We start from the raw sequence: 112,298 nt of genomic DNA, 5'->3' as shown, positions 1-112,298 counted from the left end.
ACCCCCACCCTTGTGTCGCGAAGCCGCATCAATGCTTCTCCGCGTCAAAACGATGACAAATTCAGCAGGAAATTTCCCTTTCAAATCAATGGCTTGCTCGGTGCAGCCGTCATTTGCTCCGGTTGCGGCCCAGCCCGACCCCCTGGGCCCGGGGTTGTGGACTAATCAGGCCCTCCGATCGGCCGCCGAGCCGCATCGTCTTTGATGGTGCCGGCGTCCGACCCAGCAATTTCGCCGCGCATCTGGCAAGTCGGGGCGCTGTGCCGCGCCGTTGCTGACTTCCTGGATGCGCGGCTCAACCCGGTCGCGGTGCGCGGGGAGATTTCGGGGTTCTCGCGCGCCTCCAGCGGGCACCTGTACTTCTCGCTCAAGGACCCGCAGGGGCAGCTGCGCTGCGCCATGTTCCGCCGAGCGGCCGGCCTGCTGGTCTTCATGCCGCGCGACGGCGACCTGGTCGAGGTGCAGGGGCGGCTCACCGTCTACGAGCCGCGCGGCGACCTGCAGCTGGTGGTCGAGAGCCTGCAGCGGGCGGGGCAGGGCGTCTGGTACGAACGCTTCCTGCGCCTGAAGGCGGATCTGGAGGCCCTGGGGCTGTTCGACCCCGCGCGCAAGCGGCCGCTGCCGCGCCACCCGCGCGCGATCGGCCTGGTGACCTCCCTCGGGGCCGCGGCGCTGCACGACGTGGCCACGGCCTTGCGGCGGCGCGTGCCCCACATCCCGGTGGTGCTGGCGCCGGCGGCGGTGCAGGGCGGACAGGCCGTGGGCGAACTCGTCGGTGCGCTGGAAGCGCTCTACCGGCGGGCCCAGGCGGGCGAGGTCGACGTCATCCTGTTGGTGCGCGGAGGCGGCTCCATCGAGGACCTGTGGTCGTTCAACGAGGAGGCCCTGGCCCGCACCATCGTCCGCAGCCCGGTGCCGCTGGTGTGCGGCGTGGGCCACGAGACCGACGTGACCATCGCGGATTTCTGCGCCGACCTGCGAGCCCCCACGCCCACCGCCGCGGCGGAGCTGGTGGCGCAGCCGCGCGGCGAGTTGCTGCAGGCGCTGGAGTCGGCGCACGAGCGGCTGGGGCGCGCCGTGACGCGCCGGGTGGACGCGGCCGCGCAGCGGCTGGACCTGGCCGCCGGCCGGCTGGGTCGGCCCTCGGGCCGCCTCGCCCAGCAGCAGCGCCGGACCGCACAGCTAGGGGACGCGCTTCGCCATGCGGTGCTGCTTCGGCTGGAGCGGGGCCGGACGTCGCTGGAAGGCCGGCGGGCCGCGCTGCAAGGCGCGCTGGACCGGCGGCTGCAAAGGCAGCGCGACCGGGTGCACCGGGCGGAACTGCGGCTCGAGCTGATGGACCCCAAGCTGGTGCTGCAGCGCGGCTATGCGCTCATCACCGACGAGCACGGTGGCGTGGTCTTCAAGGCTTCGCAGACGAGGCCCGGACAGCCGCTGCGGGCGACCCTTGCCGAGGGCGAGGTTGATCTCACCGTCGCGCAGCCGCGCCTTCTTTAGTTGCCTAGAATCATTGGCTTCCCACAACACAATCAACTCGAGGATCCCATGGAACATACCCTGCCCCCGCTCCCGTACCCGATCGACTCGCTGGCGCCGCACTATTCCAAGGAAACCCTGGAGTTCCACCATGGCAAGCACCACAACGCGTACGTGGTGAACCTCAACAACCTGCAGAAGGGCACCGAGTTCGAGAACATGACCCTGGAGGAGATCATCAAGAAGTCCTCCGGCGGCATCTACAACAACTCGGCCCAGGTCTGGAACCACACCTTCTTCTGGAACTGCATGAAGCCGAACGGCGGCGGCGAGCCCACCGGCTCGCTGGCCCAGGCCATCAATGCCAAGTGGGGCAGCTACGCGGCCTTCCGCGAGGCCTTCGTGAAGTCGGCGGTCGGCAACTTCGGTTCGGGCTGGACCTGGCTGGTGAAGAAGCCCGATGGCGGCCTGGACATCGTGAACACCGGCGCGGCCGGCACACCGCTGACCACCGCCGACAAGGCCGTCCTGACCGTGGACGTGTGGGAGCACGCGTACTACATCGACTACCGCAACCTGCGCCCGAAGTACGTCGAGACCTTCCTGGACAAGCTGGTGAACTGGGAGTTCGCGCAGAAGAACTTCGGCTGAAGCGCTCCTTCTCCGAAATGAACAAGGCCCGCGCATGCGGGCCTTTTCCTTTGTGGGGCGCCTACTTCTGGAAGGGCGGGCCGGCGAGCTTCATGCCGGCCTTGATCCCGCGCTTGGCGAACCAGCCCTGGTTCATCTCGAGGACGTAGCGCACCGGCTTGGTCGAGCAATGCGAGTCCAGCGACCGCGGCTGCATGTCGGCGATGTTGGCGATGGTGCCGTCCTCCTCGATGAAGGCGGCCGAGAGCGGGATCAGCGTGTCCTTCATCCAGAAGCACTGCTGGAAGGCCTGGGGGAACTCGAACAGCATGCCCTCGTGCTGCGGCATCTGCGTGCGCCACATCAGGCCGGTGGCGGTCTGGCTCGGCGTGCGGGCGCGTTGCGCCTGGATCTTGTGCATGCCGGCGGACAGCTCCACGCGGGGCAGGTCCATCTGGGGCTCCTGGGCGAAGGCGGACGCCGCGGCCAGCAGCAGGGTCGAGGCGATTCGGGCGAGTTTCATGGCATTGATTCTGGCGCGCTCGGCACCCGGAAAGCGAAACGCCCGCGCTGGGCGGGCGTTTCGAGTGCATCCCGGAGGGATTTACTTCTTGGCTTCGTCCTTCTTGGCTTCGGCCTTGGCGGTGCCGGCTTCCTTCTTCTTCTCGGCGGTGGCGACCTTCTTGTCGGCCTTCGCTTCGGCCTTGGCCTTGGTTTCCTTCTTCTCGGCCTTGGCTTCCTTCTTGTCGGCCTTGGCTTCGGCCTTCACTTCCTTCTTCTCGGCCGTGGCTTCGGCCTTGGCAGCCGCCTTGGGGGCGGAAGCGGCGGCGGCGGGAGCGGCGGTCTGGGCGAAGGCGGCGGTGGCGAAGAGGGCCACGAGGGCGGCGAGCAGCTTGTTCATTGGATCAGTCCTCTGAGGATTGGTTATGGAAACCTCCCGTCGTGGGAGGTCCTCCGCCAACGGCTTGCACGTCTCATCGGTTGACAGGTTCGGGCTTTCCCCGATGGCGCATCGGGAGGGCCTCCGGCGTCAGGGCTAGAATCCCCGGGTTTGCCGCAGGCAACGCGCATTTCCCATCTCCCGGAGACCGTTTCCCCCATGTACCAGCACATCAAGGTGCCCAGCCAGGGCCAGAAGATCACCGTCAACGCCGACACGTCGCTGAACGTGCCGGACCAGCCGATCATTCCGTACATCGAGGGCGACGGCACCGGCATGGACATCACGCCGGTGATGCTGAAGGTGGTGGATGCCGCCGTGGCCAAGTCTTATGGCGGCAAGCGCAAGATCCAGTGGATGGAGATCTTTGCGGGCGAGAAGGCCACCAAGGTCTACGGCCCCGACGTCTGGCTGCCTGACGAAACCCTGAAGGTCGCCCGCGAGTACGTGGTGTCCATCAAGGGCCCGCTGACCACCCCGGTGGGCGGCGGCATCCGCTCGCTGAACGTGGCGCTGCGCCAGGAGCTGGACCTCTACGTCTGCCTGCGCCCGATCCAGTACTTCAAGGGCGTGCCTTCGCCGCTGAAGGAACCCGAGAAGACCAACATGGTCATCTTCCGCGAGAACTCGGAAGACATCTACGCCGGCATCGAGTACGAGGCCAACACCGACAAGGCCAGGAAGGTCATCGACTTCCTGACCAAGGAAATGGGCGTCAACAAGATCCGCTTCCCGGGCACGTCCGCCATCGGCATCAAGCCGGTGTCGGTCGAGGGCACGGAGCGCCTGGTGCGCAAGGCGCTGCAGTACGCCATCGACAACGACAAGCCCAGCGTGACCCTGGTCCACAAGGGCAACATCATGAAGTTCACCGAAGGCGGGTTCCGCGACTGGGGCTACGCCCTGGCCAAGCGCGAGTTCGGCGCGGTGGAGATCGACGGCGGCCCGTGGATGAAGATGAAGAACCCGAAGACGGGCAAGGACATCGTCGTCAAGGACAGCATCGCCGACGCCTTCCTGCAGCAGATCCTGCTGCGGCCGGCCGAGTACAGCGTGATCGCCACGCTGAACCTCAACGGTGACTACGTCTCCGACGCGCTGGCCGCCCAAGTGGGCGGCATCGGCATCGCCCCCGGCGCGAACCTCAGCGACACGGTGGCGATGTTCGAGGCGACCCATGGCACCGCGCCCAAGTACGCCGGCAAGGACTACGTCAACCCGGGCTCCGAGATCCTCTCGGCCGAGATGATGCTGCGCCACATGGGCTGGACCGAGGCCGCCGACCTGATCATCAGCTCGATGGAAAAGGCGATCCACTCCAAGAAGGTGACGTACGACTTCGCGCGCCTGATGGATGGTGCCACCCAGGTCAGCTGCTCCGGCTTCGGCCAGGTCATGATCGACCACATGTGAGCGGGGCCGGCGGCCGCGAGGCCGCTCGGCACCTGGCAAAGAAAAAGCCGCCCTCGGGCGGCTTTTCTCATGCGCAAGCAGCCTTCAGTCGGCCGACATGTCGGGACGCGGCGACGGCGCGTGGAACTGCGGGGCGCGCACCTTGGAGTGGCGCGGAGGCCGCTCGCCCTGCGGGGGCTGGGTCTGGATCGGCTGCACCTCGGCGTGGATGTTCTGCGCCAACTGGCCCTTGGGGCCTTCGGTGATCTCGAACGTGACCCGCGAGCCCTGTTTGAGGGTCTTGAAGCCGTCCATCGAGATGGCGGAGAAGTGCGCGAATACGTCGGAGCCACCGCCGTCCGGCTCGATGAATCCGAAGCCCTTCGCGTCGTTGAACCACTTCACAGTACCGGTTGCCATTGCAGGCCCTCTTTCTTGTCCCTCGTAACAAAGTGCGAGTGTCCGGGTTCAGGCAAGCGCTGTCAACATTTTCACATACTAAAGTTTAGATGGCCCGAACGGACCGGGAATCGACGGTGCGGTCGAGGCAGAGCGGACAATCGAGCGGCGCGTTCCTTCGGGGTCGCGAGGCCATCCGAGCGACGGAAGCCTGCCGCTTGAATGTGGCGCTGCCGTCACCATTTCACTTTTGCGGTGCAGTGCGAAAGCCTGCTCGATAGAATGAATTTCATGGCCAGCAAACCACCCGTGCCTGCCCCGGTTGCACCGAAGGCGCAGCCGACGGACGACGACGGCGGCTCCGTGGTGCTCGAGCGGCGGACGCAGAAGACACAGCCGCCCCAGATGTACCAGGTCGTCATGCTCAACGACGACTACACCCCCATGGAGTTCGTCGTGGTGGTGATCCAGGAATTCTTCAACAAGGACCGCGAGACGGCCACGCAGATCATGCTCAAGATCCATCTGGATGGAAAAGGCATCTGCGGGGTCTATTCGAGGGACGTGGCCGCCACCAAGGTCGAGCAGGTTCAGGAAGCCGCCCGGCAGGCAGGCCACCCGTTGCAGTGCGTCAGTGAACCCGTAGAGTGAAAGCGGGTCGAAAAGCGGTCTACAGTGAGCAAGCAAGATAGGCAAAAGGAAAGTTCATGATTGCCCAGGAATTGGAAGTCAGCCTCCACATGGCATTCGTGGAGGCGCGGCAGCAGCGTCACGAGTTCATCACCGTGGAACACCTGCTGCTGGCCCTGCTGGACAACCCCAGCGCGGCGGAAGTGCTCCGGGCATGCTCGGCCAACATCGACGACCTGCGCAAGTCGCTGTCCAACTTCATCAAGGACAACACGCCCCAGGTTGCCGGGACGGATGACGTCGACACCCAGCCCACGCTGGGATTCCAGCGCGTGATCCAGCGCGCGATCATGCACGTGCAGTCGACCGGCAACGGCAAGAAGGAAGTCACCGGCGCCAACGTGCTGGTGGCCATCTTCGGCGAGAAGGACTCGCACGCCGTCTACTACCTGCACCAGCAGGGCGTGACGCGCCTGGACGTGGTCAACTTCATCGCCCACGGCATCAAGAAGAGCGACCCGCCCGAGCCCGCCAAGAGCGGCGAGTCGTCCTCCGGCGAAGGCGAGGACGGCGGCGAGAAGAGCGAGAAGGCTTCGCCGCTGGAGCAGTTCACCGTCAACCTCAACCAGCAGGCCAAGGACGGCAAGATCGATCCGCTGATCGGCCGCGAGTACGAGGTCGAGCGCGTGATCCAGATCCTGTGCCGCCGGCGCAAGAACAACCCGCTGTTGGTGGGCGAGGCCGGCGTGGGCAAGACCGCCATCGCGGAAGGCCTGGCCTGGCGCATCGTCCAGAAGGACGTGCCGGAGATCCTGGCCGAATCCAGCGTGTATTCGCTGGACATGGGCGCGCTGCTGGCGGGCACCAAGTACCGCGGCGACTTCGAGCAGCGCCTGAAGGGCGTGCTCAAGTCCCTCAAGGACAAGCCCAACGCCATCCTGTTCATCGACGAGATCCACACCCTGATCGGCGCCGGCGCGGCGTCGGGCGGCACGCTGGACGCGTCCAACCTGCTCAAGCCGGCGCTCTCCAGCGGCGCTCTCAAGTGCATCGGCGCGACCACGTTCACCGAATACCGCGGCATCTTCGAGAAGGACGCGGCCCTGTCGCGGCGCTTCCAGAAGGTCGACGTGGTGGAGCCCAGCGTCGAACAGACGATCGAGATCCTCAAGGGCCTGAAGTCGCGGTTCGAGGAGCACCACAGCGTCAAGTACGCGGCCAACGCCCTGCAGGCGGCGGCCGAGCTGAGCGCCAAGTACATCAACGACCGCCACCTGCCGGACAAGGCCATCGACGTGATCGACGAGGCCGGCGCGGCCCAGCGCATCCTGCCCGCGGGCAAGCGCAAGAAGACCATCTCCAAGACCGAGGTCGAGGAGATCGTGGCCAAGATCGCGCGCATCCCGCCCGCCAACGTCTCCAACGACGACCGCGGCAAGCTGCAGAGCATCGAGCGCGACCTCAAGAGCGTGGTGTTCGGCCAGGACAAGGCGCTGGAAGTGCTGGCGGGCGCGGTCAAGATGGCGCGCTCGGGCCTGGGCAAGGGCGACAAGCCGATCGGCTCGTTCCTGTTCTCCGGCCCCACCGGCGTCGGCAAGACCGAGGCGGCCAAGCAGCTGGCCTACATCATGGGCATCGAGCTGATCCGCTTCGACATGTCCGAGTACATGGAGCGCCATGCGGTGTCGCGCCTGATCGGCGCGCCCCCGGGCTACGTGGGCTTCGACCAGGGCGGCCTGCTCACCGAAGCCATCACGAAGAAGCCGCACGCGGTGCTGCTGCTCGACGAGATCGAGAAGGCGCACCCGGACATCTTCAACGTGCTGCTGCAGGTGATGGACCACGGCACGCTGACCGACAACAACGGGCGCAAGGCCGACTTCCGCAACATCATCATCGTCATGACGACCAATGCGGGCGCCGAGACCATGAACAAGGCGACCATCGGCTTCACCAACCCGCGCGAATCGGGCGACGAGATGGCCGACATCAAGCGCCTGTTCACGCCGGAGTTCCGCAACCGCCTGGACGCGATCGTCAGCTTCAAGGCGCTGGACGAGCAGGTCATCCTGCGCGTGGTCGACAAGTTCCTGCTGGTGCTCGAGCAGCAACTGGCCGAGAAGAAGGTGGAGGTCACCTTCACCGACCAGCTGCGCAAGCACCTGGCCAAGAAGGGCTTCGATCCGCTGATGGGCGCCCGCCCGATGCAGCGCCTGATCCAGGACACCATCCGCCGGGCGCTGGCCGACGAACTGCTGTTCGGCCGGCTCACGGAAGGCGGTCGCCTGACGGTCGACCTGGACGACAAGGAGGAGGTCGTGCTCGACATCCAGCCCTTGCCGAAGAAGGAAGGCCGGTCCAAGCCGGAGCCGGAGGAAATCTCCAGCGAGTAAGCCAGGGCCTTCCCTTACGCCAACGAAAAAGCCGCCCTCGGGCGGCTTTTTTCATGCGCGCGCGATCAGGCGCCCAGCAGCTTGGTGATGAACCGCCAGTGCTTGGCCTCCACGGGCGTGATGGACAGCCGGTTGCCCTTCTTGAGCACCAGCATGTCGGCCAGCCCGGGGATCGATCGCATCTCCGGCAGCGTGAGGTTGCGCGTCTTCTTCACCACCTGAACGTCCACCAGCGACCAGCGCGGCGACTCCTGCTTCGAGGCGGGGTCGAAGTAGGGTGAGGACCGCTCGAACTGCGTGGGATCGGGGTAGGGCGTGGAGGCCACGCGGGCGATGCCGACGATGCCCGGCTCGGCGCAGCTCGAGTGGTAGAACAGCACGCCGTCGTCGATGCGCATGACGTCCCGCATGAAGTTGCGCGCCTGGTAGTTGCGCACGCCGGTCCAGGGCACGGTGGCCTTGGGCGCCGCGAGCGCGTCGTCCACGGAGACCTCGTCGGGCTCGGATTTCATCAGCCAGTACTGGACCACGCCGTCCCTCCTGAAAAAAGCCGGCCCGATTATGGTCGGGCCGGCCGCGGCGTGCTCACCAGCCGTTGGCCGCGATGATCTCCAGGACCCTGCGGGCCACGGCCGTGTAGCCGGCGACGTTGAGGTGGACCCCGTCGGCGCGCAGGGACGTCGGCACCACGTCATCCCGGCGGTCGATGACGTCGGCCGGGTTGGCCGGGTCGGACAGGCCGACCAGGAAGCTGCGCACGTCGAAGAAGCGATCCCCGTACAGCGCCGCGAGGTCGGCGTTCAGGCCGACGATGCCGTCGTAGTTCGCGCCGCCCCGGCGCTCGGCTGGCGCGGCCTGGTTCGTGACCGCGAGCACCAGGAAGCGCTGGTTGCCGGGCGCGAGCGACGCGATGGAGCGCGCCAGGTCGGCCTTGATCGTTTCGGCCTGGGTCTGGTTGTTGCCGCCATACCAGAACACGTTGGTCCAGTCGTCATGCGCGTCGTTCACCTGCAGGTTGGCGATCTGCGTCGACGTCAGACCGGCCGCGCCGCCCGTGAAGACTTGCCGCCCGCCGGCGATCTGCCCGAGCAAGGCGGCGTAGCCAGGCACGTCGGGCCGGCCGGGCAGTCCCGTGGTGTGCGAGTCGCCCCAGGCGGCGATGCTGCCCGACGCGGCGAACGCGCTGGCCTGCGGTTGCGGCGTGGTCGCGGCAACGATCTGGCCGCCGCCGCCACCTCCGCCGCAGGCGGCCAACGCCATGGAGGCGAGCGCCCCGAGGGCTGTTCTGCGTTGCATGCGCGAATCCAAGAGCTGAAAGTGCCAGATGTTCCGGCCTCAGCGCTTCCCGCCGTGTCAGCGGGCGCGGATGCCTCGGCGGCGCTGACGCAGGCGCCGGTGCAGGCGGGCGCCTACAGGCTCGATGCGATGCAGGGCGCCACCGTTCGGCTCACAGCCGAGCCAGCCGGGCGAGCGCCTCTTTCAGCGTCTCGTCGCGCTTGGCGAAGCAGAAGCGCACCACGCGCTGGTCGAATCCGTCGCCGTAGAAGGCCGACAGCGGGATGGCCGCGACGCCGATCTCGCGCGTGAGCCACAGGCAGAACTCGTCTTCCCGCAGGTCGCTCACGGCGGAGATGTCCACGCACTGGAAGTAGCTGCCTTCGCTGGGCAGCATGCGAAAGCGCGTGGACTGGAGCCCCTCGCGGAAGAGGTCGCGCTTGTGCTGGTAGAAGGCCGGCAGTTCCAGGTAGGGCTCGGGCCGCGCCATGTACGCCGCCAGCCCGTGCTGCACCGGCGTGTTGACCGTGAACACGTTGAACTGGTGCACCTTGCGGAACTCGGCGCTGAGCGATGGCGGCGCCAGCACGTAGCCGACCTTCCAGCCGGTGACGTGGTAGGTCTTGCCGAAGCTGGAGACGATGAAAGCACGCGCCGCCAGCCCGGGGAAGCGCGCCGCGCTCTGGTGCGGCTGGCCGTCGAACACCATGTGCTCGTAGACCTCGTCGCTGATCAGGAGCACGTCGGTGGGCGCGAGCAGGTCCTGCAGGCGCAGCATCTCTTCGCGCGTCCACACCGTGGCGCTGGGGTTGTGCGGCGAGTTGACCAGGATCGCCCGCGTGCGCGGCGTCAGCGCCGCGGCGATGCGGTCGAAGTCGGGGCGGAAGGTGCCGGGCACCAGCGGCACCCGCACGACGGTGCCGCCGGCCAGCTCGATGTTGGGCACGTAGCTGTCGTAGCAGGGCTCCAGCACGATCACTTCATCGCCCGGCCGCACCACGGCGAGGATGGCGGTGATGATGGCCTGCGTGGCACCGGCGGTGACCGTGATCTCGGCGCCCGGGTCATAGCGGCGGCCATAGAGCGCCTCGACCTTGCCGGCGATGGCCTCGCGCAGCGCGGGCACGCCGGTCATCGGCGGGTACTGGTTCAGCCCCCGCGTCATGGCGTCGGTGACGGCCTGCACCAGCTTCGGGTCGCACTCGAAGTCGGGGAAGCCCTGGCCCAGGTTGACGGCACCGGTCTCGGTGGCCAGGGCCGACATCACGGTGAAGATGGTGGTGCCGACGGCCGGCAGCTTGGTCTGCACGGAAGGCGTCCGCGCGGCGATGGCTTCAGAGCTCATAGTCGTTCACGTGGCCGGTCATGGCCTTGGCGATCAGGTTGCGGTCGAGCCGGCTGGACAGCAGCTCGGCGAAATGGAAGACGAAGTTGCGCAGGTAGGCGCTGCGCTTGAAGGCGACGCGGGCGACGTTCTGGCCGAACAGCGTGCCCAGCGGCCGCACCGCCAGGTCGGCGTTCTGGCCGTCGTCGCGCACCGCCATCTCGGCCACGATGCCGATGCCCAGGCCCAGGCGCACGTAGGTCTTGATCACGTCGGAATCGATCGCCTCGAGCGCGATGCGCGGCTCCAGCTTGCGGGTGGCGAAGGCGGTGTCGATGCGCGTGCGCCCGGTGAAGGAGGGGTGGTAGGTGATGATCGGCTCGGACGCCAGGTCCTCCAGGCTGATGCGCTCCTTGGCCACCAGCGGATGGTCCAGCGGCATCACCAGCACGTGCTGCCATTCGTAGCAGGGCAGCGTGACCAGCTCCTGGTAGTCGGACAGCGACTCGGTGGCGATGCCGATCTCGGCCGTCTCGTCGATCACCATCCGGGCCACCTGGTCGGGCGAGCCCTGGTGCAGGCTGACGTTCACCTTGGGGTAGGCCTCGCGCAGCCTGGCCACCGGCACCGGCAGCACGTAGCGCGCCTGGGTGTGGGTGGTGGCGATGGAGAGGGTGCCGCTGTCCTCGGCGCTGAACTGCTCGCCGATGCGCTTGAGGTTGCCCACCTCGCGCATGATCAGCTCGATGCTGCGCAGCACGTGCTGGCCAGGCTCGGTGATGCGCTTCAGGCGCTTGCCGTGCCGGGCGAAGATCTCCACGCCCAGTTCTTCTTCGAGTTCGATGATGGCCTTGGACACACCCGGCTGCGAGGTGTGGAGCGCCTTGGCCGCTTCCGTCAGGTTGAGGTTGCGGCGGGCCGCTTCCTGGACGAAGCGGAATTGATGGAGGTTCATGCCGGATGCATCTTAAGGAAGAACCTATTATGCAGGAATCGTCTAAGGGCCGACCTGCTGCAGGGCGGCCGCGGCCAGCAGTTCCAGCACGTCGGCCCGCTCGCCCACCGAGGGCAGGACGCGGAACGAAAGGCCCGGGTGCGCGGTTTGCGCAGCCTCGACGAGCCGCGGCAAGTCTTCCCGCGCATGCTTGCCGACGCCGAGGAACATCGGCAGCACGGTGAGGTGCCCAGCGCCGTCGTCCACCAGCTGGGAGACGGCCGCCGCGAAGTCCGGCGCCTGCAGTTCGAGGAATGCGCAGACCACGGGCGTCCCGGGCGCCAGCTCGCCGATGCGGCGCGTCAGGGCGTCCATCGGCGCCCGCCACGCGGGGTCGCGCGAGCCATGCCCGAACAGGATCACCGCTCGCCGCGTCATCGTCGCAAGACCAGCCAGCTGAAAGCGGCCAGCGACAGCAGCGAATAGAGCAACCCGGGCGCCGCCGCCGTCAGCCAGGGCCACCAGTTGCGCAGGTTGCCCACGTAGCCGAACACGTTGTTCAGCAGGAAGAAGCTGATGCCGATCAGCACGCCGCCGAACACGTACGTCGTGATGCCGCCCGAGCGGAAGTGCAGGTACGCGAAGGGCAGGGCCAGCACCACCATCACCAGGCAGCTGAGGGGGTAGAAGACCTTGCGCCAGAACTCGATCTCGTAGCGCTGCGAGGTCTGGCCGTTCTGCTCCAGGTGCTGGATGTAGTTGAACAGGTCCAGCGTGCTCATGCGGTTCGGCTTGAGCAGCGCCACCGACACCATCTCCTGCGTGATCTCGGTGGCCCAGCGCACCTGCGGCGTCGTGCTGCGCTCGACCTTCGGCGCGGTGGAGCGGGTCTGGAAGCGCGTGATCTCGGCGCCCTGCAGCAGCCACGCGCCCCGCTGGAAACTGGCCTTCGGTGCCACCGTGATGCTGACCAGGAAGCCGCGGTCGTCGGCCTGGAAGAGGCGCACGTCCTGCATCGAGCCGTCGGGCGCCAGGGACGACACGTTCACGTTGTAGGTGGACTGCTGCTGGCGCTCCTTCAGCCAGGCGCCGGTCTGTCCGATGCTGATGCGGCCCTGGAAGCGCGCGCGCAGCAACTGGGCGGCCTTGTCCGCGGCGGGGGCCAGGTAGTCGCCGGCCGCGAAGGTGAGGGCGGTGAAGGCCAGGCCCAGCGCGAGCAGGGTGCGCAGCGCCCGCCCCGGCCCCAGGCCGCTGGTGCGCAGGATGGTGTACTCGGAGCTTTGCGCCAGCCGCGCCATCACGAAGATGGTGCCGATCAGCACGGCGATGGGCAGCAGCTCGTAGAGGTGGCTGGGCAGCAGCAGCGTCACGTACAGCAGCGCCTGCGTCAGGCGGTAGGGGCTGACGCCGCGGCCCACGTTGGGCAGCTCCTCGACGAAGTCGAAGAAGAAGAAGAGGGCCAGGAAGCCCGCGGCCACGAACAGCACCGCGGCCAGCACCTCGCGGTAGATGAGTCGGCGGATCGTGTTCAAGCGCCGGCCCCAGCGGAGGTCCGGCGGATCCGCCCCCAGCCCCAGTTGTTGTGCTGCTTGCCCAGCCAGAGCGCCGACAGCAGGAACACGCCGCCGTGCAGGACCAGCATGAAGGCGGTGAAGCTGACCCGACCGGAGCCGATCCAGCCCTGGCCCAGGTTGAGCAGGTTGTAGTAGACGATGAAGGCGAACAGCGCGAACACCAGGTTGCCGCTGCGCCCGGCGCGCGGGTTGACACTGGACACCGTGATGGCGATCACGACGAAGTTGAACGCCGCCAGCGCCAGGCCGATGCGCCAGGCCAGCTCACCCAGGTTGCCGCGCGAGCGGTCCACCAGCAGCAGCGCGGTGGACCGCGCCTTGGTGGGCAGGCTGTCCTGCGGTCCGAGCTGCGGGCCGCCCACCTGGTTGCCCAGCTCCTGGAACTCGCTGATCTTCAGCTGGCCGCCTTCGACCGTGGTTTCCAGCCGCTGGCCGTCGCCGAGCAGCAGGAACTGGCGCTCGCCCTCGGTCACCACCCGCCCGGTGCGCGCGGACGTGACAGTCTGCTTGCCCTTCTCGACGGTGGAGATGAAGATGTTCTTGCCCGACTTGTTGTCCGGCGTGTCCTTGTCCAGGAAGAACACCCGCGTGCCGCTGGCGGACTCCTGGAACTGGCCGGGCGCCACTCGCTCCAGGTCGCCGCGGCTGCCGTAGCGGTCCTTCAGCTCCTGCGTCTGCTGGTTGGCCCAAGGCCAGATCAGGAGGGCCAGCACCGCCACGGCCGCGAGGATCGGCCAGGCGAAACCGAGCAGCGGCCGCACCAGCGCCGACAGCCCGCGGCCGGCGGAGAACCAGATCACCATCTCGCTGTCGCCGTACATGCGCGAGAGCGTGCCGACGATGGCGATGAACAGGCACAGCGTGAGGATCGGCGGCAGGTAGCCGAGCACCGTATAGCCCATGACCATCAGGATTTCCTGCGGGTTCACGCTGCCGCGGTTGGCCTGGCCCAGCGTGCGGATCAGGGTCATCGTCATGACGATCGTGACCAGCACCACCAGGGTCGCGCCGAAACTTCGGGCCAGCTCTTTGCGCAGGGAGGAATGGAATAACATCGGCGCGGACCGCTGAACTCGCGAACGAAAAACAACCGCCGATTATGGACTTCGAACTCAAGACCCTGGGGCTGGCAGAAGCCGCCGCACAGAAATGCGATGCCCTGGTGGTGGTGGTGCCGGAGGACTTCAAGGGGGCCGCGGATCCGCTGTCGCGCCTGGTGCAGGACGCGCGCAAGGCCGGCGATTTCGAGCCCAAGCCGGGCAAGCTGCTGCAGGCCTACCGCATGCCCGGCGTGGGCGCGGCGCGCGTCGTGTTCGCCGGCGCCGGCGACGGTTCGGGCAAGCGCATCCAGACCGCAGTGCAGGCGGCCGTGACCGGGCTTCGCATGAAGTCGGTCAAGCGCCTCGTCATCTGCCTGCCGCAGGGCGCGGGCGACGATGCGGTGCGGGCCGCCGTGGCCGCCACCGCCGAGGCCAGCTACGTCTACGTGGCCACCAAGAGCAAGCCGGAAGGCCGCGAGCTCGATCGCGTCACCATCGCGGTGGCGCAGGACGCCGGCTCGCTGCGCACCGCGTTCGACTCGGCGCGCGGCGCCGCCAACGGCATCGAGATGGCGCGTGAACTCGGCAACATGCCGCCCAACCTGGCCACGCCCACGCGCCTGGGCGAAGAAGCCAGGAAGCTCGCCAAGGCCCACGGCTTCCAGTGCGAGGTGCTGGGCCCCAAGGAGGTCGCCAAACTGGGCATGGGCTCCTTCATGGCGGTGGCCCGCGGGTCCGAGGAGCCGCTGCGGTTCATCGTGCTGCGCTACCAGGGCGCCGCCGCGTCGGAGGCGCCCGTGGTGCTGGTCGGCAAGGGCATCACCTTCGACAGCGGCGGCATCTCCATCAAGCCCGCGGGCGAGATGGACGAGATGAAGTTCGACATGGGCGGCGCGGCCAGCGTGCTGGGCACCTTCCGCGCGCTGGGCGACCTGCGCCCGGCCCTCAACGTCATCGGCCTGATCCCCAGCTGCGAGAACCTGCCCGATGGCCGCGCGATGAAGCCGGGCGACGTGGTCACCAGCATGAGCGGGCAGACCATCGAGGTGCTGAACACCGACGCCGAAGGGCGCCTGATCCTCTGCGATGCGCTGACCTACGCGGAGAAGTTCAAGCCGCGCGCGGTGATCGACGTCGCCACGCTCACCGGCGCCTGCATGATCGCGCTGGGCGGGGTGCGCAGCGGCCTGTTCTCCACCGACGATGCGCTCGCAGGCGCGCTGCAGCAGGCGGGCGAGTCGGCCTTCGACCTGTGCTGGCGCATGCCGCTGGACGACGAATACGGCGAAGGACTGAAGACCAATTTCGCCGACATGGCCAACGTGGCCGGCCGGCCCGGCGGCGCCATCACCGCGGCCAAGTTCCTGCAGCGCTTCGCGGCCAAGTACCCGTGGGCGCACCTGGACATCGCCGGCACGGCGTGGAAGGGCGGGGCGGCCAAGGGTTCCACCGGGCGGCCGGTGGGCCTGCTGGTGCACTACCTGCTGGCGCAATCGAAACCGGAATCGAAGACGCAAGCGAAGGCCGGCGCGAAGGTGGCCAAGGCCGGCAAACCGGCAGCACGCCGCAAGGTCGCGGCCTGAGAAAGGCATGACGGAGATCTCGTTCCACTTCAACGCGCCGGACAAGCTGGGTTATGCCTGCCGGTTGCTGCGCAAGGCGTTCGGCGCCGGCTCGCGCGTGGTGGTGACGGGAAGCCCGGAACAACTGCGCGAGCTGGACACCACGCTGTGGACGTTCGGTGCGCTCGACTTCATCCCGCACAGCCACGCCTCGGCCCAGGGCCAGCGCGTGCAGGCGCGCAGTCCCATCGTGCTGGCCGAGGCGCCGCGCAGCGCGCCGCACCAGCAGGTGCTGGTCAACCTGGGCGAGGGCCTGCCCGAGGGCTTCGAGCGCTTCGAGCGACTGATCGAAGTGGTCACGCAGGACGACGGCGACCGGATGCAGGCGCGCCAGCGCTGGAAGCACTACGCCGACCGCGGCTACGCCATCGTGCGGCACGACCTGGCGCAGGCCCAGTGATGGCGACGCGCCTGCCGCCCCGGTACGTGCCCACGCTCACCGAAGTGGTGCCGGGCACGCCGGCTCCGGTGGCGGCCGAGCGCCTCAACGAGGAGCAGCTGGTCCACCGCGTGATGCAGCGGGTCGACCTCACCCTGGACCGGCGCCTGCGCGAAGCCATCGCCAGCGTGGTGCTGGAGCACAGTCGCGCGCTGGCGCCGGCGCTGCGCGAGCAGATCGAAGCGGTGGTCACGCAGGCGGTGGCCGAGGCGATCGCCGAGGAGCTCGGGGCCGGCGACCGCGGCCCCGGCCCCGGCCCCCAAGGCTGAGGCAGCACACCCATTGGCGCGGGCTTTCGAATCCCGGCCAACGCACGAGGCCGCAAGCCGGCGTCCTGCTTTCCCCCTATGGTTTGGGCCCGGAAATTGCGATATGTTCGCGCCCGTTGAGCTCACAACAAATCTCAACCCCTTTCTCACTTTCGGAGGTTTCCCCATGCAGATGAAGATGAAGCTGACGGTCGCTGCCGCCATCGCCGCCGTGTGCGGCGTCGCCGCGGCACAGCAAGTGGTCAAGATCGGCCACGTTGCTCCCGTTTCCGGTGCGCAGGCGCACTACGGCAAGGACAACGAGAACGGCGTCCGCATGGCGCTGGAAGAACTGAACACCCAGGGCGTCACCATCGGCGGCCAGAAGGTCAAGTTCGAGATCCAGGCCGAAGACGACGCCGCCGATCCCAAGCAGGGCACGGCCGCCGCCCAGAAGCTGTGCGACTCCAAGGTCGCCGGCGTGGTGGGTCACCTGAACTCGGGCACCACCATCCCCGCTTCCAAGGTGTACAACGACTGCGGCATCCCGCACGTCACCGGCGCGGCCACCAACCCCAACCTGACCAAGCCGAACTACAACACCACGTTCCGCATCATCGCCAACGACAACGCCCTGGGCGCTGCGCTGGCCCTGCACGCGGCCGACACGCTCAAGCTCAAGAAGGTCGCCATCATCGACGACCGCACGGCCTATGGCCAGGGCGTGGCCGAGGTGTTCAAGAAGACCGCGCAGTCCAAGGGCATGCAGATCGTGGACGAGCAGTTCACGACCGACAAGGCCACCGACTTCATGGCGATCCTGACCGCCATCAAGGCCAAGGCCCCCGACGCCATCTTCTACGGCGGCATGGACCCGCAAGCCGGCCCGATGCTGCGCCAGATGGAGCAACTGGGCCTGGCCAACGTCAAGTACTTCGGCGGCGACGGCATCTGCACGTCCGAGATCATCAAGCTGGCCGCCGGTGCCAAGACGCTCGAGAACGTGATCTGCGCCGAAGGCGGCGCCTCGCTGGACAAGATGCCCGGCGGCAAGGCCTGGAAGACCAAGTACGACACCAAGTACCCCAACCAGTTCCAGGTCTACAGCCCGTACACCTACGACGCCACCTTCGTGCTGGTCGATGCCATGAAGCGTGCCAACTCCACGGATCCCAAGAAGTACATCCCGGAGCTGAAGAAGGCCAACTACAAGGGCGTCACGGCCACCATCGCGTTCGAGCCGAACGGCGAGCTGAAGAACCCGGCCACCACGCTGTACACCTACAAGGGTGGCAAGAAGGCCCCGCTCTAACTGATCGCTTCCGATCTCTGAAAGGCCACCGCAAGGTGGCCTTTTTTGTTTACACCTCGCATGCGCAGTGCACCTACTTTGCTGTCATTGAGGCTTCCTGCTGACCTGTAGTACGCGTGGCCCACTTGCTGTAGGCGCCGTCCTACGACCCGCGCCGGCATTGGCTTTGCAGGCCATCGGTGCATGGCCGAGGTTGCCTCATCCGTCGGAAATCACTACGCTGCGCCACCTTCCCGTCATCCGTGACGGGCGCTTACGTATTGGGGACCAAATCAAATGGAAGTAGTGGCGAAACTCCCGATCACTGAGCAGCGGGACACCGAGCTGGCGCTGCTGCTCAAGGCGCTGGGTGCGTTCCGGCGGGGAGAAAGCGGTGTGACGCTCCCGACGGACTGGGAAGGCGTCCACGGCAAGCTCGCGGCCGAGTTCAACGAACTGTCCGCGCAGACGGCCCGCACCACGCACAAGCTCAAGTCGGTGGAGACCGTGTCGCGCCTGGGCGGCAAGGCCAGCCGCAAGATCGACGACGCCCGCCTCACCGGCTTCTGGCAGGACAACGTCGCGGCCATCAACCTGCTCGTGGACGAGCTGGAACTCACCGGCGACAACACCCGCGCCCTCTTCAAGGCGCTGACCGACCTGAAGAAGGGCAACCCCAAGGCCCAGCTGCCGCCCGACTGGCCGGGCGTGTTCGGCAAGGTGGCCGACGCCTTCAACGACGTGGTGGGCGAGAACGTCCGCATGGCCCAGGAGCTGTCCCGCCTGTCGCGCGTGGTCGGCAAGGAAGGCAAGCTGAAAGAGCGGGCCCAGCTGCCCAACGCCGGCGGCTTCTGGCGCGACTCGGCCGAATCGATCAACTCGCTCATCGCCGACCTGGTGCACCCGACGTCCGAAGTGGCGCGCGTGATCGGCGCCGTGGCGCAGGGCGACCTGTCCAAGTCCATGGCCCTGGAGGCCGACGGCCGGCCGCTGGAAGGCGAGTTCCTGCGCACCGCCATGATCATCAACAAGATGGTGCAGCAGCTGGGCACCTTCGCCGCCGAGGTGACGCGCGTGGCGCGCGAAGTGGGCACCGAAGGCAAGCTGGGCGGCCAGGCCGACGTGCAGGGCGTGGCCGGCACCTGGAAGGACCTCACCGACTCGGTGAACTTCATGGCTTCGAACCTCACGGCCCAGGTGCGAAACATCGCCGACGTGACGAAGGCGGTGGCCGCGGGCGACCTGTCCAAGAAGATCACGGTGGACGTGAAGGGCGAGATCCTGGAGCTGAAGAACACCATCAACACCATGGTGGACCAGCTGTCCTCGTTCGCTTCCGAAGTGACGCGCGTGGCGCGGGAAGTAGGTACGGAAGGCAAGCTGGGCGGCCAGGCCGACGTGCAGGGCGTGGCCGGCACCTGGAAGGACCTGACCGAATCGGTGAACTCCATGGGCTCGAACCTCACGGCCCAGGTGCGCAACATCGCCGAGGTGACGACCGCCGTGGCGGCCGGCGACCTGTCCAAGAAGATCACGGTGGACGTGAAGGGCGAGATCCTGGAGCTGAAGAACACCATCAACACCATGGTGGACCAGCTGCGGTCCTTTGCCTCCGAAGTGACGCGCGTGGCGCGCGAAGTGGGCACCGAAGGCAAGCTGGGCGGCCAGGCCGACGTGCAAGGCGTGGCCGGTACGTGGAAGGACCTGACCGACTCGGTGAACTCCATGGCCGGCAACCTGACGGCCCAGGTGCGCAACATCGCCGAGGTGACGACCGCCGTGGCGGCCGGCGACCTGTCCAAGAAGATCACCGTGGACGTGAAGGGCGAGATCCTGGAGCTGAAGAACACCATCAACACGATGGTGGACCAGCTGCGGTCCTTCGCCTCGGAAGTGACGCGCGTGGCGCGCGAAGTGGGTACGGAAGGCAAGCTGGGTGGCCAGGCCGACGTGCAGGGCGTGGCCGGCACCTGGAAGGACCTGACCGACAACGTGAACTTCATGGCCGGCAACCTGACGGCCCAGGTGCGAAACATCGCCGACGTGACCAAGGCGGTGGCCGAAGGACCTGACCGACAACGTGAACTTCATGGCCGGCAACCTGACGGCCCAGGTGCGAAACATCGCCGACGTGACCAAGGCGGTGGCCGCGGGCGACCTGTCCAAGAAGATCACGGTGGACGTGAAGGGCGAGATCCTGGAACTGAAGAACACCATCAACGTGATGGTGGACCAGCTGTCCTCGTTCGCTTCCGAAGTGACGCGCGTGGCGCGGGAAGTGGGTACCGAAGGCAAGCTGGGCGGGCAGGCCGACGTGCAGGGTGTGGCGGGCACCTGGAAGGACCTCACCGATTCGGTGAACTTCATGGCGTCCAACCTCACGGCCCAGGTGCGCAACATCGCGGACGTGACGACCGCCGTGGCGGCCGGTGACCTCTCCAAGAAGATCACGGTGGACGTGAAGGGCGAGATCCTGGAGCTGAAGAACACCATCAACACCATGGTGGACCAGCTGCGGTCCTTCGCCTCTGAGGTGACGCGCGTGGCGCGCGAAGTGGGCACCGAAGGCAAGCTGGGGGGCCAGGCCGACGTGCAGGGCGTGGCCGGCACCTGGAAGGACCTGACCGACTCGGTGAACTCCATGGCCGGCAACCTGACGGCCCAGGTGCGCAACATCGCCGACGTGACGAAGGCGGTGGCCGCGGGCGACCTGTCCAAGAAGATCACGGTGGATGTGAAAGGCGAGATCCTGGAGCTGAAGAACACCATCAACACCATGGTGGACCAGCTGTCTTCGTTCGCCTCCGAAGTGACGCGCGTGGCGCGCGAAGTGGGCACCGAAGGCAAGCTGGGCGGCCAGGCCGACGTGAAGGGCGTGGCGGGTACCTGGAAGGACCTGACCGACAACGTGAACTTCATGGCCGGCAACCTGACCGCCCAGGTGCGCAACATCGCCGACGTGACCAAGGCGGTGGCCAACGGCGACCTGTCCAAGAAGATCACGGTGGACGTGAAGGGCGAGATCCTGGAGCTGAAGAACACCGTGAACACCATGGTGGACCAGCTGCGGTCCTTCGCCGCGGAAGTGACGCGCGTGGCGCGCGAGGTGGGTACCGAAGGCAAGCTGGGCGGCCAGGCCGACGTGCAGGGCGTGGCCGGCACCTGGAAGGACCTGACGGAGTCGGTGAACTCCATGGCCTCCAACCTCACCGTGCAGCTGCGCGACGTGTCCAAGGTGGCCACGGCCATCGCCACCGGCGACCTGACCCAGAAGATCACCGTCGAAGCGCGCGGCGAGATCCAGCAGATCAAGGACGTGATCAACACCACGGTGGACCAGCTCTCGTCGTTCGCCGCGGAAGTGACGCGGGTGGCGCGCGAGGTGGGCACCGAGGGCCGCCTGGGCGGCCAGGCCGACGTGCAGGGCGTGGCCGGCACCTGGAAGGACCTGACGGAGTCGGTGAACTCCATGGCCTCCAACCTCACGGTGCAGCTGCGCGACGTGTCCAAGGTGGCCACGGCCATCGCCATGGGCGACCTGACGCAGAAGATCACGGTGGACGTGCGCGGCGAGATCCTGCAGATCAAGGACGTGATCAACACCATGGTGGACCAGCTGCGATCGTTCGCGTCGGAAGTGACGCGGGTGGCGCGCGAGGTGGGCACCGAAGGCAAGCTGGGCGGACAGGCCGACGTGCAGGGCGTGGCCGGCACCTGGAAGGACCTGACCGACAACGTGAACTTCATGGCCGGCAACCTGACGGCCCAGGTGCGAAACATCGCCGACGTGACCAAGGCGGTGGCCCACCTGGAAGGACCTGACCGACAACGTGAACTTCATGGCCGGCAACCTGACGGCCCAGGTGCGAAACATCGCCGACGTGACCAAGGCGGTGGCCGCGGGCGACCTCGGCAAGAAGATCACGGTGGACGTGAAGGGCGAGATCCTGGAGCTGAAGAACACCATCAACGTGATGGTGGACCAGCTGTCCTCGTTCGCCTCGGAAGTGACGCGTGTGGCGCGCGAGGTGGGCACCGAGGGCCGCCTGGGCGGCCAGGCACAGGTGAAGGGCGTGTCCGGCACCTGGAAGGACCTCACGGACAACGTGAACTTCATGGCCGGCAACCTGACGTCGCAGGTGCGAGGCATCGCCAAGGTGGTGACCGCCGTGGCCAACGGCGACCTGCAGCAGAAGCTGACGGTGGAGGCCAAGGGCGAGATCGCCGCGCTGGCCGAGACCATCAACTCCATGACCGACACGCTGGCCACGTTCGCCGACCAGGTGACCACGGTGGCGCGCGAGGTGGGCGTGGAAGGCAAGCTGGGCGGCCAGGCCAAGGTGCCGGGCGCCTCGGGCACCTGGAAGGGCCTGACCGAGAACGTCAACCAGCTGGCGGCCAACCTCACCACCCAGGTGCGGGCGATCGCCGAGGTGGCGACGGCGGTGACGCAGGGCGACCTGACGCGGTCGATCACGGTGGAGGCGCTGGGCGAGATGGCCGCGCTCAAGGACACCGTGAACGAGATGATCCGCAACCTCAAGGACACGACCTCGCTGAACACCGAGCAGGACTGGCTCAAGACCAACCTGGCCAAGTTCTCGCGGATGCTGCAGGGCCAGAAGGACCTGGTGGCGGTGGGCCACCTGATCCTGTCCGAGCTGGCGCCCGTGGTGGGCGCGCAGCAGGCCGAGTTCTACGTGCTGCGCTACACCTCCGACCAGCCGCGCCTGCGCCTGATGGCCAGCTACGCTTCGGACGGGCACGGGGCCTACGGCAAGGAAGTCGACCTGGGCGAAGGCCTGGTCGGCCAGTGCGCCTTCGACAAGAAGAAGATCCTGCTGGCCTCCAGCATCCCGGAGACGCTGCGCATCTCCTCGGGCCTGACCGAGATGCCGCCGCTCAACGTGCTGGTGCTGCCCATCATCTTCGAAGGCCAGGTGCGCGGCGTGCTGGAGCTGGCTTCGGTCGAGCGCTTCAACTCCACCCACCAGCAGTTCCTGGACCAGCTGGCCGAGTCCATCGGCATCGTGATCAACACGATCGAGGCCAACATGCGCACCGAGGACCTGCTGACGCAGTCGCAGTCCCTGGCGCAGGAACTCCAGAGCCGGCAGCAGGAACTGCAGCAGACCAACGAGGAACTGCAGGAGAAGGCGCGGCTGCTGGTGCACCAGAACCACGAGGTGGAGCGCAAGAACCAGGAAGTGGAACAGGCCCGCCAGGCGCTGGAGGAAAAGGCCAAGCAGCTGGCGCTGACGTCCAAGTACAAGTCCGAGTTCCTGGCCAACATGTCGCACGAGCTGCGCACGCCGCTGAACTCGCTGCTGATCCTGTCGGACCAGCTGTCCAAGAACCCCGAGGGCAACCTCACGACCAAGCAGGTGGAGTTCGCCAAGACCATCCACTCGTCGGGCAACGACCTGCTGATGCTGATCAACGACATCCTGGACCTGTCCAAGATCGAGTCCGGCACGGTGGCGGTGGACGTCAGCGAGCTGCACCTGACCGACCTGCAGCTGTACGTGGAGCGCACCTTCCGCCACGTGGCCGAGGCCAAGAACGTGGACTTCCACATCCAGACCGGCCTGCAGCTGCCGGACGCCATGGTCACGGACATCAAGCGCCTGCAGCAGATCCTGAAGAACCTGCTGTCCAACGCGTTCAAGTTCACCCACCAGGGCAACGTGACCCTGACCGTCGAGGAAGTGGTCACGGGCTGGAGCTCCGACCACGAGGAACTCAACCGCGCCCAGCAGGTGATCGCCTTCGCGGTCGCCGACACCGGCATCGGCATCTCGGGCGACAAGCAGCAGATCATCTTCGAGGCCTTCCAGCAGGCGGACGGCTCCACCAGCCGCAAGTACGGCGGCACCGGCCTGGGCCTGGCGATCAGCCGCGAGCTGTCCAAGCTGCTGGGCGGCGAGATCCGCCTGGCCAGCGCGCCGGGGCAGGGCAGCACCTTCACCCTGTACCTGCCGGTGCACTTCCCGGCCACGCGCAACATCCGCCGCAGCAGCTCGTTCTCCGACACCCGGCCGCTCGAGCAGCCGGCGCCGCAGGCGCGCCGCCTGCCGCCGCCGCTGCCCGCGCCGGTGCCCGAAGTGCCGGACCCGCTGGACAACTCGCCGGCCCTCCTGAACGAGGCCGACGACGACCGCGCCAACATCCGCGACGGCGACCCGGTGCTGCTGATCGTGGAGAACGACCTGGCCTTCGCGCGCTTCCTGCTGGACGCCGCGCGGGCCAAGGGCTTCAAGGGCCTGGTGACGCCGGTGGGCGCCGGCGCGCTGACCTTCGCCAACCAGTACCAGCTGTCCGCGATCACGCTGGACATGTACCTGCCGGACATGGATGGCTGGCGCGTGCTGGACCGCCTGAAGCAGGACTTCGTCGCGCGCCACGTCCCGGTGTGCGTGATCTCCACCGACGACTCGCGCGAGCGCGCCTTCAAGGGCGGGGCGCTGGCCTTCGTCGAGAAGCCGATCCAGTCCAAGGAGATCCTGGACGACATGCTGGACAAGCTGCGGTCGTACTGCGCCCGCAAGCAGCGCAACGTGCTGGTGGCCATGAAGGACTTCGCCACGCGCGACGAGTTCCTGTCCAACCTGGCCAACGACCACATCACGCCCGTGGTGGTCGAGAGTGCCGACGGCTTCCTGTCTGCGCTGGACGAGGGCCAGTACGACTGCGTGGTGCTGGAAGACGCCTTCGGCAAGCTCGACACCTCCCAGGTGCGGCAGGCGCTCGCGCGCCACGCCGGCCTGGGCCCGCTGCCGCTGCTGCTCTACCGCAGCGACGACAGCGAGACGGGCCGCTTCGCCTGGCACTCCGACGACCGGGTGACCGTCACCGAGGTGCACACCGCCACCCGCCTGTACGATGCCGCGTTGGTGGCGCTGCACCAGAGCGTGGCCCGCCTCCCCGAGGCGCGGCGTGCACTGCTGGAAGAGTCGATCTCCCAGGCCAAGCCGCTGACCGGCAAGCGGGTGCTGATCGTCGACGACGACATGCGCAACATCTTCGCGCTGGCCACGGTGCTGGAAGAGCACTCGATGGACATCGTCTGGGCCGACAATGGGCGCGAGGCCATCAGCCGGGTGGCCAACGATCCGCAGATCGAGGTCGTTCTGATGGACATCATGATGCCGGAGATGGACGGAATGGCGACCATGAAGGAGATCCGCAAGCTCCCGCAGGGCAAGAACCTGCCGATGATCGCCGTCACGGCCAAGGCCATGAAGGGCGACCGCGAGAAATGCATCGAGGCAGGCGCTTGGGACTACCTTTCCAAGCCTGTGAACACCCATGACCTGCTGACCGTGCTGAGGGCTTGGCTCCACCAGTGACCGCGAGATCCAACAACGAAGCCCAGGCTGCGCTCCAGGAGCGCGAGAAGGCGAACATCCTGGTGGTCGACGACCTCCAGGAAAAGCACATCGTTTTCCGCTCCATCCTGGATGAGCTGGGCGAGAACATCGTCAGTGCCCGGTCGGGCAAGGAAGCGCTGCGCTACATCCTCGAGATGGAGTTCGCGGTGATCCTGCTGGACGTGAACATGCCCGACATCGACGGGCTGGAGACGGCCAGCCTGATCCGCCACTACAAGAAGTCGGCCCAGACCCCGATCGTCTTCATCACGGCCTACGTCGACGAGCTGCAGGCCAAGCGCGGCTACGCCCTGGGCGCGGTGGACTACATTCCCTCGCCGGTGGTGCCCGAGGTGCTGCGCTCCAAGGTCCGCGTGTTCGTCGAGCTGTGGCGCCTCAACCGGCAGCTGCAGCTGAGGGCGGCCGAGCGCGAGGCGCTGGCCCGCTCCGAAGCCGCACGCGCGGCGGCCGAAGAGGCCATCCACCGCGCCGACTACCTGGCGGAGGTGAGCCAGCTGCTGTCGCGCTCGCTGGACCTGGAACACACCATCCACGCGCTGCTCGAGCTGTCGGTGCCGATGCTGTGCGAAAGGGCGGTGCTGGCGCTGGTCGACCCCGACGGCGAGGTGGTCCGTTCCCACGGCAGCGAGGGCACCGACCTCGAGAGCCTGCCGCAAGACGCCCGCGACGCGCTCCAGCGCGCCATCGCCACCCGCCAGCTGCAGCTGGCCAAACTCGGCGCCGAAGCCGCCGCGCTGTGCCCGTTGCTCGCCGGCGACCGGGTGCGCGGGGTGCTGGTGCTGCTGGGGCGGCCGCAGCAGTTCGACGGCGCCCGGCTGGCGCTGGCGCGCGAAGTGGCCGACCGCGCCTCCATCGCCATGGAGAACGCCCGCCTGTACAGCGCCGTGCAGGAGGCCGACCGGCGCAAGAACGAGTTCCTGGCCATGCTGGCGCACGAGTTGCGCAACCCGCTGGCGCCCATCCGCAACGCCGTGCACATCATGCAGGGCAAGGACGTGGCGCCGCCCACCATGGGCTGGGCGCGCGACGTCATCAGCCGCCAGGCCGACCACATGGCGCGCCTGATCGACGACCTCCTGGACGTGTCGCGCATCGTGCAGGGCAAGGTGGTGGTCAAGCCGGAGAAGATGAGCCTGGCCTCGCTGATCGAGCGCTCCGCCGAATCGAGCATGCCCCGCCTGGACGCGCGCGACCAGCGCCTGGAACTGGAGCTGCCGCAGCAACCGGTGGTGCTGGAGGGCGACTCGGTGCGGCTGGCGCAGGTGCTGTCCAACCTGATCAACAACGCCTCGAAGTTCTCGCCCGTCGATAGCCGCATCCTCGTGAAAGCGGCCTACTCGGCGGAAGGCAAGGTCCGCATCACGGTAAAGGACCAGGGCACCGGCATCGACCCGGCCTTCCTGCCGCACATCTTCGACCTGTTCGCGCAGGCCGACCAGTCGCTGGACCGCTCGCAGGGCGGCCTGGGCATCGGCCTCACGCTGGTCAAGCACCTGGTGGAACTGCACGGCGGCACCGTGGACGCGACCAGCGAAGGGGTGGGCAAGGGCACCGAAGTGAGCGTCACGCTGCCGGCGCGGCTGGCCGAGGCCGGCGAGGCGCAGCCGGCGTCGATCGCGCCGATCAAGCCGGTCACGCCGCAGCCCACCGCCTCGCGAATCCTGGTGGTCGACGACCTGATGGCTTCGGCCGAGACGCTAATGACCCTGCTGGAGATGGAGGGCTTCGAAGTCAAGGTGGCCAACGAAGGCATGGCGGCCCTGCAGATCGCGCAGGAGTTCCGTCCCGACGTGGTGCTGCTGGACATCGGCCTGCCCGGCATGAACGGTTTCGAGGTGGCGCACAAGCTGCGCAGCGACCCGTCGTCGCGCGACGCGCTGCTGATCGCGCTCACCGGCTACGGCGAGGCCGAGAGCCGCACGCGCTCGGCCCAGGCGGGGTTCGACTTCCACATGGTCAAGCCCGCCGACGTCAACCTGCTGCTGTCGATGATCGCCAACCCCGAAGAGGCGCGCCGGGCCAAGGCGGCCTGATCAGCTGCGCCCGGAAGGGCAGGGGGCCGCTGCTACAATTGCGGGCTCGCAGGAGAGGTGGATGAGCGGTTTAAGTCGCACGCCTGGAAAGCGTGTGAGGGTTAATAGCCCTCCGCGGGTTCGAATCCCGCCCTCTCCGCCAGAGTGATTGCATGCAAGAAGCCCCGTAAGAGCAACAACTTACGGGGCTTTGCTTTTAGCCTTTCCCCCACGAGTTCCCGCGCGCATTCTGGCGCGCGATGCGCGAGCCATCGAAGCACCGTCGAGTTGGCTTCCCGTAACGCCGAGGCGCCCTTAATCCCTCGTTAATGTTCCAGCGCGAGCATCCCCCGCATGCCCGGATCCGGGCCAACGAGGGAGATCGCATGTCCAGGAACCTGCCCCACCACTTCAGCAGCGGAGGCACCGGCACGCTGGCAACGCAGCCGACCAGGATGACCGTCCACCCGCCCGGCGCCGAGGGTCGCGGCGAGGTGGAATCATTCATCGCCGGCGTCTACCGCCACCGCTTCGGCGCGCGCGTGGAGCAGTTTGCGACCTCGCTCGTTTCGCTGCGCGAGGGCGGTTGCATCGTTGCGGCGGCGGGGTACCGCGACGCCGGCGCCGAGCCGCTGTTCCTGGAGCACTATCTGGCCCTTCCGGTCGAGGCCGTGCTGGCCCCCCACGCCGCCAGGGCGCCCGCGCGCACCTGCATCGTGGAAGTGGGCCACCTGGCATCGGTGCAGGCCGGCCAGGGGTGGCAGCTGATCGCCCGCCTCGGCCCGCACCTCGCGGGCCTCGGCTACCGGTGGGTGGTGAGCACGCTCACGCAGGAACTGCGCCGGCTGCTGCTGCGCATGGGCATCGCACCGCTGTCCCTCGCGCCCGCCGATCCCGCCACGCTGGGCGAGGCCGCGCGGCATTGGGGCTCGTATTACGAACATCGGCCGGTCGTGGTCGCCGGGCACCTGCCGCAAGCGCTGCGGCACCTCCAGCGGCGCGCCGCGCGGTCCGCATGATGCCCGCCGATCCGGGCGCGGTGGCCGTGGCGGGCGGGGCGGGGCTGGCGCTCGGCCGCGAGGCGCTCCAGGCCGAGGTCCGCGCATTCTCGGAGTCCCTGCGCAAGGCGGGCGTGCGCGTGCTGGCGACGCTGTTCGACAACTCGCCGGCCTGGGTCGTCGCCGACCTCGCTGCCGAACGGGCCGGGGTCGTGCACGTGCCGCTGCCCGCGTTCTTCACGCCGGACCAGGTGCAGCACGTGCTGGCCGCCGCCGGGGTGGATGCGGTGCTGGTGGCGCCCACCCTGGCCGGACGGTGGGCGCCCGAGCGGACGGAGCCAGTGGGATTGCTGAAGAAGGCGCTCTCCCTCGTCCGCCTGACCGCGGTGCCGCCCCGCCTGCCGGCGGGCACGAGCAAGATCACCTTCACCTCGGGAACGACCGGCACGCCCAAGGGCGTCTGCCTCACCTCGGAAACGATGCGCGGCGTGGTGCAGGGAGTCGTGCAGGCGCTCGCGCCGCTGGGGCTGCGGCGCCACCTGAGCGCGTTGCCGTATCCCGTGCTGCTGGAGAACGTCGCCGGCATGCGGGCCCCGCTGGCGGCGCAGGGCACCTGCATCGCCTTGCCGCTGGCGGATGTCGGTCTCACCGGCTCTTCCAGTTTCGAACCGGCAGTGCTGCAGGGCGCGGTCGAAGCGAACGGGGCCGACAGCCTGATCCTCCTGCCGCAGATGCTGGCGGCGTGGACAGGGTGGCTGCGCGCGAGCGGCCAGCGGGCCCCCGCCAGCCTTCGCTTCGTCGCCGTGGGCGGCGCCGCGGTGGCTGCGCCGCTGTTGCATGCGGCGCGCGCCTGCGGCATCCCCGTCTACGAGGGCTACGGTCTTTCGGAAGGCGCCTCGGTGCAGACGCTGAACCTGCCCGGCGCCGACCGCCCCGGCAGCGCCGGCCGGCCGCTGCCGCATGCGCAGGTGAGGATCGCCGCCGACGGCGAAGTCGAGGTGGCCGGCAGCCTGCTTGCAGGCTACCTCGGCGACCCGGCTCCGGTGCCCGCGTGGTGGCCGACCGGCGACCTCGGCCGGCTGGATGCGGACGGCTTCCTGCACGTGCTGGGCCGCAAGAAGAACGTGCTGATCACGGGATTCGGCCGCAACGTGTCGCCCGAATGGGTCGAGGCCGCGCTGCGCGAACAGGCCGGGATCGCGGAGGCGGTCGTCTACGGCGACACCCAGCCGGCGCTGTCCGCGGTGCTGTGGCCGCTGCCGGGCGTCGGCCACGAGCAGCTGGGGCGCTGCGTGACCGCCGCGAATGCGCAGCTGCCCGACTACGCGCGGGTGGCGCACTGGGTCGTCGCCCGCGCGCCGTTCTCGGCCCGAAGCGGGCTGGCGACGGCCAACGGCCGTCCCCGGCGCCCGGCGATCCTGGCCGCGCATCCGGAGGTCCTTGTCCCCGGTATCACCCATTCAGCGGAGAGAGCATGAGTTTTTTCGAACGGCTGCAGGCGCAGACGGGGCAGGCACGGCAGGGCCTGCTTGCCGCGCCCATCATCCAGGGCTGCCTGCGCGGGGAGGTGTCGTTGTCCAGCTACGTCGCCTTCCTCACGGAGGCCTACCACCACGTGCGGCACACCGTGCCGCTGCTGGCCGCCTGCCGCGACGCGCTGCCGGCCCGCCACGCCTGGCTTCGTCCACCGCTGGACGAGTATGTCGCCGAGGAAGCCGGGCACGACGAGTGGATCCTGGACGACCTGCGAGCCTGCGGCGCCGATGCCGAAGCGGCGCGTCGCGGTCCGCCGCGGATCGCCACGGAGGTCATGGTCGCGTACGCGTACGACCAGATCGCGAGGCGAAACCCGCTGGGTTTCCTCGGGATGGTCCACGTGCTGGAAGGCACCAGCGTCGCACTTGCGCTGCAGGCGGCGGACAACATCCAGCGGCCGCTCGGCCTGCCGGACTCGGCCTTCAGCTACCTGCGTTCGCACGGCACGCTGGATCGGGAACACGTGGGCCATTTCCAGGCGCTGATGGATGCGATCGAGGAGCCCGGCGACCAGGCGGACATCGTCCACGCCGCCCGCGTCTTCTACCGGCTGTACGGCGACGTGTTCCGCTCGCTGCCCCTGCCGGCGGCCGCCGCAGCGGGAGTCGCGGCATGAAGGCGGGGGAAGCTCGCGTCCTGCTCACCGGTGCCACCGGCGGCATCGGCAGGCCCGTTGCCGCCCGCCTGCTGCAGGCTGGCGCCCGCGTGCTGCTCGCCGGCCGCTCGCCGGCCCGGCTGGCCGCGCTGGCGCGCGACCTCGAGCCGACCCAGGCCGGGCGGTGCGACTGGCACGAGGCCGACCTGGTGGAGCCCGCCTCGATCGAGACCCTGGCCCGCGCCGGCGCGCAATGGCGGTGCAATGTCGTCGTGCACGCCGCCGGTGCGCCGGCTTTCGGGCCCGCCGGGAGCATCCCGGTGCCGGCGATCCAGCGGGTGCTGGACACCAATCTGCTGGGACCGATGCTGCTCACGCAGGCCATGCTGCCGCACCTGGCACGGCTGGCGCGGTCGCAGGTGATCTTCATCGGGTCGGTGCTGGGCGCGATCGGGCTGCCCGGCTACGCCGCCTACTGCGCCAGCAAGTTCGGCCTTCGCGGCTACGCGCAATCGCTGCGCCGCGAACTCGGTGGCGGTCCGGTGCGCGTGCAGTACCTCGGCCCGCGCAGCACCCGCACCGCCTTCAACGCCGCGGCGGTGGAGGCCTACAACCGGGCCACCGGAACGGCGATGGACGATCCGGCCCGCGTGGCGGACGAGGTGCTGCGCGTGCTCGAGGACGAGGCCGCCGAGCGGTTCGTCGGCTTTCCCGAGCGGCTGGGCGTGCGCCTCAACGGCGCCGTGCCCGGCTGGCTCGATCGCAGCTTCGCGCCGCACCGGCGCGCCCTCGCGGACTCTTCCGCGCATCTCCCGCAACAAGGATGAATCCCATGCCTGTCCGTTCCGCTTTCCTTTACCCGTCCCTGCGGTGGCTGCTCGCGGCGCTCGCCGCATTGGCCTGGGGCGCCTTCTGCCTGCCGGCGCTCGCCGCCGTGGAAGACGACATCCAGGCGCTGCAGCGCGAGTGGGAAGTGATCCGCTACCAGTCGCCGGCGCCGGAGCGCGAAAGGCGCTTCGCCGACCTGGCGGGCCGCGCGCACGGCGTCAGCGAAGCCCATCCGAACCGCAGCGAGCCGCTGGTGTGGGAGGGCATCATCGTGAGTTCCTGGGCGGGCGAGAAGGGCGGCCTCGGCGCGCTCGGCCTGGCCAGGCAGGCCAAGGCGCTGTACGAGTCGGCCATCCGGATCGACGGCAGCGTGCTCGACGGCTCGGCCTACAACAGCCTGGGCGTGCTGTACTACAAGGTCCCCGGCTGGCCGCTCGGCTTCGGCGACAAGGCCAAGGCCCAGGAGCTGCTGCACAAGGCGCTGCAGATCAACCCGAACGGCATCGATGCCAACTACTTCTTCGCCGAGTACCTGGTCGAGACGCAGCAGGCGGACAAGGCCCCGCCGTACCTCGAGAAGGCCCTGAAGGCGCCGGCGCGCCCCGGGCGCCAGATCGCGGATGCAGGCCGGCGTGAAGAGGCGCGCCAGCTCCTCGAGAAGGTGCAGGCCGCGCGCTGAAGGCGTCAGCGGCTCCGCAGGACCGCCCGCACCCCGCGGCCGTCCTGGCAGGGCCCGTATTCCAGCACCAGCCCGTGCAACGGGGCGATGCCGCGGGCGATGGACACGCCCAGCCCGTTGCCCGACTCCCGTTGCCCCGCAGGACGCGTGAATCGCGCACCCAAGGCGGCTGGCGTGCCGGTGCGAGCGGGGGCCGTCGTTCTCGACCTCGATGAACTCGCGCCCCATGCGCAGCGTGACCGTGCTGCCTTCGGGCGCCGTCCCCGCAGCACCCGAGGGCGTAGCCGACGCCTCGTCGGCCGTGCCGCGCGCAGACCCGTAGATTGTCAAAGATGCGCAAAAGCGCCTCCGGGTGTGACGACCGCGTGCGATGCGTCCTACATCGCACTTCGCCGCGCCAAACGACAACCGCGGCGGATCCGCTGGGCGTCCGGGCGGTCTCCCTCCATGCCGGGCCGGAACTCCGTATGCAGAAGCACGGAACTGCATTCGTATGTTCGGTGGCGCATCCCAAGAAGTGGTCGGTCGCCCCGTATTCCGATCGGAGCCAGGGTTCTACATTGACTCGTGCCGCCCATCGGCATCAGGAGATCACCATGCGCATCCGTCCATCTGCCTTCGTCGCGGCCTCGTCTCTCGCTGTACTTGCAGTGTCAACCTCGGTCTGGGCTGACACCAACTTCACCAACGCGCCGAATGGCGCGCACTATCGCCAGGGGTCCGTGGAGCCGGTCTGCACGATCAGCGGCCTGAACGTCAGCTGTACCGGGACCGAGATCGCGGGCGTCGGCAACACGGATGCCGACCTGGTCTTGTCCGTGTCGTACTCGGCCACCGTGGATTGCACGAATCGTGGCGGCAAGCTGGTTCCGGTGAAGACCCGGATCACGACCGCCAGCTCGAACGACGAAGACACCGACGTGCGAAACGGGACCCTCTTCGTGAGCGCGATCAACGTGTCCAACCCGCCGACGGAGCAGGCGTTCAAGGACGCGGCGACCTGCCCCAACGGCAACTGGACCAAGTCGATGCCGGCGGGATCACCCACGGTTTCGGGCTTCACGTACACGCTGACGTTCGATGGCTTAAACGCTCCCGTCGTGATCATCGTGTTCCCGGCGTCCTGAGACGCTGAGAGGTCCGCCGCATGACGAGTCAGGGCCCGCAGCTCACCCCACCCGGCGGAGTGCATCTCCTGCGGCTGCCTGGCGGCGCGAGCCAGGAAGAAGACGCGTCGGTGCGCGCCACTCCCGGGCAACTGGCCCTGAGTCCCTTTTCAGGGCCCGGTCCCGGTCTGGTCGGGCCGACGGCGCCGGTTCAGTCCGGCCCTCATGCCATTTCCGAAACGGCTACTTTGCTGCAGCAGGTTCCGGCTGCAGTGCCGGCCTCCGTAGATGGCGACTGGACTCTGTCCGTCGTCGCCCTGGTGATCATTGCAACGGGACTCGCCTGGCGGGCAACCCGCCGATGACCGGCCGCTACAGCGAGGCTTCGCGCCGCACGCAGAGCACCGGCACCGGCGCCAGCCGCAGGATCTGCTCGGCCCCGCTGCCCAGCAGCAGCCGGCCCAAGCCCCGGCGGCCGTGGCTGCCGATGACGACCAGGTCGGCCTTCCAGTCCCTGGCGTGCTCGGCGACCGTCTCGCCGAGGCGCTGGGCCGGCATGTCGACCAGGCGCTTGTCGACCCGCACGCCTGCCGCCTTGGCGATGGCCTCGGCATCCTCCAGGACCCTGCTGCCGCGTTCGGGCGCGGATCCCACCCCGAGCCCACCGGCGGCGAGCAGCAGCAGCTCGTCCACGCAATGCAGCAGCAGCACCTGCGCGTCGCGGTCTCGGGCCAGCTGCAGCGCAGCGACCAGCGCCTTGTTCGAGGTGTCGCTGCCGTCCACTGCCACCAGGATTCGTCTGTACATGGTTGCCTCCTGTCGGGCGCCAGGCCGGCGGGTTGCCGCCTGGCCCCGATGGGTAAGCAATCTAGGCATACCCCGCGCGTCCCCGCTTGATCTTTCGCAAGTGGGCGTCCGATCCGGGCGCCTATCTTGAGTCTCCCGACCGGAGCCCTCCATGACCACTTCCTATACGCAGATCCTGGTGCACCTGGACGCCGGCAGGCGCATCACCGAAGCCGTGATGTGCGGGCGCCGCCTGGCCCAGGAGCAGGGCGCGGCCCTGGCGGCCCTGGACGTGACACGCCCCGCGCTGGTCTCGGTGCCCGTCGTGGGCGAGCTGGGTGCGCTCACCGGCGCGGCCCTGGCCGACCTGGACGCCCAGCGGCGCAAGGCCGTGCGCACGACCTTCGATGCCGCGATGTCGGGCCCCGGCCCGGCGGCGCAATTCGGCGAGATCTGCGAACTGCAGATGGCGGGCGCCTTTGCCCAGCAGGCCCTGTATGCCGACCTGCTGGTCCTGAGCCAGCCTCACCCCGACCTCGGCCCGGGCGAGGCGCCACGCGACTTCAACGAACTCGTGCTGGCCGCCAGCGGCAAGCCGGCGCTGATCCTGCCGGCGGTCGGACCGCTGCCGCAGGCGTTCGCCACCCTCGCGATCGCCTGGAAGCCCACGCGCGAGACGGCCCACGCGGTCGCCGGCGCCATGCCCCTGCTGCAGCGCGCGGCGCAGGTCCATGTGGTCACCTGGGGCCCGGACGAGGACGAGGACGAGGGGGGCGTGCTCGACCTGGACCGTTACCTGAACCTGTACGGCGTCACCGCACGCTGGCACCGGCGCGGGGAAGAGCCGGGAGACCTCGGCGAACTGCTGCTGTCGCAGGCGTTCGACCTCGGGGCCGACCTGCTGGTGATGGGCTGCTATGGGCACGGCCGGGCCCGCGAATGGATGCTGGGCGGGGTCTCGCGCACGGTGCTGCGGTCGATGACGCTGCCCGTGCTGATGGCGCACTAGCGTCCCAGCGCGCCCGGCCGGGCGCCAATGAACCCGTTCGTCTTCGCCTGCGCCGCCGATCTCAGTGCGCCATCAGCACCGGCAGCGCCATGCCGCGCAGGACGCTGCGGGACGCACCACCCAGAAGCCACTCGCCGGCCCGGCTGTGGCCATAGCAGCCCATCACCAGCAGGTCGGCGCCGAGCTCCGCCGATTGCGCCAGCAGGTGCTCGCCGGCGCGCGGGGGTTCCTGGTCCTGCAGGTGCCACTGCGCGGTGACGCCATGCGCCCGCAGGTAGCCGGCCAGGTTGAGCGGCAGGGCGCGCTGCCGGCCCCAGGCGAGCACGTGCACCCGGGCGGCCTTGCGCAGCAGGGGCATCGCCCCGGCCACGGCGCGGGCGGCCTCGCGCGTGGGCTTCCAGCCGATGGCGACCGTGCGGAACCCCATCGGCAGGGCCCCGGACGGCGGCAGGATCAGGCTGGGCTTGCCGCTGGCGGCGACCACCGCCTCGTTGAAGTCGTGCGGCACGTCCTCGGCCCGGTGCTGCGGATCCGGCTGGGTCAGCACCAGGAGGTCCGCACTGAAGGCGGCTTCGGCGAAGGTGCCCGCCAGCGGGAACTCGTTCACCTCTCCCCAGGTCGCCTCGACCGCCGGGCCCGGATCGCGCATGGCGCGCTCGAAGCTCGCGTGCACCGCGCGGCGTCGCTCCTTCTGGAACTCCAGGAAGGACTGGGCCGCGGGCCCCAGGCCCGGGACGATCGGCAGTTCCGCCATCGCCGGCACCGGGGCGTGCACGGCGGCGATGCAGGCACCGTGGTCGGCCGCCAGCCGGCGCGCGCAGGAGACCGTCTCGCGGATGCGCCGGCCCGCATCGAGGTGGACGAGGAGCTGGCGTATTTCGGTGGGCATGGGATTTTCTCCAGGGGCGTCGGCTCTACCAACGATAGGCGCGCGGAACGTGCGCAGCCTTGCGCCAGGTCAACCCCCAGGCGCGCCGCACGCGAGGTGCAGCGCGGCAATGCGGTCATTGCCGCGCCACGAGCTTCCTCAGCTCCTCGCCCCAGAGCACCGTGCTGCCCAGCCCCGCCAGCAGCAGCAGCGTCCACCCGGTCAGCGGCACCGTGTGCAGCATCGCGTTCATCACCGGGAGGTACAGCACGGCCAGCTGGAGCGCGATGGACAACAGGAGCCCGCCGAGCAGCCACCGGTTGCGCAGCAGCGCCGGCCCCAGGCTCGTCCGCGTGGCCGACTGGCAGTTCAGCACGTTGAACCACTGGCACATGGCCAGCAGGGTGAAGGTCTCGGTGCGCACAGCGGCGATGTCCCCGCCGCCCGCCAGGCGCCAGGCGAACCAGCCGAAGCACACCGCTACGGTGAGCGCGGCCATCAGGGCCACCCGTTGCAGCAGCAACCGGTCCAGCAGCGGGTCCGTGCGCGGCACGGGCGGGCGCCGCATCTCCCGGCCGTCCGCCGGCTCCATGACCAGGTTCACCGTGAGCGTGCCCTCGGTGACGATGTTGATCCACAGGATCTGGACCGCCGCCAGCGGCAGCGGGTAGCCCGCGAGCAGCGCGAGGAGCAGCAGGGCGATCTCGTCCACCGAGGTGGCGAACAGGAACAGGATGACCTTCTTGAGGTTGCCGTACACCACGCGGCCCTGCTCGACGGCGTGCACGATGGTCGCGAAGTTGTCGTCGGTGATGACGATGCGCGCGGCACTCTTGGCCACCTCGGTGCCCGTGATGCCCATGGCGACGCCGATGTCGGCCCGGGCCAGGGCGGGCGCGTCGTTCACGCCGTCGCCGGTCATCGCCACCACCTCGCCGCCGGCCTGCAGTGCCTCCACGATGCGCAGCTTCTGGGCGGGCTGCACGCGCGCGAAGACGGCGATGCCGGGCAGCGCCGCACGCAGCTGCGCCTCGCCCATGCGCTCCAGTTCCTCGCCGTCGAGGGCGAGGTCGCCGGGCCGGGCGATGCCCAGCGCCCTGGCGATGGCCAGGCCGGTGAGCTTGTGGTCGCCCGTCACCATCACCGGCCGGATGCCGGCGGCCCGGCAGTCGGCGACGGCCTGGCGCGCTTCCTCGCGGGGCGGGTCGATCTGGCCCGCCAGCCCGAGCAGGCGGACGCGGCCGGCCAGCGCGCCGAAGCCGCCCTCCAGTTCCAGCGCGCCGTCTTCCACTTCGGCGAACGCCAGCACGCGCAGCGCCTGCGAGGACATCTCGTCGGCACACGCGCGGGCGGCCCGCAGCAGCAACGGCGACTGGCCTGCGCACAGCCGCAGCACCGCCTCGGGCGCGCCTTTCACCAGCCCCCGGCGCCGTGCGCCCGGCCAGGCGTGCAGCGTGGCCATCAGCTTGGCATCGGAGTCGAACGGCAGTTCGGCGGCGCGGGGCGCCTGCGCGCGCAGGGCCTGCAGATCCAGGCCGGCCTTGAGCGCCAGCACCAGCAGCGCGCCCTCGGTCGGATCGCCGGCCACCCGCCAGCCGGTGCCGTCCTGCGGGGGCAGCAGCTGCGCGTCGTTGCACAGCGCCGCGGCTTCCAGCATCGCCTGCAGCGCGGGCGACCGCTGCGCCAGCGGCGCGCCGTCTTCGGCAAGCCCGCCTTCGGGGGCGTAGCCGGTGCCGCCGACGTCGATCCGGCGCGCGGCCCCGTCCTCCTCCGGCGGCAGCCACAGCCGCGTCACCGTCATCTCGTTGCGGGTCAGCGTGCCGGTCTTGTCGCTGCAGATCACCGTGGTGGACCCCAGCGTCTCCACCGCGGCGAGGCGACGGATGATCACACCCTGGCGCGCCATGCGCTGCATGCCCACCGCCAGCGCGATTGTCATCGCCACCGGCAGGCCCTCCGGGACCATGGAGACCATCTGGCTGATGGCCACCATCAGCACGTCGGCCAGCGGCAGTTGCCGCCAGAGGCCCAGCAGCAGCACCAGCACGAACAGCCCGAACGCGGCCGCGACCAGCGCCCGTCCGAAGCGCCCGATGCGCTCCTGCAGCGGCGTGTCCGGCTCCGTGGCCGCCGCGGTGAGCCGCGCGATGCGCCCGACCTGCGTGTGCGCGGCCGTCGCGACCACCACCGCGCGGGCGCGGCCGGCGGTGACGTACGTGCCGGAGAACACCATGTTGCGGCGGTCGGCCAGTCCCGTGGCTGGCGGCAGCACCTGGGCGGTCTTGGCGACCGGAACCGATTCGCCGGTGAGCGCCGCTTCCGCCGCGTGCAGCTGCGCCTGCTCCAGCAGCCGCGCATCGGCGGCGACGGCGTCGCCCGCCGCCAGGAGGACGAGGTCCCCCGGCACGAGCTGCGCGGCCAAGACGAGCGACTCCGTGCCTTCGCGCAGCACGCGCACCTGGACCTGGGACAAGCGGCGCAACGCCGCCATCGAGCGTTCTGCACGCCCCTCCTGCACGAGACCGACCAGCGCATTGACCAGGACCACCGACAGGATCACGCCCGAGTCGCCGTGGTGGCCCAGTGCCGCGGCCAGCGCGGCGGCGGCGAACAGGATCAGCACCAGTGGGCTTGCGAACTGTCGTGCGAAGACACGCCAGAGCGCGCGCGGCGGCGCCTTGGGCAGGACATTGGGCCCCTGCCGCCGCAGCCTTTCGTTCACCTGCAATCCATCCAGCCCACGGCGTGGATCGACATCGAGCCGCAGCACCAGATCGGGCGCCTCGAGCGAGTGCCAGGCGGGCTCGGGATGGGCGGTGGGTGCCTCGGCCCCCTTGCAGCCGGAATCATCCTGCCGGGTTGCGGCGTCCATCCGAACTCACTCCGCGCGGGCCCCCAGGCGCCTCACCCTGGCGAGCAACTTCCGCGCGCCTTCTTCACCGAGACCGCCCAAGCCTCCCACAAGGGTCTCGTGCACGGGGGCGATGCCGACGAAGCCCAGGATGTTGCGCTCCAGCGATTTCACGCTGTGCGCGCGGAACATCCAGCGGTACACCAGCGGCGGCATCCCCATGGTCACGATCACGCGCGCCGTGCGGCCCCGCAGGCCCTTCTCGGGCCAGGCCGTGCCACCTTCCTTGTAGCGGAACGCGAAACCCGGCCGCAGCACCTGTTCCAGGAAGCCCTTGACCAGCGCAGGCATGTCGCCGAGCCAGAGCGGAAAGACGATGACGACGTGGGACGCCCAGCGGATGTCCTCCTGCGCAGGTTGGAGCGCCGGCGGCAGCGCCCCGGCCTCCCACTGCTTCTGGCTTCGCAGGAGCGGAAAGTCGAGCGTGCCGATGTCGATGCGCCGCACGTCGTGTCCCGCCTCCTGCGCACCCTGCGCATACGAGTCGGCCAACGCGTGGCAGAGGTGACCTGCACCCGCATCGGGGTGGCCCTGGAGGATGAGGACGTTCTGCGGCATGGCCGACTCTAGCCAGGCGGTCCGCCCGCCTGGTTGATGCGTGTCAAGCGGCCGATGTTGCGCCGGGTCGGAAGGAGTGGATTCCCTGGTCCCGCGCGCGGCTTGCTTTGCGCGCGCGGGCCGCTAGAGTGGGCACTCCTGAACCGGATGCAGGGGGCATCTCATGCCGGGTTTTGCGTGGAAGGCCGATTCCAGCGCTGCGGCTCGCCTCGCCAGCCTGCTGGACTCGGCCATGGACGCGATCATCTCGGTGGACGAGGGGCAGCGCATCGTGCTGTACAACCGCGCGGCCGAGAAGATCTTCGGCTGGCCGCCCGAGCAGGCGCTCGGGCAGCCGCTGACCTTGCTGCTGCCCGAGCGTTTCCAGGCATCGCACAACGCCGCCGTGCGGCGTTTCGGTGCCACTGGAGTGACCTCGCGCCGGATGAGCGGCAGCGCCGTGGTGTACGGCCGACGCGTCAGCGGTGAGGAATTCCCGGTGGACGCATCGATCTCGCAGGTGGATCTGCCGGAGGGCAAGCTTTTCACGGTGATCTTGCGCGACGTGACGGAACGGGCCCAGGCCGAGCGGGAGCAGGCGCGGCTCGCATCGCGGCTCTCGGGCCTGGTCGACTCGGCAATGGATGCGATCGTCACGGTCGACGCCAGCCAGCGCATCGTGCTCTACAACCGGACGGCCGAGCGGATCTTCGGCTGGCCGGCCGTGCAGGTGATGGGCCGGCCGATGGAGATGCTGATGCCCCAGCGGTTCCGGGCGGCGCACCGGCAGCACGTCAAGCGCTTCGGCGAGACGGGCATCACCACCCGCCGCATGGGCGCGGGCGCCCTGATCGTCGGCCTGCGCGCCAACGGCCAGGAGTTCCCGATGGAAGCGTCGATCTCCCAGCTCGAGACCGACGAGGGCAAGCTCTACTCGGTGATCCTGCGGGACGTCACCGAGCGCGTCCAGGCGCAGGAGGAACTCGCCGCCTTCGCCGCCGAGGCCAGCGGCGCGCGCGAGCAGGAGAAGGCCCGCATCGCGCGAGAACTGCACGACGAACTGGCCCAGTCGCTCACGGCGCTCACGATGGATCTCCACTGGCTGCGCAAGAACTACAGGAGTGGCTCCGCGGACGTCCCCGCGAAACTCGACGCCATGGAGACGATACTGGAAGGCAGCACGGCCGCCACCCGCCGCATCGCGGCGGACCTGCGCCCGCCGGTGCTGGACGACCTGGGCCTTGCGCCGGCGCTGCAGTGGCTCGTGCAGGGCTTCCGCCAGCGTGCGGAGGTGGATTGCGATCTCGAGATGGACGAGGACCTGGAGGTGGACGAGCCTTACGCAACGGCCGTCTTCCGCATCGTCCAGGAGTCGCTCGCCAACGTGCGCAAGCACGCGCAGGCGCGGCACGTGCAGGTCCGCGTGGACAGGAGCGCGGAAGCGATCACGCTGTGCGTGCGGGACGACGGCGTGGGTTTCGCCACCACGGGCGCGCGCAGGCCCGAGTCGCTCGGCCTGCTCGGCCTGCGCGAACGCGCCAGGCTGCTGGGGGGCAGCGTCGCCATCTCCAGCGCGCAAGGCGAGGGCACCAGCGTGCAGGTGCAGTTGCCCGCCAGGCGCGCGGGAGTGGCCTGAATGCTGATCGGGCGGGCAGGCAGAAGCCCGCCGGCTGCTCTCGCAGGCGGCGGGCCCGGCTCGGGCTGGCTTGCGGCCATCCGTCGCCCGTCCCGGTGGTCCACCGGGACCCCGCGGGCCGCAGGGGGCCACGGTCCGCGGATGCCGGCGGGGGTGTTTCCCCACCGGCATGCGTTCACTCTATGCCGCGGGCGGCCGACTCCGCTTGACCTGAATCAAGGTGGCGGCCGCCCCGCGCTTGACGACGATCAAGCCGCGCGCCGCCGGGCCCCCGATGCTCGGGCGGCGCGCTGCCTGCGCAGGAGTTCCCGTGGCTGACATCGTCACCCTGACACTGAATCCGGCCGTGGACGTCGCCACCGCCGTCGACCGCCTGGTGCCCGGCGACAAGCTTCGCTGCGCGCCGCCCCTGGTGCATCCCGGCGGGGGCGGCATCAATGTCGCGCGGGTGGCGGCGCGGCTGGGCGGCGATGTCATCGCGCTGTACGCCGCCGGTGGCCCCACGGGCGAACTGCTGCAGCAGCTCCTGCGGGAAGAGGAGCTCACCTGCGAGGCCTTGCGGATCGCGGGGACCACGCGCGAGAACCTGGCGGTGCAGGACAAGTCGACCGGACAGGAGTTCCGCTTCGTGCTGCCGGGGCCCGCCCTCTCGCCGTCCGAATGGCAGGGCGGCCTCTCGCGCTGCGCGCAACTGGCGGGGCAGACGAGCTTCGTCGTCGCCAGTGGCAGCCTGCCGCCCGGCGTGCCCGACGACTTCCATGCCCGGCTCTCCTCGCGGCTGGGGCCTGGCGCCCGCCTGGTGGTGGACTCCTCGGGGCCCGCGCTCAAGGCGGCGCTCGAAGCGGGCGTGTTCGCGGTCAAGCCGAGCCTGACCGAACTGCGTCAACTCACGGGGGAACCGCTGGACACCCGGGCGGAGCAGCTGGAGGCGTGCCGCCGCCTGGTGCGCACCGGCCGCGCGATGATGGTTGCGCTGTCGCTCGGCCGTGAAGGCGCCATGCTGGTCAGTGCGCAGGGCGCGTGGCGCGCGGCAGGCCTTCCGGTGACCGTGGCCGGCACCATCGGAGCCGGCGACAGCTTCGTGGGCGGACTGGTCTGCGCGCTCGTGCGCAACGAGCCACCCCAGGAGGCCCTTCGCCATGCGATGGCGGCTTCGGCGGCGACCGTGCAGGAGCGCGGCACCGCGCTGTGCGATGCGGGGAAGGTGAGGCTGCTGCTGCAAAGGGTCGAGGTGGAGCGGCTCTGAGCGCGGACTTGCCTCGGCCACGCCCCGGACGACGTCACAGCGCATTGACGGGGATCTTCAGGTAGGACACCCCGTTGTCCTCCCGGGGCGGCATCTCGCCGGCGCGGATGTTCACCTGCACGGAGGGCAGGATCAGCACCGGCATCTCGAGCGTGGCGTCGCGCTTGGTGCGCATGTCTGCAAACTGTTCCTGCCCGACGCCGTCGTGGATGTGGATGTTCTTCTCCCGCTGCTCGGCGACGGTGGACTGGAAGGCCGGCGACCGGCCGTCGGGGGGGTAGTCATGGCACATGAACAGGCGCGTCTCGCCCGGCAGGCTGAGGATCCGGCGCACCGACGCGTAGAGGGCGTTCGCATCGCCGCCCGGAAAGTCGCAGCGGGCCGTTCCCACGTCGGGCATGAAGAGGGTGTCGCCCACGAACACCGCGTCCCCCACGTGGTAGGCCAGGTCGGCCGGCGTGTGGCCGGGCACGTGCATCACGCGGCCCGTGAGTTCGCCGATGCGCAACTCCTCGCCCTCGCGGAAGAGGTGGTCGAACTGGGTGCCGTCCTGGCGGAATCCGGGCTCGAGGTTGAAGATGCCCTTGAAGACCTTCTGCACCTTGCGGATGTGCTCGCCGATGCCGATGCGTCCGCCCAGCCTGGACTTCAGGTAGTGCGCCGCGGTGAGGTGGTCCGCGTGGGCATGGGTCTCCAGGATCCACTGCGTCCGCAGGCCGTGGGTCCGCACGTAGTCGATCACCTTGTCCGCCGAGTCGGTGCGCGTGCGGCCGGACTTGGGGTCGTAGTCGAGCACGGAGTCGACGATGGCGCAGGCCGTCCCCGCCCCGGCATGGACGACGTGCGTGAAGGTCCAGGTGGCCGGGTCGAAGAATGTCTGGACCTGGGGGAGGGGCGGAGCGGTCATCCTGGTTCCTTGATTAAGTTCAAGACAATATATTGCTCAATAGATTGAATTTCAATAGACTGTCTGCAGTTGAACGACATGAACACGATGCCCTCCAGTTCCCTGCCCCTCGACCGGATGCAGGCGGCCGCCCGCGAGGCCTGCGGCCTGCTCAAGGTGCTGTCCAATGCCGACCGCCTCCTGGTCCTGTGCCACCTGGCACGCGGCGAGGCGAGGGTGGGCGAGCTGGAGGAAGTCCTCGGGATCATCCAGCCCACCTTGTCCCAGCAGCTGACCGTGCTGCGCGAGGAGCAACTGGTGACCACCCGCCGCGAGGGCAAGAACATCTACTACTCGCTGGCGAGCACGAAGGCGCTCGCGGTCATCGAGACGCTGTACCGCGAGTTCTGCGGCGGGGGCCGCGGCACCGCCAAGGCCCGGTCCGGGCCGCGGTGAACCGTGGCCGCTGCGGCCGGATGCTGCCGTGTCGGCGGTGGCGGGCATGGAGGTTGACGGGAATGCGGACCGGCATCGGTCCGCAGGCAGGGTCGCCCAGGCGGCGGCCCCGGCGGTTGATGCGGGTCAAGGACCCGCGACGGCGCCGTCCTAGAGTGGTCGGGAAGTGCGGAACCGAGCCAACGATGGCGAGGGCCGCGTCGAGAAGGAGTCACCCATGAACATCGACTGGACCCATTTCACGCCCTGGGCCTCGCTGGCCGGCGGCGTGCTGCTGGGCGTCGCGTCCGCGGCGTTCATCCTGCTGAACGGCCGCATCCTCGGCATCAGCGGGATCGTCGGCGGCCTGCTCGGCCCCAGCCGCGGCGACGCGGGGTGGCGCGTGGCGTTCCTGCTGGGATTGCTGGCCGCTCCCGCCACGTTCGCCTGGTTCGCGCCAGCCGGTTTCCTGGCCGAACCCCGGATCGACGCCGGCTACGGGGCCATCGTCGTGGCCGGGTTGCTGGTGGGGTTCGGCACCCGCTACGGCTCGGGCTGCACCAGCGGCCACGGGGTCTGCGGGCTGTCACGCCTGTCGCCCCGTTCGGTGGTGGCCACGATGGCCTTCATGGCGGCCGGCTTCGTCACCGTCTTCCTGATCCGCCACTTCTGAGGGGGCCCGATGCAACGTGCAACAGAGTTTCTCGTGGGCCTCCTGTTCGGCTGGGGCCTGCTGCTGTCCGGGATGACCGATCCCGGCAAGGTCCAGGGCTTCCTGGACCTGTTCGGCCCGTGGGACCCGTCGCTCGCCCTGGTGATGGGGGGCGCCGTCGCCGTCGGGGTGTTCGCCTTCGCGCTGGCCAAGCGGCGGACGACGACCTTCCTGGGCGGTGCCCTCCAGCTGCCCGGGTCGCGCGACATCGACAGGCCACTCGTCATTGGCTCGCTGCTCTTCGGCGTCGGCTGGGGCCTGGCCGGTTTCTGCCCCGGTCCCGGCCTCGTGGCCATGGCCTCGGGGCAGGCCAAGGCGCTCGTCTTCGTGATCGCGATGCTGGCCGGCATGCTCGTCCACAAGCTCATGGACCGGGCCGGCGCGGGTCTTGCCGCGGACAAGCCGGGCGGCTGAACCCAGGCGGCCCCGCGCGCCGGGGACGCTTTGCTTGACGAAGGTCAACGAGGCCCGCCCGCCGCCTCCTAGAGTAGGCGGGATGGATCGCACCCTTGTCCTGAGCCGCTGGGTCTGGCTGCCCGCCCTGGGGATCGCCGTGCTGGTGGCGGCCGCCGCCCTGGGCTGGAACGTGCTGCGCGGCACCCCGGTCGCCGTCGCAGTCGTCCGCAACGGCGAGGTGGTGGTGCAGGTCGGCGGCCCCGGCACGGTCCAGGCCCGGGTGCCGCTCACGGTCAGTGCCCGGCTCACCTCCACGGTGGCCGAGGTCGCGGTCGACGTCGGCGACAGCGTCCAGCCGGGGCAACTGCTGGCCCTCCTGGAAGCGCGTGACCTGGTCGCGCGCCACGCAGCCGTCGCGCGGCAGCAGAAGTCGCTCGCCAGCCAGGTGGAGGCGGCGGCCGCCACCGTCGCCAAGGCGCATGCCGACCTGGAACTGGCCCGCATCCGCGAGAGGCGCGACGCCGACCTGCACGCCCAGGGCTTCGTTTCGCCCGCCGCGCTGGATGCCTCGGTCGCCGCCTCCCGCGGCGCCGAGGCCGTGCTCCGCGGCAGCGAGGCCAGCTGGGCCGCGCGCCGCTCCGACCAGCAGGCCCTGGCCGAGGAACTGGTGATCGCGAGAGCACAGGTGGGCTACACGCGCCTGGTCGCGCCCATGCCCGGCCGGGTGATCCAGCGGCTGGTCGAACCCGGCACGACCGTGGCCCCGGGCACCCCCATCCTGCGGCTGGTCGATCCCGCCACGCTGTGGATCGCGATGCGTGTCGACGAGGCGCTCGTGGACCAGGTGGCCGTCGGGCAGCCGGCGACGATCCGGCTGCGCAGCGGCTCCATCGTGCCGGGACGGGTCGAGCGCGTCACGCTCCAGTCCGATGCGGCCACGCGAGAGCTGGAGGTGAACGTGGCGTTCAGCGAAATGCCGCGGCGGATCGCCATCGACCAGGACGCACAGGTGCACATCGACGTCGGCCGCGAGCACGGATTGCTCGTGCCGGCTGCAGCGGTCGCGCACGACGCCGCGGGACGTGCCGGCGTCCTGCAGGTCAGCGGCGGGCGCACCCACCTCGTGCCGGTTCGTGTCGGCCCGGCTGGCGGCGGAATGGTCGTCGTGAGCGGGAGGCTGGAGGAAGGCGCGATCGTCGTGGCGGACGCCGGCCGGGCCGGCCCCGGCATGCGGGTGCGGCCCGCGGGCAGCGATCCCACCCGAGCGGGCATCCCATGGAACTCGCCCTGAAGGACATCCGCCGCCATCTCGGCAGGTTCCTGGCCACCATCGCCGGCGTGGCGATGCTCCTGACCGTCGTGCTGCTCATGAACGGCATCTACCGGGGCAACATCGAGGATGGCGTCTGGCTGATCGAGAACACCGCGACCGACCTGTGGGTGGTGGAGGGCGGCCGGGGCGGCCCGTTCAACGAGTCGTCGCGCATGCCGCTGGACAGCCACAGGAGCATCGCGGCGAGCCCCGGGGTGCGAAGCGCCAGCCCCCTGGTGATCTACACGGCCCAGCGCCAGCTCGGGCGGTCCCCCGCCAGCCAGCAGTTCACCGTCATCGGCTACGACGTGTTCGGCGGGCTGGGCGGGCCCGGCCGTCTCGTGCAGGGCCGCGGCTTGCAGGCGGCCCACTGGGAGATGGTGGCCGACAGCAAGCTCGGACTCGCGCTGGGCGACACCGCCGCGCTGGGGAACGACCGCTACCTGGTCGTGGGTCTCACGCGCGGCGCGGTGGACGCAAGCGGCAACCCCCTGGTCTACCTCTCGCTCCCGGACGCGCAGAAGGTGCAGTTCGAGCAGGACACGCATGCCGTCGTCGCCGCGCGCGTCGCCGCACTCGCGCAACTGGAGGCCCGCGGCGTGCGCGATGCCCAGGCGCAGGCCCTGCTGCCGCTGGTGACGGGCAGCGGCAACACCATCAATGCGGTCCTGGTGAAGCTCGGCCCGGGCGCGCACGCGGCATCCGTGGCACGACACATCGAGGACTGGCTGCATTTCAACGTCTACACCACCGAGCAGGAACGCTCCTTGATGCTGCAGGGCCGCCTGAGCCGGATGTCGGCCGTGCTCGGCCTGTTCCGCGGCCTGCTCGTCGTCGTCTCGCTCATCATCATCGCGCTGATCGTGTACGTGCTCACGATCGAGAAGATCCGCTCGATCGCCACCCTGAAGCTGATCGGCGCGCCGAACCACCTCATCGTGCGGCTGATCCTGACGCAGTCCCTCCTGCTGACGATCGGCGGGTTCCTCCTCGCGTACCTCCTGCGCGAACTCGTGACGCCGGGGTTTCCACGAACGCTCGCCTTCACGGACTTCGAGACCGGGGCCACGTTCGGCGTGATGCTCGTGGGCGGCGTGCTGGCCAGCCTGCTGGCCATCTGGCACGCCCTGCGGACGCCCGCCCAGCTGGCGCTGGGGAGTTGAAATGGCCGTGGTCGAGATCGAGAACGTGAGCCAGACGTTCGGCAGCGGGGAAAGCTCGGTCCAGGCGCTCAAGCCCACTTCGCTCGCCGTGCAAGCCGGCGAACTGGCCGCGCTGATCGGGCCGAGCGGATCGGGCAAGAGCACGCTGCTGCTGGCCATCGGCATGATCCAGCCCCCGACCACCGGCAGGATCGCCGTCGCGGGCCAGACGCTCTGGGACGACGGGGCCACGGGCGCGGACGTCCGCGCGTTCCGCCGCAGCAGGATCGGCTTCATCTTCCAGCAGCACAACCTGATCCCGTTCCTGGACGCCCGCGAGAACGTGGCGATCGTCCTGAGGCTGAACGGGGTGTCCAGGCGCGAGGCGTCGCGGCGTGCGCAGGAGGCGCTCGACTACCTGGAGATCGGCCACCGCGCCGGCGCGCTGCCGGCGCGGCTGTCGGGCGGCGAGCAGCAGCGGGTCGCCATCGCGCGGGCCCTCGTCAACGAGCCGGTGCTGATCCTCGCCGACGAGCCCACGGCGGCGCTGGACACGGAGCGTGGCATGAAGGTGATGGCATTGATGCGCAGGATCGCGCGCGAGAAGCGTTCCGCGGTGATCGCGGTCACGCACGACCACCGGATGATCGAAGGCTTCGACACCGTGTACCACATGGAGGACGGACGCCTCAGCCGCGTCGATCGGCATCCGCCCGGCAAGGCCGACCTGCCGCAAGTCCCGGCGTGGGCCGGCCCTGGCCGTGCATCGGCGCGCACGGAACCCTTCGCGGTACAGCCGGCCGCCTGACCGCAGGCGTCAATGCAGCCCCGCGGGCTCCACGGCGGGCGGCGCCAGTTCCCGGCCGACCATCGCACGCGCGTACAGGTAGTTGTTGCGGGCGCGGTCGCTCAGCCGGTTCAGCTCGACCTGCCCGCGCGCGTCGCAGGGGAAGGCAAAGCCGCGGCCGGGGTCGAAGAGCGAGCGGTAGCGCAGCTGGAAGGGCAGCTCGGGTGCGGGGCTCATGTCGCGTCTCCTGGTGGGGCTCACGCCGGCTGGGCCGGCTCGTAGAGAAAGGGCTGGATGCCGGCCCGCTCGCCTCCATCCGTCAGGACGCACACGCACAGATGCAGTCTGCAGACGCAATCCGACTGGGCAATGTTGACGGCCATCCGGATCGCTTCGATCGGAAAGTCAGCCGCCATGCGGCTGGAGCGGGCATCGGTGTTCGGATCCATGTCGCGTCTCCTGGTCCTGGGCACGCTTCCACTATGGTCGGCAGGAGCCGGAGGGACCATCCGAAACGTCTGATCGGGGGCTCGGCGCAGTCCCATTCGCGCCTCGCGATCCGCCTACCCGTCCTGGGACTATTCCGAGACGCATCCACTTGCGTTTACGCAAACACCGGCAAGGTAGTTTGCGCGAGCCTGTGAGTCGTGGGGTCCGATGGATCGATTCCACGCCTTGTCCAACCCTCATGGAGATCCCAAATGAAGATCAAGACCATCCTGGCCGCCGCAGCGGCCGTCATCGCATGTGCAGGCCAGCAGGCCCTGGCGCAGTCGGGCGAGGCCGACCCGGCCCAGTCCCGGGCGGCCCCGAGCGCCAAGGCAACCCCGGCCGAGAAGGCCGCCGCACGCCAGGCGCGGCGCAAGGAGGGCGCCGAAGTGGCCCGGTCGGCGACCGGGGCGGACGACAGTCCCTCGAGTGCAGGTGTCGCCCGCAAGGTCACCAAGCAGGAGCGCCAGGCGGCCGCGGCCAAGCGGCGGTCGGAAACGAGCGCGGCCGTCAGGCGCGGGGAAATCCCGTCCGGCGAGAGATAGCCGGCAGTGGCGGCGCCCCGGGGGGCGGGGCACCGCCCGGCTCCCTACGCGGCGACCGAGATCCGATCCACCACCCTGGCGACGCCAGGGGAGGCGATGGCCGTGCCGATCGCCTCGCCAGCCTGATCCTGACGATTCGACTGCATGATCGCGCAGGCCCCCAGGAAGGACGTCCATGCGCCCGGCCTGGTGCCGCAGATGGCCTGAAGCCGGCACCGCCCGAACCACCCACCCGAGGAGCTCGCAATGGACAGCATCATGGTCGTCTGCTATTCCTACACCGGCATCTCCCGCCGCGCCGCGCAACTGCTGTGCTCCCACCACGGCTGGCCGCTGGGCGAGATCACCGATGCCACGCCGCGCGGCACCTGGCGTTGCGTGCTGGACTCCCTCCTGCGGCGGCAGCCCGGGATCGGCTACCAGGGCCCGGACCCGGGCGACTTCCGCACCGTCGTGCTGGTCGCGCCGATCTGGATGTACCGCCTGGCGGGGCCGATGCGCAGCTTCGTTGTCCGCCACAGGGAGGCCCTGCGGCGGGTGGCGGTGATCACCACCATGAACTCCGTCGGCGCGTCGAATGCCATCGGCGAGATCGCGCACCTGCTGGGGCACGGCATCATCGATTCGGCCGCCTTCACCGCGCGCGAAATCGAGGACGGCAGCGGCACGGCGCGGCTGATCGCCTTCGGCGACGAGCTGCAACCCGGTTCCGCGGCCAGCCAGCGGGTGCGGCAGCCGGCGTGGACGGCGCCCGCGGCATGAACGGGCGGGCACGCGTCCCGGGCCGCACTCCCCGCCGCAGGCCATGAAGTACACGGACTACTACGCTGCGCTGGGCGTTCCGCGCGACGCGGATGCCGAGGCCATCCGCAAGGCCTACCGAAAGCTGGCCCGGCAGCACCATCCCGACGTGGCCAAGGAGGCCGGGGCGGAGGAGCGCTTCAAGGACGTGGCGCAGGCCTACGCGACCCTGAAGGACCCGGAAAAGCGCGCCGCCTACGACCAGCTCGGACGCCTGCGCAACGGCGAGGAGTTCAGTCCGCGCACGGGCCAGCCGTTCGCTGCCGGCGAGGAGGCCTTCGAACATGCGGACCTTGCCGACTTCCTTGCCGCCCTGAAGGCAGGACATCGCCGGGGCGGCGAGCGGCGGCCCGCGCGCGGCCGCGACTACGAAGCCGCGGTGCGGCTGACGCTGGACGAGGCCCACCGCGGAACCACGGTGAGCCTGGACGTCGCGCACGAGGACGGCACCCGCACGCTGGCGGTCACGATCCCCGCCGGCACCACCGACGGCCAGGTCCTGCGGATGCGGGGCCGGGGCGCGCCCGGCACGAAAGGGGGGCCGGCGGGCGACATCTACCTGCACGTCTCGCTCCTGCCGCATCCGGTCTTGCGCACCGACGGGCACGACCTCTTCTTCGACCTGGCACTGGCGCCCTGGGAGGCGGCGCTCGGCGCGGACATCGAGGTGCCCACCCTGGACGGCCCGGTGCTCCTGTCCGTGCCGACGGGATCGGGTTCGGGGCGCAAGCTGCGGATGCGGGGGCGGGGGCTGGCCACCGGCCACGGCGGCCGGGGCGACCTCTACGCGCTGGTGCGGATCGAAGTGCCCGCCCGGCCCACGCCCCGCGAACGGGAGCTGTTCGAGGCGCTGTCCCAGGCGTCGTCCTTCAATCCGCGGGCCGTCGCCGCGGGGGAGCCCGCCCATGCAAGCTGAATCTGCCGAACCGGTCACGATCGACGAACGCCGCGCGCTGACGCAGGCCGACCTGTGCAGCCTGTGCCGGCTGTCGAGAGAGGAAGTCGAGGAACTGGTGGAGGACGGGGTGCTCACGCCGGTGGTCGTCGCCACGGGAGGACCGCTTTTCAACGCCGCGGCCGCGCTCGCGCTGCGGCAGGCCGCCTCGATGCGTGCGCGGTTCGACCTCGACCTCTTCACGCTGGGGCTGCTGTTCACCCAGCTGGAGCGGATCGCCGGACTGGAGCGGCAGGTCCGCTCCCTGGAGGTCCACCTCCAGCATCCGGCCCGCGCCGATCGGCCCTCGGGATGGTGAAGAAGAAGCAGGCGCCGTCCCCGGGCCTGCTTTCGACCCAGATCCGGCCGCCGTGGGCCGTGACCACGCCCCTGGCGATCGGCAGCCCGAGGCCGGCGCCCTGGCGTTCCGCCCGGCGCGCCTGCCAGAAGCGGTCGAAGAGATGCGGCAGGTGGTCCGGCGGGATGCCCGGGCCGGTGTCGCGGACCCAGAACAGCACGTCGCTTTCGCGCGCCTGGGCACCGACGGTGACCCGGCCCGCGCCGCCCGTGAACTTCAGGGCGTTGCCGACCAGGTTCTCGAAGACCTGGCACAGGCGGTCGCGGTCGGCCCACAGCTGGGGGAGTTCGCCGGGCGCTTCCAGCCGCAGGTCGGCGCAGACCGCCTCGGCGAGCTGCCGCTGGGATTCGACGCAGTCCGACAGGAAGGCGCCGGCCTCCAGGGGCGCCTGCTCGACGGCCAGGGAACCCGCCTCGATGCGGCTGACGTCCAGCAGGTCCTCGATGAGGCGCGTCATGCGCGCCGCCGCCCGCTGGATGACCTGGCCCGAGTCCGCCTCGGTGCCGGCGCGCGGCTGCGCGCGCCGCCGCAGCAGCGTCGCCTGCATCGCGATGGTGCTCAGCGGATTGCGCAGGTCGTGCGCGACGAAGGCCAGGACCTCGTCCCGCACCCGGGTGGCCTCCCGCGCCGCGGCGTACAGGCGCGCGTTCTGGATGGACACGGCCGTGCGCCACGACAGCTCCTGGGCCAGCCGCACGTCGCGGGCGTCGTACGCGCGCGAGCCTTGCGAGGCGATCAGGGCGATCGCTCCGACCACGCGTTCGCCGGCGACGAGCGGCACGGCCACCATCGATGCGACCTCCAGCGCCCGCAGGAGGCGAAGGTGTTCCGGGCTCTGGGCCATCGCGACGAGCGCCTCGTCCGATGGACGCTGCAGCAGGACGGGCTGGCGCGTGCGGATGGCCTCGGACAACAGGGACGGACCGCTCCGGTCGAGCTGCACGCGCAGGATGGGTTCGGCCAGCCACTCCCGGGCGGGATCGCGGCTTGCGACCCGCTTGCGCTCCACCTGGCCGCCATCCCCGACGCTGTCGAGGATGCAGAAGTCCGCGATCCTGCGCGTGGCCAGCCGGATGACGCGGTCGAAGATCTCGTCCTCGTCCAGGGTGGACGCCAGGACCGGTCCGAGCTCGGCCAGGAAATGCTGCTCCTCGTCGTTGCGCCTGTGCTCGGTGACGTCCTCGACCTGCGCGATGAAGTGCAGCGGGCGGCCGTCCGGCGCGCGCAGTACCGAGCCACTGAGCTTGATGTGCACGATGGCGCCGCCCTTGCGGATGTAGCGCTTTTCCAGCGCGTAGCGCGGGATCTCGCCGCAGGCGAGCCGGGCGGCGAGCGCGAGGTCGGCGTCCAGGTCCTCGGGGTGCGTGACGGCCTGGAAGGTCATGCCCACCAGTTCCTCTGCCGGGTAGCCGAGGATGTCGCACAGGGCGCGGTTGACCCGCAGGAACCGGCCGTCGGTGCCGACCAGCGCCATGCCGATCGGCGCCTCGTCCAGCGTGAGGCGGAACCGCTCCTCGCTCTCCCGCAGCGCCCGCTCGGTGCGCTTGACCGCCGAGATCTCCGTGACCAGCACGAAGAACCCGCGCACGACGCCGTCCACCACGTCCGGGATGTAGTTGGCGAGGCTGTGCCTTGCCGGACCGCCGGCGGGGTCGGGGATCTCGCGCTCGAACTCCTGCGGCTCGCCCCGCAGGGCGCCCTCGATGTACGGCCGGTTCAGCACGTAGAGCGGGCCCAGCAGTTCACGGATGTGCCTGCCGATCAGGTCCTGCGGCCTGATGCCGAACCAGCGCTCGTACGCCAGGTTCGCGAACCGGCAGCGCTGGTCGGCGTCCCAGTAGGCCACCATGGCCGACAGCCGGTCGACCGCCATCCGCGGCAGGTCGTCGGCCGCGGGCAGGTCGGGGCCGAGCCGATGCCCGCCGGGCAGTTCCAGGACCTTGCGTCTGGTCAGTTCGTCCATGGGAACCTTCGCGGGTCGCGGCGCCGCCGCGGGAGCCGCATGATGGCCGCCCGTGGCGGACGGCATTTGATCTGCCTCAACGTCCCGCGCGAAGAATGCACGCGCGGTGACTTGATTCGGATCATCCGGGCGCCGCGGGCGGCGACCTAGAGTGGGCTGGCCGCCACTCAAGGAGCACGCCATGAAAGCATCCGACTTCTCCATTCCCGGACTGTGCCCGTGCCTGGTCCGGACAGGCCTGGCCGCACTGTGCCTGGCGGGCTCCGCGCTGGCCGGACAGGGCCAGGCCCCCGCGCCCGGCCCCGCCCCGAGGAACGTCTACGCGGCCGGGGGCGAGGTTCGCCCGGCACAGCCCGTGCGGGGAGACCTCGTGGCCGCGGGTGGCCGCATCGTCCTGGAACAGCCCGTCGGCGGCGACGCGGCGCTCGCCGGCGGCTCCGTGGACGTGCGCGCACCGGTGGGCGACGACCTGCGCGTCGCCGGCGGCTCGATCGGCATCGAGAACAAGGTGGGCGGCGACCTCTTTGCCGCCGGGGCCGACGTGGCCCTGCGGCCGGGCGCCGTCGTCACTGGCGCCGCCGAACTCAACGCGGCCAGCATCGTCGTGCAGGGGCGCATCGACGGCGGGCTTCGGGGGCGGGCGCAGAAGATCGTGGTCGACGGCGAAGTGGCCGGTCCGACCCACCTGGTCGCCGAGCGCATCGAACTCGGCGCCAATGCGAGGCTGACGGGTCCGCTGACCTACGTGTCCCCGGCCGAGATCGTCCGCGCGGAGGGCGCGGTCGTGCAGGGGCCGGTCACCCGCGAGGCCGCGCCCGGCGGTGGGCCGACCCGGGCGGCAGGGCAGGGCTCGGGCAGCGGCGGCTTCGGCGCCCCGGGCGCGGTCGCCCTGTATGTCGCCCTGTTCGCGATCACCTCGGGGTTCGTGCTGCTCATGCCCCGGTTCACGCAGGTCGCCGCGGCGCGCTTGCGCGCAGCACCATGGACGGCGCTCGGCACCGGGTCGGTGGCCCTGGTGGCGCTGCCCATCCTCACGCTGCTGCTGTTCATCACCCTCCTGGGCATTCCGCTGGGGCTCGCCTTGATGGCCCTGGCGCCGGTGCTGCTGCTGGCCGGATTCGCGGTCGGCGTGCTGGGCCTCGCGGGCCTGCCTGCGCTGGCTTCGCGCGGGCCGGCCCGGGCGGACCGCGCGGGTCCCCGGCTGGGTCGCCTGGCCCTGACGCTGCTGCTGGTGCTGCTGGTCGGGCTGGTGCCGGTGGCCGGCGCGCTGTTCATTTCCCTGCTGGGACTGGCCGGGCTGGGCGCGGCCCTGAGGCAGGTGCGCGCTGGCCGCGCGGCGGTGGCCGCGCCCGCCGCGCCGGCCCCGGAGTTGCCGCTGCCGGGCCGCGACGTGTTCCCGGCGTAGGCGGGATGGGCGCAGGCGAAGGCGAAGGCTTGATGCACGTCAAAGCCCCTGAGCGGGCGGGCGCCGAAGCTGCGTCTGGGCGGTCCTGCCCCGAGGAGATTCATCATGACCGAAACGTTCGAGATTCCCGCAGCGCTGCGCGCCGAGCACGAGGAGCTGCATGCCCGCCTGCTGGCGGCCACGCGCGAGCCCGGTGAAGTCGGCGAGGCGGCGCGCGAAGTCGCGCGCCTGCTCCATCCCCACTTCGTGCGCGAGGAGGAGTTCGCCTTGCCCCCGCTGGCCCTCCTGGGGCCGCTCGCGCGCGGCGAGACCCAGGGCATGTCGGACGTGCTGCCCATGACCCGGCGGCTCAAGGCCGAACTCCCGTCGATGCTCGCCGAACACCGGCAGATCGTCGGTGCCCTGGAGAAGCTGCGCAGCGCCGCGCGCAAGGCCGGACGCGAGGAGCACGAGCGGTTCGCCGACGCGCTCGTCCTGCACGCGCAGACCGAAGAGTCGGTCCTCTATCCCGCCGCGCTGGCGGTCGGCGAGCTGGTCGGGCTGCGCGGGCGCTGACATGCCTGGCGCGCTGGTCGGAGTACGGCCGTGAGCGCGGCCGCGAGGATCCTGCTGCTCTGCGGATGCCTGGCGGGCCCGGCCGGGGGCGCGGCGACGCCGGACTGGGCCCGGCCCGCCGCAGCCTGCCCGCCCGCCGTGGCGGCCGCGCCGGGGGCTTTCGAATCGGTCTTCCGCACGGCCGCGCCGGCCGTGGTGCGCGTCCTCTCGGTGCGCTACCGCCGGCCGGATGACCCGGAACCCCAGTACCAGCCCTTCCTGCCGCTGGCCGGGAGCACCGCGCAGGGCACGCTCGTCGCGGAGCGTTCCGCCGCGTCGGGCTTCATCGTCTCGGCCGACGGCCTGGTGCTGGGCAGCGCGCACGCCGTGCTCGGGGCGTCGGAGACCTGGGTCGAACTGCGCGACGGCCACCAGTGGCGGGCCCGCATCGTCGGCCTGGACCCGCAGCTCGACCTGGCCGTGCTGAAGATCGAAGCGCGGGGACTGCCGGTGCTGGCGGTGGCGATCGACGACCCGCGTCCCGGCCAGTGGGTGGCCGCGATCGGCGCGCCCTTCGGGTTCGAGCAGAGCATCTCGGCCGGCATGGTCAGTGCGTTCCCCCGCGAGCTGCCCGGCGTCGCGGGCGTGGGCCTGGTCCAGACCGACGTCGCCATCAATCCCGGCAGCTCCGGCGGGCCGCTGCTCGACGCCTGCGGCCAGGTCGTCGGCATGAGCGCGATGATCTTCTCGTCCCAGGGCCTCTACGTGGGCGTCACCTTCGCCGTGCCGGCGCGGCGGCTGCTCCAGGCCGCGGCCGCCATGCTCGACCCGCAGCCCCACGGCAGTGCCGGCCTGCGGACGCAGACGCTCACGCCTGCGCTCGCGCGCGCCTTCGGCGCCCCGCGCGACGAGGGCGCCGTGGTGGTGCGGGTCGAGCCCGGCGGCTCGGCGGCCTCGGCCGGGCTGCGCGAGGGCGACGTCGTCCTCGCGGTCGATGGCTCGCTCGCGCCCAGCGCGGATTCGCTGGATGAGCGCCTCGCCGCGTTGCCGGCCGGCCGCCGTGTCGCGGTCCAGCTCTGGCGCGACGGTGCGCTGAGGGGCATGGAACTGAGCCTGCAGGCGGCCTCGCCCCCGCCCCCGCCGGCCCCCGGGAGTGCCGGGCTGCCGCGGCTCGGCCTGCTCTTCGGCAAGGCGCCCGGCGGGCCGTCGCCCACCGGCCTGCACGTGGTGGCCGCCGAAGGGGCGGGCATGCTGGCGGGCATCGAGGAGGGCGACTGCATCGCCGCGGTGAACGGCCGCCGGGTGTCCACGCCGGAGGAATTCGACCAGGCCGTTGCGGCGGCGCGCGCGGCGGGTGCGCGCACCGTGGCCTTGCTGGTCGATCGCGAGGGCGTGCGGGCCTACCTGCCCGTGCGCGCGGGCGACGGCCCTGCCGATCCGGGGCGGCGCGCGACGCCGCCGTGACCGCATCGCCGGCCCGACCCGCGCGCGTGGCCTGGCTACCCGACGCGCGCGCTGCGCAGCCGCAAGGCGTTGGCAATGACGCTCACCGAGGACAGCGCCATCGCGGCGGCGGCCACCACCGGCGAGAGCAGGAGTCCGAACAGGGGGTACAGCACGCCCGCGGCGAGCGGTATCCCCGCCACGTTGTACGCGAAGGACAGGAAGAGGTTCTCCCGGATGTTGCGCATGGTCGCCCGCGAGAGCCTGCGCGCGCGGACGATCCCCAGCAGGTCGCCCTTGAGCAGGGTGACGCCGGCGCTCTCCATCGCCACGTCGGTGCCGGTGCCCATGGCGATGCCCACGTCGGCCGCGGCCAGGGCGGGCGCATCGTTCACGCCATCCCCCGCCATCGCCACCACCCGTCCCTCGCCCTTCAGGCGCTGGACGATGGCGGCCTTGTCCTGCGGGAACACCTCGGCCACCACCTCGTCGATGCCCAGTTCGCGGCCCACCGCTTCGGCGGTGGTGCGGCCGTCGCCCGTCAGCATGACGATGCGCACGCCGGCGTCGCGCAGGGCCTGGAGCGCCGCGGGCGTGGTCGCCTTGACGGGGTCGGCGACCGCGACGAAGCCGGCCGGGGTGCCGTCGAAAGCCACGTGGATGACGGTGGCCGAGCGGGCCCGCTGGGCCTGCGCGGCCGCGTCCAGGGCGCCGGCCACGATGCCGTGCTCGGCCAGGAACCTGGCGCTGCCGCTGACGACGAGGACGCCGTCGACCGTGCCGACCACCCCCTTCCCGACGGGGGAGTCGAAGTCCGCGGCCGGCGACAGCGCGAGCCCGCGCTCCTGCGCGGCCGCCACCACGGCCGCGGCGAGCGGGTGCTCGCTGGACCGCTCGACGCTGGCCAGCTTGCGCAGCACTTCGTCGCGCTCGAACCCCGCTGCGGCCTCGACGTGGACCAGCCGCGGGCGTCCCTCCGTCAGGGTGCCGGTCTTGTCGACGACCAGGGTGTCGACCTTCTCCATGTGCTCCAGCGCCTCGGCATCGCGGATCAGCACGCCGTGCTGCGCGCCCTTGCCCACGCCCACCATGATGGACATGGGGGTGGCCAGCCCCAGCGCGCAGGGGCACGCGATGATCAGCACCGCGACCGACGCCACCAGCGCGTACGAGAACGCCGGGTCCGGACCCCACGCCAGCCACGCGGCGAAGGTGATCAGCGCGACGCCGACCACGGCCGGCACGAACCAGCCGGCCACCTGGTCGGCCATGCGCTGGATGGGGGCGCGGCTGCGCTGCGCGGCCGCCACCATGTGGACGATCTGCGAGAGCAGGGTGTCGGCGCCGACCTTCTCCGCCCGGATCACGAAGCCCCCGGTCTGGTTCATCGTGCCGGCCGTGACCTTGGCGCCGGCTGCCTTGGCCACGGGCATGGGCTCGCCGGTGATCATGGATTCGTCGACGTTGCCCCTGCCTTCCACCAGCTCGCCGTCGACCGGCACCTTCTCGCCGGGACGCACCCGCAGCAGGTCGCCGACGGCGATGGTGTCGATCCCGACGACCGAGTCCGCGCCGCCGGGCGCCACCTTCACCGCGGTCCTGGGCGCGAGGTCCAGCAGCGCCCGGATCGCTCCGGAGGTCTTCTCGCGCGCGCGCAGCTCCAGCACCTGCCCGAGCAGCACGAGCACCGTGATCACCGCCGCGGCCTCGAAGTAGACCGCCACCGCGCCCGAGGCGCCGCGCAAGGCCGCCGGAAACGCCTGCGGCACCAGGGTCGCGACGATGCTGTAGAGCCAGGCTGCGCCCGTGCCCAGCGCGATGAGGCTGAACATGTTGAGGTTGCGCGTGCGCAGCGATGCGGCCGCACGCACGAAGAAGGGCCAGCCGGCCCACAGCACCACGGGCGTGCCGAACAGCAGCTGCACCCAGTTCGACGCCTGCGGCCCGATGAGGTGGCCCAGGCCCGTCAGGTGCGCGCCCATCTCCAGCACCACCACCGGCAGCGAAAGCGCGAGCCCGATCCGGAACCGGTGCGTCATCTCGCGCAGCTCCGGGCTGCCGGTGTCCCCGGTCGCAACGGCAGGCTCCAGCGCCATGCCGCAGATCGGGCAGTGGCCCGGACCGCCCTGCCGGACCTGCGGGTGCATGGGGCAGGTGTACGGGCCGGCCACGGCCTCTCCAGGCGCCTGGCGAGGAGGGTCCATGCCGGTTTTCCCCCCGCCCTACTTGCGCGGCATGGCGGCCTCGCGGTCCACCATCATCTGCATCATCTGTTCCATCATGGCCATGCGGTGCTCCATCCGCTGGTGCATGCCCATCCCGGGCCCCGCGCCCATGCCCATGCCCGCCCTCGCAGGCGCGTCCCCGGGGCCGCCGCGCGGCGGGCCCATCATGGCCATGCCCGACTGCATCAGCTTCATGTGCTCGTCCATGAGCGCGGCGCGTTCGGCCGGCGTCCTCGCGGCCTGCATGCGCTGGTGCATGTCCTGCATCGCCTTGAGCTGCCGCTCGAAGGCCTCGGGCGCGGGGCCGGGCCGCCCGGTTCCCGGGGCGGGCGCCTGCGCCGTCGCCGCGCTCCCTGGCGGGTGGTGGTCCGGATGATCCGCCCCAGCCGCGGGCCCGGCGCCGGGGCCCTGGGCCACGGCACAGCCCGAGATCAGCAGGGCCGCCAGGGCGGGGGTGAAGCTACGCGTGCGCATGTGGGTCTCCTCGATGTTCCCGGCCAGCATGGGCCAGCCCGGGACGGCGCGGCTTGACGAATGTCAACGGTGATCGATCGCCTTGCCGGAAGACGGCACCTTGACATCGGTCAAGGGCGCCCGGCGGCCGGTCGATCACAGTGGGCGGTAGCTCCAGGAGACCGACATGGACCTCGCCGTGCAGACCCTTCCCACGCAGCCTGCCGCCCGCGGCCAGCGATGGCTGCGCTGGTTCGAGCAGGTCGGGCTGGCCGACGTGCCGCTGGTCGGCGGCAAGAACGCCTCGCTGGGCGAGATGGTGCAGACGCTCGGGCCGCTGGGCATCCGCGTGCCCAACGGTTTCGCCGTCACTGCCGAGGCGTACCGGCACGTGCTGGACCAGGCCGGCGCCTGGCCCGGCCTGCGGCGTGCGCTCGACGGGCTGGACGTGCGCGACGTCGGCGACCTCGCGATCCGGGCGCGGGCCGCCCGGGACATCGTGGCCCGGGCGCCGCTGCCGCCGGAGCTGGTCGCCGAGATCGTCGACGGCTGGCGGGAACTGAAGCGCCAGTACGGTCCGGACGTGACCGTCGCCGTGCGCAGCTCCGCCACCGCCGAGGACCTGCCGGACGCCAGCTTCGCCGGCCAGCACGAGACCTTCCTCAACGTGGCCGGCGAGGCGCAGCTGCTGGACAGCGTGCGGCAATGCTTCGCCAGCCTGTTCAAGGACCGCGCGATCGCCTACCGCGCCGACCGCGGCATCGACCACTTCAAGGTGTGGCAGTCGGTGGGCGTGATGAAGATGGTGCGCGCCGACCGGGCCTGCAGCGGCGTCACCTTCACGCTGGACACCGAGACCGGCCTGCGCGACGTGGTCTTCGTCACGGGCGCCTGGGGCCTGGGCGAGAACGTCGTGCAGGGAACCGTCGACCCGGACGAGTTCTACGTTTTCAAGCCGGCGCTGCGCAGCGGCCACCGCACCGTGCTCAGGCGCAAGCTCGGCGGCAAGGAGGTGCGGATGGTGTACGCGAGCACCGCCGGCCGCGACAGCACGCGCAACGTGCCGACGGCCCCCGAGGAACGCGAGCGCTACTGCCTGGACGACGCCGAGGTGGTCGAGCTGGCCGAGGCGGCCATGCGGATCGAGGAGCACTACGGCGCGCGCGCCGGCGCGCCGACGCCGATGGACGTGGAGTGGGCCAAGGACGGCGTCGACGGCAGGCTCTACATCGTGCAGGCGCGGCCCGAGACGGTGGCCGCCAGGCGCGCACCCGGCCGGATCGAGTCGTTCCGGCTGCAGGGCAGCGGACCCGTGCTGGCCGAGGGCCGGGCGGTCGGCAACCGGATCGCGTCCGGGATCGCGCGGGTGGTCGCGCACGCGGACGAACTGGCGGCTTTCCGGCCCGGCGAGGTGCTGGTGGCCGACACCACCATGCCCGACTGGGGCACGGTGATGAAGTCCGCCGCCGCGGTCGTCACCAACCGGGGCGGACGCACCTGCCACGCGGCGATCGTCGCGCGCGAGCTGGGGATCCCGGCGGTCGTCGGCTGCTCGACCGCGACGTCGGCGATCCGCACCGGCGACATGGTCACGGTGGCCTGCGAGGGCGCCAGCGCCGGGCGGGTCTACGGGGGCGAGGTGCCCTTCACGCGCGAGGAGATCGATGTCGCCGCCATGCCCCGGCCGCAGACGCGGCTGATGCTCAACATCGGCAACCCGGACATCGCGTTCCAGGCCGCCGCCCTGCCGAGCGACGGGGTGGGACTGGCGCGAATGGAATTCATCGTGGCCGAGCACGTGCGTGCCCACCCGATGGCGCTGGCCCATCCCGAGCGGGTGGACGACCCGCAGGTGCGCGCCGCCCTGGCGAGGCTGACCGCGGGCCATGCGAGCGGGGCCGACTACTTCGTGCGCCAGCTCTCCGAAGGCATCGCCACCATCGCGGCCGCGTTCTTCCCGCGGCCGGTGATCGTGCGCATGTCCGACTTCAAGACCAATGAGTACGCCCGGCTGCCGGGCGGCCGCTGGTTCGAGCCGCACGAGGAGAACCCGATGATCGGGTTCCGCGGCGCCTCGCGCTACGCGCACCCCGCCTACGCCGACGGCTTCGCCCTGGAATGCGCGGCGCTGCGGCGCGTGCGCGGCGAGATGGGACTGCCGAACGTGAGGCTGATGATCCCGTTCTGCCGCCGGGTGGAGGAGGGCGAGCGGGTGCTGGCGGCGATGGCGGCGCACGGGCTGCGGCGGGGGGAGGACGGGCTGCAGGTCTACGTGATGTGCGAGATCCCGAACAACGTGATCCAGGTGGATGCGTTCGCGCGCCTCTTCGACGGCTTCTCGATCGGCTCGAACGACCTGACGCAGCTGGTCCTGGGCGTGGACCGCGACTCGGAGATCGTCGCGTTCGACTTCGACGAGCGCGATCCCGGCGTGCAGCAGATGCTTCGCATGGCGGTCGAGGGGGCCCGGCGCAACGGGCGCCATGTCGGCCTGTGCGGCCAGGCGCCCTCGGACGATCCGGAGTTCGCCCGCGCGCTCGTCGCGATGGGCATCGATTCGATCAGCGTCACGCCCGACACGCTGCTGGCGGTGGCGCGGGTGGTGCTCGAGGCGGAGGCCCGGCTGGGCCGGTCGCCGCGCAACCAGGAGGTGCAATGATGGACAAGACCGTCGGTGAACTGGCGAAACGGGGCTTCTGGTCGGTGGCGCCCGACGACCCCGTGGACGCGATCGCGGAGGAAATGGTGGCGCGGCGGCTCACCTGGGCGCCCGTGCTGGACGGCGGATCGCTGGTCGGGGTGGTCAGCGCCTGGGACCTGCTGCACCTGCGCGCCCGCGGGCAGTCGGGCGACACGCCGGCCTGGCGGGCGTGCACCTACAAGCCGCTGACGGTCGCCCCCGACACCCCCGCTGCCGAGGCGGCCCGGGTGATGCGCGAGTCCCACGTCCACCACCTGCTGGTGATGTCGGCGGAAGGAAAGATCGTCGGCATCGTCTCCCCGCTGGACCTGCTGGCCGAGCGGCCGTCGTGAAGCCGCCTGCGCGTGCGCTTGACCCGCGTCAAGTCGGTCGATGCACGGCGGCGTATCGTCAACCGCGCCTGCCTGCACGGGCAGGCCTGCAACCCCTGAATCCGGAAGGCGGAACATGAAGACCATCGAGACCAACGTCGGCAGGATCGACCAGGTCCTGCGCATCGCGGGCGGGCTGCTCCTCATCCTCCTCTTCGCCCTCGGCGTGATCGGCCCGTGGGGACTGCTCGGGCTCGTGGCGCTGGCCACGGGGCTGGTGCGCTTCTGCCCCGTGTACCGGCTGCTGGGCCTGCACACCTGCGGCTCGAACGTCCAGCGGCTGCCCTGAGCCGCGCGCAGGCCGGCTGCCGGCCGCCCGCTCACAGCAGCAGGTGGAACAGGTAGGCGCCGTTGTCCTTGAGCTTGTGCCAGGCGCCGCGCCGGCGCCAGGCGTCGAGCTGCACCTCCTCGGCGCGCGCGACGTACTTCTCGAACACCCCGTCGAGGCGGGCGGCGAGCGCGTCGTCCAGGATGCCCAGCGTGAGCTCGTCGTTGGTCTCGAACGAGCGGTCGTCGAAGTTGCTGGAGCCGATGGCGCTCCACGCCCGGTCGATCGTCATGGCCTTCTGGTGCAGCAGCGTGTGCGGGTACTCGAACAGGCGCACGCCGCAGCGCAGCAGCTTCTCGAAGTTGCGGTGTCCCGCGTGCTGCACCATCGGGTTGTCCGAGCCGCTGGTCGCGGGCATCAGCACGCGCACGTCCACGCCGCGGGCGACGGCTTCGCCCAGCGCGTCGATGGCGGCCGGCTGGGGGATGAAGTAGGGGTTCTGGATCCAGATCCGCTCGCGCGCCAGGCAGATGGCCGCGTGGTGCAGGATCTTCACCGCGGGCGCCGCCCCGTCCGGCTTGAGCCAGGCGGCGTGGATCGCCGTGTCGCCGGCCGGCGGCAGGTGGGGAAAGTGGTCCTCGCCGCCGAAGAGCTCGCGGGTCTCGGAGATCCAGTTCTCGCTGAAAACGCCCTGCAGCGTGTTGACGATCGGCCCGCCCACCAGCACGCTCAGGTCGGCGTTGTGCAGGTGGTCCTCGGCGTCGCCCAGCCAGGCGTCGACGATGCAGTGGCCGCCGACCAGGGCTTCGCGGCCGTCGAACACCACCAGCTTGCGGTGGTCGCGGTTGTTCAGCAGCCCGATGTTGCGCAGCGCGTTGTCGTGGAAGAACGCCACCTTGCAGCCGGCGTCTTGCAGGTGGCGCAGGGTCGGCGCGCCCATCCGCCGGCAGCCGTTGGCGTCCAGCATCAGGCGCACCTGGCATCCCGCGGCCGCGCGCTCGGCCAGCGCGGTGCCCAGCTGCCGGCCGATGGCGCCGTCCTTCCAGAGGAAGGTCTCCAGGTGCACGGAGTGCCGCGCGCCGCGGATCCGCTCGAGCAGCACGTCGAAGTAGCGCCCGTTCTCCACCAGCTCGACCGCATTGCCGCCGACCACGGGGCTTGACGAGAGGCCCGCCAGCGTGGGCAGCAGCTGGCCGATCCCCGCGCTGGCGGGAAGGCGCAGGTCGACGTCGCGCTGCCGCCGGATCGACCACAGCACCGCCACCAGCAGCGCCAGGAGGGCGAGCAGCAGGGCCAGCGCCCCGAGGATTGGCACGATCATCGCGGTGCAGTGTGGGGCAAGCGCGGGCGGGCTGCAGGCCGGGCCTGCCGGGCGCCTTCAGAGCACGACGAGCGAGACGCAGCCGAAGTAGACGACCAGGGTGAGCACGTCCTGGACGATGGTCGCGATCGGACCGCTGCCGTAGGCGGGGTCGGCGCCCAGGCGCTGCAGCAGCGCGGGCATGGCGAGCCCGAGGGTCGAGGCCAGCGTGCTGGCGATCGCCAGGGCCAGCGCCACGGCGGTTGCGAGCCGCGGGTTGCCGAACACCGCCAGGACCAGGGGGAAGGCGACCGCCGACAGCACCAGGCCCAGCAGGAGCCCGGTGCGAAGCTCGGCCGCGAACAGCTGCCGCAGGCTCATGTGGCTCAGCGAGAGGCCACGCACCGCGATGGTCTCGCTCTGCGTGCCGATCGCGTCGGCGAGGTACACCAGCCCGGGCATGAAGAAGGCGACCGCCGGAAGGGCGGCCATCGCGTGCTCGTAGCGCGCCACCACCAGGGTGGCAGCGGCGCTGCCCGCCAGTCCTGCCAGCAGCCAGGGCAGCCGGTGCCGCACCCGCCGCAGGGGCGCGGCGTGCAGGGCCTGGGGCGCCTGCGCGGACTCGCGGGCGATGCCGGCCAGCCGGTGCAGGTCCTGCACGTGCTCGCGGCGCAGCACGTTCATCAGGTCGCGGGGCCCCGCCACGTAGCGCAGCGCTCCCGCCTCGTCCACGACCGGCAGCGCCGACACGCCGTGGTGCAGGGCGATGGAGGCCATCCGCTCGTTGCTGGTGCCCGCGGTGGCGCGCGGCCAGCTCGCATGGGCTGCGGCTCCCAGCAACTGCGCCTCGGGCAGGGACAGCAGTTCCGCCGCGGAAAGGGATCCGAGCAGCCGTCCGCCATCGGTCACGCAGACCAGGTCCCAGGCGGGCGTGCGCTGCTGCCTCAGGCGAAGCCGCAGCTGGCCGGCCGATTCGTCGGGCCGGGCGAGCAGCGCGTGCCGGACCCAGCGGGCGGCACCGGGGAGGTCGCGCGGGTGCACTGCCCTGCGCGGATCAGCCGGGTCCGGCCGCGCCACCGCGGACCACCAGCACCGGCGCCGGTGCCGTGCGGATGATCTGCTCGGCCCCGCTGCCCATCACCAGGCGGTCGACGCCGCGGCGCCCGTGGGTGCCGACCACGATGAGGTCGGCCTTCCAGTCCGTCGCCTGCTTCGCGATCGACGTTCCCAGCCGCTGCCCGGGGGTGTCGATGAACGTCGACACCGCATCCACGCCAGCCGCCCGGCAGGTGTCGGCCGCCTCGCTCAGGACCTTGGCGCCGTTCTCCCGCACCAGGTCGATGATGGCGCCGACGTAGTCGTACGCGCCCAGGTAGGCCAGCTCGTCGACGCAGTGCACCAGGTGGATCTGGCCGCCGCTGCCGCGCGCCATCTCGACGGCCGTCGCCAGCGCCTTGGCCGATGTCTCGCTGCCGTCGACCGGAACCAGGATTCGCTTGTACATGGTGGATCTCCCGCGGTGGAAATGGAGGCAGTCTGCAAGCCTGGCGGCGCGGCGGCGTTGACCTGCGTCAACGGGCGGCGGCGCCCGTGCGATGCGCCCACCTGTGCGCCAGCGGCCAGCCGAGCAGCACGAGGTAGGCGGGCAGCCAGTAGAGATGGGCCGCGTAGCGCAGGGCCAGGAGGGTCCCTCCCACGGCGACGGCGGCGAGCGCTCCCGTGCGCGAGGACAGGTGCCGGCGCACGGCCGGCGGCAGGTGGGGGTGGTGCACGTTCGTTCCTCTGCGGTTCACCGCCCGGCGACCCGCTGCGGCGCCGGGAAGCGGTAGATCGTGTCGTTCAGGTGCCGGGCCACGGCGTCGATGTCCTCGCCGTTCCAGCCCAGGCGGGCCTCGCCCTGCCACTGGAGGACCAGCGCCCGCAGGGAGTTCCAGTCCTGGGCCCGGCGCTGCGCGCGCCAATGCATCTGCTCGGAGTGGCAGGCGCCGCAGTGGTTCTCGTAGAGCATGGCGCCGCGGGTGGCGGGGGTGGGCGGGACCTGGGCGATGGCGCTGCCGAGCAGCGTGGACAGGATCGCGGCCGTGAAGTGGACTGGGCGCATGGGGGAGGCCTCCTTGCAGGCACTCTGCTCCGGGCATGGCGTGCCCGCCTTGACGCACGTCAAGGCCCGTCGCCCCGGCTTCCCTAGCATGGCTGCACCACACCTCCAGGGAGACTCCCATGCTGAACGACAAAGTCGCCATCGTCACCGGCGCGGCCTCGGGCATCGGCCGCGCCATCGCGCTCTCTTACGCCGGCGCGGGCGCCCGGGTGGTGGTGTCGGACACCGACACGGCCGGCGGCGAGGAAACCGTGGCCCTGGTCCGCCGGGCCGGCGGCGACGCGATCTTCGCTGCGGCCGACGTCAGCGTCCCGGGCGACTGCTCCGGGCTGGTCGAACGCACCGTCGGCGCCTACGGCCGGCTGGACATCGCCTGCAACAACGCCGGCATCGGCGGCGAACTCGCGCCCACGGCCGACTACCCGCTGGACGCATGGAACCGCGTGATCGCGGTCAACCTGAGCGGCGTCTTCCACTGCATGCGCTCGCAAATCCGCGCGATGCTCAAGGGCGGGGGCGGCGCCATCGTCAACATGGCGTCCATCCTGGGCACGGTCGGCTTCGCCAACGCGCCCGCGTACACCGCGGCCAAGCACGGCGTGCTGGGCCTGACCAAGGCGGCCGCGCAGGAGTACGCGGCGCAGGGCATCCGCATCAACGCGGTCGGCCCCGCCTTCATCCACACGCCGATGATCGAGCGCCTCGAAAGCGATCCGGCGGCGCTGGCCGCCCTCGTCGCGATGCACCCCATCGGCCGGCTCGGCCGGCCGGAGGAGGTGGCGGCGCTGGTGACCTGGCTCAGCAGTCCGGCAGCTTCGTTCGCCACGGGGGCCTACTACCCGATCGACGGCGGGTACCTGGCCCGCTGAACCTTCAGGCCCGCTCGGCCACGGCCCGTTCGTCGGGGCCCAGCGGCTCGGCTTGGCCGGCGAGCCGGTCCAGCACTGCGGCGTCCGCCTCCGAGGCATCGCCGCGGCGCCCGGCCAGCCGCTCGCGCAGCAGCGCAGGGGGCGCCTCGCAGGCCAGGATGGAGAAGGGCGCGCACAGCGAGTCGGCCAGGGCGCGCGCCTGGTCCCGTTCGGCCCGCCGCAGGAAGGCCGCGTCCAGCACCACGGGATGCCCGGCCCGCAACGCGATCTCCGCCAGCGCCAGCAGGCGTTCATAGGTCTGCCGCGTCATGGCGGGCGTGTACAGGTCCACGCCGGCGGCGCGGGAGTCCGCCAGGGGCCCGAGGCCCGCCAGGCGCTTGCGCTCCACGTCGGAGCGCACGCGGATGGCGGCCTCGCCTTCCAGCCAGGCCTGCGAACGCCACGTCTTGCCCGAGCCGGGCAGGCCGTGCGTGATGCACAGGCGGGGCGTTCCCGGGGCCGTCCAGCCGCGCGCGGCGCTGGCATAGGCGCGGGCCTGCGCCGGCCTGCCGCGCATCCCCATCACCTGGGACCGCACCAGCGCGCGGTAGGCGGCGGCGAAACGCAGCGACGGCACGGCCTCGTGCTCGCCCAGCGCGTCCAGCCATGCGTTGAGCAGGCGGAAGGCGAGGGCGCGGCTGCCGCGCACGCCCAGGTCCATGACGGGGAACGCGATGTCGTCCAGCACGTCGATCCAGCGCAGCGCCGCATCGAACTCGATCCCGTCGAAGGCCGCGGGCGCGCCGTCCAGCCAGACCAGGTTGTCCAGGTGCAGGTCGCCGTGGCCTTCGCGCACGCGGCCGCCCCGCAACCGGGCGTCCCACAGCGGCGCCAGGCCGGCGGCCGCGTTCTCGAACCAGCGCTCCAGGCGCGCCGCATCGCCGGTGCCCGGCAGCCACCGCGCGGCGCCCGTGCAGGCCGCCAGCGCCGAGGCACGGCGCCGCTGCGGCGTGCCCCAGCCCGCGCCGGCCGGGGCCCGCGGCGCGCCGGCGTGGAAGCCCGCCAGCATCGCCGCCAGGGCGTCGACCTCGGCACGGCCGAGCCGCCCGGCCGCCAGCCGTTCGGAGAACAGGTCCTCCTGCGCGAAACGGCGCATGCGGACCGCGAAGTCGATCACCGGCCCGCAGCCGCCGAGGCGGGCGCCGCCGGGCGTGGCGGTGACGCTGTCCAGGCCGAGGTACAGCGCGGGCGCGAGCCGGCCGTTCAGCCGCAGCTCCTCCTCGCAGCAGCGCCGGCGCGCCTCCAGCGTGCCGTAGTCCACGAAGGCCAGCCGGACCGGCTTCTTGATCTTCCAGGCGGTGTCGCCCGCCAGCAGCACCCAGGAGATGTGCGTCTCCAGGCATTGCGCCCCCAGCGAGGCCGCCAGCTGCCGCAGCTGTTCGTCGGTCACGGCGCGCCTACCTGCGCCTTTGCACCCGCTGTCCGTCGGAGACCGAAGGAGGCGGGTAGAGGATGACGCTCTGGCCCGGCTGCAGTCCGCTGCGCACCCAGGCCTCGCTGCCGTTGCGGGCGGCGACGTCCACCGGCTGCAGCCGGGCGCGGCCGCCGTCCAGCCGGTAGGCCGCCATGCCGCCATCGGCGAAGGGGAACAGGGCCCCCACCGGCGCGAGCACGACCTGGTCGACGCTCTGGGTGACGATGCGGACGGTGACCCGGAAGCCATCGCCCATGGCCAGCCACTCGGGCGGTGGCGGATCCAGGTCGACCAGAACGTTCACGCGCTGCTCCTCGATGCCGAGCGCGGAAACCTTGGTGAACGCCGCGGGTTCCACCCGCCGCACGCGGCCTTCGACCGGCGGCCCGCCCCAGCGCTCGACCACGGCCCGGCGGCCGGGTTGCGCCTGGACAGCGTCGGTGGTCAGCAGTTCCGCCACCACCTCCATGCGCGCGGGGTCGCCGATGTCCAGCAGGGCCGTGCCGGCCGGCAGCGTGGCTTCGCTGGGCTGCGCCACCTTCAGCACCACCCCGTCGACCGGCGCCCGCACCACGAGCGGGCGGCCCGCCTCCGGCGCGCCGGCCGGCCGCAGCGTCGCGGCCGCCTGCGCCTGCTCCTGCACCGAGATCTCCCGTTCCGCGCGGGCCGCCTCCTGCTCGCGTTGCGCGGCGGAGAGGGCCAGCCGCGCCGCGTCCAGCCGCGAGGCGCTGAGGAAGCCCTCGCGGGCGAGCTTCTCGCTGCGGTGCAGCTCGAGCTGGGTCTCCTCCACGCCGATGCGGGCCCGCTCCAGGCGCGCGGCCGCGCGCTGCACCACGGCTTGCGCCGCCCGGTGGCGCGCGGCGGCCTCGCGCGCGCTGCGCTCGTCGATCATGGCCGACATCACCGGCAGCAGCACGGCCACGGTGTCGCCCGCGCGGACGCGGTCGCCTTCGCGCAGCACGATGCGGGTCAGCCGCGACGCCACCGGCACCGAGACGGTGTAGCGGTCCTTCACGCGCGTGCGGCCGTCCTCCTCGATGCCCTGCTCGAAACGACCGGAATGCACGGCGGCGGTCTCCACCGCCACCGGCCGGGGCGAGAACGCCCAGCCCAGCATCGCCAGCACGGCGGCGCCCGCGCCGCCCCACACCAGGACCCTGCGTTTGCCCATGTTCATTCCCTCGTCTTGAGTGCCGCGACCATGTCGAGGCTGTCGATGCGCCGGCGCACCACCAGCGCGCTGGCCAGGCCCGCGGCCACCACGCACAGGGCGGCCCAGGCATAGGTGCGCGGCCGGATCACCACCGGGAACAGGAACTGGTCCGAGCGCATCAGCTGCACCACGCCGTGCGTGAGCCCCCAGCCCAGCAGCATGCCCAGCGGCAGCGCGATGGCGATGCCCAGCGCCAGTTCGCCCAGCAGCAGCACCGAGACCTCGCCCCGGGTGAAGCCCAGCACGCGCAGGCTGGCCAGCTCCCAGGTGCGCTCGGCCAGGGCGATGCGCGCGTTGTTGTAGACCACGCCCACCGCGATCACCGCGGCGAAGGCGGTGAGCACCGAGCTCATGATCAGGATGTTGCGCGCGCTGACCTCCTGCATGTTGCGCAGCATGGTGGCCTTGCTGAAGGCGCCGGCCACCTTGGGCAGCCCCTGCGTGGTTTCCAGCACCCGCTCCACCGCGCCGGGGCCGGCCCGCAGGCTGAAGAAGTTGGCGAGGTCGCCGTCGCCCAGCGCCCGGTTCAGCGTGTCGCGGCGGATGAAGGCGTTCATGCCCATCATGTCGCGCACCGTCCGCTCGACCACCAGCCGCAGCACGGCGCGCCGGCCCTCGCGGACCTCGACGGTGACCGTGTCGCCGGGCTCCAGCCCCAGCTTGCGGGCCAGCCGGTCCGTCATGAGCAGGCCGTGCACGCCCGGCGGGCGCGGGACCTGCTCGACGTCCACCACCCGCTGCAGCGACGGAACGGCCGGGTAGGCATCGACCAGCCCCTTCTGGCTGCGCGAGCCGTGCACGAAGCGCACGGCGATGCGCCGCCCGGGCTCCACCTCCAGCACGCCCGGCAGGCGGGCCAGCTCGCGCCCGGCCGCCGCATCCACCGGGTCGGTCGTCCACACGATCAGGTCGCCGCGCATGGCCAGGCCGAACTGCGTCTCGACGATGGTCTCGATCGCGTCGCGGAAGAAGTTGCCCATGATCACGATGGCGGTGGCCGCGGCCATCCCGCCGATCGTCACGGCAGCGCGCAGCGGCCGCCGCTCCAGGTTGCGCAGGATCATGCGCAGCGAGGGCGCCAGGCGCAGGCGGGGGAGCCGCTCCAGCAGCGCGCGGCGATAGCTGCCCGGCGACGGTGGCCGCATCGCCTGCGCCGCGGACAGCCGCACCGTCGCCTGGATGGCCGTGAGCGTGCCCAGCACGGCGGTGGCCACGACCAGCGCCAGGCCGGCGACGACCAGCCCGGGCGGAATCCCGAAGTCGAAGCGGGGAAACCGGAAGAAGTCGGCGTACAGGCCGGTGAGCATCGTCCCCATGGCGTGTCCGAGCCCGATCCCGAGCACGAAGCCGCCCAGCACCATCGGGGCCACCAGCTTGAGGTAGTGCGCCGCGATGGCGGCGTCGCGGTAGCCCAGGGCCTTGAGCGCGGCGACCTGCTCGCGCTGCGTGGCCACCAGCCGCGCCGTGACCACGTGCAGGAGGAAGCCCGCCACGGCCAGGAAGATCGCCGGCAGGACGGTGCCGAGCACGCGCTGCTCGCGGATCTCGTTGTCCAGCATCGCGTGGGAGCCTTGCTCGTCGCGGCCATGCGGGGGCTCGCCGCCCAGCCCGGCCAGCCTCCGGGTCAGCTGCGCCAGCACCGCGTCCTGCGAGGCCTGCGGCGAAAGCTTCAGCGCGACGCGGTTGAACGCGCCGGCCATGTCGGTGGCGGCCGCGAGTTCGTCGTGGTCGACCCAGAACACGCCGAACGCACGCAGGTCCGGCATGCCGAACAGGCCGCCGAAGATGTATTCCGGCGAGAGCGCCGTGCCGGTGATGCGCAGCGTCCTGCGCTTGCCGTTGACGAGGGCCGAGACGGTCTCGCCGGGACCCAGCCCGTGCGCGTCGGCGAAGCTCTCGGTGACCACCGCGTCCAGCTCGCCCCCGGGGCGGCTGCCCCCCTCGGGCCAGCGGCCGGACCGCAGGAGCACGCGATTGAGGCGCTGCGGACGATCGGCATCCAGGCCGATCAGCTGGCCGATCACCGGGTCGGTGCTGCCCGGCACGGTCACGCGCGCGAAGGTCTCGACGGTGGCCTGCACGTCCACCACGCCCGGGATTTCGGCCAGCCGGGGCGCGAGCGCGGCCGGCGCCCGCTTGACGGTCGCGAAGACGTCGGCGAAGCGGCCGCTGGCATAGAAGCCGTCGCGCGCCTGCGCCAGCGAGTCCACCGCGGACAGCGTGGCGAGGAAGCCGCCGATGCCGCTGGCGACCACCAGCGCGATCGTGATCGCCTGGCTCCAGAGCAGGCGCAGGTCGCGCAACACCTTGCGGTCGAGGGCTCGCATGGCACTACCAGGACAGCTCGGCCGGCGTCAGCCGCCGCTGCGGCCGCTCCACGCTGGCGATGCGGCCATCGGCCAGGCGCACCACCCGGTCGGCCATGCCGGCGATGGCCGCGTTGTGCGTGATCACCAGCGCGGTCGTCCCCAGCTCGCGGTTGATGCGCGCGATCACCTCCAGCACCAGCTTGCCGGTGGCGTAGTCGAGCGCGCCGGTCGGCTCGTCGCACAGCAGCAGCCGCGGCCGCTTGGCGATGGCCCGCGCGATCGCCACCCGCTGCTGCTCGCCGCCCGACAGCTGCGAGGGGAAGTGGTTGCGCCGGGGCGTCAGCGCCACCAGCGCGATGGCTTCGTCCACCGGCATCGGATCGTTCGAGATGTCGGTCACCAGCGCCACGTTCTCGGCCACCGTGAGGCTGGGGATGAGGTTGTAGAACTGGAACACGAAGCCGACGTATTCGCGCCGGAACGCGGTGAGGGCCTGCTCGCCGCGGCCGGTGAGCGGCCGCCCCCGGAACAGCAGCTCGCCCGAGGTCGGCGTGTCCAGCCCGCCCAGGATGTTCAGCAGGGTCGACTTGCCGCTGCCGGAGGCGCCCAGCAGCACCACGAACTCGCCCGCCGCGACCTCCAGGTCCACGTCGCGCAACGCATGGACGGCGGTGTCGCCGCTGCCGTAGGTCTTGCAGAGCCGGCGGGCCTGCAGGACCGGCCCGCCGGCGCCCGGCGCCTCCAGGTCCATGGTGCGCGGGCCCTCACTGGATGGCGATGCGGCGCGCGTCGGCGGGCGACTTCTTGGGCAGCTCCAGGGTGAGCACGCCGTCGGCGTACCGGGCCTGCACGCCGGAGGAGTCGACGTCCTGGCCCAGGCTGAACGTGCGGGCCACCGTGCCGAAGCAGCGCTCGCTGCGCAGCACGCGGTCGCCGTCGCCCCGCTCTTGCTTCTCGCTCTTGGTCTCGGCCTTGATCGACACCAGGTTCGCGTCGACCTGCACCTCGATGTCGTCCTTCTTCACGCCGGGGATGTCGGCCTTGACGGTGTAGGCCTTGTCGTTCTCGGTGACGTCGATGCGCATCTTCAGCTGCTGATCGCCTTCGAACATGCTGGCGGGGATCAGGCGGCGCAGCGCCGATTCGAAGTTCTCGCCGAATGCGGGATCCAGGACTCGCAGGTTGCTCATGGGGATTCCTCTGTTGGGTTGATCGACGTGGCCGCCAGTCGCGGCCACGGGAGTGAATCTTGGAAGGCGCCCGCCCGGGTGGCTTGATCTTCCTCAAACAAGGGGCGCGCGGCGTCAGGGCACCAGCACGGCCGCGCCGGGGCACGGGCGGCTCGATGGCAACGGGGCGCCGGCCGGCCAGGTCGGCCGCCATGGCGCGCATGGACGCGCGCAGCATCCGTGCATGCCAGGCGGCGCCCAATGCCCGATCAATTGACGCAGCGCAAGCCGCGGCGCCGCGCGGCTGTGAGCATCGCGGCATGACGACCCATCCGCCGACCTGGGCCCCGGCCGCGCAGCACGCGCCCGACCCGCTGGACCAGCCGCTGACGGGAGCCCTGGCGCGGCTGACGCACGGCATTTCCCCGGCCGCGCTGGCGCTGGCCTACACCGACTGGGCCAGCCACCTGGCGGTGTCGCCGGCACGGCAGGGGCAGCTCGCCCACCTGGCCTGGCGGCAGGGCTGGGCCTGGGCCCTCCACGCCGCGCAGGCCTGGGCCGGGCAGTGCACGCCCTGCGTCGCGCCGGCGCCGAACGACCGCCGGTTCGAGCCGCCCCCGTGGCAGGCACCGCCCTTCCACATGCTCGCCCAGGGCTTCCTGCTCGCCCAGCAGTGGTGGCAGCAGGCCACGACCGGCGTGCGCGGCGTCTCGCGGCACCACGAGGAGGTGGTCGCCTTCACCACCCGCCAGCTGCTGGACACCGTGGCGCCGTCCAACTTCATCGCCACCAATCCGCAGGTGCTGCAGGAAACGCTGGCGCGCGGCGGGCTGAACCTGGCCGCCGGCGCGGCCAACTGGTTCCGGGACGCCTTGACCGTCCTGGCCGACGGGCGCCCGCGCGGGATCGAGGCCTTCGGCCCCGGCAAGGGCACGGCGCGGACGCCGGGAAAGGTGGTGATGCGCAACCACCTCGTGGAGCTGATCCAGTACGACCCCGCCACGCCCGAGGTGGCGGCGGAGCCGGTGCTGATCGTGCCCTCCTGGATCATGAAGTTCTACATCCTGGACCTCACGCCGGGCGACTCGCTGGTGCAGTACCTGGTCGGCCAGGGCCGCACCGTGTTCATGGTGTCGTGGCGCAACCCGGGCAGCCAGGACCGCGACCTCGGCATGGACGACTACCTCACGCAGGGCGTGCTGGCCGCGATCGCCGCGGTGCAGGAGCTTCGGCCGCACGCCCGCATCCATGCCGCCGGGTACTGCCTGGGCGGAACGCTGCTGGCCATCGCCGCCGCCGCGCTGGGCGCCTCGGGCCGCAGCCCGCTCCAGACCGTGTCGCTGCTCGCGGCGCAGGTGGACTTCAACCGGCCCGGCGAGCTGGGCCTGTTCATCGACGAGAGCCAGATCGCCTTCCTCGAAGGCGTGATGGCCGAGCACGGCTATCTCGACGGCCGGCAGATGGCGGGCGCCTTCCAGCTGATCAACTCCAAGGACCTGGTGTGGTCCAAGCTCGTGCACGAGTACCTGATGGGCGCGCAGTCGCCGATGACCGCCATGAAGGCCTGGAACGCCGATGCCACGCGCCTGCCGGCGCGCATGCACAGCGAATACCTGCGCTGGCTCTACCTGGACAACGCCCTGGCCGAAGGCCGCTACCGCCATGCCGGCCGCCCGGTGCGGCTGGACGCGATCGGGCAGCCGCTGTACGTGGTGGCCACCGAGCGCGACCATGTCTCGCCCTGGCGCTCGGTGTACCAGGTGCACTCGCTGGTGCGCGCGCCGGTGGACTTCGTGCTCAGTTCGGGCGGCCACAACGTGGGCATCGTCAGTCCGCCGCAAGGCCCGCTCGCGCATCCGCAGGCGTCGTACCGCGCCGCGGTGCATGAGGGCGGCGCGGCGCCGCACGACCCCGACGCCTGGCTGGACGTCGCCACGGTCCGCGAAGGCTCGTGGTGGCCGCACTGGGCGGCCTGGCTGGAGGCGCGGTCGGACGGCGAAAGGCTGCGTCCGCCGCCGGCGCGTGCCATCCTGCACCAGGGCGCGCCGCTGCTCGCACCGGGCCGCTACGTCCACCAGCGATGAGGAATCCGCGATGAGCATCCGCCACCTCGACCGCCTGCTGCGCCCCGCTTCGGTGGCGCTGGTCGGCGCCTCCGACCGCCCCGGCAGCCTGGGCCAGATCGTGCTGCGCAACCTGAAGGCCGCCGGCTTCGCCGGCTCGCTGTGGGCCGTGAACCAGCGCCATGACAGCGTGGACGGACGGCCGGCCTGGCGCGACGTGGCCAGCCTGCCGGCCGCGCCCGACCTGGCGGTGATCTGCACGCCTGCGGCCACGGTGCCGCAGCTGGTCGCCGAGCTGGGCCGCAAGGGCACGCGCGCCGCCGTCGTGATCAGCGCCGGCCTCAAGCAGGCCTCCGAACCCGGCGGGCCGACCTGGGAGCAGGCCATGCTGGCGGCGGCGCGGCCCCACCTGCTGCGCATCCTGGGCCCCAACTGCATCGGGCTTCAGGTGCCCGGGCTGGGCCTGAACGCCAGCTTCGCGCCCGGCGCCGCGCTGGCCGGCAGCCTGGCGTTCGTCAGCCAGTCGGGCGCGCTGGCGACGGCGATGCAGGACTGGGCGCGCGGGCGCGGCATCGGCTTTTCGCACTGCATCTCGCTGGGCGACAGCGCCGACGTCGACTTCGGGGACCTGCTCGACTGGCTGGGCAGCGAGGGCGGCACGCGGGCGATCCTGCTGTACGCCGAATCGGTGAAGGCCGCGCGCAAGTTCATGTCGGCGGCGCGGGCCGCCTCCCGCAACAAGCCGATCATCGTGGTGAAGGCGGGCCGCGCACCGGACGGCGCCCGCGCCGCGGCTTCGCATACCGGCGCGCTGGCCGGCTCCGACGAGGTCTTCGACGCGGCGGCGCGCCGCGCGGGCCTGCTGCGGGTGGACACGCTGGAGGAGCTGTTCGATGCGGCCGAGACGCTGGCGCGGGCGCGCTCGGCCCCCGGCGAGCGGCTGGCGATCGTCACCAACGGCGGCGGCGCCGGCGTGCTGGCCGCCGATGCGCTGGCGCTGGCCGGCGGCACGCTGGCCGTGCTGGCGGCGCCCACGCTCGCCGCGCTGGACCAGGTGCTGCCGCCCACCTGGTCGCGCGGGAACCCGGTGGACATCATCGGCGACGCACCCGTGGCGCGGTACGTCGATGCGATGCGCGTGCTGCTGCAGGCGGGCGAGGTCGACGGCGTCCTGTTCCTGCATGCCCCCACCGCGCTGGTGCCCGCCCTGGACATCGCGCAGGCCTGCCTGCCGCTGGCGCGGGAAGCGACCCGGCCGGTGCTCACCGGCTGGCTGGGCGGCCCCGCGGTGGAGCAGGCGCGGCTGGCCTGCGCGCAGGCCGGGCTGCCCGCGTACGAAACGCCCGAGCGGGCGGTGCGGGCCTGGCTGCAGCTGGTGACGCACGCTCGCAACCAGCGGCAGCTGCTGGAGATCCCGCCGGCCACCCTGCCGGAGTTGGGCTGCGACCGGGCGGCCGCGCAGGTGCTGATCGGGGAGGCGCGACGCGACGGCCGCGAATGGCTCGACGAGCGGGAATCGAAGGCGCTGCTGCAGGCCTACGGCATCCCGGTGGTGGCCACGCGCGCGGTGGCCGAGGCCTCGGAGGCCGTGCGCGCGGCGCAGGAGATCGGCTTTCCCGTCGCGCTCAAGATCCTTTCGCCGCAGATCCTGCACAAGACCGACGTCGGTGGCGTGGCCCTCGGCCTGCGCACCCCGGACGAGGTCCGCGCCGCGGCCGGGCGGATGCTGGAGCAGGTCGCTCGCCTGCGACCGGATGCGTCGATCCGCGGCTTCACGGTGCAGGCGATGGCCGAGCGGCCCGGGGCGCGCGAGCTGATCCTCGGCCTGACCTGCGATCCGGTGTTCGGCCCAGTGCTGCTGTGCGGCACCGGCGGCGTCGAGGTGGAACTGCATCGCCGCCACGCGGTGGCGCTGCCGCCGCTGAACGCCGCGCTCGCACGCGACCTGCTCGCGCGCAGCGGCGTGCAGCCGCTGCTGCGGGCGTGGCGCAGCCGCCCGGCGGCCGACGAGGCGGCGGTCGTCGACGCGCTGCTGCGCCTGTCCCAGCTGGCCTGCGACCTCGCGGGCCTGGCCGAGCTGGACATCAACCCGCTGCTGGCCGATGGACAGGGCGTGCTGGCGCTCGATGCCCGCGTGCGCCTGCACGCCGCCGGCACGCAGCCGGTCCCGCTGGCCATCCGGCCTTATCCCCAGGAGCTGGAGTCCCGGCTGCTCGTGGGCGGGCAGGAGCTGCAGTTGCGGCCCATCCGGCCCGAGGATGGCGAGCGCCTGCAGGACTTCTATGCGCAGGCCTCGCCGGCGGACCTGCGGCTGCGCTTCTTCCAGTCGCGCCGCGAGGTGCCCCTCTCCGAACTGGCCCGCTTCAGCCAGATCGACTACGACCGCGAGATGGCTTTCGTGGCCCTGCCGGCGGCCGATGCGCAGGGAAGGCAGCCGTTCGTCGGGGAGGTGCGCGCGGTGTGCGACCCGGACAACGAGGTCGCGGAGTTCGCGATCCAGGTCGCTTCCGGCTGGCAGGGCAGGGGGCTGGGCCGGCTGCTGCTCGCGCGCCTGGTGGAGCACCTGCGCGAGCGCGGCACGCGCGAACTGGTGGGCGAATGCCTGCCCGAGAACACGGCCATGGCCGGCCTGGCCCGCGCGTCCGGCTGGACGGTGCGCCCGGTGCGCGGGGTGGTGGAGATGCGGCTGGCGCTGGATCAGACCGCCAGCGTCTCCAGGTAGGCGGGGAGGGTGCAGGACCAGCCGAGTTCGCGCTCGATGCGCTGGCGCAGCCCGTCCGCCGCGGCCGGCTCGCCATGGTTGATGAAGACCTTGCGCGGCGGCTGCGCGAGCGCGCGCAGCCAGGCCACCGTCTCGCGGGCGTCGGCATGCGACGACATGCCTTCCAGCTTCGCGACCTCGGCTCGCACCGGCACGTCTTCGCCGTGGATGCGGACCGCCGAGGCACCGCCCAGCAGCGCGGCGCCCCGGGTGCCGCCGGCCTGGTGGCCCGTCAGCAGGATGGTGTTGCGGCGGCCCGGGGCGAAGGCTTTCAGGTGGTGGACGATGCGCCCGCCCGTCGCCATGCCGCTGCCCGCGATCACGACCATCGGACCGCGCCTGGCGTTGATCGCCCGGGAGGCTTCCGGTGACTCGACCACCTCCACCCCGTCGTCCAGCCGCCCGACGGCGGCGCCGTCCAGCCGCAGCTCGCGGCCGTGCTCGCGGTAGACGGCCAGCGCGGCGGCGGCCATGGGGCTGTTGAGGAACAGCGGCAGGTTGGGGATGCGGCCTTCGGACTTCAGTTGCTGCAGCATGTGCAGCAGGGCCTGGGCCCGGCCCACGGCGAAGGCCGGCACCAGCACCGCACCGCCCCGGCGGGCGGTGCGCCAGATCACGTCGGCCAGCTGCTCGAGCGGGTCGGCCTGCGGGTGCTCCTGGTCGCCGTAGGTGGACTCGACCACCACCGCGTCGGCGGGCCGGGGGGCCAGGGGCGCCCGCAGCAGCAGGTCGCGGGGCCGGCCGAGGTCGCCGGAGAAGAGCACCGACTGGCCGTCGCCCTCCAGGCGGACGAAGGCCGAGCCGAGCATGTGGCCGGAGGGCGTGAGTTCCGCCTCGAGTTCCGGCGACGGGTTCCAGCGTTCGCCGAAGCCGACGACGCGAAAGAGTTCCAGGGAACGCAGGGCGTCCTCGCGCGTGAACAGGGCCAGGGCGGGGTGGTGGCGCGAGAAGGCGTGCCGGTTCGCGTACTCGGCTTCCTCCTCCTGCAGGTGGGCGGCGTCCAGCAGCAGGATGCGGCACAGGTCGCGCGTGGCCGCCGTGCAGTAGACCTTGCCGCGGAATCCGTGGCGCACCAGCACCGGAAGCCAGCCGCTGTGGTCGAGGTGGGCGTGGGTGAGGACCACGGCGTTGATCGAGGCGGGCGGCACGGGCGGCGTGGCCCAGTTGCGCAGCCTCAGCTGCTTGTAGCCCTGGAACAGGCCGCAGTCGACCAGCACGTCGCCGCTGGCGTGGCGCACCAGGGTCCTGGACCCGGTGACGGTGTCGGTGGCGCCGAGGAACTGGAGCTTCATGGGGCCAGTCTGCGCCGCGGCGGCACCGCCGCCTTGACCTGCGTCAAGCGGGGGGCCGGGGCAGGCGCGCGTCGGAACTGCTTTTCACGGTGCCTAGGACGGTTCCTAGGTTGACTAGGAACGGCGGCGGCGCCGTCCCGGAATCCGCCGAGCCGGCGATTCAGCGCACGCCGATGTCGCGGGCAAGGCGCTTCGACCACAGTTGCTCCATGCACACGAACGACACGTCGTCCCTGCGGGTGTTCCTGGCGGAGGACTCCCTCCCCATCCGCGAACGGATCGCCGGCCTGCTGGCCGAACAGCACATGAGCGTGGTGGGCGGCGCTGCGACGCCGTGCGACTGCATCGACGGCATCCTGCGCGAGCATCCCGACGTCGTGGTGCTGGACATGCAGCTCGAGGGCGGCAGCGGGCTGGAGGTCCTTCGCGCGGTGCGGCGGGTCGATCCGGCCATCGCCTTCGTGGTCTTCAGCAACCACGCCCAGCCGCCCTACGTGAGGCGCTACCTCGCCGACGGCGCCAGCAGCGTGCTGGACAAGACCCTCGACTTCCAGCGCCTGCCCGAGGCCGTCGAGGCCGCACGCACGCGCCGCATCCACTGACTTGCCCCAGGAGAAAATGCCATGTCCACCGCAGCCTCCATCGCCGACGCCCCCGCCGCCCTGCGCGCCATTCCCGTGCGAGAGCTGCGGCCCATGGCCGCCGGGCCGCAGCAGGCGACCCTGTGCTCCACCTGCCACCTGAAGGACCTGTGCCTGCCCTGCGGGCTGGCCGCCAGCGACGTGCAGCGGCTGGAAGGGCTGATGTTCGGCCGGCGCAAGGTGCGCTCCGGTGCGCAGCGGCACCTTCAAGTCCGAGCTGCAGCTGGCCGACGGCCGCGAGCAGGTCAGCGGCTTCCACATGGCCGGCGAGCTGATGGGCCTGGACTCCCTGGCCCAGGGCCGCCACGCCAGCGGCGCCACCGCGCTGGAGGACGCCGAGGTCTGCGCCATCCCGTATTCGCAACTGGCCGAGCTGTCCTCCGGCAGCCCCGAGCTGCAGGCGGTGGTGGCGCGCCTGATGAGCCGCGAGATCGTGCGGGACCACAGCCTGATGATGCTTCTGGGCAGCATGAACGCCGAGGAGCGCCTGGCCGTCTTCCTTCTCAACATGTCCCAGCGCATGAAGGCGCGCGGCTGGTCCCCGAGCGAGTTCCACCTTCGCATGACGCGCGCCGAGATCGGCAGCTACCTGGGCCTGAAGCTGGAGACCGTCAGCCGCACCTTCTCGTCTTTCGCCCAGCAGGGCCTGCTGGAGGTCGACAAGCGCCACATCCGCATCCTGGACCTCGAGGGCCTGGCCGGGCTGGTCGAGGTGCGGATGCACTGAGAAATGCCCTGGAGGAAACGCCATGAACCATGAAGCGATCCGGATCATCCGCGACGAGCACGCCGGCCTGGCCGCGGTGCTGCGGTCGCTGCTGGCCATGCTCAAGGACGGACCGCAGGACGCGCCGCTGCGCTACTTCGACGTGATGCGGGCCATGCTGTTCTACATCGACGAGTACCCGGAGCGGCTGCACCACCCGAAGGAGTCGGACCTGCTGTTCCCCAGGCTGGCGCGCGCCCGGCCGGACCTGCTGCCCCTGGTCGAGCGGCTGGAGGGCGACCACCTGCGCGGCGAGGCGCGCGTGCGGGAACTGCAGCACCTGCTGCTGGCGTGGGAGCTGAACGGCGAGTCCCGCCGCGCCGCCTTCGCCGAGCGGGCCACCGAGTACGCCCACTTCTACCTGGAGCACATGAAGGCCGAGGAGCAGTTCCTGCTGCCCGCCGCCGAAGCGGCCCTGACGGACGAGGAGTGGGGTGAACTCGATGCCGCCTTCGGGCAGAACCACGACCCCCTGGCCGGCGGGGACTCGGCCGCCCTGGACCGGCTGTTCACCCGGATCGTCCGCTCGGCGCCTTCGCCGATCGGACTCGGACCGGCGCTCGGCCGGACGGCGGCGGGGGAGGGCAGGCCGGCGTGACCGCGGCCCCGTCCCGGCGTCAGGCCGCGGGATGGGCGGCTTGCCCGTCCTCGTGCAGTTGGCGGCAGCCGGCGCACCAGGGCGTGGCGGGCAGCGCCTCGAGCCTTCGCAGCGCGATCGGCTCGCCGCAATCGACGCAGGTCCCGTAGTGCCCGGCGTCCATGCGCTGCCGTGCAGCCTGCACCTCGTGCAGTTCCGCCACGGCCTGGGCCGCCTGGGCGTCGTCCACCGCCGCAAGCGCGGCCTCCTGGGCCAGCGCCTTGAAGTCGGTGACCTCGTCGGTGTCGCCAGCCACGCAGCAGGACTGGCGCAGAAGCTCCGCCAGCTCCGCCTCGCGGCGCGCCAGCCGCTGGCGGAAATGCGCCGTCAGGTCCGCCGGGTAGTTGATGGAATCCATGGGGAGCCTCCTTCGTGCTCGGGACATTGTTGGTGCGCGCAGCCTGAAGGTCATTGACCTGGAACAAGCTCCTGCTTCGTTCCGGGTCAGATCCCGTGCGGGGCGGGGTGGAATGGTTCAACGGGACAGGAAGCAAAGAAGCGAGGACTTGATCAAGGTCAAATTCCCGTCGCAACAACATTGTGTTTCGAGACACGCCCCCATTTCGGGAGGACGGGGGAGCGACATGACGCTGACATCCATCAGCGGCCAACTGGCCGCACGCGGGGTGAAGTTGACGCGAGAGGAACTGAGCCGACTTGGCGACGAGAGGCGGCTCCAGGATGCCGCAGTGCTGCTGGCGCAACTGCGGGATCGCCACGGAATCACGCTGCCGCGGCCCACAGGCGCGGCCCTTGCCGAGGCCGATTCGGCGCAGCAGGCGGCCCGGCTCGCGCGGGAGCACGAACGACGCTTCGCAGTGATCACGGTGGACCGCGCGGCGGATGGCTCCGGGTTGTTCCGCGCGACCGGCTTCAACGGCCTGCAGGCCGCGCTCGCCCTGACGGGCTCCTGCCATAGCGCGATGTACTGCATCGCCGGGCTGTGGTTGTGAACCCACCGCCGGTTTTGTCCGGGCCCCGACCGCGCCGCTCGGCAGCATTGACCATGCGCTCGACCTGAGGGGGAGGCGCCTTGGCCTGACTGGGCCGCCCCGCCAGAGCGATCTGGCGGGGTTTTTTTTGATCAGGTCGTGGAGGGGATGAGGCAGAAGGACCCTTACGCCTTTCCGCGGTAAAAAGCGGACCTTGCAGGTTGAGCTGGCTGAGGCACCAAGTCCACGGCGCACCTGAAACCTGCGGCGAGCAGCCGAACCGACTTTGAAGATCCACCGCCTTTCCCGCCTGGCCTTCTGGGTCGCGGCACTTGTCGTCCTGTACTTCGCCGTGGCGCCCGTGGGTGACCGCGAGCCGCTGACCGGCTGGGACAAGGGCAACCACGTGGTGGCGTTCGGTGTGCTGACGGTGCTCGGATGCGTGGGCTGGACGTCGCGCGTGCGGACGGCGCTGGCGGGCCTGGTCGGCTACGGCGTGGCCATCGAGTTGCTGCAGCTGCTCACGCCCGACCACCACTTCGACCTGCACGACCTGGCGGCGGATGCGCTCGGCATCGCGGTGGGGTGGTGCGTGCTTCAGGCTTGGCGGCTGGCCTCCGTCCGGCGCAAGGCCTGAGAACGCGACTTCGCGCTGCAGTGGGCGGCATCCTCTTGCGAACGGGCAATGCATAGGACTTTTCCGACAAGCTCGCACGACTTCGGCTGATGCGGCCGGGCTGAAGGGCTGCGAATATGGGGCCATGAAACGCGATCTGCCTCTGCCGCTGCAACTGGAGGAAGAAGGCGAGGAGCACGCTCCTCGCAGCATGCTAGCGAGCCGGACGGTGTGGATCGGCGGCGCTCTCAGCTTGGCGGCGTGGGCTGTGTTGGCTTGGGTGATCAAGGCGGTCTGAGCCGCACCCCGTTACCAACGAAGAAGGGCCGCTGTTGAAGCGGCCCTTTTCATTTCCTGCAGCGCGTCGATCAAGCGAGGCAGGAGAATGGCCAGCTCCGATTCCCAATCGCCCAGCGCACGTGGCTCAGCAACGTCGTCTGTGCCGAGTTGGCGCTGGGGAGCGGCCCCACCGAGATGCGCGGCAACTGGTCGCCATTTCCGAATGCGGATTCAGAACGAGCAACGGCCCCAGTGCAGACAAAGCCTCGCGGCGACTGTTCCACCCTGCAAGAGACGAAGTAGAGGCCCAACGACCAGGTGTTTTCGAAGTGGCGGGTGCTCGTGGCCGAGATGCTGGCCGAGCTCATTTGTCAGTCCTGCCCGAACAGGTCGCGCGTGAACACCTTGGTCTCGACATCGCGAAGAATGTCCGTCATCCGGTTGGCGACGATGAGGTCACAGTCGCGCTTGAAGACCTCAAGGTCGCGCACTACCCGCGAGCCGAAAAACAAGCTTTCCTGCAGCGCAGGCTCGTACACCGCGACCTCGATGCCCTTGGCCTTGAGGCGCTTCATTACCCCCTGGATGGACGAAGCGCGCCAGTTGTCCGAACCGCTCTTCATCACCAGCCGATAGATGCCCACGGTCTTCGGCTTGCGCTTCAGGATGCTCTCGGCGATGAAGTCCTTGCGCGTGGAGTTGGACTGCACGATGGCGCCGATGAGCGTCTGCGGCACCTCTTGGTAGTTCGCCAGCAGCTGCTTGGTGTCCTTGGGCAGGCAGTAGCCACCGTAGCCGAATGATGGATTGTTGTAGTGCTTGCCAATTCGGGGGTCGAGTCCGACCCCGTCGATGATCTGCCGCGTGTCCAGCCCATGCGACAGCGCATAGGAGTCGAGCTCATTGAAGTAGGCGACGCGCATTGCGAGGTAGGTGTTCGAGAAAAGCTTGATCGCCTCGGCTTCCGTAGAGTCGGTCAGCAGCACCGGGGCGTCCTTCGCGACCGCGCCTTGCCTCATGAGTTCGGCAAACCGCGCGGCCCGATCGGATCTTTCTCCGACCACGATCCGCGACGGGTGCAGGTTGTCGTGCAGCGCCTTCCCTTCCCGCAGGAACTCGGGCGAAAAGATCACGTTGTCGCAACCGAACTCCTGGCGGATCCGTTCAGTGAACCCCACCGGCACAGTCGACTTGACCACGATCAGCGCTCGGGTGTTGACCTGCCGGACCTGCTGGATGACGACCTCGACCTTTTCTGTGTTGAACTTATTCGTTTGCGGGTCGTAGTCTGTTGGCGTGGCCACGATCACATAGTCGGCCCCCTCGTAAGCGGCGCGCCAGTCCGTTGTTGCTTCTAGGCGGTGGCGCGAAGTGGCCAGGAATTCCTCGATGTCACGATCCTCGATGGGGCTTCGGCGGTTGTTTACCAAGGCCACGCGTTCCGCGGATACATCCACTCCCAGCACTGCGTTGTGGACAGCCAACAAACAGGCGTTCGAAAGGCCCACATAACCCAGCCCGGCCACGGCAATTTGTGTGTTCATGGACCGCGATTCTGGCATCCAAGCTCAGCTATGAAACTGCAAGTTACGTGTTTGCGGCTGACGTGAAGCTGAGCTGCCACGAATGTGGACATTTGTTCCGCAATGCGCTTCTAAGTCGAACGGACGATTGCTGAAACACTTAGTTGCGTTTAGGATGAGCTGTCTGCCAGAAATTCGTGTAACCAAGAAGTGCTAAAAGTCCTTGTCCAGCCTGTAGTTCTCTGCGGCGGCTCCGGCACGCGCCTCTGGCCGCTGTCGCGCAAGGCTTTTCCCAAGCAGTTCGTGCCGCTTATCGAAGGGCGCAGCCTGCTTGCTTTGACGCTGGAGCGTGTCGCGCCGATCGCTGACAAGTCGGCCGGCGTGATCTGCGTCGGTGCCGAAGACCACCGTTTCATGCTGCGCGAGGCCGTGACCGAAGCTGGCCTCACGGGCGCACTGGTGCTCGAACCCTTCGCGCGCAATACCGCAGCGGCGATGGCCCTGGCGGCGTTGCAAGCGGCCAGCGACGACCAGCTGCTGCTGTTCTGCCCGGCGGACCACCACATCCCCGACGCCGAGGCCTTTGCCCAAATGGTGCGCGGAGCCGCCGAATGCGCACGCAAGGGCGCGATCGTCACCTTCGGCGTGCAGCCCACGTTCCCGAGCACTGGCTTCGGCTACATCGAGAAGGGCGCCACGCGCCCGGACGGCGGCAACGCAGTGGCGCGCTTCATCGAGAAGCCGGACCGCGCGCGCGCCGAGCAGATGCTCTTGGCCGGCAACGTGCTGTGGAACGCCGGCATCTTCCTTTGCACGGCCCGCGTGTTGCTGACCGCCATGGAGCGCCATGCGCCGGACATCCTGGCGTGCTGCCGCGAGGCGGTGTCCGGCGCGACGACCGACCAGGAGTTCATCCGCCCGGCTGCCGAGCCGCTGGAGCGCTGCCGTTCGGCAAGCATCGACTACGCCGTGATGGAGCGCCATGACGACATGGCCGTGTTCCCCTTCAGCGGCATGTGGAGCGACGTGGGCAGCTGGAACGCGGTGTCCGACATGGCGCCGCTGGACGAGGATGGCAACCGCGTGAAAGGGCAGGGCATCGTCGTCCAGTCGCGCAACACCTACGTCCACGCGCCCTACCGTTGCGTGGTGGCCCTGGGCGTGGAAGACCTGCTGATCGTGGACACGCCGGATGCGGTGCTGGTCGCGCACCGCGGGTCCGCCGAGCAGGTGAAGCACGTGGTGGCGGAGCTGGAGAAGCGTTGCAGTCCGCAGGCCGTCCAGCACCGCCAGGTGCTGCGCCCCTGGGGCAGCTACGACAGCATCGAATCGGGCCACCGCTTCCAGGTCAAGCGCATCGTGGTCAAGCCCGGTGCCTCCCTCAGCCTACAGAAGCACTACCACCGTGCGGAGCACTGGATCGTGGTGAAAGGCACCGCCGAAGTGACGCGGGGGAAGGACATCTTCCTGCTCACCGAGAACCAGTCCACCTACATCCCGGTGGGCGAGGTGCACCGGCTGCACAACCCGGGCAGGACGCCGCTCGAGATGATCGAAGTGCAGTCCGGCAGTTACCTGGGCGAAGACGACATCGTCCGCGTTGACGACGAGTATGGCCGAGTCATGCCAGTCCCGGACCATCGAAAAAAGCAATCCTGAGGCGAAACGATGTATCGATCGGAAGTTGAAACGAGCATTGGAGGCGCTCCTCGCCACCACAGTTTGCAAAAACTGGAAGATGCACCGAAGACGCAGTCCCGCCTGCAGCATGCACTCCGTCGTACATTGGATATCGTGCTTGCGTCTGTGTTTGTGCTTTCTTTCTTTTGGCTGTTCCTCGTTGTGTGGCTTGGCGTTCGTGTCACGACAGGATCGCCGGCGTTATACAGCCACAAGAGAGTAGGGAAGGCAGGGCGAGAGTTCGGCTGCTTGAAGTTCCGGTCGATGGTGGTGGATTCCGATCGTCGTCTGCAGCAACTGCTGGAGAGTTCTCCTGCTGCGCGCGCAGAGTGGACTGAGACATTCAAGCTGAGAAATGATCCGAGAATCACACCCTTCGGTCGCTTCATCAGACGCACGAGTCTCGACGAACTTCCGCAGTTCTTCAACGTGATCCGTGGGCATATGAGCTTGGTAGGACCACGTCCCGTGACACGACAAGAGCTTGACCTGCACTACGGGCCTGAGGCGCGCCACTACGCAAGCGTGAAGCCGGGCATCACCGGTCTCTGGCAAGTTAGCGGGCGAAGCGAACTCGCTTACTCCCAACGTGTGCGCCATGACGTCGACTACGTGCAAACCCGCACGATCCGGCTTGATCTCTGGATCTTGTGCCGGACGGTAGCCGTGGTTCTGGGTCGGCAAGGCTCACACTAGCCCAACGTATCGCAAAGCGCTCCGGGCCCAGATCAGTCTGGGCCCGCTCCCTGTTTTTAGAGTACTTGCCAACTAATGATTCTCGTCACCGGTGCCGCAGGTTTCATCGGCATGCACGTCGCCGAGCGTTTGCTTCGCTCTGGCCATGATGTCTTGGGCCTGGATAACCTCAACGACTACTACAGCGTCTCGCTGAAGCGAGACCGACTTGCCCAGTTGAAGCAATTTTCCGGTTTCAGCTTTCTCGAAGGCGATATCGCTGAACACGAGATGGTCGTCGAGTTGTTGGCGAATCGTCGGCCGGAATTTGTCGTCCATCTGGCCGCGCAGGCCGGTGTTCGATACTCCCTTGAGAATCCGCGCAGCTACCTGAGATCGAATGTAGATGGCTTCTTAAGTATCCTGGAAGCGGCTCGCCGGACTCGAGTTCGACACCTGGTCTATGCCAGTTCCTCGAGCGTGTATGGTGGCAACACGGATCTACCTTTCTCAGAGGGGCAAAGGGTCGATACGCCAGTTAGCTTGTACGCGGCAACCAAGAAGGCTAATGAACTGATGGCGCATACGTACGCCCATTTGTATGGGATCGCGTCCACTGGTTGCCGGTTTTTCACAGTCTATGGTCCGTGGGGTAGACCCGACATGTCTCCGTATCTGTTCGCCGACGCGATTTCGAAGGGGAACCAGCTAAAGGTATTCAACCACGGAGACATGATCCGCGATTTCACTTACGTGGACGACGTGGTGAGCGCTGTGATCTCGTTGATGCACTTGCCACCGACGTCCGACGCTGGGCCGCCCCATAGGGTTGTCAATATCGGGAACAGCAAGCCGGTCCAGCTGCTTGAGTACATCCGTGAGTTCGAAAGCGCGTTCGGGCGCGAGGCCGACAAAGTCATGCTGCCGCTGCAGCCCGGGGACGTTCTGCGGACTGAGGCTGATACCAAGCTTCTGGAGTCCCTAATTGGCGAGGTCCCCGGAACCCCGCTCAAGGATGGCGTGCGCAGATTCGTAGACTGGTATCAGACGTATCACGCTCGATGAAGATCGTCCATGTCCTCACCCGTTTTCTGAAGGCGGGGAGCGAAGAGAACACGCTGCTCACCTGCGAGGGTCAGCTGGAGGCCGGGCACGAAGTCCACATCGTCCACGGCGCGGAGTTCGATCCCGTGGTGATCGCTGGCATCGACCCGCGCATCCGCGTGCACACGCTGGCCACGATGGTGCATCCGGTGCGGCCCTTGCAGGACCTGCGCGCCTGCCGTGCGATGGCGGCGCTGTTCCGGCAGCTGTCGCCGGACGTGGTCCACACGCATCAGAGCAAAGCCGGCGTGATCGGCCGCTGGGCCGCGCGCCGTGTAGGCGTCCCGCACGTCGTGCATGGGGTGCACATCGTGTCGTTCGACAACGTGAGCCGGATCAGCCGGATGGTCTATCTCGCGGCCGAGCACATGGCAACGCGCTGGACGGACGCTTTCATCCACGTCAGCCAGGGCGTGCGTCGCAGCTATGAGCTGCAGGGCATCGGCGCAGGCAAGCCGCACGAGGTGGTGTACTCGGGCATGGACATCGCGCGCTTCGTGCATGCGCGGCCTCCCGCGGACTGGCGCGAACTGCTGGGGCTGCCGGAGGGTGCGCAGAAGCCGCTCGTGGCCCTGATGCTGGCCGCGTACGAGCCGCGCAAGCGGCAGCTGCAGCTCGTCGAGGCGTTCGGCCGGCTGCAGGGCGGGCGTGCCGGTGTCCATCTCCTGCTGGCCGGCGGCGGGCACCAGCGCGCACAGATCCAGGCCGCGGCGGAAGCTGCCGGGCTGGGCGGCCATGTGACCGCCTTGGGCTTCCACACGCGTCCGGAGGATCTGGTGGCCCTGGCGGACGTGTGCCTGCTGACCAGCGAACGCGAAGGCCTGCCCCGCGTGGTCGTGCAGTACCTCGCATGCGGCAAGCCGGTGATCGTGAGCCGCGTGGAAGGCATCGAGGAGATCGTCGAGGACGAGGTCAATGGCCTGATCACGCCTGCCGACGACGTTAGTGCCGCCGTCCGCGCGCTGCTGCAGCTCGCGCAGGATCCGGACCTGCGCGAGCGGCTGGCCGCCGGTGCACGGGTCGCGGATGTGCAGCGCTGGGATCGCTCGAAGATGCATGTGGGCATGCGCCACGCCTACGCCAGGATCGGTGCGGTGGCACATGCCTGAAGAGCGCCCGCTCTACGTCAACGGGCGTTTCCTGGCGCAGCCGCTGTCTGGCATGCAGCGGTTCGCCGAAGAGCTGCTGGGCGCACTGGACGCACAGCTGGGGGCCGGCGAGCATCCTTGGATCAGACCGGTCACGGTACTCGTGCCGCCAGGGCCACACCGGACCCCTGTGTGGAAGGTGCTGCGCATCGAGCAGACCGGAACGCTGCAGGGCCACGCCTGGGAACAGCTCCAGCTTGCGCGTCGTGCGCGCGGCGCGACCTTGCTGAGCCTGGCGGGCAGTGGCCCCCTGCTGCATGGCGACCACGTGCTGGCGTTGCACGATGCCAATGTCTTCGCCAATCCCCAGTTCTTCACGCGGGCGTACGGAGCCTGGCACCGCACGTTGCGCCCCTTGCTCGCGCGCCGGGCTCGGGCCCTGATCACGGTCTCGAACTTCTCGCGCGGCGAGCTCGCCCGCTACTGCGGGGTCCCCGAAGCCAAGTTCACGGTCATCGGCGACAGCGCCGAGCACATGCTGGACGTGGTGCCGGACGAGGACGTCCTCGACCGGCTGGGCGTGCGCGGCCGCGTCTTTGCGCTCACGGTGGGCAACCAGACCCCCAACAAGAACATCGGCGAGGCCATCGAGGCGTTCATTGCCTGCCATGCGCCTGACGCCAGGCTGGTGGTGGCCGGCGGTGGGGCGGACAAGGTGTTCCCGACGGTGCGCAGGCAATCAGCACCGAACGTGGTCTTCGCGGGGCGGGTCACCGACGAAGAGCTGGCCGCGCTGTACCGGCACGCACGAGTCTTTGTTTTCCCATCGATCTACGAGGGATTCGGCGTGCCGCCCCTGGAAGCACTGACATTGGGATGCCCGGTCATCGCGCGGCGGGCCTCGGCCGTGCCGGAAGTGCTGGCCGGTTCGGCAGACTTTTACACGGAACCGGCCGAGTTGATTTCTACACTGGGATCGGCTCTCACGACGGCAATGCCAACTAGTGTCGGCGGCGCCGGGGAACGGTTTTCGTGGACCCTGTCGGCACGCAGTCTCGCAAGCTTGCTCAGCTAAGCTGCTGAGCTTGAGGAATTCCGAGTCACTATGACGACCACTATCTCCAATCAGGGCGGGGCCGCCGGGCAATTGATGTCCGTGCAGGCGCTCAGGGCGCTGGCCGCCCTGATGGTTGCGATTGCGCACGCGAGCGAAGAAGCTGAGTACTTCTTCAAGTTCGTTCCTCCGCTGCCGAATGAGCCATTCGGAAAAGGCGTCGACCTGTTCTTCGTGATCAGCGGTTTCATCATCTACTACTCGTCCGCCAAACTGCACGAGGCTCCCGGAGGGGGTTATCAGTTCATCCGGAACCGGTTTGTGCGAGTCGTTCCGCTGTACTTCCTGTTCACAACCTTGATGGTCGCAGCCGTCGTGCTGATTCCCTCCGGCGTCAAGGAAGCGAAGTTCGACCTGCTCCAGGTCATCTCGTCGTACACATTCCTGCCCTATGCGCGTTTCGACGGCCGCATTGCTCCTATCCTCTCTCTGGGCTGGACGCTCAACTACGAGGTTTTCTTCTACGCCCTGTTCGCAGGAGCCATGGCGGTGGGGGGGCGTCGCGCGGCCTGGATCTGCGTTGGAATGCTGGTGGTTCTCGCAGCCACCGGCCCGCTGCTGCCGGCCTCTGCGCCTGCCGCATTCGTGTTCTGGACTCACAACATCGTGGTGGAGTTTGCGTTCGGCATCCTGATCGCCCTGGCCCACGCACGCTGGGGTCGAATGAGCCTTGCCAGCGTGCCCATCGCTGTAGCAACGTTCGCACTCGGCTTTGTCCTGCTCTACGTGCTCAACCTCCCGGTTAAGCCTTTCGACCTGCCGCGCGCCATTACCGCTGGAGTTCCGTCGGCATTGATGATGTGCGCCGCCGTGCTGCTGATGCCTTCGGCTGCAGAGACGAAGGTTCCCCGGTGGCTGATCGCATTGGGGGACAGTTCCTACTCGCTGTATCTCAGTCACCGGTTCATCCAGCGGCCGATTCAGATCTTAATGACAAAGACAGGACTGAATTCCGGTGCCATTTACGTAGTGGCCGCGGTGCTGGCCGCCTTGGCTTTCGCGTGGGCCGTGTACGTTCTGATCGAGCGGCCGCTCCTGCGGCACTTTCGCAGTCGGCCGGCCACGAACGGCTTGTCCGCTACGCTCAGCCGCGCCGGAGCAGGAGCAGGAGCAGGAGCAGGAGCAGGAGCAGGTCAGTGATGGCGAAGTCGCGTCAACGCACACTAGGGTGGGCCGTCTTCCATCGCCTCATCGCGCCCGAATCGACCGTCCTGATCGCGTGGGGTGTCGGCCTTGTGATGTTCGCCATCGCTGTAGCTAACGCGCAGTCGATGCCGTACTTCACGCTGCTCGTCCATAAGGAGGGACTACGGGACATTTCGACACCGTTCGCCTTCCTGTGGCTCACGTTGGCGATCCTGGCCTTCGTGCTCGGTTCGCGGCTTGGTGACCGAAAGCCGAGGCCGGTTGCACATGGACACGCGTTTGAGCGCGGGAATGCCATCGTGGTCGCTTTCATTCTGACCGGCGGTGTCGCGTTTGCCTGGATCGGCATGGCCGTCGTACAACTCGGTGGTGTTGCGCAGATGGCAGCGCTGGCGGCAAGTGAAAACCTGATCGCACGCGAACGGATCCTCAACGCGGCGTTCCCAGGCGGGCGACTCATCAGTTCGGGGCTGCTCGGACTGGCTGTACTGGCCGCCGCGCAGCTTGGAGCTGTGACCCGCCCCGACGCACGTGGTCGGCCCTCGGTCACGCTGATCCTCGTGTTGGCCGGAAGCCTGGCTTACCTAGCGATCGTGCCGATCTTGACCTCTGGACGCATCAACTTCTTTGTTGCCGGTCTTGGAGCATTCGTCGCGGCTTCACTCGCAGCCGCGCGACCGCTTCCGCTCCGGTATGTCTTGGTCGGTGCCGCTGCACTTGCGGCATCCTGGACGGCCAAGCAGTACTTCACGCTGAGTCACATCTCCGATGCCTCTGCGACTCAGCAGGGCTTCGAAGGTCTGCTCTTCTACTTCTACAACGACCTCCTGAATGCCCTGAATCCCGTGGAAAACATGGGCGAGCACAAGACGTGGGGCTGGTACTCCGTCCGCTTCGTCTTTTACCTGACCTTCACGAACAATTCCCTACGCTCAATAATTGCTGATGACATCTCCCACATGGAGTCATGGATGTCAGCTGGGGAGGTGCCATTTCTCACGGCCCCGTTCGTCGATTTCGGCGTACTGGGCCTTCTGGTCTTAATAGCAGCCGGCTATTTCTGCCGCCGCATGTACCGAATGTCCATCAATGGGGTCGAGTATGCTGCGATCTACGGTATCTGCTTCGCCACACTAACGATGTCAGTCCACAACTCCTATCTTACAAGCCAGGAAGTGGTCTACAACATGCTCTTAATTCTTGTGGTTGGACGGTCGGCCCGGAGTCAGGAGCGCGTTTGATTTGAACGCGTCTCCTGACGTGACGTGCAATAAGTGGCGCCGAAAGGGTTTTGATAGAGTTTTAGTAGTCGCTGACGCCATGCCCGTCAGAAGCTAGCAGACCTGATCTTGGCTGCGCAAATGCCTGTAAGAACGTTTGGCGAATAACGCCTTCTCGGTGAGCCTGATCGGAAATCCAACGCTAGAAGCCGCAGAACGGTTGCTTTCGCTCAATCTGCTCGGACCAGCTGTTTATAGTCTGTGATCCAGCTTCGGGAAGTTTTCGTAAATGAGTGATTCGAGAGGGGCACTCAATAAAGTTGCGCCATGGACCCCAAGATGGAATTGGTTGAAATAGAGCGGTCGACCGTCCGCATCCGCTGCAGCGCAGTGTAGTTCATCGCAAAAATACTGCTGAGTGACGATTAAGCGGGCGCCGTGATTGGTAGCGAGCGTGCTAAGCCACTCGTTCCATGCAGCGGACAATCTTTCGTGCTTAGCCCTGTCTATACCTACGGATGAAAGCGACCAGCCGAATTGCACCGCTCGCGCAATAGCTGCAGGAGGGTCGTAAGGCATCAATGGTATTTGCTGAACGATCACGACGTTTTTATCCTGAGAAAGCTTTTCGACGACTTTCTCGAATCCAGACTTTAGATCCTCAAGTCGGTCGTACCGTGCTGCATTAGCTAGCAGCACCACAGTGTTGATTGAGGAGTCCGACAAGAGGCTATTCAACGTAGCCTGATTATGATTCGCGCAATTCGTCCTAGTTTTGAAGTTGTAGTCCAAAGCCGGAGGGCAAGCAGAACTCGAAATCTGCATGACGGAGGCCGACCGGCCCCGTGCTGCCGCACCCAAGGCGGCAGCTAACTCAGCGGCGTGGCTATCGCCCCAGATCGCCACGGTCGGCCGGACGCCCGGGGCTCCGAAAATGCAGTTGCGGTCGTAGCTGATAGCGAAGTGCTCGTTGCTGTGACACTCGGCTCGACGAGGATTAAAGTCCGTTGCGAAAGTGAGTGCCGCAGTCGCCTTCGCATTGAATCTGCCTGGCAGTCCATCAAGTGCCATTAGAACAGCACCCGTGGCAGTGCATGTGGCAATAGTCGCAAAGCCCATACGAATAGTCGATGGAGCGATAGGCCTGCGTAACACTGGTTGTTCAATCAGGTGGTAAGACATGGCGGCGAGCACCGCTGTGACCAACACCCCGCAGGTGGCGACTGTGGCGCTCAGATCGGCGCCATACAGGTGCCTGCAGAACGCTAAGATGGGCCAGTGCCACAGGTACAGTGAGTAGGAGATGTCACCAACATACCTGAATGGCTGGACAGAGATTAGCCTGCCCCCAAATGTTGGCCCTGCGGCGCTGGAGTGCAGGAGCAATGCGGCGCCAATGCACGGTAGTAGCGCTGCTACGCCAGGGAAGCGGGTTTCTGCTGAGAAGGTCGCGGCAGCGATGCCGATCATTCCCAATCCCAGGAGCGATAAGATTCCCCTAATCTTCGTATCGGCTACTGGTCGCAAGTGCCCTGTCGCGAGGTATGCACCGATCAGAAGCTCAAAGCCGCGCGATGGGGCCATAAAGAACGCGGCGCTTGCAGATTTGTGAATCATGAGCTCGGAGCAAACAAGCGACACGGCGCAAGCGACCAACAAGATTGCTGGTAGGTGCCGCCGACTCCGGTACCGTAACACAGCGACTATTGGGGGAAACAGCACGTAAAACTGTTCTTCAACGGCCAAGGACCACGTGTGCAGTAAAGGCCGAAACTCCGAAGCCGTGTCGAAATAGCCCGAGTGCAGATAGCTATCGACGTTTGAGAAAAAGAGCGTGGCGAAGATCGTGGAGCGTCCCAAGTCGCTCAGTTCCTTCGGGCTCAGGATGGCCGATCCGGCGAGGACCGTCGCAATAAATACCGCAACGAGTGCAGGGAAAATACGGCGGATGCGGCGCTCATAAAAAGCAACAAGGCTGAAACGCTGCTGATCACACTCTCGCAATATAATGCCGGTGATAAGGTAGCCCGAGATGACAAAGAAGACGTCGACGCCGATATATCCCCCCGCCAGCATATTGGGGTAGGCATGGAATAGGACGACCGTGAGGACGGCAATTGCCCTCAAACCTTGAATGTCGGGTCTGAAGTTCATTCTTATGGTCCCCTTGGGACGATGGCTGCAGGCAGATAGGGCTGCTTGATCGCCGAAAGCCCATCGGTTTGCCGATGGTGCGGGCGGGCCGCTACCGTGCGGACGCGCATTCAAAAATATCCGTGGCCACGTCTAGCCATGATTTAGCCTTGATATTGCCGCGCACTCCCTTTGGCATGTCTAGCGCGGTCTGCATAGCTGCCTGGATCGTTTCCGACTCGTTTGGCGTGTAGCAGAGCACGCGGTGATCGGTCAAGTTAGCTCCGACGAAGTCGGGCGTGATGACTGGTAAACCGAGATACATAAACTGCGCAATCTTGTTGGAACTTTCAGCCAGGTACTCCGCACCCGGCTGTCGCCTGTAGAGTGCAAGACCGATATCTGCATGCTTCATAAATTGGACGGCTTGGTTAAAGGCCATCTCGCCGTGGTAAAAGACATTCGCGCTTCTGATCGTGGGCTCAATGTTCCCCACGACATGAAAATCGATGCCTGAAAACTGCTGGTGTGCAACCTGTAGAAAATTGTTGTCATAAAGCGTCGACCCGACATACACCGCGATCGGCCTGCGACTGGTATACGGGGATGGGAGCTCAATGTCCAAAGCTGCCGTGTCAAGACCGTGCAGATGAATATGCGCGGTCGGATAACCGGAGAATCGCCTCTTGTGGAGGATCGAACTCGGTATGCTGATGCAATCAAAGCGTTCGATGATCTGATCCTCGACAGTGCGAACTGCCGGGTGGTTCTTAATCACGCGCACGTCGTCCGACACGCGGTAGATCAAAGTGGCTGACGCGTTTAGTCGGCAAACTGTATTGACATAGAATAGCGCGCAACTGCTTTCAAACACAACGTGACTGGCCTGCCGGATCGCCTCTTCGAGTTTCTTCGATGGGCGGCGGCCGTAGTACTTCAGGAAAAGCGGCGCGGTCAACGCGTTCAGCCATGGGAGCCTCAAGTCAACAGGATGGGCCGTGGTTTTTTCGACGAACCATTCAACAATTCCGTCGCTACCCGAACTCTCGACTTCGCGCGAGCGTCGGTCTTGGGCGACGTTTGAGATCAGGCTGATTCCCGTCGTCACGAATTTGACATGCCACCCAAGATTCGAGAACGCAGAGGCGAGGAAATGAAAGCCAGCCTTGCGCTGGCCTTTCCAAAGATGCGTCGTCAAGAACACGATCGTCTTATCGGTCATTTCAAACCTTATGCGATCTTTGTTGCCAGAGGATGAAAGGCACGAATTGCTCAACTGTGGGGGCGCAGATCGCGCAGCATGCGGCGCCGAGTTGTAGTCGTGCGTCTCGAGGGCGATAGCTATCGGTCCAGTTCTCCTGGCCACCAAGTGTGCTTTTCACGTCCTATTCCTCTTGCGCATTTGATTCAGAAGGGTGGAGCGTAGGCGAACCGCCTCTTCACCGATTACACCGGCCGGGCTGAGCAGAATGCATGCTGCTAAAGTGATCCAATACAAGAACACTTCAGCGGCCGTCGGCGCGAGCCAGCCTTGGATCCCTCGTTCAGCCCACGCCGCTGTCGCAGGTCCTGCGCAAGCGAGCAAGCTCAGCCCGATTCCCTTGAAGTGCCAAGCCACAAGAACACGGCCTGAAAAGCCAAAGCACTTTGTCGCGACCGCAAGCTCCATCATGTACAGGGTGAGCAATGCGCAAGTCACCCCGACGGCCACTGCCAGGGGACTGAGCGTCGCGCCGGCTATAGCGCTGAGGACAACCATCAGGGCATAGGCGACCTGAAGCCGTGCCACTGTCCACGCCCGCCCACTGCCAACCAGCGCTGCATCGAGCGGTACGGTCCCCAAACGGGCAACAAGGGCCATAAAAAAAAGCTGAGCTGGCGCGATTGCGGTATTCCAGGTACTCCCTAGGACCGCGTGCACCAACAATGGGGTACTCCACGCCAGACCAATGCCTAGCGGCAAGTGCAGCACCGATTGCATCTCGACGACACGCCCGAGCGCACTGCCCAAGCGCTCATTCTGGTCCTGCATCTTCGAGAAAACGGCCAGCAACACGCGCTCGAGCGTCATGCCTATCAGCTTCACCGGCACCATCATCAGGCTGTAGGCACGGGTGTAAATCGCCAGCGCGCCGGCGCCGAATGTGGCGCCAATGATCAGTCGATCGACATTTGTGGCCGTGAAGCTGAGTAGCCTCTGACTCGCAGTCGCGAGCGCCGTTTGCATCAGTGGCTCAATGGCTCGCCAACTCCGCGGGAGCCGGTGCATAAATTGCGCTCTGCGTAGGAGAAGGGTGCACTCAAGGGTACTTGCGATTGCGAATCCCAACACCAAGCACCACACGGACATTCCCGCGACCGCACCAGCGATGGTGGCTAGACCACCAGCAATCTGCGGCAGACTTTGGGTCATCTGGTAGTAGCGAAGATCCAAGCGTCGTTGCGTTAAAGCGCCATAGAAGCCAGCCAGCAGCCGCAGTGGAATTAGTGCACAGAGACACAACAGCACCGACGAGAGACCTGGAGATCGCATCAGGCGCTCAAGACATACCGAGCCAATGGCAAGGGTGGCCGAAACCAAGGCGCTCAGGACAAGGTATCCGGCGAACCCAGCACGAATCGTCTCGTCACTCAGATCCTTTCGCTGGATAAGCGAAACGCCCAATGTGGAGTTCGCCAAAATCCAACTCAGGTCGATGAAGATCGTGGCAGCCGCGAAGATTCCGAACTCCGCCGGCGACAGCGCGCGGCTCGTGACCACCAGCACTGCGAAGTTCGAGGCGACCAGCAAGAGCTTGCCTCCGAGGCCCCACAAAAGGCCCTCGGTCGTGATCGTGCGGAGATTGTGAGCCACCGTCGGCGGTTGCTAGTGTCGTCGGCCGTGCGCTGCTTAGCGCTGCGCAGTTGCGCCGAGCTGTCAGTTCGCTGTGTTGCCGTACGAGTAGGCGCGGTAGCGGTACCCGCCGTACTTGTACGAGTAGCTGCCGTAATGCCGGCGCGTGGTGTCGATCGCGTTCAGCAGCACGCCGGTCGGTGCCTTGCCCGCATTGACGAGACGGCGCGAGGTCTCGTGCAACTCTCCGGGCTGGGTTACTTCCGCACGCGCAACGAGCAGCACGGTCGAAAAGTGGGGCGCCAAGGAGAGCGTGTCCGCGGCCGCCAGAACTGGGGCGCTGTCGACGAGCACGAGGTCGTAGAGCTCGCCCGTTTCTTTCAGCAATTTCGAGAATGCGGGATTGAGGACGAGCTCCGCAGGGTTGGGCGGGAGCGTGCCAGTGGTCAGAAGATCCAGGCCCGGCACTACTGCCTTGTGGATCGCTTCGCTCAATGCTCGCTCGCCGACGATCACGTCGGACAGGCCACCCTTGCGTGGCAGGCCGAAGTACTGGTTGATGTGCCCGCGACGCAGGTCGGCGTCGACCAGCAGGACTCTCTTGCCAGTGGATGCCAGCAGGGTTGCCAGGTTGACCGAGACGAAGCTCTTGCCCACGCCCGGGGTGGCGCCGGTGACCAGGATCCGGTTATTCGCCGCATCCAGCATCGTGAACTGCAGCGCGGTTCGCAGGCTGCGCAGGCTCTCGACCGCGATGTCATGCGGCGACGCTGTCGCCAGCACATGCAGCCCCGGCTGCTTGGTGCGCACGCGCTCGGCCACGGCCAATTGCAGCTCGCTCTTGGGAATGGTGCTGAGCACGTTCAGGCCGAGCTGTGCCTCGATCTCCTGGGCGGAGCGGATGCCACGGAAGAGGGCCGCCCGGGCAAAGGCAATCAGTGCACCCCCGATCAGACCGAGCGCGATGGCCAGCATCACGGTGAGTCCTTTGCGGGGTTTGACAGGGCGCTCCGGAACCACGGCCGCGTCGAGCAGGCGCACGTTGCCGATCTTTCCTTCGCGCACCAGCTGCAGCTGCAGGGCGTTGTTGCGCAGCTGGTTGTACAGCTCGTTGTTGAGCTTGACGTCCCGCTCCAGCCGCAGCGCATCCTGCTGCACCGTGGGGAGGCTGCGCACCCGGGAGTTCAGGCCGGCGATTTCCTTGTCGAACGAGGCAATCTGCGCGTCCAGCGTTTTGATCGACGGGTGTTCTGCCGTGAACTTGGCAGCGAGTTCCACGCGCTTCTGTTGCGCCTCGAGCAGCTTGGCCTGCAGGTCCACGCTCTGCGCCAGGATCAACTTGGCTTCCTCGTCGAGCGCCACCGTGCCTTGCTTGTTCCGGTAGCGGTTGTAGGCATCTTCGGACTGCTCCAGCTGCTTTTTCAGGTCCGGCAGCTGCCGATCCAGGAAGTCGAGCGTCTTTTTGGCCTCGGCAGCCTTTCGCTCGATGTTCTGCCGCACGTACTGGCGCCCAATTTCGTTGAGGACAGTCGTCAACTTCTCACGGTCGCTGTCCTGCAGCGACACTTCGATGATCCCGGACTGGCGGCCTTTCTCCAGCAGCTTCAGGTCGTCCTGCAGTGCCTCCACGACCTTGAGCCGGGACTGACCGATGACGGTGAACTGCGCACCGGGCTTACCGGCGAGCTCGGCAACCTTCACCACGAACTCGCCGCCCGCATCTCCGAACCTGAGCTCGGTTCCGACCTTGCCCGTCGCGGGCTTCGGCAGGTCGGGATGCTCGAGGGTGAAGCTTCCCTCCTTGCCAACGGTCACGCGAAACTCGTCGCCCTCGAACGAGGCAGGAACATTGAAGCGCTCGACCTCAATGCGTTCGGCGCCGCGCACCCAGCCTCCAATGCCAAGGACGCCAGGATCCGACAGGCCAGTGGCCCGGCGCGCGAACCACTCGCCGATGACGGGAACGTAGCGTGGGCTGGCGGCGATGTAGAGGCGGGTCGCGTCGACGGCCTGGCCGACGATCATGCGCGAGCGGATGATCTCGATCTCGGCGGAAGCGGGCGTCTTCACGTCGAACATCGTCGCGGCTTCGCCGAGGAACGATTTGGCAGAACTGCCGGAATCCTCGACCTGGATCAGCAGGTTGGATTCGTAGATCGGCTTGGCGAGTAGGGCGTATCCAACGCCGAGCAGCGCCGCCACGAGCGTGATCGCTGCAATCAACCAGCGGTTGTCAACGACGATGTCCCAGTACTCGAGCAGACGGAACTCGTCCTCCTCCATGGGCTGGACGGCCGCGTGTGCGAGTTGCTGTTGCAGGGGATGCGGAGCATTCATGACTGGCTTTCGTTCAGCAGCGGCGCAGCACGCGCTGCCACTCGTCCACGTTGCTTTCAAGCTTGGTGAGGACCGCGTGGAACACCGGCTCCGGGCGTCGGTAGGGATCCTCCACGTCCGCTGCGGCTCTCTCGGCAATCCGGAAGACGCGTCCGCGGACTTCGGGGTAGAGGTTGGATAGCCGCTGCTTCTGCTCGGTGTCCATCACGAGGATGAGGTCGGCGCGCAGGCAGTCGGAGCGGGTGACTTGCGAGGCACGGTGGCCCCTGATGTCGATGCCTCTGTCGGCCAGCAGCCGGACGCAGATGGGGTCGGCCGGCATGCCGACGAGCGCGCCCAGGCCCGCGGAACGCAACTCCACCCCGGGCAAGGCCTCGCGCAGCAGACCCTCGGCCATCGGGCTGCGGCAGATGTTGCCTTCGCAAATCACCAGGATGCTTTTCATCGGAACGGCGCCGATCCCTGGTTCAGCGCGCTAGCAGAGGGCAGGATCAGTGAAACGATGCGGTTCCAGTTCACCAGCGGGACCGGATCGATGTAAACCACGTCCTTCGGTTGCAAGGCGAAGGTTTCCGCCAGCGCCAGCGCCGTCGGTGCGGCCGCGTTCAGGTGGAACACCGCTGGAGCGCCAGCCTGAGCAGTGTTGCGGATAACGTAGATCTGGCTGGTGTTGGCCGTGGTCAGGCTCGGCCCGCCGGCTTCGCCGAGCGCCTCATTCAGGCTCAGGCGACCGTTGCGCATTTGCAGCGCGGAAGGCCGTGCGATCTCGCCGGCCACGAACACCTTGCTCTCGTCGCGGCTGCGCACCGTAACCAGGTCGCCGCTCTCCAGCAGGATCTGGTTGGGGTTGATGCCCAGTTCCTGGAACTGCATCAGGTTGACCACCGTGGTCTGGTTGTTGCGAGTCAGGAGCACGGACGAGCGGTCGCCCGCGGCCGTGATGCCGCCCGAGCGGTTGATCGCCTCCAGGATCGTCATTGGCACGTCCGTGAAGATCTGCATGCCCGGGGTGCGTACTTCGCCGTCCACGTACGCGCGGCGGCTGCGGAAGGAATTGATGCGCACCGAGACCTGCGGGTCCTTGATGAAGCGCGCGATGCGGTCGCGGATCAGCTCCGAGGCCTCGATCTCGGTCAGACCCTGCACCTTGATGCGGCCGACGAAGGGGAAGGACACCTGGCCGTCTGCGCCGACGATGAAGCCCGGCGCGGCGCTGATGCCGGTCGGGTCGACCTGCTGGCTGATGACGGCCCCTGCGTTCGGCAGCAGTTCGGGGTGGTCGTAAACCACGATGCTGATGACGTCGCTGGGGCCGATCGTGTACGGCTTGGGAACGGCGAACAGTTGCTTCACCTCCGTCGGGACTTCACGCGGGCGGGCCTGCTGTTGCGCCTGCACCAAGGCCGGCGTGATCGGCACCACCACCCCTTGAGGCGGGTTGTCGACGTCGCCCGGCACGTACTGACCCAGGGTGATGCTGGTGCGCGTCTTCGGGTCGGCGTAGTCGAATCCAGGCGCCGTGACCACGGCGCAGCCGTGGAGTAAGGCGGCCGCCAGGAGCGGGAACGCCGCGCGCCGGCAAACCACGGCGAAAGCACCTCTGAACATGGGTCCTGGATCCTCTTGGAATGTTTTTTGTTACAGGCAGCCGCTGACTTTAGCTCATGGTTGAGCTCTCAGCGATGTGCTTGTGCGGTGCGGTCCCGGCACACAGCGGAACCGGGCACTTTGTCATGCCGCTGTGCAGCAAACGTCAGCGGGCGGCGTCGCGGATGCGGCGGATGTTGTCCTCGAAGTACGCGAGGCTCGAGCGGTCGGAATTGAATGTGGCTTCCAGTCCAGGCACGGGCGGGCGAACGCCGGTGCCAAAGGCCTGCGGGTTGCCGCCTCTAGGCTCGCGGAGGGTGGTCTCCACGGCATGCGAGATGCGGGGCGTGCCGCCCACTTGCAGGTGCGGCACTGGGTTCCAGTCGCGCCGCGGGCCGATCGGCAGGGAGAGCGCGATGCCGGCCACCTGGCGCGTGCGCTGGCCATCGAAGGCCGAGCGCCGGTAGTAGACGCTGACGGAGGTGTCGGCGAACCACTGCCGCAGCCCGAGCTGCAGACCACGGTCGTTGAGCATGAACTGGCCGGCAGTGAACTCAAGGTCGGTGCGGGTGGCCATCACGCTGTAGCGGTAGCTGCCCAGCAGCGGATTGGCCCGGCGCAGCGGGCCGAGCGCGCCGCGGCCGTCGTCGAAGTCGTTGTTCCGGAACAGCCCCGCCTGGGCGGACAAGCGGTGCCGGCCTTCGCCCGGCTCCCAGCGCAGTTCGCCCAGCGCGCCGTCAAAGAAGGTGCCGATGCGGCCCACGGTGGCCTGGGCGGTGAGGGCGCTGGGCGCCCAGCGCAGGCCTTGGCCGGGCGGCAGCCACTGCTGCAGCGGCACGCGCAGGGTCTGGGTGAACGACAGGCGCTCCAGGCCCGAGGGGATGCGGCGGTTGAAGAAGGCGCGGCCTTGTTCGAAGTCTTCGGTTTCGGTGATCGGCAGGTTCACGCCGGCGTCCACGCTCGCGCCCGCCCACAGGGGCAGCTGCGCCGCGACGTTGGCGCCGACGGCGTAGTCGAACGCACCTACCTCGGTGCCCACCGTCGTCCGCAGCACGGGGCTGACGCGCACGCGCACCGTCTGCCAGCCCGGCTTCTGGCGCTGGACCACCCACTGCGCGCCCGCGTGCAGCGGCTCCAGAGGCAGCGTGCCGGGTGTCGACAGCTGGCCGGCCGTGCAGGTGTTGGTGGGCTGCTCGATCCATTCGCGCAGGCAATCGGCCTGGCCGGTCACGCCCACCAGCGGCACCTGGCGCTCGGTGAGGATGAGGCGATAGCCGCTGCGCAGCTCGCTTAGGCTGCGCGCCACGGCGCCCAGGGCCGCGCCCAGGGCATCGGCGGAATTCCAGGTGTAGCTCGCGTTGTTGGCGCGGACGGCCACGGTGCCGTCTTCCATGCGGCCGACCCAGATGTCGTCCAGGCCCTTGGCCTCGAGCGCGTCGGCCAGGGTCCGGAGCTGGGCGTCGGTCGCGGGTTGGACAGCGCGCGGCGCCACGGGGGCAGGTGCAGCAGGCGTCGGTGTTGCGACGGCCGGCGGGGCAGGGGGCGTGGCCGCCGGCGGCACCGCTGCGGCCGGCGCGGGGATGCGCGCCTCGTACGCGGGCAGCGGCTGCTGGCCGGGCTGCAGCGCCGGCAAGGGCGCTGCGGTGCGCCCCGGAAGGGCCGGCACCTTGTAGAGCGGGATCGAGAGCGAAGCGCCCCACCAGGTGCGCTCGGTGAGGTTGTTGGCGTTCAGGCGCGCATTGGCGCCGGCCGACAGCGACCAGCCTTCGGGCAGCCATTGCGCGGGCGCGAAGACGCGCACGCCTGCCCAGGCATTGCCGTCGGCGTACTCAATGTGGCCTCGTACCAACGGGATCGGCTGCCAGGCGACAGCGGCAAATGGACCATGCAGCGGAGAGCGGGATCCATCCCGACCGGGCCCGCTTCGGCGAGCCACGCCCGCGCTGCTTTCGAGCGATCCTTCGGTGTATGTCAGCACGCCGTAGTACGTGCGGAAGAACGTGACTGCGCCGCCGATGTCGGTGGCGCCAGCGGCGAGGCGGAAGCGGTTCGTCGCGTCCAGGCCGATCGCCACTTTGCCGGACGCGGATAGGTCTCGCGCACCGCAGCCGGGACGCTGCAGGCAGCTCGCGTCCAGGCTGTTGGTCGCCAGGCGGCCGGCGATCTCCGCGTTGGGGAACAGCCCGAACCCCAGCACGTAATTGTGGCCTGTGGTGTCGCGGACGATGCCGGCAAGTTGGTTCTCGTAGGCCGCTTCCAGGCGTCCCCACGAGAGCAGGTGGGCATTGGGCGTGAAGCTAAGGCCGGTGTACCCGGCGGACGTCATCGTGGTGTCTACCGCGGCGGCAGGCAGGGCCAAGAGGCCGAGCGCCAGGGTCGAAAACTTCTTGGGGGGCAGGCGCATGGCGGGCGCGATGTTACTTGCAAGGCACAGTCAACCAACTTTTGGCCTTGCAAACTCATCAGGCCTATTTACGCCCTGATACAGCTGAGGTACTCTCCGGCACTGAACCCAACTGAACAACCCAAAGACACGAGGTAAGAGGGAAATGCGAATTTCGAAGTACTTGCTGGCCACCCTGGCTGCCGCGGCCCTCGTGGCTTGTGGCGGCGGCAGTGGCGATGACACCACCGCCGTGGCGGCGGACGTGCCGCCCGTGGCGATCAATCCCCAGACGGGCGCTGTGGCTGCACAGGCCCTGAACGCCCAGCCGATCTCGTTTGCCAGCGGCGTGCCGTCCTTCGGCACGACCGGCCAGGCCACCACCCTGACCATCACCGCCGGCGCTACGCCCACCTTCGGCGTGTCGGCTGGTGGCAACACCGCCACCGGCAACCTCGGGTTCGGCTCGTGCATCTTCACGGTGACGGCTTCGACGTTCACCGCGCCGCACCCGCTGCAACTGGGTGCCAGCGTCACCGTTGCCGACTGCGCGATCGACCTGAACACCGCCAACGTCACGGCCGAGGGCGGCTCCGCCACCGTGCAGGCCACCGTGTCCCTGAACGGCACCGTGTCGGCGCCCGTCACCACCACCGTGGTGATCCAGTCCAACGGCGATGTGCTGGTGGGCGGCAACAAGATCACCAGCGCTTCGGTGACCCAGGTGACCGGCGGCTCTTGATTCACCGCGCGTGAATGCCAAGGGCCCGGTTCTTCCGGGCCCTTTTTCTTTGTGCTGTTGACTCGGGCTCAGAACGCCCAGTAAGGCCCCGGCCCCGCCGGCGTCGCCGCCCCTTCGATCGCCACGTGCACCACGCGGCCGAAGAAGAACGGCAGCCCCCAGTTCACGTGGTGCGGCAGCCGGCCGCCGCCGGCGATGCTGGCGGCGATCGCATCGGCGTTGACCCGGTCCGGCGCCTCGAAGGCGAAGTCGATGTCCTTCGCAACGCCCTCGGCCGAGGTGATCGTCGCCGTCAGCCGGCCGGGCTGGGGCGGGCAATAGAACGCTCCGCACAAGGGCAGCCCGGCATCCGGGAAGCGCACGCTGTTGGTCCCCGTGTCCAGGAAGGCGCGGTGCGTGGCGCCTTGGTAGGTCGTGCTCAGGAACCCCTCCGCATCCGGCGCGAACACCCTCGCGGGTCCGAGCGGGTTGTTGGGCCGCGACCCGATGCCCAGGATCGCCGCGCCGGCGACCATGCTGGCGCCGCCCGCCGGCACGGCCGGCAGCAGGATGGCCAGGCCGTTGTTGTCCGCCGGCAGGGCGGCGATCGGGTTGCCGACCTGGTTGGCGCGCGGCACGGAGGTCGCCGTGCACGCCCCGCCCGAGCAGGCGAAGTAGATCGCCGGCGGCGCGACCCGCTCGCAGGCGGCGCCGCAGTCCTGGCGCTGCGGGCCCACGCCGAGGATGCCGTTCGCGTCCAGCACCAGGCTGAGGTCGTTGCCCACGCCGCAGGAGGCGGGCCGGGGGCGCGCGGGTGTCGATGGCTCGTCGTACACCTGGACCGACACGGCCTGGGTGCGTTGGCCGGCGATCCGGACTTCGGCCCGCCGCACCGATCCCCAGGTGACGCCGCTGGCGAACTGCAGGCACTGGCCCACCGGGGCGCCTTCGCCGGTGGTGAGGGAGGGGAGTTCGACGCGGCTGCCCAGCGCGGCCGCGTCGATGCGCAGGCCCGAGGAGCCGGTGTCCAGCAGGACCTTGTCGATCGTCTGGCAGGTGGCGGTGCCCGGCAGGCAGACCGTCACGGAGACGAAGGGGGTGTTGAAGGCCGTGCCGCGCGGACCTCGGCCGAGTTCGATCGGCAGCACGTTGGGCGCGGGCGTGACCTGAAGGAGGGCGGGTGGGCTGGTGGCGAGGGCCAGCCGGGGCTCGGCGGGTGGAGGCGCGTCGGGGTTGCTGCCACCGCCGCCTCCGCCTCCACATCCGGCCAGCACCACGAGGGCCAGCACCATGGCCGCGGGCGCGGCGGTCCTGCGGGTGCAGGCGGGGTTCGACGCGCTTGCGTGCAGCGCGTCCGGCATCGGACTGATGGCCATGTGCCTCCCTGGGCAGCGCGGGTTCTCGCCCGCTCAGGAAGATTCTTCGGCCGAGGTAGCGACACCGTGTGTTGCACAGGTAAGCCATAAGCCTCAGCCATGTCCGCGTGTAACGCTGAGGCATTAAAGGCGCGCGGTCGAGCATGGAACAATGGTCGGCAACCGTCCACCGCCATTCCCCGGCTCTTCCATCCAGTGCAGTCACGCCCCCCTTCCTCCGCAGCAGCCCACCTGAGGTCCCGGCCCGCCGTGGTCTTCGCGTTCGTCATGCTGATGTGCATCCTGGTCGCCACCCTGATGCCCGTCGGGCCCAAGAACGATCTGCTCAGTCCTTTCCCGGCCTACCTGCACATTGACAAGGTGGGGCACTTCCTGGGGTTCGCCTTGTTGGGCGGTGCGCTCCACCTGACCGGCCGGGTGAGGGCACGGTTCGCGCTGGCGGGGGTGCTGCTGGTGGGGACGCTGACCGAAGCGCTCCAGTTCCTGGCGGACGGGCGCGCGGGGCGGGTGCGCGACGTGCTGATCGATACGACCGGTGGCGCGCTGGGGATCGCCGTGGCGGTGGTGCTGCTGGGACTGCGGGCGACCGGGAAGAAAAGGGCGGGCTGACCTGAGCCGTCAGGAGGTGAAGACCTCCAAGGCCGGCGAGAGGATCAGGACCTTCCCAGCGGGCTCGGCCTCGACCGCAGCCCCTGCGGCAGCAGGTCGTCGAACATCTCGCTGACGGACGCGATCTTCTCCAGCGATGCCGCCTCGCCCAGCGTCCTGGACATCAGCGCCATCAGCTCGCCGCGCATGAACCACAGCGACTCCACGCTGTCGGCGTAGCGCAGCCGCCGCCGCAGGATGGCCGCGCGCTCGTCGGTCTGCGAGGACAGCAGCTCCACCATCCGGGTGCGGATGTCCTCGATGCTGACCAGCGTCTCTTCGTCGTCCTCGTCGGGTCGGTGCCCGCTCAGGCTGGCGCTGAAGATGGCGTGGAGGCTGTTCCGCAGATTGGGCTTGAACCAGCGCATGGTGTGTTCCTTCCTGGTGTCCTCAGGCTTCGGGCCTGGCCGGCAACTGAGTCGAAGAAGGCGGCAGGACCGTTGCCAGGTCCAGCAGTTCGGAGACGGGGAGGTCGGCCAGGGCGGCGGGGACCGCCGGCGAGCCTGCAAGGGGGGCGGCCAGGTCGGCCAGGCGGGAGAAGCTGGAGAGCACGCGCCGATCAGGCCCCACGCGGCCGGCGCGCGGAACGCCGAAGGTGATGCGGCGGCGCTCTTCGGCCGACAGCTTGCCGACCAGGTTTCGGGTGATCCAGATCGCGCCTTCGCGGGCCGAGCGCGACAGCTGCGCCGCGTGGTCGGCGGCGCCGCCCACCACGGTGAGCTCCAGCGGCTCGGACAGGCGCAGGGCGCCCAGCCAGTCCTGGCCCTCGTCCACGCCGGTGTTCATGCACAGCTCGAAGTCCCAGCCCTTGCGGGCCTGCCAGCGGCTGCTGATCTGGCGCATGGACTCGCGCGCCTGGTGGGCGGCGGCCAGCGCGTTCCACAGGTGGCTGGCGGGCGGCTGCAGCGGCAGGAAGTGGCAGACCATGCCTTCGCCCGGGTGCTTGCCGTGGCGGCCGCCATGCATCGTGAAGATGCGGTCCAGCTCCAGCCAGACCTCGTTGACCAGCTCGAAGTACTCGCCCGCCGGCAGCTGCAGCCACAGCTCCCCGGCGTCCTGCAGAGTGCTGACCAGGACGGCCACGGGGGTGAGGATGGGCGCCGGGATGCGGCGGCGGGCGGCGGGGTCGGCGGCCGGAGGCGGCGAGGGCGCGGGCGCCGGAGCGGGATGCACGGCCGCGGGCCGGACCGGGGCGGGGGCCTCAGTCGCGAACGGCGGCGTGGGTTCGGCGACCCGCTGCGGGGCGGCGGGCTGCGCGGCCGGCAGCGCAGCGAGCCGGGCGCCCCCGGCCAGGTGGCCGGCGATGCGCGAGATGCTCCAGCCCTGTTGCTTGAGGCGCTGGATCTCGGTGATGCGGTCGACCGTGTCGTCGGGGAAGTAGCCGATGCGGGGCGCGGCGCCGTGCTCGGGGCCGGGCGGCAGCACCTCGGGACGCGGCAGCAGGCCGCTCCCGATGTAGTTGTTCAGGGTCGCCCGGGAAATGCCCGTGCGCTCCAGAACTTCCTTGCTGCTCAACACATTCGACCTCTGTCCAAGTGACGTTGGACAGTAGATTGAACTGTCTTAGGTCATCTGTCAAGACAGACTAGGCAGTTTTGTGGCATCTGGTCGACGAACGGTGTCTGTCTAGGCTCGGCTTGCCCGGTGTACAGATGGTGAGTTGAACTTAGACAGTCATCTGGACAGTCGATTGGACAGATGTCAAGCCGACGGCTTCCCCGCCTGCAACATCCGCATGGCGGACGCGATCAGCGCCGACACCTCGCTCATGTTGCCCGGGATGATCAGCGTGGTCTGCGACTCGTTGGCCACGTTGCGGAAGGCGTCCACCGCCCGCTCCGCCACGTTGAGCTGCACCGCCTGCTCGCCGCCCGGGGGCCCGGCGACGCGGGCGGAGGCTCACCCACCTGAGGGCGGGTATTGACCGGCACGTCGCAAGAACTGTCTAAGGGAAACGACAAAGGGGTTGGATCGCTCCAACCCCTAGGTGCTACAATCCGAGCCTCTAGTTCGCAACACTAGCGGCTAAGCTCCAACAAGACAGCTTTACCTTCGGGTCGCTGTCCATGTGTTCTTAGCACGATGGATTCCTTTCATCAAATTAAGTCTTGCCCAGACTCAGTTGCACCAGAAAGGCCGGCCTCACCCGGCCTTTCGCCTTCTTGCCTTGAGATGAAGGCAAGTCCCTTGTCGGTCAGCTTGTGATAGCCCTCGCGGCTACTTTCAAGCAGGCCGTCGTTCTTAAACGTCCAGACCTCGGACCGCATGCGACGCGAGTCAAACTCCGGGTAATGCTTCTCCCTGAGTTCCTGTAGAGCGTCGGACAGCTTGCGGGCCTCCCCAAGCGTGTAGAGCGCCAGGATGGTTCGCTTTACTTCTCCCTTTTTTCGGCGTCCCCCATCGAGCAGCGGGACGTTGGTTGCAATCGCATAGCTGCCTTGGTTGAAGACCCGTTCGGCATGGGGAGCAGCCGGGGTGGGGGTAGGGGAGGGCACAGCCGTTCCGCTGAGCGTCACCGTCGGGAGAGTCACCTTGGCATTGAGGAAAGCCTCGATGTCGCTCCCCGCGCGCATTCCGACTAGCGTTTGAACGCGATGCTTCAGCTTGGCAACCTCGGCTTCGAGGATGCGAAGCTTCGCTTGCTCCTGTTCAATGAGGGTGTCGAGCGGGTCCATAGGCGTTATGGTATTCCAACTCATACCCCGTGGGTAGTGGGCTGCTGGCAGAACATCCAGTAGGAGCAAGGAAATCGGCGTCCAACTGAGCCGGGCCGGGCTTATGTTGCGCGCCTGATCATCTTTTCGCAAGAAACAACCAGATTCTCGCTTAAAAAAACAAGAAATGAGCGGAGCCGCTACGGATGGCTGTTCGCTGGTACGCGAGGGAAGCTTGCGACAAACCCTTAGCCAGCGCGTTCGGCCCTGTTCGTCTGCGAGGGGTCCGTCGAACCCTATGGCAGTTGCTTATGTTGGATAAGCAGCGTGCGTTTGCGCGTTTGAACGTGCCAGGGGGTGGGCAGTCTCGGCTTAGCTACGCCAAGACTTCATTCAGAACAGCGACCGGAGAAACGCCGAGCCCCTTACATACCTCAATGAACTCCAACACGTCCAGATGGCGCTGCCCGCTCTCGTACTTACTGACGAATGACTGCGGGCGACGAAGTCTCACTGCCAAGTCTGTTTGCGTCATGCCCGATCGCGATCTGGCTGTCGTAAGAGCACGGCGCAGCTTCTTATAGGTTGGCGAATCAAGGGCATGAGGCACGGCGACGACTGTGCCCGGCAGTGTGCGTTATCCCGAATTGGGATAATATGTGCTACCAAGAACTGGAGCGACAAAACGTGCTAATCGGCGAGCAGGAGACTGGGCGCGTCAAGGGCGTCATCATCAGCGCAAGCGGGATCAACGGCATAAGCGTGACAGTCAATGGTCGGACGGCACGCCTCGCTGTCGTTACTGCGGATGGCGAGATCGTCACCGGTGACGCCATTGCGAAGGAAGTCTTCAATGTCTCGGTGAACGCCTATCGCGACTTCTTGCGCGGCATGGGCTACCTACACACCCATAGCACGCCCCCCCCTACTGACCGGGCCGACCCGCGCTGATCACAGAGCTTTGAACGCCTGAGATCATCTTCATTGCGGATGCAATGAGCCCGGACACTTCACTCATGTTGGCCGGAATGACCAGCGTCGTGGTCGAATCCTGAGCCACTCTGCCGAATGCGTCCACAGCGCGTTCGGCTACTTTCAATTGGACCGCCTGCTCGCCACCGGGCTGGCGGATAGCCTCCGCCACCTTGCGAATGGCCTCGGCGGTCGCGTCCGCTACGGCGATGATCGCAGCCGCTTCGCCGTGGGCTTTGTTGATCTCAGCCTGCCTTTCGCCCTCCGAACGCGCGATAGAGGCTTCGCGCTCGCCGGTGGCGATGTTGATCTGCTCTTGGCGACGGCCCTCGGAGGCCGCGATCAGCGCGCGCTTCTCGCGCTCAGCCGTGATCTGGCGCTGCATGGCGTGGAGGATCGCTTCGGGGGGCGTCAGGTCCTTGATCTCGTAGCGAAGGACCTTTACGCCCCAATTGAGGGCTGCCTCGTCGATGGCCGCCACGACCGAGGCGTTGATCATGTCGCGCTCCTCGAACGTCTTGTCCAACTCGAGCTTGCCCACCACGCTGCGCAGCGACGTTTGGGCGAGCTGGGTGATTGCCACTATGTAGTTAGAAGAGCCGTAGCTGGCGCGCATAGCATCTGTGACTTGAAAATACAAGATGCCATCAATTTGTAACTGCGTGTTGTCGCGGGTGATGCAGACCTGGCTGGGCACGTCCAGCGGGATCTCCTTGAGGCTGTGCTTGTAGGCCACCCGGTCGACGAAGGGCACCAGGAAGTTCAGGCCCGGCGACAGGCTGGCGTTGTACTTGCCCAGCCGCTCCACCACCCAGGCGTGCTGCTGGGGGACCACCTTGACCGAGCGGACGACGAAGATGCCCGCGATCACGAGCAGGACGAGAGCGATTTCCATGGGTTTCTTCTCCGGGGGTTGTTGTTCAGATCTTCTCGACGACCAGGCGGTTGCCGACCACCTCTCGCACGCGGTGGGTGCCGATCAGGGGAGCGGCGCCGGGCATTTGCACGACGGTCCAGCTGGCGCCGCGGTAGCGCACCTGGGCGGTGCCGTCGGCCTGCCAGGCGTCGACCACCACGGTTTCGCCCACGTCCAGGTTGACGTCGGGGTTGGCGGAGGCCGTCGGGCCGGCGGGTTGCCGGCCGCGCACCAGGTGCCAGCCGACCACCGCGCCGCCGCCCACCAGGGCCGCGGCCAGCAGCTGCACCGTCAGCCCGGCGCCGGCATGGGCGGCCAGGGCGCCGGCCGCCAGGCCGATCGACAGCATCAGGAGGTAGAACGTCCCCGTGACCAGTTCCAGGGCCACCGCGGCGCCCGCGAGCAGCCACCACACCGTCGAATCCGCCATCCTGGGCCTCCGTCCTCGTTCAAATGTCGATACGGCCGGATTGTGGGTGAGGCGGGTGCACCGGCCGCGCTGGCCGATTTGCATACACTTCGCGCCTTGACTTTCCGGCCCCCCGGCCGACCCCAATGAAATTCCGCTTCCCCATCGTCATCATCGACGAAGACTACCGCTCGGAAAACACGTCCGGGCTGGGCATCCGCGCGCTGGCCCAGGCGATCGAGGCCGAGGGCATGGAAGTGCTCGGCGCCACCAGCTACGGCGACCTGGCGCAGTTCGCGCAGCAGCAAAGCCGCGCCAGCGCCTTCATCCTGTCGATCGACGACGAGGAGTTCACCTCGGGCCCGGACCCCGACCCGGCGGTGCTGAACCTGCGCAACTTCATCGGCGAGGTGCGGCGCAAGAACAGCGACGTGCCGATCTACCTCTATGGCGAGACCAAGACCTCGCAGCACCTGCCCAACGACGTGCTGCGCGAGCTCCATGGCTTCATCCACATGTACGAGGACACGCCGGAGTTCATGGCGCGCCACATCATCCGGGAGGCCAAGAGCTACCTGGAAGGCATCCAGCCGCCTTTCTTCCGGGCGCTGCTGGACTACGCCGAGGACGGCTCCTATTCCTGGCACTGCCCGGGGCACTCGGGCGGCGTGGCCTTCCTCAAGAGCCCGATCGGCCAGATGTTCCACCAGTTCTTCGGCGAGAACATGCTGCGCGCCGACGTCTGCAACGCGGTGGACGAACTGGGGCAGCTGCTGGACCACACCGGCCCGGTGGCGGCCAGCGAGCGCAACGCGGCGCGCATCTTCAACGCCGACCACTGCTTCTTCGTGACCAACGGGACGTCGACGTCCAACAAGATGGTCTGGCACCACACGGTGGCGCCGGGCGACGTGGTGGTGGTGGACCGCAACTGCCACAAGTCCATCCTGCACTCCATCATCATGACCGGGGCGATCCCCGTGTTCATGAAGCCGACGCGCAACCACTTCGGCATCATCGGCCCGATCCCGCAGAGCGAGTTCACGCCGGAGGCCATCAAGGCCAAGATCCGCGCCAACCCGCTGCTGGCCGGCGTCGACCCGGAGCAGGTCAAGCCGCGGATCATGACGCTGACGCAATCGACCTACGACGGCGTCCTGTACAACACCGAGACCATCAAGGGCATGCTCGACGGTTACGTCGACGCGCTGCACTTCGACGAGGCCTGGCTGCCGCACGCCTGCTTCCACCCCTTCTACGGCGCCTTCCACGCCATGGGCAAGAAGCGGGCGCGGCCGGAGAAGTCGCTGGTCTACGCCACCCAGTCCATCCACAAGCTGCTGGCCGGCATCAGCCAGGCCAGCCACGTGCTGGTGCAGGACGCCAAGAACAACAAGCTGGACCGCCACCTGTTCAACGAGGCGTTCCTGATGCACACCTCGACCAGCCCGCAGTACTCGATCATCGCCAGCT

General features: G+C 69.0%; 103 protein-coding genes, 1 tRNA gene and 2 pseudogenes (1 of these 106 cut by a window edge). 57 read left to right on the top strand and 49 right to left on the bottom strand.

Features of this window, described 5'->3' with window-relative positions:
- The first annotated feature begins 204 nt into the window (after nt 1–204).
- The gene (xseA, locus tag ASG30_RS12815) at nt 205–1,497 is read left to right on the top strand and encodes an exodeoxyribonuclease VII large subunit (protein WP_235579789.1); all 1,293 of its coding nucleotides are present in this window, start codon (nt 205–207) and stop codon (nt 1,495–1,497) included.
- Nucleotides 1,498–1,545: 48 nt separating this feature from the next.
- Nucleotides 1,546–2,127, top strand: coding sequence for a superoxide dismutase (locus ASG30_RS23005; protein WP_055897008.1), 582 nt, complete (start codon nt 1,546–1,548; stop codon nt 2,125–2,127).
- 61 nt (nt 2,128–2,188) lie between these two features.
- Here the strand turns inward: ASG30_RS23005 and ASG30_RS12805 are convergent, their stop codons facing one another.
- Together ASG30_RS12805 and ASG30_RS12800 are read right to left on the bottom strand one after the other, a co-directional pair.
- Nucleotides 2,189–2,629 (bottom strand): DUF192 domain-containing protein, encoded by a 441-nt coding sequence (locus tag ASG30_RS12805; protein WP_055897003.1) that lies wholly within the window; start codon nt 2,627–2,629, stop codon nt 2,189–2,191.
- Between the two features lie 81 nt (nt 2,630–2,710).
- Nucleotides 2,711–3,007 (bottom strand): hypothetical protein, encoded by a 297-nt coding sequence (locus tag ASG30_RS12800; RefSeq protein WP_055897001.1) that lies wholly within the window; start codon nt 3,005–3,007, stop codon nt 2,711–2,713.
- A gap of 198 nt (nt 3,008–3,205) precedes the next feature.
- Between ASG30_RS12800 and icd the strand changes: the two genes are divergently transcribed.
- Entirely contained in the window at nt 3,206–4,459 is a 1,254-nt protein-coding gene (icd, locus tag ASG30_RS12795) for an NADP-dependent isocitrate dehydrogenase (RefSeq protein WP_055896998.1), read from the top strand.
- Between the two features lie 84 nt (nt 4,460–4,543).
- Here icd and ASG30_RS23150 read toward each other — a convergent pair whose 3' ends face one another.
- Complete coding sequence (locus ASG30_RS23150; RefSeq protein ID WP_055896995.1) at nt 4,544–4,858, bottom strand: cold-shock protein; 315 nt, start codon at nt 4,856–4,858, stop codon at nt 4,544–4,546.
- Nucleotides 4,859–5,119: 261 nt separating this feature from the next.
- Here ASG30_RS23150 and clpS point away from each other — a divergent pair, with 261 nt between their 5' ends.
- Together clpS and clpA are read left to right on the top strand one after the other, a co-directional pair.
- The gene (gene clpS / locus ASG30_RS12785) at nt 5,120–5,488 is read left to right on the top strand and encodes an ATP-dependent Clp protease adapter ClpS (RefSeq protein ID WP_055896991.1); all 369 of its coding nucleotides are present in this window, start codon (nt 5,120–5,122) and stop codon (nt 5,486–5,488) included.
- A gap of 56 nt (nt 5,489–5,544) precedes the next feature.
- Complete coding sequence (gene clpA / locus ASG30_RS12780; protein WP_055896988.1) at nt 5,545–7,860, top strand: ATP-dependent Clp protease ATP-binding subunit ClpA; 2,316 nt, start codon at nt 5,545–5,547, stop codon at nt 7,858–7,860.
- A 65-nt stretch (nt 7,861–7,925) separates the two neighbouring features.
- On the opposite strand, the gene ASG30_RS12775 is transcribed toward clpA, so the two are convergent.
- The 7 genes from ASG30_RS12775 to lptF all read right to left on the bottom strand — a co-directional run bounded on the left by ASG30_RS12775 (nt 7,926) and on the right by lptF (nt 14,022).
- A complete protein-coding gene (locus tag ASG30_RS12775; protein ID WP_055896985.1) occupies nt 7,926–8,390 on the bottom strand; it encodes an EVE domain-containing protein in 465 nt (154 codons plus the stop codon).
- A gap of 55 nt (nt 8,391–8,445) precedes the next feature.
- Nucleotides 8,446–9,156, bottom strand: a complete 711-nt coding sequence (locus tag ASG30_RS12770) for an SGNH/GDSL hydrolase family protein (protein WP_156385517.1) — start codon at nt 9,154–9,156, stop codon at nt 8,446–8,448.
- Nucleotides 9,157–9,307: 151 nt separating this feature from the next.
- Nucleotides 9,308–10,480 (bottom strand): pyridoxal phosphate-dependent aminotransferase, encoded by a 1,173-nt coding sequence (locus ASG30_RS12765; RefSeq protein ID WP_055896956.1) that lies wholly within the window; start codon nt 10,478–10,480, stop codon nt 9,308–9,310.
- On the bottom strand, nt 10,470–11,414 hold the full coding sequence (locus ASG30_RS12760; protein WP_055896953.1) for a CysB family HTH-type transcriptional regulator: 945 nt from the start codon (nt 11,412–11,414) through the stop codon (nt 10,470–10,472). The genes ASG30_RS12765 and ASG30_RS12760 overlap by 11 nt, the downstream gene beginning before the upstream one ends.
- A gap of 42 nt (nt 11,415–11,456) precedes the next feature.
- Nucleotides 11,457–11,831 carry a sirohydrochlorin chelatase gene (locus tag ASG30_RS12755; protein WP_055896951.1) on the bottom strand — a complete coding sequence of 125 codons (375 nt, stop codon included), beginning with the start codon at nt 11,829–11,831 and terminating at the stop codon, nt 11,457–11,459.
- Nucleotides 11,828–12,925 carry an LPS export ABC transporter permease LptG gene (gene lptG, locus ASG30_RS12750; RefSeq protein WP_055896948.1) on the bottom strand — a complete coding sequence of 366 codons (1,098 nt, stop codon included), beginning with the start codon at nt 12,923–12,925 and terminating at the stop codon, nt 11,828–11,830. Before lptG ends, ASG30_RS12755 begins: the two co-directional genes overlap by 4 nt.
- Entirely contained in the window at nt 12,922–14,022 is a 1,101-nt protein-coding gene (gene lptF, locus ASG30_RS12745; RefSeq protein WP_055896944.1) for an LPS export ABC transporter permease LptF, read from the bottom strand. Before lptF ends, lptG begins: the two co-directional genes overlap by 4 nt.
- Before the next feature lie 44 nt (nt 14,023–14,066).
- Here lptF and ASG30_RS12740 point away from each other — a divergent pair, with 44 nt between their 5' ends.
- The 13 genes and pseudogenes from ASG30_RS12740 (at nt 14,067) to ASG30_RS12675 (ending at nt 32,773) form a co-directional block, all read left to right on the top strand.
- Nucleotides 14,067–15,590, top strand: a complete 1,524-nt coding sequence (locus ASG30_RS12740; RefSeq protein ID WP_055896942.1) for a leucyl aminopeptidase — start codon at nt 14,067–14,069, stop codon at nt 15,588–15,590.
- A 7-nt stretch (nt 15,591–15,597) separates the two neighbouring features.
- Nucleotides 15,598–16,029 carry a DNA polymerase III subunit chi gene (locus ASG30_RS12735; protein ID WP_055896921.1) on the top strand — a complete coding sequence of 144 codons (432 nt, stop codon included), beginning with the start codon at nt 15,598–15,600 and terminating at the stop codon, nt 16,027–16,029.
- The gene (locus ASG30_RS12730; protein ID WP_055896919.1) at nt 16,029–16,337 is read left to right on the top strand and encodes a hypothetical protein; all 309 of its coding nucleotides are present in this window, start codon (nt 16,029–16,031) and stop codon (nt 16,335–16,337) included. Before ASG30_RS12735 ends, ASG30_RS12730 begins: the two co-directional genes overlap by 1 nt.
- Before the next feature lie 166 nt (nt 16,338–16,503).
- Nucleotides 16,504–17,628: a branched-chain amino acid ABC transporter substrate-binding protein gene (locus ASG30_RS12725; protein ID WP_055896915.1), complete on the top strand. Its 1,125-nt coding sequence runs from the start codon at nt 16,504–16,506 to the stop codon at nt 17,626–17,628.
- 630 nt (nt 17,629–18,258) lie between these two features.
- A pseudogene (locus tag ASG30_RS23200) lies at nt 18,259–24,956 on the top strand (HAMP domain-containing protein); the annotation flags it as partial.
- Entirely contained in the window at nt 24,953–27,031 is a 2,079-nt protein-coding gene (locus ASG30_RS12710) for a hybrid sensor histidine kinase/response regulator (protein WP_055896909.1), read from the top strand. The pseudogene ASG30_RS23200 and the gene ASG30_RS12710, both read left to right, overlap by 4 nt.
- Nucleotides 27,032–27,082: 51 nt before the next feature.
- Nucleotides 27,083–27,173 (top strand) — tRNA-Ser (locus ASG30_RS12705).
- A 223-nt stretch (nt 27,174–27,396) separates the two neighbouring features.
- Nucleotides 27,397–28,029: a thermostable hemolysin gene (locus ASG30_RS12700; protein ID WP_055897508.1), complete on the top strand. Its 633-nt coding sequence runs from the start codon at nt 27,397–27,399 to the stop codon at nt 28,027–28,029.
- Complete coding sequence (locus ASG30_RS12695; RefSeq protein ID WP_082522106.1) at nt 28,029–29,486, top strand: AMP-binding protein; 1,458 nt, start codon at nt 28,029–28,031, stop codon at nt 29,484–29,486. Before ASG30_RS12700 ends, ASG30_RS12695 begins: the two co-directional genes overlap by 1 nt.
- Nucleotides 29,483–30,160, top strand: a complete 678-nt coding sequence (locus ASG30_RS12690) for a TenA family transcriptional regulator (RefSeq protein ID WP_055896907.1) — start codon at nt 29,483–29,485, stop codon at nt 30,158–30,160. The genes ASG30_RS12695 and ASG30_RS12690 overlap by 4 nt, the downstream gene beginning before the upstream one ends.
- Nucleotides 30,157–30,966: an SDR family oxidoreductase gene (locus ASG30_RS12685; RefSeq protein WP_055896904.1), complete on the top strand. Its 810-nt coding sequence runs from the start codon at nt 30,157–30,159 to the stop codon at nt 30,964–30,966. Before ASG30_RS12690 ends, ASG30_RS12685 begins: the two co-directional genes overlap by 4 nt.
- Before the next feature lie 5 nt (nt 30,967–30,971).
- Complete coding sequence (locus ASG30_RS12680) at nt 30,972–31,646, top strand: hypothetical protein (RefSeq protein ID WP_082522078.1); 675 nt, start codon at nt 30,972–30,974, stop codon at nt 31,644–31,646.
- Between the two features lie 596 nt (nt 31,647–32,242).
- Nucleotides 32,243–32,773, top strand: coding sequence for a hypothetical protein (locus ASG30_RS12675; RefSeq protein WP_055896900.1), 531 nt, complete (start codon nt 32,243–32,245; stop codon nt 32,771–32,773).
- 351 nt (nt 32,774–33,124) lie between these two features.
- Here the strand turns inward: ASG30_RS12675 and ASG30_RS12670 are convergent, their stop codons facing one another.
- Nucleotides 33,125–33,559 carry a universal stress protein gene (locus ASG30_RS12670; RefSeq protein WP_055896897.1) on the bottom strand — a complete coding sequence of 145 codons (435 nt, stop codon included), beginning with the start codon at nt 33,557–33,559 and terminating at the stop codon, nt 33,125–33,127.
- A gap of 151 nt (nt 33,560–33,710) precedes the next feature.
- On the opposite strand from ASG30_RS12670, the gene ASG30_RS12665 reads away from it, so the two are divergent.
- On the top strand, nt 33,711–34,547 hold the full coding sequence (locus ASG30_RS12665) for a universal stress protein (protein WP_055896894.1): 837 nt from the start codon (nt 33,711–33,713) through the stop codon (nt 34,545–34,547).
- A 61-nt stretch (nt 34,548–34,608) separates the two neighbouring features.
- On the opposite strand, the gene ASG30_RS12660 is transcribed toward ASG30_RS12665, so the two are convergent.
- The 3 genes from ASG30_RS12660 to ASG30_RS12650 form a co-directional block, all read right to left on the bottom strand.
- Complete coding sequence (locus ASG30_RS12660) at nt 34,609–35,436, bottom strand: universal stress protein (protein WP_055896891.1); 828 nt, start codon at nt 35,434–35,436, stop codon at nt 34,609–34,611.
- A gap of 115 nt (nt 35,437–35,551) precedes the next feature.
- Complete coding sequence (locus tag ASG30_RS12655; RefSeq protein ID WP_055896888.1) at nt 35,552–38,287, bottom strand: cation-translocating P-type ATPase; 2,736 nt, start codon at nt 38,285–38,287, stop codon at nt 35,552–35,554.
- Nucleotides 38,288–38,293: 6 nt separating this feature from the next.
- Nucleotides 38,294–38,884, bottom strand: coding sequence for an NAD(P)H-dependent oxidoreductase (locus ASG30_RS12650; protein ID WP_055896885.1), 591 nt, complete (start codon nt 38,882–38,884; stop codon nt 38,294–38,296).
- Nucleotides 38,885–39,047: 163 nt separating this feature from the next.
- On the opposite strand from ASG30_RS12650, the gene ASG30_RS12645 reads away from it, so the two are divergent.
- Together ASG30_RS12645 and ASG30_RS12640 are read left to right on the top strand one after the other, a co-directional pair.
- On the top strand, nt 39,048–40,499 hold the full coding sequence (locus ASG30_RS12645; RefSeq protein WP_082522077.1) for a PAS domain-containing sensor histidine kinase: 1,452 nt from the start codon (nt 39,048–39,050) through the stop codon (nt 40,497–40,499).
- Nucleotides 40,500–40,809: 310 nt separating this feature from the next.
- Complete coding sequence (locus ASG30_RS12640) at nt 40,810–41,745, top strand: 1-phosphofructokinase family hexose kinase (RefSeq protein WP_055896882.1); 936 nt, start codon at nt 40,810–40,812, stop codon at nt 41,743–41,745.
- Nucleotides 41,746–41,779: 34 nt separating this feature from the next.
- On the opposite strand, the gene ASG30_RS12635 is transcribed toward ASG30_RS12640, so the two are convergent.
- Nucleotides 41,780–42,652: an MBL fold metallo-hydrolase gene (locus ASG30_RS12635; protein WP_055896880.1), complete on the bottom strand. Its 873-nt coding sequence runs from the start codon at nt 42,650–42,652 to the stop codon at nt 41,780–41,782.
- An 87-nt stretch (nt 42,653–42,739) separates the two neighbouring features.
- Between ASG30_RS12635 and ASG30_RS12630 the strand changes: the two genes are divergently transcribed.
- From ASG30_RS12630 to ASG30_RS12605, 6 genes are all read left to right on the top strand, one after another.
- Complete coding sequence (locus ASG30_RS12630; RefSeq protein ID WP_082522105.1) at nt 42,740–43,087, top strand: ArsR/SmtB family transcription factor; 348 nt, start codon at nt 42,740–42,742, stop codon at nt 43,085–43,087.
- Nucleotides 43,088–43,304: 217 nt separating this feature from the next.
- Nucleotides 43,305–43,739, top strand: coding sequence for a YeeE/YedE family protein (locus ASG30_RS12625; protein ID WP_055896874.1), 435 nt, complete (start codon nt 43,305–43,307; stop codon nt 43,737–43,739).
- 9 nt (nt 43,740–43,748) lie between these two features.
- The gene (locus ASG30_RS12620) at nt 43,749–44,192 is read left to right on the top strand and encodes a DUF6691 family protein (protein WP_055896871.1); all 444 of its coding nucleotides are present in this window, start codon (nt 43,749–43,751) and stop codon (nt 44,190–44,192) included.
- A gap of 82 nt (nt 44,193–44,274) precedes the next feature.
- Nucleotides 44,275–45,465 (top strand): efflux RND transporter periplasmic adaptor subunit, encoded by a 1,191-nt coding sequence (locus ASG30_RS12615; protein ID WP_055896868.1) that lies wholly within the window; start codon nt 44,275–44,277, stop codon nt 45,463–45,465.
- The gene (locus ASG30_RS12610; protein WP_055896865.1) at nt 45,450–46,649 is read left to right on the top strand and encodes an ABC transporter permease; all 1,200 of its coding nucleotides are present in this window, start codon (nt 45,450–45,452) and stop codon (nt 46,647–46,649) included. Before ASG30_RS12615 ends, ASG30_RS12610 begins: the two co-directional genes overlap by 16 nt.
- Before the next feature lies 1 nt (nt 46,650).
- On the top strand, nt 46,651–47,436 hold the full coding sequence (locus ASG30_RS12605; RefSeq protein ID WP_082522076.1) for an ABC transporter ATP-binding protein: 786 nt from the start codon (nt 46,651–46,653) through the stop codon (nt 47,434–47,436).
- A 9-nt stretch (nt 47,437–47,445) separates the two neighbouring features.
- On the opposite strand, the gene ASG30_RS12600 is transcribed toward ASG30_RS12605, so the two are convergent.
- Nucleotides 47,446–47,652 (bottom strand): hypothetical protein, encoded by a 207-nt coding sequence (locus ASG30_RS12600; protein WP_055896862.1) that lies wholly within the window; start codon nt 47,650–47,652, stop codon nt 47,446–47,448.
- Between the two features lie 20 nt (nt 47,653–47,672).
- The gene (locus tag ASG30_RS12595; RefSeq protein ID WP_055896859.1) at nt 47,673–47,864 is read right to left on the bottom strand and encodes a hypothetical protein; all 192 of its coding nucleotides are present in this window, start codon (nt 47,862–47,864) and stop codon (nt 47,673–47,675) included.
- Between the two features lie 252 nt (nt 47,865–48,116).
- On the opposite strand from ASG30_RS12595, the gene ASG30_RS12590 reads away from it, so the two are divergent.
- Nucleotides 48,117–48,449, top strand: a complete 333-nt coding sequence (locus tag ASG30_RS12590) for a hypothetical protein (protein ID WP_055896856.1) — start codon at nt 48,117–48,119, stop codon at nt 48,447–48,449.
- A 44-nt stretch (nt 48,450–48,493) separates the two neighbouring features.
- Here ASG30_RS12590 and ASG30_RS12585 read toward each other — a convergent pair whose 3' ends face one another.
- Nucleotides 48,494–48,709, bottom strand: a complete 216-nt coding sequence (locus tag ASG30_RS12585; protein WP_055896853.1) for a hypothetical protein — start codon at nt 48,707–48,709, stop codon at nt 48,494–48,496.
- Here ASG30_RS12585 and ASG30_RS12580 point away from each other — a divergent pair.
- The 3 genes from ASG30_RS12580 to ASG30_RS22160 are packed head-to-tail and all read left to right on the top strand — an operon-like array spanning nt 48,696 to nt 50,503.
- Entirely contained in the window at nt 48,696–49,211 is a 516-nt protein-coding gene (locus tag ASG30_RS12580; RefSeq protein ID WP_055896851.1) for a flavodoxin family protein, read from the top strand. The genes ASG30_RS12585 and ASG30_RS12580 overlap by 14 nt on opposite strands.
- Before the next feature lie 43 nt (nt 49,212–49,254).
- Complete coding sequence (locus tag ASG30_RS12575; RefSeq protein WP_055896846.1) at nt 49,255–50,166, top strand: DnaJ C-terminal domain-containing protein; 912 nt, start codon at nt 49,255–49,257, stop codon at nt 50,164–50,166.
- The gene (locus ASG30_RS22160; protein ID WP_082522075.1) at nt 50,156–50,503 is read left to right on the top strand and encodes a chaperone modulator CbpM; all 348 of its coding nucleotides are present in this window, start codon (nt 50,156–50,158) and stop codon (nt 50,501–50,503) included. Before ASG30_RS12575 ends, ASG30_RS22160 begins: the two co-directional genes overlap by 11 nt.
- On the opposite strand, the gene ASG30_RS12570 is transcribed toward ASG30_RS22160, so the two are convergent.
- Nucleotides 50,403–52,505 carry a sensor histidine kinase gene (locus tag ASG30_RS12570; protein ID WP_055896843.1) on the bottom strand — a complete coding sequence of 701 codons (2,103 nt, stop codon included), beginning with the start codon at nt 52,503–52,505 and terminating at the stop codon, nt 50,403–50,405. The genes ASG30_RS22160 and ASG30_RS12570 overlap by 101 nt on opposite strands.
- Nucleotides 52,506–52,686: 181 nt before the next feature.
- On the opposite strand from ASG30_RS12570, the gene ASG30_RS12565 reads away from it, so the two are divergent.
- The 3 genes from ASG30_RS12565 to ASG30_RS12550 all read left to right on the top strand — a co-directional run bounded on the left by ASG30_RS12565 (nt 52,687) and on the right by ASG30_RS12550 (nt 55,908).
- Nucleotides 52,687–53,910: a polymer-forming cytoskeletal protein gene (locus ASG30_RS12565; RefSeq protein ID WP_055896828.1), complete on the top strand. Its 1,224-nt coding sequence runs from the start codon at nt 52,687–52,689 to the stop codon at nt 53,908–53,910.
- A 105-nt stretch (nt 53,911–54,015) separates the two neighbouring features.
- On the top strand, nt 54,016–54,465 hold the full coding sequence (locus ASG30_RS22155; protein WP_082522072.1) for a hemerythrin domain-containing protein: 450 nt from the start codon (nt 54,016–54,018) through the stop codon (nt 54,463–54,465).
- Nucleotides 54,466–54,495: 30 nt separating this feature from the next.
- Nucleotides 54,496–55,908: a trypsin-like peptidase domain-containing protein gene (locus tag ASG30_RS12550; protein ID WP_082522071.1), complete on the top strand. Its 1,413-nt coding sequence runs from the start codon at nt 54,496–54,498 to the stop codon at nt 55,906–55,908.
- Between the two features lie 35 nt (nt 55,909–55,943).
- Here ASG30_RS12550 and ASG30_RS12545 read toward each other — a convergent pair whose 3' ends face one another.
- Both ASG30_RS12545 and ASG30_RS12540 read right to left on the bottom strand, forming a co-directional pair.
- Entirely contained in the window at nt 55,944–58,091 is a 2,148-nt protein-coding gene (locus ASG30_RS12545; RefSeq protein WP_055896822.1) for a copper-transporting P-type ATPase, read from the bottom strand.
- Nucleotides 58,092–58,109: 18 nt separating this feature from the next.
- Nucleotides 58,110–58,586, bottom strand: a complete 477-nt coding sequence (locus ASG30_RS12540; protein ID WP_082522104.1) for a hypothetical protein — start codon at nt 58,584–58,586, stop codon at nt 58,110–58,112.
- 166 nt (nt 58,587–58,752) lie between these two features.
- On the opposite strand from ASG30_RS12540, the gene ppsA reads away from it, so the two are divergent.
- From ppsA to ASG30_RS12525, 3 genes are all read left to right on the top strand, one after another.
- A complete protein-coding gene (gene ppsA, locus ASG30_RS12535) occupies nt 58,753–61,224 on the top strand; it encodes a phosphoenolpyruvate synthase (RefSeq protein WP_055896816.1) in 2,472 nt (823 codons plus the stop codon).
- Nucleotides 61,224–61,598: a CBS domain-containing protein gene (locus ASG30_RS12530; protein WP_055896813.1), complete on the top strand. Its 375-nt coding sequence runs from the start codon at nt 61,224–61,226 to the stop codon at nt 61,596–61,598. Before ppsA ends, ASG30_RS12530 begins: the two co-directional genes overlap by 1 nt.
- 115 nt (nt 61,599–61,713) lie before the next feature.
- Nucleotides 61,714–61,926: a YgaP family membrane protein gene (locus ASG30_RS12525; protein WP_327212923.1), complete on the top strand. Its 213-nt coding sequence runs from the start codon at nt 61,714–61,716 to the stop codon at nt 61,924–61,926.
- Nucleotides 61,927–61,957: 31 nt separating this feature from the next.
- Here ASG30_RS12525 and ASG30_RS12520 read toward each other — a convergent pair whose 3' ends face one another.
- From ASG30_RS12520 to ASG30_RS12500, 5 genes are all read right to left on the bottom strand, one after another.
- Nucleotides 61,958–63,226: a phospholipase D-like domain-containing protein gene (locus ASG30_RS12520; protein WP_055896810.1), complete on the bottom strand. Its 1,269-nt coding sequence runs from the start codon at nt 63,224–63,226 to the stop codon at nt 61,958–61,960.
- A gap of 57 nt (nt 63,227–63,283) precedes the next feature.
- Nucleotides 63,284–64,246 (bottom strand): magnesium transporter, encoded by a 963-nt coding sequence (locus ASG30_RS12515; protein WP_055896807.1) that lies wholly within the window; start codon nt 64,244–64,246, stop codon nt 63,284–63,286.
- A 13-nt stretch (nt 64,247–64,259) separates the two neighbouring features.
- A complete protein-coding gene (locus ASG30_RS12510) occupies nt 64,260–64,709 on the bottom strand; it encodes a universal stress protein (RefSeq protein WP_055896804.1) in 450 nt (149 codons plus the stop codon).
- A gap of 67 nt (nt 64,710–64,776) precedes the next feature.
- A complete protein-coding gene (locus tag ASG30_RS12505; RefSeq protein ID WP_055896801.1) occupies nt 64,777–64,977 on the bottom strand; it encodes a hypothetical protein in 201 nt (66 codons plus the stop codon).
- Between the two features lie 17 nt (nt 64,978–64,994).
- Complete coding sequence (locus tag ASG30_RS12500) at nt 64,995–65,306, bottom strand: hypothetical protein (protein ID WP_055896798.1); 312 nt, start codon at nt 65,304–65,306, stop codon at nt 64,995–64,997.
- A 119-nt stretch (nt 65,307–65,425) separates the two neighbouring features.
- Between ASG30_RS12500 and ASG30_RS12495 the strand changes: the two genes are divergently transcribed.
- Complete coding sequence (locus ASG30_RS12495) at nt 65,426–66,175, top strand: glucose 1-dehydrogenase (RefSeq protein WP_055896796.1); 750 nt, start codon at nt 65,426–65,428, stop codon at nt 66,173–66,175.
- A gap of 4 nt (nt 66,176–66,179) precedes the next feature.
- Here ASG30_RS12495 and ASG30_RS12490 read toward each other — a convergent pair whose 3' ends face one another.
- From ASG30_RS12490 to ASG30_RS12470, 5 genes are read right to left on the bottom strand one after another with little or no spacing between them, the layout of a single operon-like run.
- Nucleotides 66,180–67,604 (bottom strand): bifunctional aminoglycoside phosphotransferase/ATP-binding protein, encoded by a 1,425-nt coding sequence (locus ASG30_RS12490; RefSeq protein ID WP_055896793.1) that lies wholly within the window; start codon nt 67,602–67,604, stop codon nt 66,180–66,182.
- A 7-nt stretch (nt 67,605–67,611) separates the two neighbouring features.
- A complete protein-coding gene (locus tag ASG30_RS12485; RefSeq protein WP_055896791.1) occupies nt 67,612–68,799 on the bottom strand; it encodes an efflux RND transporter periplasmic adaptor subunit in 1,188 nt (395 codons plus the stop codon).
- A 2-nt stretch (nt 68,800–68,801) separates the two neighbouring features.
- On the bottom strand, nt 68,802–71,168 hold the full coding sequence (locus ASG30_RS12480) for an ABC transporter permease (protein ID WP_055896788.1): 2,367 nt from the start codon (nt 71,166–71,168) through the stop codon (nt 68,802–68,804).
- A 4-nt stretch (nt 71,169–71,172) separates the two neighbouring features.
- The gene (locus ASG30_RS12475) at nt 71,173–71,901 is read right to left on the bottom strand and encodes an ABC transporter ATP-binding protein (protein ID WP_055896785.1); all 729 of its coding nucleotides are present in this window, start codon (nt 71,899–71,901) and stop codon (nt 71,173–71,175) included.
- A gap of 13 nt (nt 71,902–71,914) precedes the next feature.
- Nucleotides 71,915–72,340 (bottom strand): Hsp20/alpha crystallin family protein, encoded by a 426-nt coding sequence (locus ASG30_RS12470; RefSeq protein WP_055896782.1) that lies wholly within the window; start codon nt 72,338–72,340, stop codon nt 71,915–71,917.
- A gap of 299 nt (nt 72,341–72,639) precedes the next feature.
- On the opposite strand from ASG30_RS12470, the gene ASG30_RS12465 reads away from it, so the two are divergent.
- Nucleotides 72,640–74,403 (top strand): PHA/PHB synthase family protein, encoded by a 1,764-nt coding sequence (locus ASG30_RS12465; protein WP_055896779.1) that lies wholly within the window; start codon nt 72,640–72,642, stop codon nt 74,401–74,403.
- 10 nt (nt 74,404–74,413) lie between these two features.
- A complete protein-coding gene (locus ASG30_RS12460; protein ID WP_055896776.1) occupies nt 74,414–77,104 on the top strand; it encodes a bifunctional acetate--CoA ligase family protein/GNAT family N-acetyltransferase in 2,691 nt (896 codons plus the stop codon).
- Here the strand turns inward: ASG30_RS12460 and ASG30_RS12455 are convergent.
- A complete protein-coding gene (locus ASG30_RS12455) occupies nt 77,080–78,435 on the bottom strand; it encodes an MBL fold metallo-hydrolase RNA specificity domain-containing protein (protein WP_055896773.1) in 1,356 nt (451 codons plus the stop codon). The genes ASG30_RS12460 and ASG30_RS12455 overlap by 25 nt on opposite strands.
- 209 nt (nt 78,436–78,644) lie before the next feature.
- Between ASG30_RS12455 and ASG30_RS12450 the strand changes: the two genes are divergently transcribed.
- The 3 genes from ASG30_RS12450 to ASG30_RS12440 all read left to right on the top strand — a co-directional run bounded on the left by ASG30_RS12450 (nt 78,645) and on the right by ASG30_RS12440 (nt 80,440).
- Complete coding sequence (locus tag ASG30_RS12450; protein WP_055896770.1) at nt 78,645–79,037, top strand: response regulator; 393 nt, start codon at nt 78,645–78,647, stop codon at nt 79,035–79,037.
- Nucleotides 79,038–79,266: 229 nt separating this feature from the next.
- Nucleotides 79,267–79,803, top strand: a complete 537-nt coding sequence (locus ASG30_RS12445) for a helix-turn-helix domain-containing protein (RefSeq protein ID WP_327212922.1) — start codon at nt 79,267–79,269, stop codon at nt 79,801–79,803.
- 22 nt (nt 79,804–79,825) lie between these two features.
- On the top strand, nt 79,826–80,440 hold the full coding sequence (locus ASG30_RS12440) for a hemerythrin domain-containing protein (protein WP_055896755.1): 615 nt from the start codon (nt 79,826–79,828) through the stop codon (nt 80,438–80,440).
- Nucleotides 80,441–80,459: 19 nt separating this feature from the next.
- On the opposite strand, the gene ASG30_RS12435 is transcribed toward ASG30_RS12440, so the two are convergent.
- Nucleotides 80,460–80,837 (bottom strand): TraR/DksA family transcriptional regulator, encoded by a 378-nt coding sequence (locus ASG30_RS12435; RefSeq protein ID WP_055896753.1) that lies wholly within the window; start codon nt 80,835–80,837, stop codon nt 80,460–80,462.
- A gap of 226 nt (nt 80,838–81,063) precedes the next feature.
- Here ASG30_RS12435 and ASG30_RS12430 point away from each other — a divergent pair, with 226 nt between their 5' ends.
- The 3 genes from ASG30_RS12430 (at nt 81,064) to ASG30_RS22525 (ending at nt 82,325) form a co-directional block, all read left to right on the top strand.
- Nucleotides 81,064–81,432 (top strand): hypothetical protein, encoded by a 369-nt coding sequence (locus ASG30_RS12430; RefSeq protein WP_055896750.1) that lies wholly within the window; start codon nt 81,064–81,066, stop codon nt 81,430–81,432.
- A gap of 265 nt (nt 81,433–81,697) precedes the next feature.
- Nucleotides 81,698–82,048: a VanZ family protein gene (locus ASG30_RS12425; RefSeq protein WP_055896747.1), complete on the top strand. Its 351-nt coding sequence runs from the start codon at nt 81,698–81,700 to the stop codon at nt 82,046–82,048.
- 124 nt (nt 82,049–82,172) lie between these two features.
- The gene (locus ASG30_RS22525) at nt 82,173–82,325 is read left to right on the top strand and encodes a hypothetical protein (protein ID WP_156385514.1); all 153 of its coding nucleotides are present in this window, start codon (nt 82,173–82,175) and stop codon (nt 82,323–82,325) included.
- 352 nt (nt 82,326–82,677) lie between these two features.
- Here the strand turns inward: ASG30_RS22525 and ASG30_RS12420 are convergent, their stop codons facing one another.
- Nucleotides 82,678–83,850, bottom strand: coding sequence for a nucleotide sugar dehydrogenase (locus ASG30_RS12420; RefSeq protein ID WP_055896744.1), 1,173 nt, complete (start codon nt 83,848–83,850; stop codon nt 82,678–82,680).
- Between the two features lie 189 nt (nt 83,851–84,039).
- On the opposite strand from ASG30_RS12420, the gene ASG30_RS12415 reads away from it, so the two are divergent.
- The 7 genes from ASG30_RS12415 to ASG30_RS12390 all read left to right on the top strand — a co-directional run bounded on the left by ASG30_RS12415 (nt 84,040) and on the right by ASG30_RS12390 (nt 91,877).
- Nucleotides 84,040–85,488, top strand: coding sequence for a mannose-1-phosphate guanylyltransferase/mannose-6-phosphate isomerase (locus ASG30_RS12415; RefSeq protein WP_156385513.1), 1,449 nt, complete (start codon nt 84,040–84,042; stop codon nt 85,486–85,488).
- A 9-nt stretch (nt 85,489–85,497) separates the two neighbouring features.
- Nucleotides 85,498–86,205, top strand: a complete 708-nt coding sequence (locus ASG30_RS22150; RefSeq protein ID WP_082522069.1) for a sugar transferase — start codon at nt 85,498–85,500, stop codon at nt 86,203–86,205.
- Between the two features lie 75 nt (nt 86,206–86,280).
- Nucleotides 86,281–87,249 (top strand): NAD-dependent epimerase/dehydratase family protein, encoded by a 969-nt coding sequence (locus tag ASG30_RS12410; RefSeq protein WP_055896738.1) that lies wholly within the window; start codon nt 86,281–86,283, stop codon nt 87,247–87,249.
- The gene (locus ASG30_RS12405) at nt 87,246–88,397 is read left to right on the top strand and encodes a glycosyltransferase (protein WP_055896735.1); all 1,152 of its coding nucleotides are present in this window, start codon (nt 87,246–87,248) and stop codon (nt 88,395–88,397) included. Before ASG30_RS12410 ends, ASG30_RS12405 begins: the two co-directional genes overlap by 4 nt.
- The gene (locus ASG30_RS12400) at nt 88,390–89,451 is read left to right on the top strand and encodes a glycosyltransferase family 4 protein (protein WP_055896732.1); all 1,062 of its coding nucleotides are present in this window, start codon (nt 88,390–88,392) and stop codon (nt 89,449–89,451) included. Before ASG30_RS12405 ends, ASG30_RS12400 begins: the two co-directional genes overlap by 8 nt.
- Nucleotides 89,452–89,481: 30 nt before the next feature.
- Entirely contained in the window at nt 89,482–90,630 is a 1,149-nt protein-coding gene (locus ASG30_RS12395; RefSeq protein ID WP_055896729.1) for an acyltransferase family protein, read from the top strand.
- Nucleotides 90,630–91,877 carry a hypothetical protein gene (locus tag ASG30_RS12390; protein ID WP_055896724.1) on the top strand — a complete coding sequence of 416 codons (1,248 nt, stop codon included), beginning with the start codon at nt 90,630–90,632 and terminating at the stop codon, nt 91,875–91,877. Before ASG30_RS12395 ends, ASG30_RS12390 begins: the two co-directional genes overlap by 1 nt.
- A gap of 231 nt (nt 91,878–92,108) precedes the next feature.
- Here ASG30_RS12390 and ASG30_RS22145 read toward each other — a convergent pair whose 3' ends face one another.
- From ASG30_RS22145 to ASG30_RS12365, 7 genes are all read right to left on the bottom strand, one after another.
- Entirely contained in the window at nt 92,109–94,010 is a 1,902-nt protein-coding gene (locus ASG30_RS22145; RefSeq protein ID WP_082522067.1) for an acyltransferase family protein, read from the bottom strand.
- 91 nt (nt 94,011–94,101) lie between these two features.
- Entirely contained in the window at nt 94,102–95,211 is a 1,110-nt protein-coding gene (locus tag ASG30_RS22520; RefSeq protein ID WP_156385511.1) for a GumK N-terminal domain-containing glycosyltransferase, read from the bottom strand.
- Nucleotides 95,212–95,367: 156 nt separating this feature from the next.
- The gene (locus ASG30_RS12385) at nt 95,368–96,780 is read right to left on the bottom strand and encodes an oligosaccharide flippase family protein (RefSeq protein WP_162243732.1); all 1,413 of its coding nucleotides are present in this window, start codon (nt 96,778–96,780) and stop codon (nt 95,368–95,370) included.
- A gap of 126 nt (nt 96,781–96,906) precedes the next feature.
- Complete coding sequence (locus tag ASG30_RS12380) at nt 96,907–99,159, bottom strand: polysaccharide biosynthesis tyrosine autokinase (protein WP_055896718.1); 2,253 nt, start codon at nt 99,157–99,159, stop codon at nt 96,907–96,909.
- A gap of 13 nt (nt 99,160–99,172) precedes the next feature.
- Entirely contained in the window at nt 99,173–99,604 is a 432-nt protein-coding gene (locus tag ASG30_RS12375; protein ID WP_055896715.1) for a low molecular weight protein-tyrosine-phosphatase, read from the bottom strand.
- Entirely contained in the window at nt 99,601–100,767 is a 1,167-nt protein-coding gene (locus tag ASG30_RS12370; protein WP_055896712.1) for a polysaccharide biosynthesis/export family protein, read from the bottom strand. The genes ASG30_RS12375 and ASG30_RS12370 overlap by 4 nt, the downstream gene beginning before the upstream one ends.
- 145 nt (nt 100,768–100,912) lie before the next feature.
- Complete coding sequence (locus ASG30_RS12365; RefSeq protein ID WP_055896710.1) at nt 100,913–103,150, bottom strand: YjbH domain-containing protein; 2,238 nt, start codon at nt 103,148–103,150, stop codon at nt 100,913–100,915.
- 145 nt (nt 103,151–103,295) lie between these two features.
- Between ASG30_RS12365 and ASG30_RS12360 the strand changes: the two genes are divergently transcribed.
- Complete coding sequence (locus ASG30_RS12360) at nt 103,296–103,871, top strand: hypothetical protein (RefSeq protein WP_156385510.1); 576 nt, start codon at nt 103,296–103,298, stop codon at nt 103,869–103,871.
- Nucleotides 103,872–103,939: 68 nt separating this feature from the next.
- Here the strand turns inward: ASG30_RS12360 and ASG30_RS12355 are convergent, their stop codons facing one another.
- Nucleotides 103,940–105,226 carry a DUF3443 family protein gene (locus ASG30_RS12355; protein ID WP_055896705.1) on the bottom strand — a complete coding sequence of 429 codons (1,287 nt, stop codon included), beginning with the start codon at nt 105,224–105,226 and terminating at the stop codon, nt 103,940–103,942.
- A 249-nt stretch (nt 105,227–105,475) separates the two neighbouring features.
- On the opposite strand from ASG30_RS12355, the gene ASG30_RS12350 reads away from it, so the two are divergent.
- The gene (locus ASG30_RS12350; protein WP_055896702.1) at nt 105,476–105,835 is read left to right on the top strand and encodes a VanZ family protein; all 360 of its coding nucleotides are present in this window, start codon (nt 105,476–105,478) and stop codon (nt 105,833–105,835) included.
- 44 nt (nt 105,836–105,879) lie between these two features.
- Here the strand turns inward: ASG30_RS12350 and ASG30_RS12345 are convergent, their stop codons facing one another.
- The 5 genes and pseudogenes from ASG30_RS12345 to ASG30_RS22135 form a co-directional block, all read right to left on the bottom strand.
- Nucleotides 105,880–106,242 (bottom strand): hypothetical protein, encoded by a 363-nt coding sequence (locus ASG30_RS12345; RefSeq protein ID WP_055896699.1) that lies wholly within the window; start codon nt 106,240–106,242, stop codon nt 105,880–105,882.
- A 22-nt stretch (nt 106,243–106,264) separates the two neighbouring features.
- Nucleotides 106,265–107,389 carry a MerR family transcriptional regulator gene (locus tag ASG30_RS12340; protein ID WP_055896695.1) on the bottom strand — a complete coding sequence of 375 codons (1,125 nt, stop codon included), beginning with the start codon at nt 107,387–107,389 and terminating at the stop codon, nt 106,265–106,267.
- A 186-nt stretch (nt 107,390–107,575) separates the two neighbouring features.
- Nucleotides 107,576–107,749, bottom strand: a pseudogene (locus ASG30_RS22140) (band-7 C-terminal domain-containing protein); the annotation flags it as partial.
- 221 nt (nt 107,750–107,970) lie between these two features.
- Nucleotides 107,971–108,549 (bottom strand): hypothetical protein, encoded by a 579-nt coding sequence (locus ASG30_RS12335; RefSeq protein WP_055896692.1) that lies wholly within the window; start codon nt 108,547–108,549, stop codon nt 107,971–107,973.
- 355 nt (nt 108,550–108,904) lie between these two features.
- Nucleotides 108,905–109,138 carry a helix-turn-helix domain-containing protein gene (locus tag ASG30_RS22135; RefSeq protein WP_082522063.1) on the bottom strand — a complete coding sequence of 78 codons (234 nt, stop codon included), beginning with the start codon at nt 109,136–109,138 and terminating at the stop codon, nt 108,905–108,907.
- A 47-nt stretch (nt 109,139–109,185) separates the two neighbouring features.
- On the opposite strand from ASG30_RS22135, the gene ASG30_RS12330 reads away from it, so the two are divergent.
- On the top strand, nt 109,186–109,479 hold the full coding sequence (locus tag ASG30_RS12330; RefSeq protein WP_055896688.1) for a hypothetical protein: 294 nt from the start codon (nt 109,186–109,188) through the stop codon (nt 109,477–109,479).
- On the opposite strand, the gene ASG30_RS12325 is transcribed toward ASG30_RS12330, so the two are convergent.
- Both ASG30_RS12325 and ASG30_RS12320 read right to left on the bottom strand, forming a co-directional pair.
- On the bottom strand, nt 109,454–110,395 hold the full coding sequence (locus tag ASG30_RS12325; protein WP_055896685.1) for an SPFH domain-containing protein: 942 nt from the start codon (nt 110,393–110,395) through the stop codon (nt 109,454–109,456). The genes ASG30_RS12330 and ASG30_RS12325 overlap by 26 nt on opposite strands.
- Nucleotides 110,396–110,420: 25 nt before the next feature.
- Nucleotides 110,421–110,846 (bottom strand): NfeD family protein, encoded by a 426-nt coding sequence (locus ASG30_RS12320; RefSeq protein ID WP_055896682.1) that lies wholly within the window; start codon nt 110,844–110,846, stop codon nt 110,421–110,423.
- A gap of 125 nt (nt 110,847–110,971) precedes the next feature.
- Here ASG30_RS12320 and ASG30_RS12315 point away from each other — a divergent pair, with 125 nt between their 5' ends.
- Nucleotides 110,972–112,298 carry the 5' portion of an arginine/lysine/ornithine decarboxylase gene (locus ASG30_RS12315; protein ID WP_055896672.1) on the top strand. Its footprint extends 941 nt past the window's final position, so only the first 1,327 of its 2,268 coding nucleotides appear in the window; the start codon lies at nt 110,972–110,974; its stop codon lies beyond the right edge, outside the window.

The sequence above is a fragment of the Ramlibacter sp. Leaf400 genome, from assembly GCF_001424545.1.
In the GTDB taxonomy this organism is placed as follows: Bacteria; Pseudomonadota; Gammaproteobacteria; order Burkholderiales; family Burkholderiaceae_C; genus Ramlibacter.
The sequence above is the reverse complement of the archived record's forward strand: the minus strand, read 5'-3'. Positions and strand labels throughout refer to the sequence as shown.

Bases quoted from the DNA above. Each gene is read 5' to 3' on its own strand.
- xseA (WP_235579789.1), top strand. From the start codon at position 205: ATGGTGCCGGCGTCCGACCCAGCAATTTCGCCGCGCATCTGGCAAGTC.
- ASG30_RS23005 (WP_055897008.1), top strand. From the start codon at position 1,546: ATGGAACATACCCTGCCCCCGCTCCCGTACCCGATCGACTCGCTGGCG.
- ASG30_RS12805 (WP_055897003.1), bottom strand. From the start codon at position 2,629: ATGAAACTCGCCCGAATCGCCTCGACCCTGCTGCTGGCCGCGGCGTCC.
- ASG30_RS12800 (WP_055897001.1), bottom strand. From the start codon at position 3,007: ATGAACAAGCTGCTCGCCGCCCTCGTGGCCCTCTTCGCCACCGCCGCC.
- icd (WP_055896998.1), top strand. From the start codon at position 3,206: ATGTACCAGCACATCAAGGTGCCCAGCCAGGGCCAGAAGATCACCGTC.
- ASG30_RS23150 (WP_055896995.1), bottom strand. From the start codon at position 4,858: ATGGCAACCGGTACTGTGAAGTGGTTCAACGACGCGAAGGGCTTCGGA.
- clpS (WP_055896991.1), top strand. From the start codon at position 5,120: ATGAATTTCATGGCCAGCAAACCACCCGTGCCTGCCCCGGTTGCACCG.
- clpA (WP_055896988.1), top strand. From the start codon at position 5,545: ATGATTGCCCAGGAATTGGAAGTCAGCCTCCACATGGCATTCGTGGAG.
- ASG30_RS12770 (WP_156385517.1), bottom strand. From the start codon at position 9,156: ATGCAACGCAGAACAGCCCTCGGGGCGCTCGCCTCCATGGCGTTGGCC.
- ASG30_RS12765 (WP_055896956.1), bottom strand. From the start codon at position 10,480: ATGAGCTCTGAAGCCATCGCCGCGCGGACGCCTTCCGTGCAGACCAAG.
- ASG30_RS12760 (WP_055896953.1), bottom strand. From the start codon at position 11,414: ATGAACCTCCATCAATTCCGCTTCGTCCAGGAAGCGGCCCGCCGCAAC.
- ASG30_RS12755 (WP_055896951.1), bottom strand. From the start codon at position 11,831: ATGACGCGGCGAGCGGTGATCCTGTTCGGGCATGGCTCGCGCGACCCC.
- lptF (WP_055896944.1), bottom strand. From the start codon at position 14,022: ATGTTATTCCATTCCTCCCTGCGCAAAGAGCTGGCCCGAAGTTTCGGC.
- ASG30_RS12740 (WP_055896942.1), top strand. From the start codon at position 14,067: ATGGACTTCGAACTCAAGACCCTGGGGCTGGCAGAAGCCGCCGCACAG.
- ASG30_RS12735 (WP_055896921.1), top strand. From the start codon at position 15,598: ATGACGGAGATCTCGTTCCACTTCAACGCGCCGGACAAGCTGGGTTAT.
- ASG30_RS12730 (WP_055896919.1), top strand. From the start codon at position 16,029: ATGGCGACGCGCCTGCCGCCCCGGTACGTGCCCACGCTCACCGAAGTG.
- ASG30_RS12725 (WP_055896915.1), top strand. From the start codon at position 16,504: ATGCAGATGAAGATGAAGCTGACGGTCGCTGCCGCCATCGCCGCCGTG.
- ASG30_RS12700 (WP_055897508.1), top strand. From the start codon at position 27,397: ATGTCCAGGAACCTGCCCCACCACTTCAGCAGCGGAGGCACCGGCACG.
- ASG30_RS12695 (WP_082522106.1), top strand. From the start codon at position 28,029: ATGCCCGCCGATCCGGGCGCGGTGGCCGTGGCGGGCGGGGCGGGGCTG.
- ASG30_RS12690 (WP_055896907.1), top strand. From the start codon at position 29,483: ATGAGTTTTTTCGAACGGCTGCAGGCGCAGACGGGGCAGGCACGGCAG.
- ASG30_RS12685 (WP_055896904.1), top strand. From the start codon at position 30,157: ATGAAGGCGGGGGAAGCTCGCGTCCTGCTCACCGGTGCCACCGGCGGC.
- ASG30_RS12680 (WP_082522078.1), top strand. From the start codon at position 30,972: ATGCCTGTCCGTTCCGCTTTCCTTTACCCGTCCCTGCGGTGGCTGCTC.
- ASG30_RS12675 (WP_055896900.1), top strand. From the start codon at position 32,243: ATGCGCATCCGTCCATCTGCCTTCGTCGCGGCCTCGTCTCTCGCTGTA.
- ASG30_RS12670 (WP_055896897.1), bottom strand. From the start codon at position 33,559: ATGTACAGACGAATCCTGGTGGCAGTGGACGGCAGCGACACCTCGAAC.
- ASG30_RS12665 (WP_055896894.1), top strand. From the start codon at position 33,711: ATGACCACTTCCTATACGCAGATCCTGGTGCACCTGGACGCCGGCAGG.
- ASG30_RS12660 (WP_055896891.1), bottom strand. From the start codon at position 35,436: ATGCCCACCGAAATACGCCAGCTCCTCGTCCACCTCGATGCGGGCCGG.
- ASG30_RS12655 (WP_055896888.1), bottom strand. From the start codon at position 38,287: ATGGACGCCGCAACCCGGCAGGATGATTCCGGCTGCAAGGGGGCCGAG.
- ASG30_RS12650 (WP_055896885.1), bottom strand. From the start codon at position 38,884: ATGCCGCAGAACGTCCTCATCCTCCAGGGCCACCCCGATGCGGGTGCA.
- ASG30_RS12645 (WP_082522077.1), top strand. From the start codon at position 39,048: ATGCCGGGTTTTGCGTGGAAGGCCGATTCCAGCGCTGCGGCTCGCCTC.
- ASG30_RS12635 (WP_055896880.1), bottom strand. From the start codon at position 42,652: ATGACCGCTCCGCCCCTCCCCCAGGTCCAGACATTCTTCGACCCGGCC.
- ASG30_RS12630 (WP_082522105.1), top strand. From the start codon at position 42,740: ATGCCCTCCAGTTCCCTGCCCCTCGACCGGATGCAGGCGGCCGCCCGC.
- ASG30_RS12625 (WP_055896874.1), top strand. From the start codon at position 43,305: ATGAACATCGACTGGACCCATTTCACGCCCTGGGCCTCGCTGGCCGGC.
- ASG30_RS12620 (WP_055896871.1), top strand. From the start codon at position 43,749: ATGCAACGTGCAACAGAGTTTCTCGTGGGCCTCCTGTTCGGCTGGGGC.
- ASG30_RS12615 (WP_055896868.1), top strand. From the start codon at position 44,275: ATGGATCGCACCCTTGTCCTGAGCCGCTGGGTCTGGCTGCCCGCCCTG.
- ASG30_RS12610 (WP_055896865.1), top strand. From the start codon at position 45,450: ATGGAACTCGCCCTGAAGGACATCCGCCGCCATCTCGGCAGGTTCCTG.
- ASG30_RS12605 (WP_082522076.1), top strand. From the start codon at position 46,651: ATGGCCGTGGTCGAGATCGAGAACGTGAGCCAGACGTTCGGCAGCGGG.
- ASG30_RS12600 (WP_055896862.1), bottom strand. From the start codon at position 47,652: ATGAGCCCCGCACCCGAGCTGCCCTTCCAGCTGCGCTACCGCTCGCTC.
- ASG30_RS12595 (WP_055896859.1), bottom strand. From the start codon at position 47,864: ATGGATCCGAACACCGATGCCCGCTCCAGCCGCATGGCGGCTGACTTT.
- ASG30_RS12590 (WP_055896856.1), top strand. From the start codon at position 48,117: ATGAAGATCAAGACCATCCTGGCCGCCGCAGCGGCCGTCATCGCATGT.
- ASG30_RS12580 (WP_055896851.1), top strand. From the start codon at position 48,696: ATGGACAGCATCATGGTCGTCTGCTATTCCTACACCGGCATCTCCCGC.
- ASG30_RS12585 (WP_055896853.1), bottom strand. From the start codon at position 48,709: ATGATGCTGTCCATTGCGAGCTCCTCGGGTGGGTGGTTCGGGCGGTGC.
- ASG30_RS12575 (WP_055896846.1), top strand. From the start codon at position 49,255: ATGAAGTACACGGACTACTACGCTGCGCTGGGCGTTCCGCGCGACGCG.
- ASG30_RS22160 (WP_082522075.1), top strand. From the start codon at position 50,156: ATGCAAGCTGAATCTGCCGAACCGGTCACGATCGACGAACGCCGCGCG.
- ASG30_RS12570 (WP_055896843.1), bottom strand. From the start codon at position 52,505: ATGGACGAACTGACCAGACGCAAGGTCCTGGAACTGCCCGGCGGGCAT.
- ASG30_RS12565 (WP_055896828.1), top strand. From the start codon at position 52,687: ATGAAAGCATCCGACTTCTCCATTCCCGGACTGTGCCCGTGCCTGGTC.
- ASG30_RS22155 (WP_082522072.1), top strand. From the start codon at position 54,016: ATGACCGAAACGTTCGAGATTCCCGCAGCGCTGCGCGCCGAGCACGAG.
- ASG30_RS12545 (WP_055896822.1), bottom strand. From the start codon at position 58,091: ATGGACCCTCCTCGCCAGGCGCCTGGAGAGGCCGTGGCCGGCCCGTAC.
- ASG30_RS12540 (WP_082522104.1), bottom strand. From the start codon at position 58,586: ATGCGCACGCGTAGCTTCACCCCCGCCCTGGCGGCCCTGCTGATCTCG.
- ppsA (WP_055896816.1), top strand. From the start codon at position 58,753: ATGGACCTCGCCGTGCAGACCCTTCCCACGCAGCCTGCCGCCCGCGGC.
- ASG30_RS12530 (WP_055896813.1), top strand. From the start codon at position 61,224: ATGGACAAGACCGTCGGTGAACTGGCGAAACGGGGCTTCTGGTCGGTG.
- ASG30_RS12525 (WP_327212923.1), top strand. From the start codon at position 61,714: ATGAAGACCATCGAGACCAACGTCGGCAGGATCGACCAGGTCCTGCGC.
- ASG30_RS12520 (WP_055896810.1), bottom strand. From the start codon at position 63,226: ATGATCGTGCCAATCCTCGGGGCGCTGGCCCTGCTGCTCGCCCTCCTG.
- ASG30_RS12510 (WP_055896804.1), bottom strand. From the start codon at position 64,709: ATGTACAAGCGAATCCTGGTTCCGGTCGACGGCAGCGAGACATCGGCC.
- ASG30_RS12500 (WP_055896798.1), bottom strand. From the start codon at position 65,306: ATGCGCCCAGTCCACTTCACGGCCGCGATCCTGTCCACGCTGCTCGGC.
- ASG30_RS12495 (WP_055896796.1), top strand. From the start codon at position 65,426: ATGCTGAACGACAAAGTCGCCATCGTCACCGGCGCGGCCTCGGGCATC.
- ASG30_RS12485 (WP_055896791.1), bottom strand. From the start codon at position 68,799: ATGGGCAAACGCAGGGTCCTGGTGTGGGGCGGCGCGGGCGCCGCCGTG.
- ASG30_RS12480 (WP_055896788.1), bottom strand. From the start codon at position 71,168: ATGCGAGCCCTCGACCGCAAGGTGTTGCGCGACCTGCGCCTGCTCTGG.
- ASG30_RS12475 (WP_055896785.1), bottom strand. From the start codon at position 71,901: ATGGACCTGGAGGCGCCGGGCGCCGGCGGGCCGGTCCTGCAGGCCCGC.
- ASG30_RS12470 (WP_055896782.1), bottom strand. From the start codon at position 72,340: ATGAGCAACCTGCGAGTCCTGGATCCCGCATTCGGCGAGAACTTCGAA.
- ASG30_RS12465 (WP_055896779.1), top strand. From the start codon at position 72,640: ATGACGACCCATCCGCCGACCTGGGCCCCGGCCGCGCAGCACGCGCCC.
- ASG30_RS12460 (WP_055896776.1), top strand. From the start codon at position 74,414: ATGAGCATCCGCCACCTCGACCGCCTGCTGCGCCCCGCTTCGGTGGCG.
- ASG30_RS12455 (WP_055896773.1), bottom strand. From the start codon at position 78,435: ATGAAGCTCCAGTTCCTCGGCGCCACCGACACCGTCACCGGGTCCAGG.
- ASG30_RS12450 (WP_055896770.1), top strand. From the start codon at position 78,645: ATGCACACGAACGACACGTCGTCCCTGCGGGTGTTCCTGGCGGAGGAC.
- ASG30_RS12440 (WP_055896755.1), top strand. From the start codon at position 79,826: ATGAACCATGAAGCGATCCGGATCATCCGCGACGAGCACGCCGGCCTG.
- ASG30_RS12435 (WP_055896753.1), bottom strand. From the start codon at position 80,837: ATGGATTCCATCAACTACCCGGCGGACCTGACGGCGCATTTCCGCCAG.
- ASG30_RS12430 (WP_055896750.1), top strand. From the start codon at position 81,064: ATGACGCTGACATCCATCAGCGGCCAACTGGCCGCACGCGGGGTGAAG.
- ASG30_RS22525 (WP_156385514.1), top strand. From the start codon at position 82,173: ATGAAACGCGATCTGCCTCTGCCGCTGCAACTGGAGGAAGAAGGCGAG.
- ASG30_RS12420 (WP_055896744.1), bottom strand. From the start codon at position 83,850: ATGAACACACAAATTGCCGTGGCCGGGCTGGGTTATGTGGGCCTTTCG.
- ASG30_RS22150 (WP_082522069.1), top strand. From the start codon at position 85,498: ATGTATCGATCGGAAGTTGAAACGAGCATTGGAGGCGCTCCTCGCCAC.
- ASG30_RS12410 (WP_055896738.1), top strand. From the start codon at position 86,281: ATGATTCTCGTCACCGGTGCCGCAGGTTTCATCGGCATGCACGTCGCC.
- ASG30_RS12405 (WP_055896735.1), top strand. From the start codon at position 87,246: ATGAAGATCGTCCATGTCCTCACCCGTTTTCTGAAGGCGGGGAGCGAA.
- ASG30_RS12400 (WP_055896732.1), top strand. From the start codon at position 88,390: ATGCCTGAAGAGCGCCCGCTCTACGTCAACGGGCGTTTCCTGGCGCAG.
- ASG30_RS12395 (WP_055896729.1), top strand. From the start codon at position 89,482: ATGACGACCACTATCTCCAATCAGGGCGGGGCCGCCGGGCAATTGATG.
- ASG30_RS12390 (WP_055896724.1), top strand. From the start codon at position 90,630: ATGGCGAAGTCGCGTCAACGCACACTAGGGTGGGCCGTCTTCCATCGC.
- ASG30_RS22145 (WP_082522067.1), bottom strand. From the start codon at position 94,010: ATGAACTTCAGACCCGACATTCAAGGTTTGAGGGCAATTGCCGTCCTC.
- ASG30_RS22520 (WP_156385511.1), bottom strand. From the start codon at position 95,211: ATGACCGATAAGACGATCGTGTTCTTGACGACGCATCTTTGGAAAGGC.
- ASG30_RS12380 (WP_055896718.1), bottom strand. From the start codon at position 99,159: ATGAATGCTCCGCATCCCCTGCAACAGCAACTCGCACACGCGGCCGTC.
- ASG30_RS12375 (WP_055896715.1), bottom strand. From the start codon at position 99,604: ATGAAAAGCATCCTGGTGATTTGCGAAGGCAACATCTGCCGCAGCCCG.
- ASG30_RS12370 (WP_055896712.1), bottom strand. From the start codon at position 100,767: ATGTTCAGAGGTGCTTTCGCCGTGGTTTGCCGGCGCGCGGCGTTCCCG.
- ASG30_RS12365 (WP_055896710.1), bottom strand. From the start codon at position 103,150: ATGCGCCTGCCCCCCAAGAAGTTTTCGACCCTGGCGCTCGGCCTCTTG.
- ASG30_RS12360 (WP_156385510.1), top strand. From the start codon at position 103,296: ATGCGAATTTCGAAGTACTTGCTGGCCACCCTGGCTGCCGCGGCCCTC.
- ASG30_RS12355 (WP_055896705.1), bottom strand. From the start codon at position 105,226: ATGGCCATCAGTCCGATGCCGGACGCGCTGCACGCAAGCGCGTCGAAC.
- ASG30_RS12345 (WP_055896699.1), bottom strand. From the start codon at position 106,242: ATGCGCTGGTTCAAGCCCAATCTGCGGAACAGCCTCCACGCCATCTTC.
- ASG30_RS12335 (WP_055896692.1), bottom strand. From the start codon at position 108,549: ATGGACCCGCTCGACACCCTCATTGAACAGGAGCAAGCGAAGCTTCGC.
- ASG30_RS12330 (WP_055896688.1), top strand. From the start codon at position 109,186: ATGTGCTACCAAGAACTGGAGCGACAAAACGTGCTAATCGGCGAGCAG.
- ASG30_RS12325 (WP_055896685.1), bottom strand. From the start codon at position 110,395: ATGGAAATCGCTCTCGTCCTGCTCGTGATCGCGGGCATCTTCGTCGTC.
- ASG30_RS12320 (WP_055896682.1), bottom strand. From the start codon at position 110,846: ATGGCGGATTCGACGGTGTGGTGGCTGCTCGCGGGCGCCGCGGTGGCC.